This window comes from Paenibacillus sp. FSL R5-192, from assembly GCF_000517845.1.
Classification (GTDB): domain Bacteria; phylum Bacillota; class Bacilli; order Paenibacillales; family Paenibacillaceae; genus Paenibacillus; species Paenibacillus amylolyticus.
The window spans coordinates 1-112527 of record NZ_ASPR01000024.1 but is presented as its reverse complement, the minus strand read 5'-3'; the positions used below and the strand labels follow the sequence as shown (position 1 = coordinate 112527).

Sequence of the window (112527 nt, the reverse complement as noted above, 5' to 3'; positions counted from 1 at the left end):
GTCAAGTCTTTTTTCTTATTTTCACACATAAAAAAAGCAGGCTATCTTTTCGATAACCTGCTCATTTTATTGATTTTTGGTCCTGCGCCTTAACTTAATGACATTGACCACTAGGGTCCCGTCTTTCCTTTTACATTTAGAAATATATTTGATTATTCCAGAACAATTTCAACAGCAGTATTGATTTCAGGCAGCGCAGCAAGCTGCACAAGCACATCTTTTGGAACAGCTTTATCTACGGTCAGAATCATGATCGCTGCACCACCAATAATTTTACGTCCAACCTGCATGGATGCGATGTTGACATCGTTTTGTCCAAGCAGCGTTCCTACACGTCCGATAATACCTGGTTTATCGTTGTGGGAGATCAAAATTTGATGACTTTCCGGAGCGATATCTACCGGGAATTTGTCCAGACGAACAATACGTTCTCCATAACCTGCAAGCAATGTACCTGCTACACGACGTTCCTCAGCATCTTGAGTTGTAACCAATGTTACGGTAATCAGGTTAGTAAATCCTTTAGTTGTTGAGGTTTGGCTTACAACCACATTCAGATCACGGATTTTGGCCAGATGCATGGAGTTGACGATGTTGGCTTCCCCACCCAAATGTCTGGCGAGAATCCCTTTCACAATGTAACGTGTGAGAGGAGAAGTATCTACTTCAGAAAGTTCACCAGCATAGTCGATCCGAATCTCTTGCACTGCATTTTGTGTAATCTGTGCTGCAAAACTACCCAACGTTTCACCCAGTTTGAAATACGGCTGCAATTTGTTCATCACAGTTGGTGCAACAGCCGGCATGTTAACTGCGTTTTTAAACGGTTCATTGCGCAAAATGTGAAGCACCTGTTCCGACACATCGATAGCCACGTTCTCTTGTGCTTCTACTGTGGACGCACCAAGGTGAGGCGTAACGATAATGCTTGGGTGATTCAGGAACGGGTGATCAGCGGCTGGCGGCTCGCTTTCGAATACGTCAAATGCTGCACCAGCAACAATACCTTGATCAATGGCTTCGACAAGTGCCATCTCGTCAACTACACCACCACGAGCACAGTTAATGATACGCATGCCTTTTTTCATCACTTCGAATTGTGGACGTGAGATCATATGCCGTGTTTCCGGTGTTAATGGTGTGTGAACGGTCATGAAGTCCGCATTGAGAATGATATCATCTACACTAGCCAGCTTCACTTGCAGCTTCTCGGCACGCTCCTCCGTGAGGAACGGGTCGTAAGCAAGAATGTCCATTCCGAATGCTTTGGCGCGCTTGGCAACTTCACTACCGATCCGTCCCATACCCAGTACACCGAGCGTTTTATTTCTTAATTCCACACCCAGGAAGGTTTTACGATCCCACGTACCCTGAATAGTCTTGGCATATGCCTGAGGAATGTGTCGTGCCAATGCCATCATCATGGCAAACGTGTGCTCACAGGTTGTGATGGTATTGCCATCAGGTGCATTAATAACGATGATACCGCGCTGTGTAGCAGCTTCCAGATCAATGTTATCTACACCAACCCCTGCACGTCCGATCACCTTAAGGTTGGTACCAGCCGTCATAATACGATCTGTAACACGAGTCTGGCTACGAACCAAGAGGGCATCATAATCACCAATAATGGCAACAAGTTCATCTTCACTAAGACCGGTTTTCTTCTCAACAACAACATCATTTGCATCCACCAGTTGCTGGATCCCCAGATCACTGATTGGGTCCGACACTAACACTTTGTACATGGTTTCTTCCTCCTTAGGTATGTGTATCTATATCGTCAAGGTCTGACCTCAGCGAAGAGGTATTCCTTAAAACCAGGTTGATTCTTCCGCCCAACAACGCGGTGTCGCAACAGAGGGGGAAGGTGAAGCAAATAGAGTGATCCCACAGATATCCTTTAAAATAAATCAAAAAACTCTCAATCCACATACTGCTTGCGCAATAAGGGACGAGAGTTGTCGTGGTACCACCCTAATTCACCGCCGTTTCGCAACGACAGTCTTAGCGGTCAATGAAGACCGAAGAGGATAACGGGTCTAAACCGATTGCACCTACTCCAATTTCAATGCAATAACTCAGGAGCGCTCAAGACCATTTGCCTGCCACCGATTCACACCTACCATCGGCTCTCTGTAAGACGAAGCAACGTCTTTTTTCCATCATCGTGTTTAACGTGACTAATTTTTTCATAATGTATCATGGCTGACATGAGCATGTCAATAGGCTTAAATGTTTTAAAATGTTTTGCAGATGTCTTTAGATTCACACATAAACAGAGTCACCATAAGTAATACAATAGTTAATATACCTACCACAAGAAGATGGAAAGTAAGCTGTTTGGTGAACTGAATTTTACTGCTTTAATGAAGTAATGGCACGGACATATAACCAGGACTTGGGGCAGGTCTTGAACCTAATTGGTTTTTTGGCTATCATTTAGTATACTATCCGATTGGACAACGTAATTGTTATCCATCAAATTTAACTCAAGAGGACAGACGCATCCGATGAAAAAATTCAAGTTTCCCAAGTTCAAGATTCAGAAGGCTGAGCCACAGCAGCTTACCGAGCGTTTGCTTTTAATTAATCTATACTTTACACAAGGTCTGACACTGATTATCGGAGTTGTATGGATCTTATTGCAGAAACGAAACTTGTTAGATGTACTCGCATGGCCTGACAATTACCAATTTATATGGTGGGGTCTTGGTCTTGCAGGAATAATGCTTGTTATGGACTTGGTACTGTCGTATGTTATACCTCAGGAAAGCATGGATGACGGTGGAATTAACGAGATGTTGTTCCGTGGGCGTCCGATCTGGCACATTGTATGTATAGCAGCCATTGTTGCTGTGTGTGAGGAATTATTATTCCGTGGAGCCATCCAACATGCCATCGGTCCTTACTGGACAAGTATTTTATTTGCAGTTATCCATATTCGTTATTTGCGCCACTGGATTCCAACAGGCTGGGTGTTTGTCTCAAGTTATGGATTGGGTTGGATTTACTTGCAGTCCGGCACATTATGGGCGCCTATATTATGTCACTTTATAATTGATTTGGTGTCCGGATTAGCGATACGTTTTCGGAGGGGATCATGAATCAGCCATTAAGTAGAATGAAGACATATGGCAGTCAGCGCCATCGTCAATCGGATAAAAAAGAGAAATCCGAGCGTCAGGTGGCTTCTCAAGTAAGCATCGTTGCTGAAACGGCAGCAGCTGCTGAGGTTGGCGGAATCACACCAATTACTTCCGTTTCTTTACCTAGATCGCAGCGCAAGCCCTATACAGAAAAACTGGAAAGTCCAGTACTTCCTCAAAGGGCACCATCACGCTCCAAAAAAACGCCAAATTCAACGGAAGAATCGATCCCCGAAGCGGGTTCGCTTCCTACACGGACAGAATTACATCCTTCACGTCGGTTAAAATTGAGCAAGAGGTTTGTTAATTCACTCATTTTTATTTTTGTCATGTTAACGATTAGTCTGGTTTGGTGGGGGGTTGAAGGGGCACCCGCTCTGAATACGTTCCTTCCCTTGCCGTGGTAATGCTTTTACTCGCAGGTTTAATCATTTTGATGGGAGTTTTACTACTTTTTCATATGTGGCGTGAAGCCCATATTCATCAAATGATTGAAGAAGAGGTTGAAGTGCCTCATCTGCCAACATCCTTTGACGGGGCCATGATTTTGTATGTATCCGACACGCACAAGCGCAAGCTGAAGCAGAAGGATCTGGCAAACGTTAAAAACAAGGTGGACTGGGTTCTCATCGGTGGGGATGTTGCGGAAAAAGGAATCTCATGGTCTTTAGTTAGACATAACATGAAAATTTTATCGAACATTGCTCCTTCATTTACGGTGTATGGCAACCATGACAAGAGGGCTGGTACCGCTCAACTTGCGCGAATCCTTCGGGAATCGGACGTTAAGCTACTGCAGGATAATGTAGAATATCTGCAAAGGGGCAACGACAGATTGAGCCTGATCGGCATAGACTATCGTTCCAAACAGGGCGATGTATTACTACAACAGATCGGTAACCGTTTTTGCAAAATTGCTATCGTTCATGATCCTTTGCAGGCCCTTCGCTTGGAAGAAAATGCAGATCTTATTTTAAGCGGTCATACACATGGCGGACAATTGGTTTTACCATTTTTCGGACCTGTGTTCCTGAGCAAAGCGTATCGTCCCGTATCGAACGGGTGGTACTCCCTGAGGCGAAGTCCGGAGGATGTTCACCAAGATGGCAAAATGCTTGTTACCAGAGGATACGGTACAAATCATCTTCCTCTCCGACTAAGTTGTCCTGCGGAGATGCATATCATCACGTTAAGAGTGCCCGCGGAAAAAGCACTCACAGAGAAACAGCCTTGATCCAATGGATCAAGGCTGTTTTATTTTAATGCGCAAAATTACAATTTAACGAGCTTCCAATTCAATTGCACGCGGATCAACAAAGGAATAACCTTTCTTTTCGAGCTTGGTCAGCAACTCATCCAATGCTTCAACCGTCCAAGGCAACTCGTGCATCAAGATATTGCTTCCGGGATTTAACTGGTCCAGTACATTTTGAATGACTTTTTCCGGTTTGTCTTTGGTGCTTTTATCCCAATCGAGCGAACCATTAGACCAAGTCATATATAACATGCCATTTTTCTTCACAGCAGCCTTCAGTGCATCATTTCCCGAACCAAAAGGTGGACGGAAGAATTGCGGTTCCTCACCAATGGTATCCTTCACTATTTTTTGGACATCTGTAACCTGTTTTGCCGCCTCAGCGTTGGACATTTTTTTGAGATCCTCATGATCCCAGGCATGATTGCCTACAATCTGACCCCGATCATGTATGAGTTTGAGTAATTCCGGATGGCTTTTCACCCGATATCCATTGACGAAAAATATCGCTTTAGCGTTATGTTTATCTAAAGTGTCGATCAGTGAAGTAATCATTTTTTCTTCTTTGGGTCCATCATCAAAAGTTAACAAGACCACTTTGCTTGGGCTCGCTTCATCGTTTGGTTTAATATAATAATTTTTATTCATATGATACGTCTTTTCCACTTTCTCTTCTGTAGAAACCTTCTCCGAAGATTCAGGTTCTTCTTCTGTCACAGTTGAATCTTTCGTTGAAGACTCGGGCACACCAGTTCCGGGTTCTCCTGTTTCAGTTGGGTTAGAGTTACCTTGCTCTTCTTGAACCGTGGTAGTTGATTCGCCCGCTGGTGTGGAATTATCAGATGTTTTTTCTTCCGCTGTCCCACAAGCTGACAACAGCAAACTTGCAGCAATGATCAATGCGGCGGTATGTCTAAACATGATTTCAACTCGCTTTCCTGTAATTATACGGAATGAGATCGCTCACTACCGCAAACACTAAATATGATTTTAACACTTGAAGGAGGTTGGTGTAATGAAGGCTTCATCCTTTTTTTGGGGCATTGTCATTGGTGTTGCAGCCAGTTCATGGCTGTCCAAAGGCAAATTGCCCATGATGTCATCGGGTTCATCAAGAAATATGATGGATCAGGCAAAACATAAGATGATGGAAATGACTTTCCCGGGTATGGACGGGTTCACAAGCAAGCAAAATCAACATGGTGAATCCCACAAAAATCCGGCAGCAAAGACCGCAAGAGCAATCACACCGCAGGAAAAAGAAGCGAATATGAGCATGCTCAAAGATTTTATTCGCACCAATCCCGATGTGAAGCATGAAGTTGAGCAAATTTTAAGCCAAACAAACACAACAGTACCGGGTTTATAAACCAAAACCTCCAATTAGAATCATCCACAGTCTTGATTTGCTGTGGAATGATTCTTTTTTTGTCGATTTTACTTCGTGCATTTAGAGGTATAAAATGATAACATAACTACATAGATTTATTTTCAGCACATATTGTTTTGTGCTTCATAATCTGTTATAAGACTTGCTTATAAAGGGGAGATCCTGTATGAAAATAGAACGACTAAGTCACGATAAGATACGGATTTTCCTGACCTTTGACGATCTGAGCGAGCGCGGAATACAAAAAGAAGATATGTGGCAGGAAATACCTAAGGTTCATGAACTGTTCACTGAAATGATGGATCAGGCCTATTCCGAACTTGGATTTGATGCCACAGGTCCACTCGCTGTCGAAGTATTCGCACTTCCCGCTCAAGGGATGGTTGTCATTGTCACACGTGGAAAATATGATCCGCAACAATATGGTTTAGGTCATGAAGATGATCTTCCTGAAGAAGTATATGAAATGGAAGTTACACTCGAGCAAAGCGATTCCATTGTTTATGCATTCAAGGACTTTGAAGTGCTCATTGAAGCTGCACATATGTTGCGTCAGCATGTTACGGATGCTGGGAGACTTTATTCCTATAAAGACAAGTGGTTCTTGCATTTGGAGCCAGATGAGGTAGATTCCACCAAACATGCGGCATTGATTGCCTTGCTTGCTGAATTTGGCGAAGGCTCCTCAGTTACTCCAGCAGTCATGGAAGAGTATGGTAAGGTTGTTATTCCTGCACAAGCGATTGATGTTATCTGCACCCACTTCAAACGCCAGGATTAATCTCTAGTTGTAATCGCGTCTTTAGTCAGAGGAGGGAATTTCGGTGCTTTTGTTTTCGGTCTTAGCGGCAGCAGTTGCTCCGGGTCTCGCCTTGTTAACATACTTTTACCTGAAAGACCGTTATGATTATGAGCCACTTCATATGGTATTGCGGGTTTTCCTCATGGGGATTCTGATGGTACTGCCTGTGATGATTATTCAGCGTGGCATGATGATGTGGCTCGGGGATAATCCTTATCTTGAGGCCATTATGATCTCAGGTGGTGTGGAGGAATTCGTTAAATGGTTCGTACTTTATCATATCATCTATAATCACACCGAATTTGATGAGCCGTATGACGGGATCTTATATGCAGTCGCTGTTTCACTTGGATTTGCCACTGTTGAGAATGTGTTGTATGCCTTTGCGGGGAATGCATCCGTCTCAGCCATGTTCCTTCGAGCACTGCTCCCTGTTTCAGGGCATGCTATGTTTGCGGTAATCATGGGTTATTATATGGGTAAAGCCAAGTTTATCGGTGGTAAGAAAAAGCGGTGGTATCTGGTTCTTTCTCTGGTGTTACCTTTTTTCTGGCATGCATTGTACGATGTCATCATGAACACCATGGTGAATCATTGGTTGTGGTTTATAGCGCCGCTAATGGCGGGCCTGTGGTATGGGGCAATGGGTAAAATCACACGAGCTAATAACCGTTCTCCTTTTCGTTTTGTGAAGCGGGAGGAAGAGGTTAAATTATAAAAATACGGACACACTGGTGGACATAAAGCGCATATTGCGCCTATGACTCCGGTGTGTTTTTATTTTTACAGATAAACTCCCGGGGAATGACCGACAGAAACGGAGATCGTTGTGATGAGAATTAAAATTAAAATCAGATGCAAACAATGCGGTGAACGATTTACATTACGAGGCAAGAAAGATCGGGGCCGGATTGAGACGGGATTCAAGCAGTGCCTATGTGATAACAGAGACCAGTTCGAAATTGAAGAAGAGGGCATGGCAACTGGGATTCAGCTGAATTAAAAGGAGGACCCAAACGCTACTTTAGCAGCCTGCTTGTGTAAGGACTGGAAATCGCATGCATAAGAGATCTTTCTTCGATCCACAATAGAGGTAGTGGTTTAGAAGAAAGGAGACTCTACCGATGTATAAACGATTAAGTTCAGTCATGTTTCCGATATTTGCGGTTCTGCTGGTCGGTGCGCTCGTGTGGGGCTATCAGGAGAATCAGGAGAAGAATGCAATTCTGATCAAGGCAGAGAATCAATATCAGCGTGCATTTCACGATTTATCTTTTCATATGGACAAATTGCATTCGGAGATTGGCAACACCTTGGCGGTTCACTCTACATCACAGGGGATGCATCGCAAAGGTCTGATGAATGTATGGCGACTCACCAGTGAAGCGCAGAATGAGATCAACCAACTGCCACTCACCATGCTGCCATTTAACGAGACAGAGGAGTTTCTCTCGCGTATTTCCAACTTTGCCTATCGGGCGTCGATGCGTGACTTGACGAACGAACCGCTAAGTGAGAAGGAAATGGGCAACCTGAAAAAGCTGTATCAGAATTCATCCGAGATTACCAAGAATCTGCAGGATGTGCAGCAGAAAGTCCTGACGGACCGATTGCGCTGGATGGATGCAGAGACTGCCATGGCAACACAAGAGCAAACCATGGACAACACGATCGTTGATGGTTTTCGTACTGTAAACAAAAAGGTACAGGAATACCCGGAGCTTGATTGGGGTCCTTCCGTATCCAACATCTATGCAAAACGATCAGTCAAGAAACTGGACGGCTTGCCGGTGACCAAAGAACAGATTCAGAGCAAGGCTGCAAAATTCTCTGATGCGGATCGTAGCAAAATCCAAGTGCAGGAGAACGGCAAAGGAACAGACTGGGAGTCCTACACTGCCACGATTGATCATGCCAACAATGGCAAACTGATGATGGATTTCACCCGTAATGGCGGAATGCTGATCTCTTACAGTGATACGCGTCCAATCGGAACCAAAAAAGTGTCTCGTCAGAATGCCATGGCTAAAGCAGATCAATTTCTAATGAACAAAGGCTATAAGGATATGAAAGCTGTAAACTACGATGAATATGGTAATCTGGGTAACCTTACTTATGTGCGTAAGCAAGGGGACACCTTGATTTATCCCGAGAAAATGTCAGTTCGTGTAGGTTTGGATACAGGCGAAGTAACCGGCTTCCAGGCGAGTGACTTTGTTTACGAACATAATGACATGCGCAAAATTCCGAAAGCAACTCTTACGGAGCAACAGGCGCGGAAAAAGCTTAATTCGGAGTTCGAAGAAAATTATGTTCGCAAATCCCTGATTGAGAATGATTACAGCAAAGAAGTATTGTGTTATGAATTCGGAGGGAAAATTAACGGTTCTCGTTACCGGATATACATTAATGCGAATACAGGAATAGAAGAAGCGGTTGAAGAGATCAAACCGGTCAATGCAACCTCATAAAAAGATGGATAATTTGAATTTGAAGTTGAGCGAATAACTGCGGCAGACCACGATGTGGTCTGTTTTTTTCTTGTTCAATGTGAGAAAGGTCATGGTATAATAGTCCTTGTACATACGAAGATAAATACATAAAGTGGCGGTGAACAGCTTGTTTCCGAAAATAAATGAAATTTTATACATCCACATTGCTTCTGCAGATGAAAAAGAGGAACACAAAGAGTACAAATCACGCATTGCAGATATGGATGACAGCAGTTTTCTGATTGAGGTCCCGATGCAACAAGGAAGCAGCCGTCTGAAAAGGCTCTTTTTCGGAGATGAATTGTCCATTTCATATATTACGGAGGATGGGGTCCGGCATTATTTTAATACCTATGTCACGGGATTTGAGGAAGATGTGGTCCGTCTTGTCCGTATCCGCAAACCGCTTCCGAGCGATATATCCAAAATACAACGGCGCAGCTTTCTTCGTGTTCATGCGAACCTCGAATTGGCCATCCAGAGTGAAGATCTGACCCGTGCTGTCGGATTGACTGAAGATATTGGCGGTGGTGGATTGTCCATCTACGGCGAAACAGGTTTCTCAATAGCTGAAGGTCAAAAATTGAAATGCTGGTTGCTGGTTCCCTACCGGAATTCAACCATTGAACATGTGAATTTTGAAGCTGAAGTTGTGCGGATCAAAACCCTGGAAACCGGCAGACAGCTATGCATGTTGAAATTTGTGCAGATTTCAGATTCGGAGCGCCAGAAAATTATCAAGTTTTGTTTTGAGCGGCAACTTGACTATCGCACGAAATAGGAATGTTGTGGCATAAAGAGAGGGAACTGCGGGTACCGTAATGAAAAAAACGGAGGTATTGCCTTGAATCGTCGTCATGCAACCCGCAGATATGAACGACTTTATTATGTTTTCTCCAGGCGAATGGAACGAAAGGTTACGATTCTGATTGCAGCCCTTCTAATCCTGCTTGTGGTATATCAATTGCTGCTGTTGGTACCAGGCTTCAAAAAGAATTTGACCACCATTGACCGCCTGGAAGGAACGCCAATTGAAGTGCAAACGATGAATGATTACAACCGTCGTTGATTTGTCTGTTTTTGCATCCATGTGTAGAGTGTGGTATAATTTTCACGATGCAGGCAATGCCTGTTTTTTTATTGAGGTTTATCGTTTGAGGAGGAATGCCCCGTTGGCAAGCCAGAACACATCAGAGAACGGGAAAATGAACGTTGCAATTGACGGACCTGCCGGTGCCGGGAAAAGCACGGTGGCCCGATTGGTTGCAGAGGCGCTCGCGTATGTATACGTCGACACAGGCGCAATGTACCGTGCGGTAACCTTGCATATGCTTCGGAAAGGTATTACACCGGAAGATGTGACACAGGTACTTCAGGAAGCCCAAAAGCTGGTCATTGATTTACAACCGGATCCCGACGGACAGAAAGTGTTCTGTAATGGGGAAGAAGTAACCTCGGAAATCCGCTCCCGTGAAGTGACGGGAATCGTGTCCCGATATGCGCAAATCGAGGGGCTGCGTACGCAATTAGTGGATACTCAGCGGCAAATGGCTTTGCGCAAGGGCGTCGTCATGGATGGACGCGATATCGGAACGACAGTACTGCCCGATGCGGAAGTGAAAATCTTCATGACTGCCAGTGTGGAAGAGCGTGCGCTTCGCCGCTTCAAAGAACTGGACCCCTCTGAAGGACTGACGTTGCAACAGCTGGAGCGAGACATTGCCACCCGTGACAGATTGGATGAGAATCGGGAAATTTCCCCATTGCGTTGTGCTGAGGATGCTATTGTCCTTGATACAACGGAGATGAACATTCATGAAGTGGTTGACAAAATCGTATCTTATTGCACAATGGTCAGAGGAGAGATCGGTCTATGATTTACACATTTTGCAGCACATTACTGCGGATCATTTATACCATTCTTTTCCGCTTGGAGGCCGTTGGACGGGAGAATATTCCGAAAGAAGGCGGCGTACTTTTATGTTCCAATCATATTAGTAACTTCGATCCTCCAACCGTTGGTATCAAACTTCGCCGTCAGGTACGTTTCATGGCCAAAAGCGAATTGTTTGAAATTCCGGTACTCGGCCGAATTATTAAAGCCGTGGGCGCTTTCCCCGTTAAACGTGGAGGTGTCAGCAAGGAATCCATCAAAACCTCACTCAATATTTTGCGTGATGGTCAAGTGCTTGGAATCTTCCCCTCGGGAAGCCGTCACAATGATGGAGGTATCGGCAAAAAAGGGGCAGCGAGTTTTGCTCTCCGCAGTGGCGCTACAGTTATTCCTACTGCTATTATCGGTAACTACAAAGTTTTTCGTAAGATGAAAGTTGTATATGGAGCACCAGTAAGTTTGGACGAGTTCAAGGAAGACCCATCTGGAGAAGCTCTGGAGAAGGCGACTGAAAAGATTATGTCCAAGATTAACGAGATGGTGCAAACGGGCGTGCCAAGCAAGTAATGGCTTCGTCGGTAGCTGAGTGCATGTTTCCATATTTTTGAGGGAGACTAAAGTTTGAGCACTCAGTGATGAAAGTGTTTTGAACTCTGCTACAGGCAGGTTTGAATATAATGGGGTTTTTGAATTGAGGAGGGTATTTGACATGTCGGAAGAAATGAAAAATCAAGAAGCAACCCAAGATGAGTTGGATCAATTCGTTTCCTTGAAAAAAGGAGATACCGTAAAAGGAACCATCGTCAAATTGGAAGATAACCAAGCCTATGTGAGCATTGGATATAAATATGACGGTGTCATTCCAATTCGTGAACTGTCTTCATTACATGTTGACAGCGCGTCTGACGCAGTAGAAGTTGGACAAGAAGTTGAAGCTAAAGTTCTTAGCATCGACGACGAGAAAGAAAAACTCGTTCTGTCCAAACGTGCAATCGACAGCGAAAACGCATGGGATCAATTGCAAAAGCATTTTGAAGACCAAGACGTATTCGAAGTTGTTGTAGGTGATGTTGTTAAAGGCGGTCTGGTAGCAGACGTGGGCGTACGTGGATTTATCCCGGCTTCCATGGTTGAACGCCATTTCGTTGAAGACTTCAGCGACTACAAAGGACGCACACTGCGTGTTAAAGTGAAAGAGATCGACCGTGAGAACAACAAAGTGATCCTTTCCCAAAAAGACGTACTGGAGCAAGAATTCGAAGCAAACAAAGCTACAGTAATGGCTGGTTTGCAAGAAGGTCAAGTGATCGAAGGTACAGTACAACGTTTGACTCAATTCGGTGCATTTGTTGATGTGGGCGGAGTTGACGGTTTGGTTCACGTATCCGAGCTGGCTTGGACACACGTTGAAAAACCATCCGACGTACTGTCTGAAGGTGATAAAGTTAGTGTGAAAGTGCTGAAAGTTGACCCTGAAAAAGGCAAAATCAGCCTGAGCATGAAAGCTGTTCAACCAGGTCCTTGGGAAACAGCAAGCGAAAAATTCAATTCCAGCGATATCGTAACAGGTGTTGTAAAACGTCTGGTAGACTTCGGTGCATTTGTTGAAATCGCTCCTGGTGTTGAGGGACTTGTGCATATCTCGCAAATCTCCCACAAACACATCGGCACTCCTCATGAAGTGCTGAAAGAAGGACAAGAAGTTCAAGTTAAAATCTTGGACATGAACCCTTCTGAGCAACGTGTAAGCTTGAGCATCAAAGAAACAGAAGAAGCTCCAGCTCAACCACAAAAATCAGAAAGACCTTCAAGAAACAACGCTCCGCGTGAAGAAATCAACAATCCAAACGTTTCCTTGAACAATCAAGGTATGAGCACTACGCTTGGCGAACTGTTTGGAGACAAACTCAGCAAATTCAAATAAGTTAACAATGCATGGTTCTAAGTTATATACTGCATATTTTGCTGAATAACAAAAGCAAGATCGGCGAGCCCAAGGCGGGTTCGCCGATTGTTTTTATTGCGAGTAATTTGGCATGAAACGTTAGCCAAGATATATCTTTTTTGCTATGATGAGTATCGTAAGTATGGACAGGAGGAGTGGAATGTATGGCAAGACCCGTTGTGGCAATTGTCGGACGACCGAACGTGGGTAAATCCACCATTTTCAATCGGATCATCGGCGACAGACTGGCCATTGTGGAAGACAAGCCGGGCATTACCCGTGACCGTATATATGGAATCGGTGAATGGAACGGTAAACCATTTAGTATCATTGATACAGGTGGTATCGAAATTGATGGTGAAGATGTAATCTTAAAATCGATTCGGATGCAAGCAGAGCTCGCTATTGAAGAAGCGGATGTTATTGTATTCATGTGTGATGCAAAAGCAGGTATTACGCAATCGGATGAAGAGGTAGCAGAGATGCTCTACCGCTCAGGCAAGCCTATTGTTGTAGCCGTTAACAAAGTGGATAATATCGGACGAAGTGAGCTCATTTATGAGTTTTATGGATTTGGTTTCGGTGATCCCATCGGCGTATCCGGAAGTCACGGTACAGGTGTAGGTGACTTGCTTGATGCAATTGTGGAGAAGTTGCCAGAACTTGAGGAAGAGACTTACGATGAAGATGTCATTCGTGTAGCTCTGATCGGACGTCCTAATGTAGGTAAATCTTCACTGGTGAACGCTATTCTGGGTGAAGAGCGTGTCATTGTAAGTGACGTGGCTGGAACGACCCGGGATGCGATTGATACACCTTTTGAAAAAGACGGCCAACGTTACGTGCTGATTGATACAGCAGGTATGCGTAAGCGTGGTAAAGTATATGAAACAACTGAGAAATACAGTGTAATGCGTGCGATGCGTGCGATTGAGCGTGCAGATGTTGTTCTGATTGTCATTAATGGTGAAGAAGGCATTATTGAACAGGACAAGCATATTGCAGGATATGCATTCGAAGCTGGTAAAGCGTCATTGTTTGTTGTGAACAAATGGGATGTGGTAGAGAAGCATGACAAAACGATGAAAGAGTTTGAGAGAAAAATTCGGGATCACTTCCTGTTTATGACTTATGCTCCAGTCGTATTCTTGTCAGCCCTCACAAAACAACGCTTACAAAAATTGTTACCGGTTGTGAAAAGGGTAGCAGATCAACACTCGTTACGTGTACAAACACATCTACTTAACGATGTGGTGTCTGATGCGGTTGCAATTAACCCTCCGCCAACGGATAAAGGACGGAGAATGAGAATTAACTATGTGACTCAGGTTGCCGTTAAGCCACCGACCATGGTTGTTTTTGTGAACGATCCGGAATTGATGCACTTCTCATATGAGCGCTATCTGGAGAATAAAATCCGTGCAGCGTTTGACTTCGAAGGAACACCAATTCGCATATTTACTCGGAAGAAGTCCGACGAAAGTTAGGGGAGAAGTGTGTGATTTTACAAATCGCAGCGATTGTACTGAGTTATCTGCTCGGTTCGATCAGCTTTAGTGTCCTCCTTGCCAAAGCGATACGGGGGATCGATATTCGTCAGCACGGAAGCGGAAACGCGGGAGCTACCAATACATTGCGTATTTTGGGTAAAGGACCAGCAATTGCTGTTCTGTTACTTGATGTACTTAAGGGTGTTGCAGCTGTATGGATTGGAATCTGGCTGAGTAACGGTTCTGCCTGGATTCCTGCACTCAGTGGTATAGCAGCCATTGCAGGACATAACTGGCCGCTTTACTTCCATTTTCGTGGAGGAAAAGGCGTTGCCACAGCCATTGGTGTTCTGGTAAGTCTTGCTTTCCTGCCTGCGTTATGTGCTGGGGTGATCGCCATTCTGTCTATTGTATTGACACGCTATGTTTCATTGGGCTCTCTGATTTTTGTAGCATTTACACCCATCTTTATCATGGTATTATCCGGATATTCAATGAATATCTTCTGGGGGAGTCTGATTATTTGTCTGTTTGCGTTCTGGAGACATCGTACCAATATTGCGAAGCTCGCCAAAGGACAGGAAAATAAATTGGGATCGAAAAACCCTGGAGGGGGTAAACGAGTTGTCTAAAAAAGTTGCTGTTCTAGTCGCTGGGAGCTGGGGAACAGCTCTGGCCAGTGTACTCGCCGCCAATCAGTTGGATGTGATGATGTGGACACGTGGTGAAGACCAGGCTAACGAAATCAATAACAAGCACACTAATACTCGCTATCTTCCGGATGCGGAGCTTTCACCACGGATTCAAGCAACAACTGATATGGAAGCTGCGGTGGAAGGCGCTATAGCTGTGTTAATTGTTGCGCCTTCATCAGCCATGCGTGCAGTTACGAACCAGCTTAAGGCTTATTACAAGCCTGAGATGTTAGTCATTCATGCAACCAAAGGTTTTGAGACAGAAAGCCTCAAACGGATGTCCACAGTCATTTCAGAAGAGCTTGAATGTGAAGAAGGACGTGTGGTTGTTCTTTCTGGCCCAAGCCATGCGGAAGAAGTGGTGAAGCGTTGTCCAACGACAGTGGTTGTAGCTTCACTGGATAAGGCATCTGCCGAGTCTGCCCAAGCTTTGTTTATGAATGCTTATTTCCGGGTTTACACGAATCGGGATATGATCGGTGTTGAGCTGGCGGGTGCATTCAAAAATATCATTGCTCTTGGTGCAGGTATGTCCGATGGTCTTCAATTTGGTGATAATGCCAAAGCCGCTTTGCTAACACGCGGTCTGGCAGAGATCACACGTATTGGTGTTGAGATGGGAGCAAATCCGCTAACGTTTTCGGGACTTGCTGGAATCGGGGATCTGGTTGTAACGGCTACAAGTCAGCACAGTCGGAACTGGAGAGCAGGTTCCATGTTAGGCCAGGGACAGAAGCTGGATGATGTTCTGAAGTCCATGGGCATGGTGGTAGAAGGCATTCGAACTACGCAAGCTGCCTATTTCATCTCACAAAAATACGGTGTACAAATGCCAATTGCGGATCAGTTATATCACGTTTTATTCCAGGAGAGACAGCCGCGTGATGCGGTTGAAGCCTTGATGGGACGTGACCCGAAGACTGAAATGGAAGTCATGAAGCTTGAAACCTGGGAGCAGTGGCATTCCTGATTGTAATCAGCCTAAACGTACCTTGTGAAATAAGAAGCTTATTCACCTTTTCTGTAGCAGACTCATACTATACACATGAGTATTGCCGGAGGAGGGGAGACGAATGGGTAACAACATTTCCAAAGATGCACTGAATGCAATCAATAAGAAAACGGGTAAAACGATAACGGAAGGTGCCGTTAAGAAATTGGCAAGCACGGTGAAACCAACGACGATTCAGAATGAAGCTCAGTTGCGCCAATTGATCAAACAAGTATCCGCCATGGCGAAAGTTCCGGTATCTGAGGATACGGTTAAGGATATTGTGAGTGCGGTCAAGAAAAGCGGATTGAATCCGAGCAGTATGGAATCGTTAATGAAAATGATGATGAAAAAATAATAGATCACACCTGCTTGTGCAGGTGATCCAGTAAGACAAAAAGACGAGTCGGCTTCTGCCGGCTTGCTTTTTTGTCTTTTTTTTGGAAAGTTGAGCTGAATTTCGTGTTATAATGGTTGCAATTGTCACAGTGTCAGTGATGAATATCGGACTGAAGGGGAGACTGCTGGATTATGAGCGCAATGGACAAGATGTGGCTGTCATTGGTGGCCATCCTCATTATGGGACTATCTGTATTCCTGATTACGTTTGCTCGTGCCAAAACAAAAGGTATTGTACGGGGGATTCTTTCTCTGATTGCATTTTTGATTATGCTGATTGGCTTGTTCGGTGGAATCGCTTCTCTGACCTGATTTCCCATGCCTGAAGGATAACATCCGCATAAGCACATCATAAGAACTGACACAATGAACACGGATGAGGGGAGTGTGAGCCTATGGGGCCGCATGATACGGAGGGTCGGACAGAGCGTTATCCGGAATTACACGCGGCTTTGCTGGAAACGGCCAAAGCCTGGAACACACAGCCACAGACATGGTTACTTGGAGGAAGTTGTGGGTTGCTGCTTCAAGGGGTGGAGTTGCAACAGGCTCCGAGAGATATTGATATCTATGCGGATGTTGCTGCTGCTAAAGAACTTCACCGTAGCGCTCCGGGGGAAATGCTTGACGAGCCTACAGTGGATAAGACAGGACCGTATGCTTCTCTGCTGAGCCACTATCAGGTGGGTGAATGTGCGCTGGAACTGGTTGGTGGTTTCGAAATATGGGCTCGCAAAAGTTGGTACCGTATTGAGATTGAACATGTACTTGCTCCCCATGCACCAGTAGCACAAGTGGGTTTATATAGCCTGCGACTGATGCCGCTTGCGCATGAGTTGTTGTTTAATCTGCTGCGAGGTCGTGAAGATCGTTATGTCCCCATTGCGACACAGATGCGCGAGCAGCCAGATGCACATCAACCTATAATGATGCTTTTAAGTCAACAGAATGTATGGACAAGCCGCTTCAGAGCCGAAGTGGAAGAGCTTGTTGGCTTTACATGGCCCCAGTAGGTTGAGGGAGGAAAATGATGGACTATAAAGTTACTTTTTTACCTATGAACAAATCAATAGCGCTCAAACCAGGGGCAACACTTCTGCATGCAGCACGACGTGCTGGAGTCAAGATTACGACCCGATGTGATGGCAAAGCGGCTTGCCTGATGTGCAAAGTGAACGTGGATGAAGAACATCGGACGGAACTGTATCCACCAACAGATGCAGAAAAGCGCAAGCTGGGTTCACTGTTGGAAGCAGGTACACGACTGTCCTGTCAGGCCAAGGTGTGTGGATCTCTATCGGTTCATGTTCCAGAGGACCCGTTGAAGGCAGCCATTCGGAAACAACTGGAACGTCAACAACAGGAAGACGACTGGTTCTGAGCGTTATGACATTGATTCTCTAATGAGTTATTCAAGGAGGACACGAATGATTAGGAACAAGCCAAAATGTGTGGAAGGAAGCGGACGGCAGCGTCTGAAACATCAGACGGGCGGTCTGCTGTTATTCCTGTTGTTTGCTTTTACAGCAAGTGGTTGTATGTATCCATCCCAGAGCAATTCAGACCCTAAGATAGCTTATCGGGAGAGCGTGAGCCGCATCCAGAGTGCGGTCGAGGCATTTCAGCAAAATGAGGGGATTTTGCCAATCATCAATGCAGATATGGAAACGCCAAAATATGAAAAGTTCAGAGTGGATCTGCCCAAGTTGAAACAACTGGGGTATCTGGATGAAATACCGGGGACTGCTTTTGAAAGTGGTGGGAGCGCTTACTTCCTTATTCAGGACGAAGAAGTGAATCCGACCATTAAAGTGATGGATCTTCTGACCGTACAGAAAGTAAACGATGTGCAACGAATGGTTAATCAATATAAGTCCGTACATAACAATAAGCTGCCAAGCGGGGAAGAACTGTATCCGGGGTTATATGCTGTGAATATGGAGCAGGCTGCTCAGGCAGGTACTCCTTCCATTACGCTGAATAGTGTATATTCAGGTCAGGCGTTACCGTTTATGATGGATGACGAAGGCAAGGTCTATGTAGATTATGCTTTTGATATTATGCAGGCAGTGGAAAAGTCTGACGTGTCTCCAGCAGAGACTGAAGATGTTCGGGATTTGCTGGTGGAACACTCCTACTTCGTACCTGTAAAATCCGTTTTCTACGCTTGGAAAAATAATGCGCCGGTTGCCCAGCCCATAAAATAAGCATGGTTGCCATTCAAATGATTTAGCTGTATGACCACCATGGCTCTAATGGTTCAAAAAGAGATATTCCAAATAAGGGATATCTCTTTTTTCTTTTGTCAGTATGAGCAATAACTGTCATAAAAGCTTCGCGGATCACATAAAGTAGATTGAAATAAAGACGCGCAGTCCGAGATCGGGGGATTCTCCTAATGTCATCACCTTAAGATAAAAAAACAAAAATACGCGTCATATTGCCGCATACGGATACATAAGATGATACTAGTCCAATTGCATGTACGAGTTAACGCCGCTCTCGCCGGTTTCATCAGAATGCAACGTTCGGCGGCGGACGACTTCCGGGCACTCACAAAGGCGGCTCTACCGTTGCAGGGATTTCAGTCTTCTGATTGAAAAAACGAAGCGGATGCTCTTTAGCATTTTTCCTTCGGAGTAATTTAGGGAGGGGATTTCATTGGAGAAAGTGGACATTTTTAAGGACATAGCTGAGCGGACCGGAGGGGATATTTATCTCGGGGTTGTCGGCGCAGTCCGGACGGGAAAATCAACATTTATTAAACGATTCATGGAAACGATCGTATTGCCTAACATCGCAAGCGAGGCTGATCGTGCCCGTGCAGTGGATGAACTTCCACAGAGTGCAGCAGGTAAAACCATCATGACTACCGAACCAAAATTCGTACCAAATAACGCAGTCCAGATTAAGGTGGCAGAAGGACTTGATGTCAATGTGCGCCTTGTGGATTGTGTAGGTTACGCGGTGGAAGGAGCCAAGGGATACGAGGATGAGAATGGTCCACGCATGATCTCCACGCCTTGGTTCGAGGAACCAATTCCGTTCCAGGAAGCTGCCGAGATTGGTACTCGCAAAGTCATTCAGGAGCATTCCACACTGGGTGTTGTGGTAACAACAGACGGCACAATCGCCGAAATTGCCCGCAGTTCCTATGTGGAATCCGAAGAACGGGTCATTGCAGAATTAAAAGAAGTGGGTAAACCGTTTGTCCTGGTCATCAACTCTACTCGTCCTCGCAGTGAAGAAGCCCTGCAATTGCGCAGTGAGCTTGCTGCCAAATACGACATTCCGGTGATGACACTCAGTGCAGCGACGATGACGGAAGATGATGTGACGGGTGTACTTCGTGAAGTGCTCTATGAGTTCCCTGTGCATGAAGTGAATGTAAACTTGCCGAGCTGGGTTATGGTACTCAATGAGACTCACTGGCTGCGTAGCAACTACGAAAATTCCGTACGGGATACCGTTAAGGACATTCGCAGACTTCGTGACGTGGATCGGGTTGTCGCTCAGTTCATGGAATATGAATTCATTGATCGCGCAGGCCTGAGTGGCATGAATATGGGGCAGGGTGTAGCCGAGATTGACCTGTACGCGCCGGATGAACTGTATGATCAGATTCTCGTGGAAGTGGTTGGAATCGAGATTCGCGGTAAGGATCATCTGCTGCAATTAATGCAGGAATTCTCGCATGCGAAGAGAGAATACGACCGCTTCGCAGAAGCGCTGGAGATGGTCAAAACGACCGGATACGGCATTGCTGCTCCATCTCTTGCCGAGATGGCTCTGGATGAACCTGAGCTCATTCGTCAGGGCACCAAATTTGGCGTACGTCTGAAAGCAACGGCACCGTCCATTCATATGATCCGGGTTGATGTGGAATCAGAGTTCGCTCCAATCATCGGTACGGAGAAACAAAGTGAGGAACTGGTGAGATACCTGATGCAGGACTTCGAGAACGATCCGATCAAGGTATGGGATTCAGACATGTTTGGTCGTTCACTGCACTCCATCGTGCGAGAAGGGATCCAGGGCAAAATTGCCATGATGCCGGATAATGCAAGATACAAATTGCAAGAGACGCTGGGAAGAATCATTAACGAAGGTTCGGGCGGCTTGATCGCTATCATTCTGTAAGACATCAAAAGACCGTAAGGGGGCATCCCCTCGCGGTCTTTTTTACGTGATTTCTTTATTTTGGATGAAATGGATAGGAAGAATAGTACTTTCGAAAAAACTTAGCGAGTTTTAGCTTTAAATTGCTAAAACCCATTTACATACTAGGGATTAGCCGTTATATTAATATTCAACTATTGTGATCGAGATCACAGAGAGTGGACAGGGGGATACAGGGATGAAAAGAAAAGAGACTAAATGGGTATGGTTGAGTGTGTTATTAGTATTTACATTGGCGCTGTCCGCTTGCGGAATCAAAAAAGAACCGGCAGCCACTCCGGCTTCGGGTGCATCAGATGATACACCAAAAACGGAAGCAGTTACAGGCCCTCTAAGCGGCAAACGGATTGCACTTATTATGGAGTTTAATACAGGTACTTTCTCGCAGCAATATGTACAAGGTGTAAAAGAAGAAATCGAAAAATTCGGTGGAGAACTGACAACGTTTGTTGCCGATAATGACAAAGCAAAGATGGTATCCTTGCTTGATAGCGCTATTAACCAGAAGTTCGATGCCATTCTCACGGATCACGGTGATTCCCTATTAGAGCCAGGCGTGAAGAAGGCAGTAGAACAAAATATTCCAGTGGTCGTGTTTGACGCAGCTATCAGTGTTCCAGGAGCTACAGTCCTGTCGCAGGATGACCAGAAGATGGCTGAACTGACACTGGAGCAAATGAAAAAAGATATCAATGGACAAGGCAATATTGTCAAAGTATGGGTAGCTGGTTTCGCACCGATGGAACGCCGTCAGATTGCATACGGTGAATTCATGAAAGCAAATCCGGACATCAAGGAAATAGCTACATTCGGTTCTGCTCAGAACCCGGCGCTGGATACACAAGCCAAAATGGAAGCTATTCTCAAGCAGTATCCAAAAGGTGAGATTACAGCTGTATGGACTGCATGGGATGAGTTCGCCAAAGGTGCAGCACGTGCCATTCAACAAGCTGGACGTGATGAGATCAAAGTGTATGGTATCGATATGAGTGACGAGGATCTGCAAATGATTCAGGACCCGAAAAATCCTTGGGTTGCTTCTGCTGCTGTTGATCCAACGGATATTGGTCGCGTCCAGGTACGTTATGCTTATCAAAAACTGAACGGGGACGAGACAGAAGATGCAGTTGTTCTTAACCCGGTCTATGTTCAACGTGAAGCTCTGCCAGATAAACAAATCTCCACTTCTGAGCTGTCAGAGTTCGTTGAAGGTTGGGGTGGCAGCACACAAGGAATCAAGGACTGGATGAGTGAATACGGAATTACTGCTAAATAAGCAGCGTATGGGAAGCGCGCCGCAAGGCGCGCTTTTTCTACCATAATGAAGATGTGCGAGTATGGATGAGAAATGGGATACTCCCGTATGGGAACGATTGGAGGTTAACATCATGAGCACTGCACCGATTCTGCTTCAAATGGAACATATCCACAAGCAGTTTTCAGGTATTCCTGCACTGAAGGATGTGGATTTCTCTGTAAAAGGTGGGGAGATTCATGCGCTGCTGGGTGCCAATGGTGCCGGTAAAAGCACGTTAATGAAAATTCTGTCCGGTGCCTATCCAATGGATCAGGGGACGATTCAATTGAGTGGACAAGCGCTTCATTTAAGTTCTCCGGGAGACGCAAAGGCAAGTGGGATTCACTGTGTCTATCAGGAAGTGGATGCGGCACTGGTGCCACAGCTGACGGCTGCGGAGAACATCATGCTGGATCAGTTGGCTTCATCTGCTGGAGGTTGGTGGAAAAGTCCACGGAAGCTGAAACAGCGTGCTGTTGAGGCGTTAAAGCAATTAGGGGCGGACATATCCGTTCACCAAAAAGTGGCCGATCTGACGCTTGCAGAAAAACAGATGATATTGCTGGCGCGGATTTTGATCCAGGATGCCAAAGTCATCATTTTTGATGAACCGACTGCACCGCTGAGCCAGGAAGAAACGGATGCATTTTTCCGGATTGTTCATCTCCTGAAGGATCGGGGCGTAGCCTGTATTTTCATTACCCATCGTCTTGCTGAAGTGACGGGTCACTGTGATCGCGTTACGGTTATGAGAGATGGACAACATGTATTTACTGGTGAAGCAAAGGGACTGACGATCAACGATTTGGTTACTCAGATGTTAGGCAAACCATTTGAAGAAGAATTTCCAAAGACGGAAGCGCCCGTGGGGGAACTGCTTTTGGAGGCGCGTGGGCTTCGTCGTGGAGTGAAGGTTAAAGGTGTTAACCTCTCTGTAAGCCGAGGTGAAGTCCTCGCTGTGGTGGGTCTGGTAGGCGCGGGTAAAACGGAAAGCTCTCGTTTGCTGATTGGTGCAGATCGGCTGGAGGGAGGCGAGATCCGGCTTAACAACCGTAATCTCCGTCTGTCTCAGCCTGCGGATGCGGCGGCTCTGGGGATTGTTTCTGTACCCGAGGAGCGACGTAAACAAGGAATCCTGATTCAGGAGAACGTGGAACGGAATTTAAGTCTTCCTTTGCTAAGTCGTCTTAGTACATTAGGTTTCGTAAGCCGCAAGCGGGAACGTCTAAACGCAGAGTCATTGGTGAAACAGCTTGGAATTAAAACATCGTCCGTGAAACAGGAAGTGAAATATCTAAGCGGTGGTAACCAGCAAAAGGTAGCCATTGGTAAATGGCTTAATGCGGATGCGGATGTATTTATATTTGATGAGCCAACCAAAGGCGTAGATATTGGGGCAAAAAGTGACATTTTCCGCATCATTAATGAACTGGCTTTGGCGGGCAAGGGTGTAATCTATTTCACCTGTGAACTGGATGAAGGCATGGGAATTGGTGACCGAATCGCTGTCATGTGCGAAGGTGTTATCGTAAAAGAGTTCAAACGAGGCGAGACTAACCAAGAACAGCTGCTATACTATGCAAGCGGTGGACAAGAGGTGCAATCATGAAGGATAAATCACTGGATTTTGCGTTCCGTTACGGGGCGATTATAGTCATCATAGGTGTTATCGCATTTTTCGGCATTAAATTGCCTTATTTCTTTACGTACAGTAACTTGACCGATATTTTGGGCTCGATCTCTATCGTTACTTTTGTAGCGATCGGTGTTACGTTATCTCTCATTGTTGATGGATTCGATCTCTCGGTTGGGGCGACTGTCTCATTAACTACCGTCGTTACTGCTTCGTTAATGATTTGGTATCAACAACCACTGGCGATCGTCATTATCGTGCCATTGATTATCGGGGCTGTTATTGGTTTACTGAACGCTTTGCTCATTGTAAAAATGCGTATTCCGGATTTGCTCGCAACCCTTGCCACGATGTACATCATCGGAGGTATTCACAAAACGTATGCACAGGGATATACCATTTACAATCACATGCAGTTCCCTGACGGGAGCAAAGCTGCGGGAGAGATGGACCCGACATTTCTACTTATAGGACAGGGTAAATGGCTTGGTATGCCGATATCGGTTATCATGTTAATTATTGCGGTAATAGGTGTGCATATCTTTTTGACGTATACGAAATATGGGCGTCAGATGTACATTACAGGTGGTAATGAGGAAGCTGCACGGTTGTCTGGAATCAAGGTGAAAAAGGTGCGTACACTCGCCTATGTAGCCGCTGGAGTGTTTGCAGCAATCGGGGGTATCATCTATGCCTCCAAAGTAGGATCTGGGCAAATCGATGCTGGATCACCGTTGTTAATGGAATCCGTAGCTGCAGTATTTGTCGGTTTCTCTGTGTTTGGTGCGGGTAAACCCAATGTCATCGGAACCTTCATTGGTTCGGTTCTGATTGGTGTACTTGTGAACGGTTTAACGATGATGAACGTACAGTATTTCACACATGATATTGTAAAAGGTGGAGTTCTCGTGCTTGCCCTGGCGGTTACATTTTACGTCTTAAACCGCAACCGGACTTGAAATTGTGGGCTGTCTGTATTAGTATGAAATTTGTTCGGCGTCTGAAATGCCCGTGGTTTCAGACGATATTCTGCCGAAAATGACTGTTGACCGCAGGCGGAGATTTGTGTTCAGCGCTCAAGATGTACGTAGATTTTTTGCGTATGAACGTATATTTCGCTATAAAACGGAAACACAGTATAACATTCAGGACATTGATACAGGAGGTGAAAAACAAATGAACAAATCAGACTTGATTACACACGTATCTGAAGCGACTGAATTGTCCAAGAAAGATGTAACGAAAGCGGTTGATGCCGTATTCGAAGCAATCTCTGAGGCTCTTCAAAGCGGAGATAAAGTACAATTGGTTGGTTTTGGGAACTTCGAAGTTCGCGAGCGCTCTGCACGTAAAGGACGCAACCCGCAAACAGGTGAAGAAATCGAAATTCCTGCGAGCAAAATTCCTGCATTCAAACCAGGTAAAGCGCTCAAAGACGGAATTAAATAAGATTTCTACATATTCCATATGTCGACAAAAAGACCGTGACTTGTTCACGGCCTTTTCTTTTGCCCTTTAACGATGATTCTTGCGGTTCATTCGTATAAGGCGCAGGTTGACAAATGAAACAATCTTAATCATCATTAACGCTATCGAACTAAAGAAGGGGACATGCGTGATGGATCATCCAACCGGCAATGATTATATTGTAATTAAGGCAGAGGAAAATGGTGTCCAGGTGATCGGATTAACCCGAGGTCAGGATACACGTTTTCACCACACCGAGAAATTGGACAAAGGTGAAGTGATGTTTGCCCAATTTACCACCCATACTTCAGCTATTAAAATCCGGGGCAAAGCCACGCTGATTACCAAGCATGGACAGATTGAATCGGAGTAATGGACAGATTGAATACATTCAAATGAAGATTGCAGGCATAGCCTGCTTTTTTTCATTGTACAATGAGGTATGAGCCTTTACCGGACAGACTACACTAACAGGTAAAGGCAGGGAGGCGTATATGAAACCGCGGATGATTGTTACTGCTTCAATGCTGGCAACGGTTGCGGCGGTCTTTCTGCTTGTTGCGATACAAACCTTACATATGCGTACATGGGGCGGGGACAACGTACAGCCTGCCTCTGCATCACATCATCCAGTTCAGCTAACGAATGACAATCTGGTTGATGTGCTAAGCTCTATGCAACTATCAACGCCCATTGCAAGAGTGGAATGGAAACAGTCCATTTTGAGACTGGACCTCAAAGTTCAAGGAACGGGTACAAGTTACACTGAAATCTATGAGAACATTGCAGCTGTAGCGGATCTGGGCTTTCGGAGTCTGGATAACGTGGATCAGGTGCTGCTGCGTGTGATGGCAGAAGATGAATGGATGCATAAACGACATCTGTTACTTGCTGCTGATATTCGGCGTGGAGAGTGGCCTCTGTATGCAATTGAAACATTACGGAACTGGAAAAGTGCGGCCTTTTCAGATGAATTGAAGGACTGGTTTCATTTGATGGAGACCGAACTCTGGAAGAAGCAATTCGAAATGACAAGTCAGGGGTAATAGAATAGCAGGATTCAGTGCGTGCCCGTTCAACATATGCTATAATATATAAGATTGTAGTGCAGAAAAGGTTTAACAATGTTAAGGCTCGGAGGCTGAGAATGAATTCATATCGCGTACCCCAACTAGCAAAGAAATATACGGATTACGACATGATTCGACAACATACGGAAATCCCATCATTTCCGGATAGCCGGGCACGTCTGTTGCAGGTATTTGTGGGCCGCACAGACGAAAAGGTGCATCAAGAGTTATATGCTCTTGCAACTTCGCTCGTTCAGTTGGCCATGGATACGCATGATCGAATCGATACCATTTCCGGTGAGCGGAAAGAGCAGGAGATGCGTTCACGTCAGTTGAATGTACTCGCCGGGGATTATTTAAGTAGCCGTTTTTATCAATTGCTTGCCCAAGCGGGCAGAATTGAAATGATTGGCAAACTCAGTGGTGCTGTATCCGGAGTGAACGCACGCAAGATGACGCTGTATGAACGGATGAAGAAGCTTCTCGTTTCGGCTGACGAATACTTGCGTGAAACGGTACAGCTGAGAATGCAGCTGTTTCTTTCATTTACAGGCATGATTCAACATAACGAAGAGTCTTTATGGAACAGCCTGTTGACCGAATTCAGCTCCTGCGAAACGATCGTGGAAGAACTGAAGCGGATGAATGACGCAAAACAATATCTTCACAGCTATGCATACTGGCACATTTACGAGCATGGTAATGACGATGAGCGCAATGTGTTGCGTCAGTCTGAATTGGATGCACGTGCATGGAACGCTATGGTGCTGAAGCATAGGGTTGGCGAGGTTTTGCTGGACAAGCTTCGCGAGTGTACACACCGCATTCAACTGTTGTTGCAAGACGAGGAAGGGCGAATGGGCTTGCATGAGATACATGCAATTCTAGAGCCTTACTTGGCATATTTGCAGCCTTCACATGCGGCAGTAAGGGAAGATTGAGGGGGAAACAGACGAATGGGGAGCGGAGAGACCAAACCGAAAGAAGAATATGTCCATTCGGTTTTTCAGAGTATAGCCGGAAAATATGATGTCATGAATGATATCCTAAGTTTCCGGAGGCACAAGGCTTGGCGTAAATTCACCATGAAAAAGATGAATATGTCCAAAGGCGATACCGGTCTTGATTTGTGCTGCGGCACATGTGACTGGACGCTTGCTATGGCAGAGGCAAGTGAAACGGGGCACATGCACGGACTTGATTTCAGTAGCAACATGCTGGAGGTCGGCCAGACAAAGATCAATGCGGTGCAACGTCAAAAACAGATTACCCTGACACAGGGAAATGCCATGTCACTTCCTTTTGAAGACAATTCGTTTGATTATGTGACGATCGGGTTTGGGTTGCGTAATGTACCTGATCTCAGACAAGTGTTGTCTGAAATGAAACGTGTGGTCAAACCGGGTGGTATGGTTGTGTGCCTGGAATTGTCCAAGCCAACATGGCAGCCGTTCAAAGGCATTTATTATTTTTATTTTGAGAAGGTTTTACCGAATCTTGCCAAAGTGTTTGCTAAAAGTTTTGAGCAGTACAAATGGCTGCCGGACTCACTGGCCATTTTCCCGGGAAGGCAGGAACTGGCAGACATTTTTGCAGAAACTGGATTACAACAAGTGCAGGCCTACCCTCTGACCGGAGGTATCGCGGCACTGCATATTGGAACCAAGGAGAATCAGCATGTTTAGGAAAATTCGCATCTTTTTAGAAATGATCAAGATTGAACACACGCTTTTTGCTTTACCTTTTGCATTTATGGGGGCGATCCTCGGCTCCATGGTAGTGAATGATACCTTCCCAAGCTGGATGCAGATCATGTGGGTATTGCTTGCGATGATCGGTGCACGTAGTGCGGCTTTTGGTTTGAACCGAATTATTGACCAAGCGATTGATAGCAAAAACCCGCGTACCGCGATGAGAGCCATCCCGGCAGGACTGTTGAAAAATGGGGAAGTTGTTATATTTGTCATTATCTCATTTATATTGTTATTCTGGGCCTCATCCAATCTTAATGTATTATCGATGCAGCTGTTACCTATTGCTGTGTTTATGTTGGTACTGTATTCGTACACCAAACGATTCACATGGTTATGCCACATTGTTCTCGGAATGACGATTGGTTTGGCACCACTTGGTGGCTGGGTAGCTGTAACAGGAACGATGGATTGGACAGCGATTGTGCTGTACGTTACGATTGTGTTCTGGACAGCGGGCTTTGATATTATCTATGCATGTCAGGATCTGGAATTTGATCAGGGAGAGGGTCTTCACTCCATACCTTCCCGTTTTGGCCTGGTTAAATCCTTGCAGATCGCCAAGTTCTTCCATGTGATTACTGCAATTGGTTTTCTTGCGTTATTGTTGATGACAGATCTGAGTTGGTGGTATGGCGCAGGCATGTTGGTGACGTATGGAATTCTGTTCTATCAACACTATATTGTATCGCCTAATGATATGAGCCGTGTTCAAACGGCGTTTTTTACCATGAACAGTTTGCTTAGTTTAATTGTATTTACGTTCACTCTGATTGATCTGGCGGTGAAATAAATGGTGCAGCAGCCGGACAATAAACGACTGGTTGTCGGAATTACCGGAGCGAGTGGCAGCATATATGGCATTCGATTAATTGAAACGCTGCTTGATTTGGAATATAACGTTCATCTGGTCATATCCAATGCAGGGTGGCGTGTACTGAAAGAAGAATTGGACTGGGATGTGACGAATCGGGACGCGGTGCTGGAAGACAAATTCGGCAACCGTGCCGGTTCTCTGATCTATCATCCTGTGAGTGATATAGGGGCCTCCATTGCAAGTGGTTCTTATCTGGCCGACGGCATGATTATCATGCCATGTTCGATGGGAACTCTTTCGTCCATCGCGCAGGGATCTTCGGATAATCTGATGTCTCGCGCAGCCGATGTTATGATGAAAGAGGGAAGAACATTGATCCTCGTACCGCGTGAGACGCCTCTTCATGCAATCCATCTGGAGAACATGCTGAAGCTTTCTCGTCTTGGTGTACGAATGATACCGGCTATGCCTGCTTTTTATTACAAACCTCAGACTATGGATGAGTTGATTCTGTTTTTGGTGGGGAAAGTGCTGGATAGCTTGCGCATCCCACATCAACTGTTTACAAGATGGGGAGAACCGGATGAACGGGGATAACGACTGAGTTCGATACAAGGCTGTTTTTTGCCAAAGTGTTGCTCGGTTTATTTGTCCCCCGAATCCCGGGGTATTGGTGAGCACTGATGGTGAGTCTTCATGAACCACAGTCTTGACCCATGCTCCGGCAACTTCTGTATTTTGTTTCAGAACAAGTCGCAGAGTTTAATTTTCGGGTGTCGGCTATGACATTCGGAGAAGAAAAACACGTTAGATTACCTTATAGAACAACACAAGCAAGAACGGTAAGCCGGGTTTCTCGTAATGCCTGCAGGCCCGACTTGCTGGAGGGGAAGGTAAGCATGAATTTATGGACTGACAATACGCTGATACGGGTGAACGAATGAAACTATTGGATATTTTCGGGTTGTTAAAAAAGGACATGGATTACATTGAGAAAGAATTGTATCGCAGTGTTCGAGGAGAACAGAAGCTGCTGAGTGAAACGTCACTTCATTTGCTCAAAGCAGGAGGAAAACGGTTGCGGCCCGTTTTTGTGTTACTTGGTGGGAAATTTGGTACATACGACATTGAACGTCTGAAGCTGGTTGCGGTTCCGCTGGAACTCATCCATTCGGCATCCCTAGTTCATGATGATGTCATTGATAATGCGGAGACACGCCGAGGCAAACCCACGGTGAAGTCAAAATGGGATAACCGGATTGCCATGTACACTGGAGACTATATCTACGGTAAGGCACTTGAAATGACTGCCGGATTATCCGATCCAGCGATTCATCGTATCCTTGCCAAAGCTATGGTACAGATGTCCATTGGTGAGATGGAGCAAATTCGCGACTTTTTCAATACGGGACAAAGTGTTCGTAACTATCTGCTGCGGATTCGCCGCAAAACAGCACTTCTGATTGCAGTTAGTTGTCAGTTAGGGGCATTGGCTACACGTGCGCCTGAGCATGTATCTTCCCTGCTGTATACGTACGGATACAATGTGGGGATGGCTTTCCAGATTCAAGATGATGTACTTGATCTGGTAGGTACTGAGAAACAACTTGGCAAGCCACCTGGCAGTGACATGAAGCAAGGAAATATCACTCTTCCTGTACTTTATGCCTTGGAAGAATCCGATCTGCGGGAACCTTTGCTTAAGGAGATTTCCCGTGTCCAGCATGAAGAAGGACGGGCAAGTGCATCGGATGCAATTGGAATGATTCGACAAAGTCAAGGAATTGCTAAAGCTGAAGCCCTTGCTGACCGATATATGAAGAAAGCGCTCGATGCTCTCGATCAGCTACCTAACATCAAGACGACCAAAAACCTGCGTGATATCGCTCATTTTGTGGTTAAACGTACACATTAAACAATGTATGACCTTCGACTCTCAGATTACTCATACCCAAAGATGAACAGAACTGTGAGATTCCTCATTGGGAGGATTTGGACATGTATGTTACAATCAGAGGGATTGCGTTTACATAGTGATTAACTTTGAACCGTGAGTGAGGAGTGAGCTGATGGATCGTACATTTTTGATGGTGAAGCCGGATGGTGTGCAGCGTGGATTGATCGGTCGAATTATTAGCCGTCTGGAAGACAAAGGATTTAAGTTGGTGGCAGGCAAATTGGTGCAGATGTCTGAGGATCAGGCAAAACGCCATTATGCTGAACATGAGGGTAAACCATTTTTCGATGATCTGGTTCGTTTTATCACATCGGGGCCTGTATTTGCCATGGTGTGGGAAGGCGACGATATTGTGGCGCTTGCGCGCATCGTCATCGGAAAAACCAATGTGAAGGAAGCAGCTCCAGGTACCATTCGCGGAGACTTCGCCAGCCACACACCACATAATCTGATTCATGGGGCAGATTCGCCGGAAAGTGCTTCCCGTGAAGCAGCAAATTTCTTTGCTTCAGATGAACTGGTGGTATACGACAAGAGCATCGCAGCCTGGTTGTAATTATTAGCCAAAAGGGTGATACACGATGCTGGAGCAAGAACAACTACTAGACCCGGATTACACCGGATTCATTCGTAAAATCAAAGAGAGCACAGGCATTGATCTTGCTCAATACAAGGAAGGCCAGATGAAAAGAAGGCTGACCACACTTCGCAACAAAAACGGGTTTCATACATTTTCTAACTTTTTTGAAGCTATGCAGAAAGATAAAACATTGTTCTACGAGTTCCTTGATCGTATGACGATTAACGTGTCGGAATTCTGGCGTAATCCCAATCGTTGGGAAGTGCTGCGGGACGAGATCCTGCCTGAGCTGCTGGGGTCCAAGCGTCGTGCTAAAGTTTGGAGTGCGGCCTGTTCAACAGGTGAAGAACCTTATACACTTGCCATGATTCTGGACACGATGGGCATTTTGAAGGACAGCTCCATTACGGCAAGTGATCTGGATGAAGGTGCATTGGCCAAAGCCAAGGAAGGGCGTTATATGGAACGCTCGCTTAAGGATGTGCCAAAGGAAACGGCGAACCGTTACTTCAAGCAGGATGGCTTGGTATACCGTATTGATGAGCAACTCAAAAATTCGATCAAGTTCATGAAACAAAATTTGCTGGTGGACCGTTTTGACGATGGGTACGATCTGATTGTGTGCCGAAATGTCATGATCTATTTTACCGAGGAAGCCAAAAACCTGTTGTATCACAAATTTGCAGCAAGTTTGCGTCCAGGCGGTATTTTGTTTGTGGGTAGTACGGAGCAGATCTTCTCCCCGGGACAATATGGTCTGGAGACAGCAGAGACATTCTTCTATCGGAAAAAATAATGATAATGGTTGTTCAGCCGTCTGAAGCACATGTACATGTGTTCAGGCGGTTATTTGTATACCAAGTACAAGAAAGCGCCGACTTTCTTGTCAAAGCCGGTCAGCTATACTATAATAAGCAAAGAAATTATGGGATTTTAGCAATGTGAAGTTTAACAGTTTAAAGGGGGAACGTATTATGAGTTTACGCTATTTAACCGCAGGGGAGACGCACGGACCCCAATTGACCGCTATTATTGAAGGATTGCCAAGTAATTTGACGATTGATTTTGAAGAACTGAATTTCCAGCTTCACCGCCGCCAAAAGGGATATGGCCGTGGACGCCGGATGCAGATCGAGAAGGATCAGGCGAATTTTGTTGGTGGTATCCGTCACGGATATACAACAGGTGCTCCGGTAGCGCTGGTTGTTCAAAATAACGACTGGAAACATTGGCAGAATATTATGAATATTGAGCCGATTGAAGGCAGTGACGAAGAGAAACGTCGCGTTCATCGCCCTCGTCCCGGACACGCTGATCTGAACGGTGGACTCAAGTATAATCATAAAGACTTGCGTAACGTACTGGAGCGCTCCAGTGCACGTGAGACAACGGTACGTGTGGCATGTGGTGCCATTGCACGTCAATTCCTGGCTGAATTCGGAATCAAGGTAGCTGGACGTGTACTTCGTATTGGAGAGATCGAAGCTCCGTATCAGGACCTTCCGATTGATGAACTGATCGCAGTGACAGAAGCTTCCTCTGTACGTGTTACGGATGCTGAGACAGAGAAGAAGATGGAAGCCTACATCGACCAGATTAAACAAGAAGGCGATTCCATCGGAGGAATAGTGGAATGTATCGTTGAAGGTGTACCTATTGGTCTTGGTAGTTATGTTCAATACGATCGCAAACTGGATGCACGAATCGCTCAAGGCGTAATGTCCATTAATGCATTCAAAGGTGTAGAGATTGGTATCGGATTCGAAGCCGGAGTCATTCGAGGATCACAGGTGCATGATGAGATCATGCATACGGATGAGCGCGGCTACCACCGGGCAACCAACCGTCTGGGTGGATTCGAAGGTGGTATGACAAACGGTATGCCAGTCGTTGTACGTGGTGTGATGAAGCCGATCCCAACGTTGTATAAGCCACTGCAAAGTGTCGATATTGATACAAAAGAAGCATTTACGGCTCAGGTTGAGCGCTCGGACGCTTGTGCTGTACCAGCAGCGAGTGTGGTTATGGAGCATGTTGTAGCGTGGGAAATTGCCAAAGCATTCCTGGAGAAATTCGGCGGGGATTCCATGGAAGAGATCCGTGCTAATGTTGCTAGTTATAATGCTCAACTGGAGAATTACTAATATGCGTCAGCTGACGGTACAGTTGGAGGAACGCTCATATCCGATTCTGATTGGCAGCGGTCTATTGGCACAAGCCCCTCAATATTTTGAGCAATATGGGTTGACCAAAAAAAGTCCGTTACTCATCATTACAGATGAAAATGTGGCTCCCAAATACTTGTCAGGTTTGGAGCAAACGCTGCGTACGGCTGGTTATACAGTCGTATCGGCGGTTGTACCCTCTGGTGAAACATCGAAATCCCTTTCGGTGTACCAGGATATGATGACCGTTGCGATCGAAGGCAAACTGGATCGGAGTTCTGCGATTCTGGCCTTAGGTGGTGGTGTCGTAGGTGATCTGGCTGGTTTTGTTGCCGCTACATATATGCGTGGAATCAAGTTTGTTCAAGTGCCTACAACGATTTTGGCGCATGACAGCAGTGTAGGCGGCAAGGTGGCTGTCAATCATCCGCTGGCCAAAAATATGATTGGTGCATTCCACCAGCCCGAGCTAGTGCTCTATGATGTGGACACACTTCAATCCTTGCCGCCACGAGATGTATCGGCAGGGTTGTCAGAGATGCTGAAGCACGGGCTGATCCGTGATGAGGCTTTTGCACATTGGTGTGAGGAACATGCGGAAGAACTGCTTGCGCTTAATCCGGAAGCACTTGGATACGGCTTGGAACGTGGATGTGGCATTAAGGCGGAGATTGTATCCAGAGACGAACGTGAAAATGGAGAACGTGCGTTGTTGAACCTGGGACATACGATTGGTCATGCCATTGAAGCGATCGCCGGTTATGGAGAATTTCTGCACGGAGAAGCGATCTCGATCGGTATGGCTGGATCAGCATTGCTTGGTGAGAAGCTTGGTGCGCCAGCAGGGCTCTATGAAGATACGGTCCGCATGTTGCGTTCACTTCGCCTTCCAACAACGATGCCTGCGCATCTCGACACGGATGCATTAATGGAAGCGATGATGCATGACAAAAAGTTCCGTGAAGGTCATATGGTGTTTATCATTCCTGATCGGATTGGGGCTGCAAGAATTGTGAAGGACGTACCTGTGTCGGCAGTTCGGGACGTCATTGAAATGCTCAGGAAGGGAGAATAACAGCAATGGTCACACGGGGAATTCGCGGGGCTACAACAGTCACGCAGAACAACGAAGAACAGATTTTGAAGGAAACGGCTGTATTGTTGCAGGAGATCGTGGATCGCAATGAGATCCAACCGGAAGATATCTGCAGTGTGTGGATTACGTTAACTGGTGATCTGGATGCTGCTTTCCCGGCAAAAGCTATTCGTCAACTGGATGGCTGGGAACTCGTACCACTGATGTGTGCACTGGAGGTTCCTGTTAAAGGTGCCTTGGCGCAGTGCATTCGTTTCATGGTGCATGTGAATACAAACAAAGCTCAGAATGAAATCAACCATGTGTATCTGAACGGTGCACAGGCATTACGTCCGGATTTGGCAACACCTTCTGGTTCTTAAGTAGTGGGTTGTCAAACCGATCATAATGATGTATAGTGAGAACCAGTTGAGTAGAGTAGAGATTGAGCTGAGAGCAGCTGAGCTAGTGGAGTATATAGCAGAGTCCAGTGGGTGGTAACCGGGGCAACAGAAACCGGTCAACTGATTCACGGTACGTCGTGCTACGGAATAGCTAACAGGAACAGGGAAAACAAACGTGTCATAGGACATCTTTTGTTTTGATATATTTTGGTACAAACACAATCATTGCACTCTCCTATATTTACAAAATATTGGAATGAGTAGTTGGAGTGTTATAACTGATATATTTTCCCGAATTGGATGATGTGAGATGCATCAATTCAGCGACCTGTGAATAATCCGACAGCGAAGTATAGGGACTTGTTATTTATGAAGCATCACCCTGTTAAATACAGCTTATAACCAAACCTCTACCTGATGGTAGAGGTTTTTTTGTACATTGAATTGTTTCTTCTACCTAAATCTGAAAGGACGTGATCTGATGATAACGCCAAACGTTAATCAAGTACTGAAAATGTCGAATGAGTATAATCTGATTCCGGTAGTCAAACGGATTCTGGCAGATATGGAGACTCCGATTCGAATATTCCGCCGTTATGCTGACAACGACCGGGCATTCCTGTTGGAAAGTGTAGAGGGCGGTATCCAATGGGCGAGATACTCGTTCATCGGTACAGATCCGTTCCTGATGATTTCGGCCAAGAAGGGCCGTATTGTTGTAGAAGAAGCAGGGAAGACTCGTGAATTGCCAGGTAAACCGATCGAAGAACTGAAAGCACTGCTGCGTAAGTACCGCAGTCCAAAAGATGATGAACTGCCACCATTCACAGGTGGGGCAATTGGTTTCTTCGGATATGACCTGCTGTCCTATTATGAGAAACTTCCAGCTCACGCGCTGGATGACCTGAATATGGATGACATTCGCTTTATGTTCTGTGACCAGATTATCGTGTTTGACCATGTGAAGCAGCAGATGCTGCTCGTTGGTAATGTACACGTCAAGGACGGTGCAACGGATGACGAGATACGTCAAGCGTATGCAGTGACTTCGGAGAAGCTGGAGCAGGCGGCAGAACGTTTGCAACAGCAAGGACCAGGGGAGAACCTGAATCCGCGTTCCATTCCGGGAGACGTGGAACTGGGGGATATTCGCTCCAACCTCACGAAGGAGCAATTTATCGGTAATGTAGAGCAAGCCAAAGATTACATTCGCGCAGGTGATATTTTTCAAGTGGTATTATCTCAGCGTTTCCACATTGATACGGAAGTTTCTCCGCTTCACGTGTATCGTGTGCTTCGGACCCTGAATCCATCACCTTATATGTACTACCTCAAAATGGATGATGAGATTATCGTGGGTACTTCGCCAGAAGCGCTGGTCAAGGTGGACGGGAATCGTGTGGAGACACGACCGATTGCAGGTACACGTCCAAGGGGGGCAACAGAAGCGGAAGATCGTGCACTCGCTGCTGATCTGCTCCAGGATGAGAAGGAACGCGCGGAGCATCTGATGCTGGTTGATCTGGGTCGTAACGATCTGGGCCGGGTATCCAGCTTCGGCAGTGTGAAGTGTGACATGTTCATGGAGATTGAACGGTATTCTCACGTTATGCACATGGTATCCAACGTTACGGGCGAGCTTAGAGAAGATAAGGATTTCTTCGATGCGTTTCTCTCATGCTTGCCAGCGGGTACCGTATCCGGAGCACCGAAACTGCGTGCAATGGAGATTATCGCGGAACTGGAGAAAGAGGCACGGGGTGCTTATGCAGGAGCCATCGGATACCTTGGTTTCTCGGGTAACATGGACTCCTGTATTACGATTCGTACGATTATTTTCAAAAAAGGAAAAGCATATGTACAGGCCGGAGCGGGAATCGTATGGGATTCTGTGCCTGAGAATGAATATGAGGAAACGGTTAACAAAGCTAAAGCATTGCTCAAGGCGATTCGAACAGCAGAAGCAATGTTTCCTGCCAAAGAAAAGGACAGCACGTTGAGACTGGCGAATGCAGACTACTTTGTCACACCAGCGGCCGCTAAGAACTGAGAGAGGAGAGACCGGAGATGAACATAAACCCAATAATGAATGAGAACCCTGTAACCCCTATTGCTGAGATTACTCGTGAGGAAGGCATGAAAAATGGCCTGGCGAAGATTCTAGAGGGCAGCCATCTGGAGCAAGCCGAAGCAAGAGATTTGATGTACTCGATCATGAGAGGTGAGGCAACGCCGGCTCAAATCGGAGGTTTGCTGATGGCGCTACGGATGAAGGGTGAAACGGTAGATGAGATCACCGGTTTTGCTGAAGCCATGCGTGGTCAGGGCGGACGAATTCTAACGGATGGCAGCGGCTTGCTGGACACTTGTGGAACAGGTGGATCGGGTATTCACAAATTCAACATTTCCACAGCATCCGCGATCATTGCTTCGGCCGTCTCGGTTCGGGTCGCCAAACATGGCAACCGTTCAGCTTCAGGCAAAGCGGGTAGTGCAGATGTATTAGAGGCACTCGGTGTAAATATCCATCTCAACGGTGAGCAGGCCAGACAATGTCTGGATGATATCGGAATCTGCTTCTGTTTTGCCCAGGTATATCACCCTTCCATGCGACATGCAGCAGGACCAAGAAAAGAGCTGGGGGTTCGTACCATTTTCAATATGCTCGGACCGTTAACGAATCCTGCGGGAGCAGATCGCCAACTGCTTGGCCTGTATGATCGTTCCCGGACGCCGATGATTGCTGAAGTACTGAATCGTCTTGGTCTCAAAAGAGCGTTGGTTGTGGCCAGCCATGATGGTCTGGATGAAATCAGTATCTCGGCACCAACTCAGGTATCTGAACTTCGCAATGGTGAAGTGCACACCTATGATATTGATCCACGTGATATGGGTTTGTCTCTACATCCGCTCGAAGCGGTACTTGGAGGAGATGCGGCACAGAATGCCGAAATTATTAAGAGGATCTTCCAGGGTGAGCAGAGTGCCTATCGTGATGTCGTTCTGTTGAATGCCGGAGCGTGCATCTATGTATCCGGTCTTGCAGATAGCATTGCTGAAGGGGTGACACTTGCCGCAGAAGCGGTAGATTCGGGCAAAGCTGCCGGGAAGCTTGAACAGTTAATTCATACAACGGAGGCGTATAGTCATGTATCTTGATCGAATCGTTGCAACCAAACATAAAGAAGTTGAAGTTCTTGCACAAACATTTAACATGGATGAAGCTATCCAAAAAATCGAACAACTACCCGCAACTCGAGGGTTTGAAAAAGCATTATCAAGCGGACGCAATCGCAAACTTGGCCTTATTGCTGAAGTGAAAAAAGCTTCGCCATCCAAAGGGTTAATTCGTCCGGATTTTCATCCGGTAGAGATTGCTGCTGCTTATGAGCGAGCGGGTGCAGACTGCATCTCCGTATTAACAGATGTGTCGTATTTTCAAGGCAGCAACGAGTACTTGCAGGCTATCCATCAAGCAGTGAACATTCCGCTATTGCGCAAGGATTTTATTATAGATGAACGACAGATTGCCGAGGCAAGATTGCTGGGTGCGGACGCGGTATTGCTGATTGCCAGTATTCTGACACCTGAACAGATTCGTCAATATCTGGAATTTGCCAAAAGTTTGGGGCTGGATGCCTTGATTGAAGTCCATGATCGAACAGAACTGGAGCAGGTATTGGAGATTCCGCAGGCAACACTTGTGGGCATCAACAATCGTAATTTGAAAACATTCGAAACCAGCCTGAACACGACACTGGATTTGATGGAATTGATTCCAAGTGGCGTTACCTTGATTAGCGAAAGTGGTATTGACGGACCAGAATCAACAGTACCTCTGATCCAGGCCGGTGTTCATGGTATTCTCGTAGGTGAGCATCTCATGCGCAAGGATGATGTCGAGGCGGCTGTATATGATCTGATGGGACCCAAATGATGAATACTTCCTTACACGATGGCACAGGCGACAGTATGTCAGAACTGAGAAACCCGCTGCCAGCGGCCGTAAAAATATGTGGACTTCAGGACGTTGAAGTGCTAAAATCGATGATAAACTTGCCTGTGGATTACATTGGTGTTGTTTTTGCCAAATCACGCCGCCGAATCGAACCCGAGCAGGCTGCTGCATTAAGAACGGTGTTGTTCGAATGGTCTACCTATGATCGGCCGAAGCTTGCGGGTGTATTTGTGAATCCTACGCTCGAAGAACTGGAACACATTATGGACATTGCTCAGCTGGATGTTATTCAACTGCATGGACAGGAGACTGCGGAATTTTGCCAGCAGGTGAAGCAGCGGTGGAATGCCGCAGTGTTCAAAGTTTTTTCTTTTCCCAAAGATGAAACGGGACCGGAAGCTGATGATGCAGCCATAAGGGCTCTTGATACTTATGATAAATACGTGGATGCGATATTGCTTGATACCCATGATCCTCTATATGGAGGGGGCTCCGGGAAAACGTTTGCCTGGGAGCGAATCCCTGCCTATGCTGAATGGGCAAAAAGTCGCGAAATTGCTCTGTTCGTTGCAGGAGGTTTGCAGCCGGACAATGTACAACAACTAATACAGACATATACACCTTTCGGCGTCGATGTATCCAGCGGCGTGGAGACTGAAGGTGTGAAGGATATTGCCAAAATTACAGCATTCGTAGAAAGGGTGAAGCAGGCATGACACATCAATTGCCGGATCAACACGGGCGTTTCGGTCACTTCGGAGGCCGCTTTGTACCTGAGACACTAATGAACGCACTTATTGAGTTGGAGGAGGCATACAGCCACTTCTCTGAAGATGAGGAATTTAACAAGGAACTGAACTATCTGCTAAGCGAGTATTCTGGACGTGAAACGCCATTGTATCATGCAGAGCAATTGTCACGCCGATTGGGCGGACCGAAAATTTATCTGAAACGTGAAGATCTCAATCATACAGGCGCGCACAAAATTAACAACGCCATTGGACAAGGTTTGCTTGCCAAACGGATGGGCAAAAAGAAAGTTATTGCCGAAACGGGTGCAGGTCAACATGGCGTTGCGACCGCAACCGTAGCCGCATTGCTTGGACTGGAATGCAAAGTATTTATGGGCGAAGAAGATACAGAGCGTCAGCAGTTAAACGTATTTCGGATGAAGCTGCTCGGAGCAGAAGTAATTCCGGTGACGTCCGGAACACGGACACTGAAGGATGCTGGTAATGAAGCACTTCGCTACTGGGTCAGCAATGTAGAGGATACGTTCTATGTGCTCGGATCAGTGGTTGGTCCTCATCCATATCCGATGATGGTGCGGAATTTCCAACGTGTGATTGGTGATGAGACCCGTCGTCAGATTCAGGAGATCGAAGGGCGTTTGCCGGATGTAATTGTAGCCGCTGTTGGTGGAGGAAGTAATGCGATCGGTATGTTCTATCCATTTATCGGTGATCAGGATGTGAAACTTGTTGGTGTTGAAGCCGCAGGCAAAGGGGTCGAAACCGAGTATCACGCTGCGACGATGACCAAAGGTACGCATGGTGTATTCCAGGGATCTATGAGTTACCTGTTGCAGGATGAGTATGGACAGGTTCAGCCAGCGCATTCCATCTCGGCCGGACTTGATTATCCGGGTGTTGGTCCGGAGCATTCCTATCTCAAGGATATTGAACGGGCAAAATATGTACCGATCACGGATCAGGAAGCACTGGATGCCCTGCAACTCCTATGTCGGACGGAAGGAATCATTCCTGCTCTGGAGTCTGCACATGCGGTAGCTCAAGTTGTCAAACTGGCGCCTGAACTTACAGTAGATGATATTGTAGTCATTTGTCTGTCGGGACGTGGAGACAAGGATGTTGAATCGATCATGAAATACACGGGAGGTGACTTGGGATGAATCTGATGGACCAGACCTTCCAGCAATTGAAGGAACAGAATCGCACGGCACTTATTCCATTTTTAACCGTGGGAGACCCGGATTTGGATACAACGATTGATATCATCAAGGAGCTTGAACAGGCTGGAGCGGACATTTTGGAACTGGGTGTTCCCTATTCCGATCCGCTTGCAGATGGCCCTGTCATTCAGCGCGCTTCCGAACGTGCGCTGAAGAGCCAGATTACCATTCGTACTGTGATGGAAACCGCTGCAAAAGCTCGTAAGGCAGGTGTGAAACTGCCGTTTGTACTGTTCACCTATTATAATCCGGTATTGCAGACAGGCCTGGATGTATTCTTTGATGAATTGGTCAAACACGATATTAGTGGCATGATCATTCCGGACCTGCCAATTGAGGAAGCGGAAGAGATGCGAGAACGCGCAAATCGTGCTGGTGTGCATCTGGTGCCGCTTGTTGCACCTACCTCTAATGCCCGGATTGAGCGGATTGTAACGGGAGCGAGTGGCTTTATCTATTGTGTATCTTCCCTTGGGGTAACCGGAGAGAGAGCTTCTTTCTTTGATGGCGTAGAGAGCTTCATTGAGACGGTGAAAAGTCTGACAGACCTCCCTGTAGCGGTGGGTTTTGGTATCTCCAGTCATGAGCAGGTGGCACATTTCTCCCGCATCTGCGATGGCGTTGTTGTAGGTAGTGCCATTGTTCGTCAGGTGGAAGATGCGATTCCTCTGCTTGAAAATCCGGATACGCGTGCAGCGGGACTGTTGCAAATTGGTAACTTTGTGGCACAATTAAAGGGATAGAGATGTCCTGAAAGGACATCTTTTGGACACGTAAGGTGCACGCTGATTCGTGTCTAACATTATTTCAATAACAGGAGGCGGTCGGGTTGAAACCGAAATCCCAGATTGTCAATCTGCCTGTGTACCAGCCGGGCAAACCGATTGAAGAAGTGAAACGTGAACTGGGGCTTGAACAAGTCATCAAGCTGGCCTCCAACGAAAACCCGTACGGCAGTTCTCCTGCCGCCCTGGAAGCCATTACGAGAGAAATGACGAATATAAGCATATACCCAGACGGTAGCTCGGTTGAGCTGACGGGAGTTCTTGCCAAGCATCTTGGCGTTGAACGGAACAACTTAATATTTGGTTGTGGTTCCGATGAGATTATTGCTTTGATCACGAGAGCTTTCTTCTTGCCGGGTGACGAGACCATCATGGCAGATCAGACATTTTCTGTATATAAAAGCAATGCAGATATTGAGGGTGCCGTGTCCATCGAAGTGCCTCTGAAAGATGGCACGCATGATCTGAGCGCGATGCTCGCGCAAATTAACGACAAAACCAAAGCAGTATGGGTGTGTAATCCAAATAATCCAACAGGTACGATTATCTCCGAGCAGGAACTTACAGCCTTTATGGACCGTGTGCCTGCTCATGTGATGGTCATACTGGACGAAGCTTATTATGAATTCGTAACCGATGAAGCATACCCGCAAAGTATACCATTGATCGAACGGTATCCGAATTTGGTCATCCTGCGGACATTCTCCAAAATTTACGGTTTGGCTTCGCTTCGGATCGGATATGGTATTGCACGTCCCGAAATTATTGATTTGATTAACCGTGTACGTGAACCGTTTAACACCTCCCGTTTTGGACAGGTTGCGGCAACCGCTGCACTACTGGATCAGGATTTTGTTCAAGAGTGCTCGAAGCGGAATGCAACGGATCGGGATTACCTGCAAAATGAATTTACACGGCTCGGATTGTCGTATTTCCCTTCACAGGGTAATTTCATTATGGTTGATCTGAATATGCCTTCAGCAATTGCGTTCCAATCCTTGCTCAAACAAGGCATTATCGTTCGCTCAGGATTCCACGTATACCCAACTTACATTCGTGTGTCCGTCGGAACATCAGAACAGAACCGTGCATTTGTCACGGCACTGGAGAACACGCTGGCTGAGAAGGCGGTAGCACGCCCTTAATACTGGCGATGAAAGAGTGAGGACCCATGAAACTAAAAATTGCAATGATTGGTGTAGGACTCATCGGCGGTTCACTGGCGCTCTGCTTCAAAGGCAAGCCAGATGTAACCGTGATGGGCTACGCCCACTTGGATGAACTGAAGGACAAGTACATAGCGAGCGGTGTAGTGGATGATGCTACGCTCTCTCTGGAAGAAGCGGTAGAGGATGCCGACTTTATTTTTTTGTGCGTTCCTGTAGGTTTGTTAGAATCCTATTTCGAGAAACTCTCCAAGCTACCATTGAAAAAAGGATGTATCATCACGGACGTAGGAAGCACCAAGGCTTCCATTGCCGCTTGTGCCGAGCATGTGCGGTTGACTGACGCTTATTTCATTGGTGGTCATCCTATGGCAGGGTCGGAGCGTGCAGGCGTAGATGCGGCCTCAGCCGTGTTGTTTGAGAATGCATACTATGTCTTAACCCCTTCAGAACATGTACCTGAGGAAGCCTACAGCAGGCTGTCTGAACTGCTTGCGTATACGCGGGCACAGATCGTGCGTGTGGAGCCTCTGCTGCACGATGACATCGTGGGGGCGATTAGTCATCTGCCACATGTTATTGCTGTTGCGCTTGTGAATCAGGTGCGTGAATATAATGAGTCGAATCCACTGTATAAAATGCTGGCTGCAGGTGGTTTCCGGGATATTACCCGGATTGCGTCCAGTGATGCGATTGTGTGGAGAGATATCTTGCTTAGCAACCGTGATGTACTGCTGGGCTTGCTTAAGGACTGGAATAGTCAGATGACGGCCTTTACGGATATGCTGGAGCATAAGAACGGTGAAGGTATAGAGGAGGCATTCCGTCAGGCCCGCGAGTTCCGCAGTATATTACCAGAACGACGCAAAGGCATGATTTCGCCGTTATTTGATCTGTATACTGATGTACAGGATGCACCGGGTATGATCGGTAAGATCGCAACTGAGCTTGGGGCGAATGACATCAACTTGAGCAACTTGGAGATTATCGAAAACCGGGTTGATGTGCCGGGCATTATGCGTCTGTCTTTCCGTCAGGAAGAAGATATGGAACGAGCCAAGACGTTATTGGATTCCTTAGGTTATCAAGTATGGATATAAGACGAGAAAGAGGGCGAAAGCCCTCTTTTTTGTGAGGTTATATTGGAGTTGTTATTTGATTTTCAGTCACAGAAAAAAAGGATGTTTTATCCTAATTTACCGAAAGATATAATTAATTCAAACAATTTTACTGAAAGTGTTGACAAAATGAAAACGTATACATATAATAAGGGTACAGTATGGTTTCTCTCCACTCCTATCCAATAACTGTATTGCTCCACGTGAGCAATGGCCGCTTATGTAAGCGGTCTTTTTTTTGTCTAAAAAAGTTATGGGGAAGGCATTGATATGTTAATAGTTACACTTGAACTTATATCCTCTATTTACATCTCCCTCCTTAATCTGTTAGGATACCTTAGATCAAATAAATATCACATTTTTGTAACCTTTTCGGTATGTCGTCCGTCTATATAAGCAAGAGTTACCAAAAAGGCTCAAAATGAAGTCATGAACGTGAAAATGACTGCATATGAATGACAGGTCGGGTTCTGTGGATACCAATGGATTTGCCAGGATGATGCAGACCGTTGTACAATAAATACTGTTAATGTAGAAACGTTGGGGAAATTGCCATTACATAGGGGAATTTGGCGGGAAGGCCAGTTATGGCGCTGAACGCTTTTTATATGCGGTGAGAACCGCAACTTTTTTGTGCCTGTTCGGTAATACATGGATAGAGTCGAACGGGGAGAAGCACATGGATGGGCGAGGAGGGGTCGCACTCAAATGACGGATTCCCAGTTGATTCGAGAGATCAAGGAAGGTAACCTGGAGTTATATTCCGAGCTGATGAGTCGTTATCAGCGTAAAATACTGGCTTTCGTATATCATATGTTGAAAAGTTCCAATATGGAGCTGCTTGCGGAAGATCTCTGTTCTGAGACTTTCTATAAGGCGTTCCGCAGTCTGCACTCTTTCCGTGAGGTGGATGCCTCATTCTCAACCTGGTTATATACCATTGCGAGAAATACGGTACTGAGTGAGCTTCGCAAACAGCGCAGCGGAAATGTCCCACTTGAAGAGAGCGGGATTGTTCCCGTTGCTCCTTCGGAGAATACACCGGAGTATGCTGTACTACGCAGCGAGCGGGTGATGCTGGTTAGGGATGCGATTAACAATTTGCCGGAGAAGCAGCGTTCTGCGATTATACTCCGTGAGTATGATCAACTAGACTACCAAGAGATTGCGAATATTCTTGGGCAGAGCGTCAGTTCTGTGAAATCGCTATTATTCAGAGCAAGATCAAGCGTAAAAACTCAATTGGAACCTTATTTCTTCGAACCGGTGTACGAGCCATATGAAGGGATGAAGAACCGATGAATTGCAATGAAGCCCAGGAACTGTTTGCACTGGTCTGGGACTTGCCGGAAACTCATCCTCAGCGGATTGCATTTCATGCTCATCTCGCTGGTTGTGAAGAGTGCTCCGAGCAGTTTGAGGTCTGGGAAGAAGCTCAGATCTTGCTGCACAGCATTCCGGTTCCAGTGACAGAACAACAAGCAGAGAGAGTGAACCGTAACGTTATGGACCGGATCTACGCGGAGTCTCCATGGTTACTGCCGGAAGAGGTAAAGGTTAATCGTTTCTCTGCTGTGATCCGCAAGCATATGTCTTTGTGGATTGCCGCGTTCCTGGCTATTTTTTTATGCAGCTTTCTGTATATGGCAATGTTTAAGCCAGACGTATCAGAAGCTGAGCAAACCAAAGTTGTTACTACGGGTATCCTGGAGACAGGGGTTGCCGGAAGCGGACCATCGTCCTCTGGCATGTATCAGTACAACATGACTGGAGCGGACAGAGGAAGTATCATAGAACCTTTTGTTGTGAGCATGGGACCTGCTTATCCGCAGTATTGGATGGCCCTCTCTTTACTTGCAATAGGAATGGCGTTATTTTCTCTTGGACGTATGCATCGAACAACGAATAAACGCAAACAAGGTGCGAGTGCATAGGTAATAACCTTTCGTTCGCCGTGTGGAGAAATGAGGGATGTAAGTGCGAATCGGACTTATTCGTCACGGTCTTACAGACTGGAATGCGGCGGGCCGTATACAGGGTCAGACGGATATTCCTCTGAATGGAGAAGGTCGTGAACAGGCAGAGCGCCTGGGAAGACGTCTGCTGACGGAAGAATACCAATGGGACTATATCATCACAAGTGGATTATCGCGGGCACAGGAAACAGGGGAGATTATCTCCAAGCTGTTGAATGTACCTTTGCTTGAGCCGGACGCACGGTTGAAAGAAAGGGCTTTTGGTCAGATTGAAGGTCTGACTTCAGAAGAACGGGTTGCCCGTTGGGGCCAAGCCTGGGAGACATTGGACTTGGGACAGGAGCAGATAGCGGATATCCAGATTCGTGCACTGGCGTTTCTGGAAGATCTATGGTCTGCCTATTCTGACCAAAACGTACTCATTGTCACTCACGGAGCTTTCTTAGCCAACCTTTTAACAGCTTTGTTTAAAGATCGGTATACAGAACGGATTGGAAACCTGTCACTGACGATCCTGGAAAAGGAACGTGATGACTGGAGTCCACTGTTATATAATTGCACACGACATCTGTCTTTGGACACAGCGAAACAACCTGAGTAATCCAACTTGGGTTGTTTTTTTTGCGTTTTATGGGGAAATAAAGACTGTATATGATTTCAAACCTCTCATTTTTCTTCTGATTGACCAACTCGGGGCATAGTATGGTTTAAAACATAAAAGATTTCCAAAAAGAGGTTTAGATTATGGGAATTCCGTCAACGATGTTTACAAAACCAAACTATTTCAGGCTCTGAATCAGTAGTCGAAGTAGTTAACGGGCGAGGCGATGGACCCATGAATCTAGCGGATATGCTTACTTTTGCCGATATTGGCCAGCTTAATCGAATAGCAGACTATTACCAATGTGAATGCAAGCCCAATTCCAAACATGAACTCATCCAGAGTATTCTCACTACATTGGGCAGCAGACCCTTTTTTGAGCAGCAGGTACGTCAACTGAATCAAGCAGATCAGCGCTTTTTGAACAACTTGTTGTTTGATCCTCGCCAGTATTATGGTATGGAAGAACTCATTGCCATAGCCCGTCAATCGATGGACAAAAAGGAGAGTGAGGCTGGCGCGAGTCCACGTGATCTCATCGTTCGCTTCAATAAGAGTGGATGGTTGTTCAATGGGACAACGCAGCAGACCAGATATTTGTATCAGGTACCCCAGGATCTGAAATTAAGATTCAGGGATGTGTTATCCACACATCTGCGAGCAGGGATTACCAAAACAACGGAGCCACCCATGTATCGGGATGAGTATCATCTCTTAGCGGATGATCTCAAGTTGTTTCTGCAGTTTGTCCAGCAGCACGAAATTGCCCTTAACGCTGAAGGCATGATGTACCGTCGCTCTCAACAGCAGATTATGGAGCATCTGCACATTAGTGAGGAATTGGTGGGCAAAGGTGGATGGAGATTCGGATATGGCCGTTCCTTCAAGGATTACCCGGATCGTTTCGCACTTCTCTACGACTATGCATTTCACCATCGGCTGGTTCGTGAGGAGCAAGGCACGCTGAAGTTATCACCAGCTGGAGAAGACAAGCTGGGAGCTGAGAAAACAGCCGAAATGATACAGCTATTTAGGTTTTGGTTAAGATTGTATAAAGGTGCTATTCCCAATCTGTCCTCTATTGTGTATTGGACAGGCGAATGTGCCCAAGAATGGTCAACCGCCGAGTCGCTGTTTCGTCAGATCGGTCCGTTCATTCAGCCGTTTTACTATGATACGGCCGAGGCCATTTATGATAACAGAATTGTTAAAATGATGTTGCATCTTGGCATGGTCCGTATTGGGGAACATGAGGAAGGCAGGACTATACAAATGACAGCCTGGGGCACACGTCTTGCTGCATCCTGTCGCTCCATCTCAGGAGACATTACGCCTATTATGTTTGACAAGTGAAGGACAAGTTGCTAAAATCACTCCCAAATTAAGGAGTGATAATAATGATAATTCCATACAAAGGTCTACAACCTCAGTTACATCCTTCGGTATATATGGCTGAAGGTGCAAAACTGATCGGTGATTTGAGAATGGGAGAAGAGTCTTCCGTCTGGTTCAATGCAGTCCTTCGGGCTGATTTGGCTCCTATTATCATTGGAAAGCGCTGTAATATTCAAGATAATGTTGTCGGGCATGTCAATACTGATCAACCTTTGATTGTGGGAGATGATGTCTCAGTAGGACATACAGCGATCATTCATGGTTGTTGTATTGGAACAGGATCATTAATCGGCATGGGAGCCATTCTGCTGAATGGAGCCGATATTGGCGAATATACGCTGATTGGAGCCGGTTCTGTTGTTACTGAGAATAGTAAAATTCCGCCCTATACTCTTGCTTTGGGGACACCTGCCAAAGTGATACGTGAGCTGACTGATGCCGATCTGGAGCGGATGTCCAGAACTTCACTGGGTTATGTTACCAAAGGAAAAGAATATAGGAGCTCTTAAATCCGTTTTGGAGGTGCATCCTATTGGATAAAATGAAAGTTACGTATGAAGTCATGTTGGGGCTGGCAGCTGAGATGGTTTGGGACGAAGCGCTTCGCAAACAGCGCAGCGAGAAGCTCTATTTGGAAATCGATAAAGCGTTAGCTACCGGAGACGAAGTAGCTTTCCGGAGTCTGACGGATGAACTGAGGACCATAAACTGATTAGCAAAATAGTTCCTTTCTGAGATAAAAGGGAATGCGCAGATGCGTGTTTCCTTTTTTTGATATGTGTAATTCCGAAATGAATGTCTGGATTTATAAGATATAGTCATATATAATATGGGAATAAAATGGATAGAGAGGGGATATAGGGAATTGAAATTCAGTGAGATGACTCAAGACAGCTGGGCTGAACTGCAACTCTATCTGGATACATGCCTTATTCCATACACAGCTCTTAGCGGTGAGCAGTCGCCAGTTGAAGCTACCGAGGCGTTGGAGCGGCTGAGAGATTTTCTGGATCTGGTCGAAATTCCTTTCAAAGGGAGAATCATGACTTATCCAGCCTTTCATTATGCTAATTCGGAATTGTCAATGACATTAAATTCCTTGTCCGAACAGCTTAAATCCTCAGGATTCAAATATGTGGTTATTATGTCATCAGATGGTCATTTGGACGGCGTGGAAATTCCAGCTGCTGATCTGGTTTTGAGTCGGTCCGTCTTAACTCATGAGGTCGGAGAAGAAGGGATTGCGAGATTTATAGGGGAAAAGATACGAGAGTTGTGGAAAAAATAGTTTTTAGCGACAAATGTGACAATTTTACAACAATTTTTTAATAACGCTTACAATTGAACCTTAAAAATGTGTGACAAATTCTTGACGGTGTTCTAGGGCTACTATATGATTATGTATGTTCTAGTAAGTCGTGGAATTTATGAAAATGAAAACGTTTGAGAGAGTTGGCTGAAAAAGGGGGTTGGAGACAGTATGAGCAGTGAGCATGACCACGAAGCTTCATTGAAATTGCCAAGCCGCATGGAGATGTCACGCAGGCAGTTTTTGACGTACACGCTTGGTGGAGCTACAGCCTACATGGCCGCCGGTGCAATCCTTCCTATGGTCCGTTTTGCGGTGGACCCGATTTTGCAACATAAGGGAGAAGGCACCTCTGTCAAAGTAGCTGAAATCAGCAAAATTACGAATGAGCCTCAAGAATTCACCTTTGAACTTAAACAACAGGATGGTTGGTATCTGAGTAATGCATCGTTAGTGGCGTGGATTCGCAAAGACGAGCAGGGTAAAATTTATGCACTCTCACCTATCTGTAAACATCTGGGATGTACAGTAGGCTGGAATAGTGACAAGCAGTACCCTGACGAGTATCATTGCCCCTGCCATGGCGCGCACTATGACAAGGAAGGGAAGAATCTTGCCGTAGCCCCCAAACCGCTGGATGAGTACGTAGTCAAGGAAGAGCAGGGTTGGGTATATCTGGGCGACATTGTTCCGAACACCCGAGTGAATTAGGAGGCGTGAACGCAGATGTTTAAAAATGTCTATGACTGGATTGACGAGCGTCTTGACATCACGCCAATCTGGCGGGACGTTGCGGATCATGAAGTTCCAGAGCATGTAAATCCGGCTCATCACTTTTCCGCATTCGTGTACTGCTTTGGTGGCTTGACGTTCTTTATTACTGTTATTCAGATTCTGTCAGGCATGTTCCTGACCATGTATTATGTACCTGATATTATCAATGCCTACGCAAGTGTGGAGTACCTTCAGACCAAAGTAGCCTTCGGCCAAATTGTTCGCGGCATGCACCACTGGGGAGCCAGTCTGGTTATCGTAATGATGTTCTTACATACGATGCGTGTGTTCTTTACAGGCTCTTACAAGGCACCGCGTGAAATGAACTGGGTTGTCGGCATGCTGATCTTTTTCGTCATGTTGGGCCTGGGGCTGACAGGGTACTTGTTGCCATGGGATAACAAAGCCTATTTTGCAACAAAAGTAACACTGGAGATTGCCAATACGGTTCCTTGGCTGGGACCGATTATTAAAGAATTCCTGCAAGGCGGTACGATTGTTGGTGCACAGACACTAACCCGATTCTTTGCCCTGCACGTATTCTTCCTCCCCGCTGTGCTTCTGGTGCTTCTGGTCGGACACTTTATCATGATCCGCAGACAGGGCATTTCGGGACCACTATAAACTGAGAAGGGAGGAATCGCAATGGCTCACGGACATAAGAAGGATGATGAGGAAAAGGTTATCTTTGTCGGTGATTCACGGGTCCGTAAAGGGGCGGGATTTATTACCCCTCCTGATTACACGGCGTATCCCGGCAAATCAGAAGCCTTTATCCCCAACTTCCTGCTGAAAGAATGGATGGTTGGTGTCGTTGTATTGGTGGGGATTCTGGTTCTCACGATCTCAGAACCTGCACCTTTAGGCTATCCGGCTAATCCGAGCGCATCCGTAATTCCTATGCCGGACTGGTACTTCCTTTTTCTGTATCAGTACTTGAAGTATCCATACGCATCGGGCGATTACGTTCTGCTCGGGGTACTGGGGGTCAGCGGAGTTGCTTTTGGAGCTTTGCTACTGGCACCATTCCTGGATACAGGCAAGGAGCGGCGTTTCTATAAACGCCCAATTGCTTCATCACTGATGATTTTGTCGGTCATTTCTGTATTCTACCTGACAAATGTAGCGTGGACGCACTACGAGCATGAGTTGGAAGCAAGTGGACAGAAGCCTGAACACATTCAACGTGAAGAAGAAGCGCTGGAGAGGCGTGAACAGGGACTCCCACCCGTTTCCAATGCACCTGGACAGCAAGAAGAAGTTGCGATCGTGGAACAGGATGATCCTGCAATGGAAACGTACAAGAAGGCTGGATGTATTGGTTGCCATGCGGCTGATATGAAGGGCGCAACTGGACCTTCGCTTCGAGGCATAGGTGACAAGCACAGCCAGGAAGAGATTCTGACCATTATCAAAGAAGGTTACAATGCAATGCAACCTCAGTACAATAATGCTATTGCTCAAGGTGTCACGGATGAAGAGATCACTCATCTGACCGAATGGCTTGCGAAACAGAAAGCAGAACAGTAAAATCGAAATAACCAATGAAACCTGATCGTTTATGCGGTCAGGTTTTTTTGAAGTGTTTTTTTGGACAGCACTGTATCGTGCACAATATTGATGAAGGAAGGGGCAGGGAATGTGGCTTTATCGTATTTCTGGAGTAGGGAATTTCTAACCAATCGTTATTTCCTGTGGCTATTATTTTGGTGTAATGCGGTAGGAACGGTATACGGATACATCTGGTACGGAGAGCAAATGAAATTGACGCTGGCTGAGCAGCCGGTGTGGCAGATCGTATTTGTGCCAGATAGCCCAACAGCGAGTTTGTTTTTTACTTTAGCGTTGTTATGGGTGTTGTACCCACCGCGGTCCATCATTATCAAACGGATCGGACATGTGATTCAGGCGCTTGCCGTGGTCACATCTGTGAAATATGGCGTGTGGGCGGTGTCCATTATTTTCGCTGGCTGGATGCAAGGTGGTACACAGCACTGGCAAGACTGGATGTTGATTGCTTCGCATAGTGCGATGGCCATAGAAGCTCTAATTTTTGTACGCTTTTTCGGTTTCCGCTGGACTTCCCTTGTCGTTGCAGGTCTTTGGACGCTGTTGAACGATACGATGGATTATACATATGATATTTACCCTTGGTTACCCGCTTCCCTCTATGATCATGTAGATGGTGTGCGTAATTTCACATTCGGACTGACACTGGTAAGCATTCTGTGCGCGTGGCTGGCCTTAAGACAGGCGAAACGAACCTGATATCCGATCTTGAGCTTGTTCTAATGAACTGTCCCCCGCCATACATTGGTGGTGGGAGGGATGTCCATGAAGAGAACGTTTGGGATCAAAACTGGCTTATTGGTGGTATCGTTTATAGCTATAATGCTGTGGACGAACTTAGCATATCGTGTATCCGCGCAAAGTGAAGCATTGAATTCGAATTCAGATCAGCAAGTGTCCACAAGCAATTCAATTGCACAACTGAATGAGGAAGCAGCCATATTGTATCGTCAGGCGCTGGAGAATAATATTGAAGAAGTGCGCGGAAGCATTCTGCGTATCAGTAAAAGTCTGGAGCATATCTCCTTTGAGGGACAAACAACAGTTGAGGGCATTCACGCCTTGTCCGAAACCATAGTTGAAGTGAAACAAGCCGTTGTGAAGGTGAAAAATGACGATGCTTCTCTTCAGCAGTCCTCAGCCAAGCTTAGACTTGCAGCAGATAGTCTCGCGAATCCAACCAGGCCTTTATGGCTTCAGTATTATAAAATCGTGAAAAACGATCTGGACGCTTTATCCGCTGCTACAAATCAAGGGCAAACTGCGGCCGTACTGGCAAACCGCTACACCGTTCTGGAGGAGCATTATGAGACGATTCGTCCTGCCGCACTGATTCGCCGTGAACCGTATGAAATTGCTCAGATAGACGCCTGGTTATCTCATACCAAAGGGCTTACCGCTGCCAAGCAACCTGATCTGGCTCAATTAAAGAGCATGGTTGGCCATGGGGAGGAACTGGTGAACAAGTTGTTTGGTCGCGAGAAGGATGAGAGTGCCTTTGTACCGTTTGTACAGGGTCCCGATCGCAGGGCAGCCGGGCTGCTGATTAGTTCGGTCATTGTGGCGACGTTAAGTTACGCCGGATATCGTAAATATCGTGCGCAGCAGCAGGGGATTTTTCCTTTTCGACGTTAATAGAACATGAACTTAATCGTGGTGTATAAGTGGTATATAAAAAAAGACCTCTTTCCGCATGAATAGCCACGTTAACGGCTCTTCATGTAAAAAGAGGTTTTCTTGTAGTTTCTGTGTTATATCAGCTTTCTTTGAATCCTTCGCCATGTACATCGTGAACATCGCTGATGATGACAAAAGCTCTCGGGTCAATGGAACGTACAATGGTCTGCAATCGCCTGAACTCTTGCCTGGAGATCACGCAGTAGGCCATGTGTTTGGCCTGTTTAGAGTACGCGCCAATGGCTGGAATGAGGGTGACGCCACGATCCATATCCCGTGTGATCTGGTCCGCAATCTCGGGTGCATGGTCACTAATGATCATAAATGCCCGGGCAGAATATGCACCTTCCTGAATAAAGTCGATGACTTTGGAGGCGATGAATACAGCTACAAGCGTATACAGAATTTTTTCTTTGGGGATGTAGATGAGAGAGAGCCCGATAATGACAAAGTCGATGCCCAGTAATACTCGGCCCATGCTCCATCCATACTTGCGGTTCAGAATACGGGCAATGATGTCTGAACCGCCCGTCGTTCCGCCCCAACGGAATACAATGCCAAGGCCGGCTCCAAGGGTGACACCTGCATATAGGGCTGCGAGCAGGAGGTCATTCTCGGTATGTAATGGTTCAATCCAGCCCAGATGAATCAACTTCTCAAACAACCATAGAAAAACGGTCAGTGCCCCGATTCCGATACCCGTATAGATCATCTGTCTGCCGCCCAAAATTTTGAGCCCAATCAGAAAGAGGGGAACATTCAGAATCAAGGTTGTAAGTGAAGGTGAGATGCCAAAAGCGTAATTGATCAGCACCGTAACCCCGGTGAGGCCACCTTCCATAAGCTGGTTGGGGATAATGAAATAGAGGAGCCCAAAGGCATATAAGGCTGTACCCAGTACGATGGGAAGAACCAGTTTAACTTGTATCCAGGTTTTGGCAGTGCTCATAAGATCCCTCGCTGTAGATAAATTAGAATGAAGAAGCAATCATTCCCATCTAGTATACCTGTTTATTGATTCTTTAAAAATGATTTGTCGCTGATGATGGTGGAAGTGAATCTAAATAACTGATATTATTAGGAACAAATACGACATCATTTCAAAGGAGAATCCGTTCTCATGGAGAAAAGCATCGCAGAAATGCAGCGTGAGGTTGATCAGTATATCTCCCAGTTCAAGGAGGGGTACTTCAGTCCTCTGGCCATGTTGGCCCGGATGTCTGAAGAGGTTGGGGAGCTCGCCAGGGAAGTGAATCATGAATTCGGCGAGAAGCCGAAGAAATCTTCCGAAGCAGCCAATTCCATTGAACTTGAGCTTGGAGATATTTTATTTATCACGATTTGTTTTGCGAACTCACTGGGAATTGATCTGGCTGAGGCGCACGATAAAGTCATGCATAAATTTAACACCCGCGATGCCAATCGGTGGACTCCCAAAAACACCGATTAGGCGTAGATTACATATGCTGTACCATCACCCGATCGGGGAGGGTCAGCTTAATGATGAAACCGGAAGAATATATGCAGCAGGCTTACCGCTGTATATTGCAAAATGATTTTGAGCAGGCGATTCGTTGGTTCGAGTCAGCCATTCACGCTCATCCAAAACATGCGGAGTTATATTATCGCTGTTCCATTACACACGCCCGCAGCAAACATCTGGTTCCAGCGCTTGAATATGCGCGCAAGTCGGTTGAATTGTCGCCAGGAACAGAAGAGTATATTTTGCATCTGCAGACGTTGGAAGCAAAACAATTGACCTCCAGAGCGAAGTTGCTGTTGGAGCAGGCGGGTATTGCAACACAGGAGCGCTATGTGGAAGCGTCTACGCTTCTGCAAGAAGCGGTCAAACTTGATCCGCTCTCAGTGGAAGCTCATGTTATGCTTGCGCTGGCTTACAGTGATTTGAATGAATTTAACTATGCAATTCAGGCGCTGCGTGAGGCAATTTTGCTGGATCCGCAGAATGGGCAACTGCATCAGATGTTACAGGAAATCAAGCAACGTATGAAATCCATTCAATAAGAATTCATTTTGCAAAGATTTCTTTCGAGTTGAAATGGATTCTACGATATGATCCAACATAGTGAGGAGATGCAGTCAATATGAGTGAAGTAATAAGAGTTGCCGTGATCGGAGCGGCTGGCCGTATGGGCCGTGAAGTTGTGAAATTGGTACTTCAGGACCCGGAATTGGAGCTTGCAGCGGCTGTCAACCGCTCCGGAGCAGGCACGGATGCAGGAACCCTTGTTGGTTTGCCAGAGTGTGGGGTGTTGGTGACTGATGATATCGAAATGGCTTTTGCCGAAACAAAACCTCAAGTTATGGTTGATTTTACAGTACCACAATTTGCGTTTGCACATACTGAGATCGCGATCCGTCATGGAGTCAGACCTGTCATGGGTGTTACCGGCTTCACGCCGGAGCAGATCGAACAGTTGGACAAGCAGTGCCAGGACAAAGGAATTGGAGGGCTTATTGCCCCTAACTTCTCGATTGGTGCCATTCTGATGATGCGATTCGCAGCACAGGCTGCCAAACATATGCCAAATGTGGAGATTATCGAATATCATGGGGATCAGAAGCTGGATGCTCCTTCAGGAACTGCGATCAAAACAGCGGAACTGATTGCTGCCAATCGGGAAGAACTTCGTCAAGGTAATCCGAATGAGGAAGAAACGATTGAAGGATCACGCGGCGGGTATTACAATGGCTTCCGAATTCACAGTGTACGATTGCCTGGTGTATTCGCGCAGCAGGAAGTTGTTTTCGGAGATTATGGACAGTCACTCAAAATTCGGCATGACTCCTACGAGCGCGCAGGTTATATGCCTGGTGTTAAGATTGGTGTGCAAAAGGTTATGGAGTATACAGGAATGATCTACGGATTTGACCACTTTATCGACTAAAGGAGATTGTCATGTTGAAAATAGCATTTATCGCCCATGATCGTAAAAAAGAAGAGATGGTTAACTTCGTGACGGCATATGAGCCTGTGTTTACGGACCATCAATTATATTCTACAGGAACAACAGGCCTTCGTATTATGGAAGGAACGTCTCTGAAGATTCATCGATTCGAATCAGGCCCATTGGGCGGAGATCAGCAGATTGGAGCTTTGGTTGCGCAAAATGAGATGGATCTGATTATTTTCTTGCGCGATCCATTGATGGCACAACCTCACGAGCCGGATATTAATGCGTTGCTACGTCTTTGTGATGTGCAGGGAATTCCACTTGCCACCAATATCGCAACCGCTGAGATTCTGGTTAAGGCTCTGGATCGTGGCGATTTTGCCTGGAGAGAGCTGGTACATAAGTACAAGCCGGAGGCTGGATTGAATTCAGGTGATTCCGAATGAGTCTGGATATTCTCATCTTTGGAGCACATGCAGACGACGCGGAGATTGGTATGGGTGGAACGATTGCCAAACATACCGCTGCCGGCTTGAAAGTAGGCGTGTGTGATCTGACTCGTGCTGAGATGTCTTCCAACGGAACAGTAGAGCGCAGAACCGAGGAAGCGGAGCAAGCCTCCCGCGTCCTCGGTCTTTCGTGTCGAACGAATCTGGGGCTTCCTGATCGTGGCTTGTATCTTACGCCTGAACATGTACAGGCGGTGACGGCTGAGATACGACGTCATGCCCCTCGGATGGTGTTTGCTCCGTATTGGGAAGATCGTCATCCGGATCATGTCAATTGCAGTAAGCTTGTGCAGGAGGCTGTATTTAACGCTAAGCTTCGCAACTATATGCCTGACATGCCTGCCTTGCAGGTGAAGGAACTTTATTTTTACTTTATTAATGACATCGGACCTACGGATTTGATTGTTGATATTACGGAACACTATGAGCAAAAAGAAGCATCACTACTCTCTTATCGTTCCCAATTCGAACTGGGAGACGGAGCGGTCTCAACGCCATTGAATCAAGGGTATATTGATCGTGTAAGAGCCCGCGATTCCTTGCTCGGACAACGCAGTCTCATCCCGTTTGCAGAAGGTTTTGCTACAATTACACCTTACGTGGTTCATCAATTTGGCTCGGGTGCCCAATAAGCGATTTCACATTTTACGTTTAATGAAACGAAGGGTTTCATTATTCCATTGCATTATATCAACCTGCATGAAGCGGGAGATCAAAGGAGCGTCCACAGGATGGATAAAAAGCTAAAAATCGGCATCACCTGTTATCCGTCCCTCGGCGGGTCTGGCGTTGTCGCAACGGAACTGGGCAAATTACTTGCCGAACAGGGGCATCAGGTTCATTTTATTGCCAACAGTATCCCGTTCAGACTGGGTACGTTCCAGAAAAATATTTTTTATCACGAAGTTGAAGTAAATGATTATTATGTTTTCCGTTACCCTCCGTATGACCTGTCACTGGCAACAAAGATGGCTCAGGTGGCTAAGTCACAGCAGCTAGATCTGCTGCATGTTCATTATGCCGTGCCACACGCAGTATGTGCCTTTCTGGCGAAACAAATGGTAGGGGACGGCCTTAAAGTGGTTACCACGTTACATGGAACGGATATTACGGTTCTGGCTCAGGATGAATCTCTGAAGGATCTGATCCGTCTAGCCATTAATGAAAGTGACGCGGTTACTGCCGTATCACAAGATTTGATTCGAGAAACGGTCGAATTGCTGGATATTCAGCGTCCAATCGATCTAACCTATAATTTTATTGACAAACGAATATATTATCCGCGGGATGCTGCCAGTCTGCGAAGAGACTTTGCTACGCCTGACGAAAAAATATTAATGCACATCTCCAATTTCCGACCGGTGAAAAGAACTCAGGATGTGGTAGAGGTCTTCCGTCAGGTACAGGAGCAGGTTCCTGCCAAACTGTTATTTGTTGGTGAAGGACCTGATTTGCCGAAGATGCAATGGAAAATTAATGATCTCGGCTTGAATGATAAAGTTCATTTCCTTGGCAAACAGGATGACATTGCTCAGGTCATCTCCATGGCGGACGTGTTGATGCTTCCATCGGAGAAGGAAAGTTTCGGACTTGTGGCGCTCGAAGCAATGGCTTGTGGCGTACCCACGATCGGTTCACAGGCCGGAGGAATTCCGGAACTGGTCTTACATGGTAAGACGGGTTACTTATCCGCGATTGGGGATACACAATCCATGGCCGAGAACACCATTCGTTTGTTGACGGACGATCGTTTGGCTGCTGAGTTCAGGGAAGCATGTCTTCAGCGCGCGCATCACGACTTTTGCAATGATGCTATTCGGCATGAATATGAACAGATATATTACCGGGTGTTGGGAAGGGAAGTTCCGAATCTGAAGCCGGTTTGCGGTTAATCATTTCTTAGACGAAATCATACTGTGCATACCACAACAGGCAAGAGAAGAGGTGATATGTGGTGGTTCAATGGACACAGGTAGATCGTGAAATGGCAATGCAAAGTGAGAATGTACTCACAACATTAAACAAACATGGCTACAAGGCATATTGGGTAGGTGGTTGCGTTCGTGACGAATTGCTGGAACGTGTTGTGGACGATATGGATATCACGACATCTGCTTCTCCTGAGCAAGTCATGGAACTGTTTGACGATTGTATTCCTACAGGTTTGCAACACGGTACGGTTACCGTTCGTTCAGGCGGTTATTACTTTGAAGTGACCACATTTCGAACAGAATCCGAATATCAGGATAATCGCAGACCTGCTGCGGTTCAATTTGTTCAGGATATCAAGGAAGACTTACAGCGGCGTGACTTCACGATGAACGCTCTTGCTATGGACGTCACTGGGACAATCGTTGACCCGTTCGGTGGACAGGCAGATATCAAGGAAGAGCGAGTCAGATGTGTGGGTTCTGCGATGGAACGATTTGGTGAAGATGCACTGCGGATGCTCCGCTGTGTCCGGTTTGCTTCCGTATTTGATTTCAAAATTGCCCATAACACGTGGAAGGGTCTTGTAAGGCAGAAAGACCTGCTTCAACATATAGCAATGGAACGGGTACGTACCGAGATGGTAAAAATGATGTCTGGACCGCATCCTTTAAGAGGGTTGGAGCTGTTATACAGAAGTGATTCCCTTGCGCATATCAAAGCGCCGGTAAGCTCGACCCGATTTAACAAGATGTTGTTATCCAATTTGGAACAATTGTCAGGTCAGCATGTGTTGCTTCGTTGGTCACTCATCCTGATTGCTGGCGGTTATAGCAAGGATGAAGCAGATGTATTATTACGTCAGTGGACATTTTCCAATGAACATCGTTCTCGTATAACAGGGGTCCTCCAGGTGGAACAGTTGATTCATACTTCCGTGCAGGAGCCGAAGGATACGGTCAGTCTCCGTTCCGATTGGATCGTTACTGTTCTGGCTTGTGGCGTTCAGGCGGCGGATGATTGGCTTCGAATACAGTCTGCACTGCCAGCAGAATGGCGGAATCAGTCCGAACCGGCAGAAATGCAGGTTGTATTAGTACAAGAGCTTGCAGCCGAATGGAGTCAATCGATCCCTGTGCATGACTTGAAAGAGTTGGATATTACAGGGGAACAAGTGTTACAAATGGTGCAGCGCAAAGGCGGACCTTGGCTGGGGCAACTAATGAAACATTTGTTACGAGAAACGGCGATTGGAACGATAGCGAATCAGCATGAAGCACTAAGTGCAGAAGTGAAGCGGGTGGTTCAAGATGACCAAACATGAAGATCTGTTACATATGTTATTAAATGCAGAAGGACGATTCGTATCGGGTGAAGAGATCAGCCGTAATCTGTCCATCAGTCGGACCGCTGTGTGGAAACATGTGAACAAGTTGCGAGACATGGGTTATGAGTTTGAAGCGGTATCCCGCAAAGGATACCGTCTGGTAACGAAGCCGGATAGCATTGACGCTACTGGCCTCCAATTGGCCCTGGATACAACCGTATTTGGCCGTAAGGCTGTTTTGTTGGCTTCGACCCTGTCTACGCAAGGGGATGTTCTCAAGCTAGCTGAGCAAGGGCAGGCAGAAGGCGCTGTGGTCATTGCGGAAGAACAAACAGGAGGAAGAGGACGTTTCGGTCGACAGTGGTTCTCTCCTCCGGGTAAAGGAATCTGGATGAGTGTCCTGTTACGCCCTGATCTACCACTTCAGCATACGCCGCAGCTAACTTTATTAACAGGAGTGGCTGTATGTCGTGCCGTTCGAGCTTGTTCAGGAGCTGATGCGGGCATCAAATGGCCAAATGATGTGTTGATTGACGGACGCAAGGTATGTGGCATATTGCTTGAATCTACGGTAGAAGATCATGAAGTCAGATACTGTATCGCAGGTATAGGCGTTGACGTGAACTTTGATCCCGAGGATTATCCGGAAGATCTGACCACAATCGCTACTTCGCTCAAGATGGAGACGGGTCAATCCGTTGATCGCACCAAACTAACGGCTGCCATTTTGACGGAGCTTGAACAGTTGTATTTTTTGTATCAAAAAGAAGGATTTGGCGTGATCTCAGCTCTATGGGAGGCCCTGTCCGTATCGATGAATCGAGAGATTACAGTGACGAATCCTCATGGTGTCATTGAAGGGAAGGCAATTGGTCTTGACCCTTCTGGTGCACTTATCGTGGAGAAGCACGATGGAGAACATACGCTAATCATCTCTGGTGAGATTTCCTGGAAATCATAAACAATTTGTCGAATTTTCACTGGTAAAATGAACATAAGACGTGAAGTTTGAGCAGAACTTTGGTATACTGTGTTCGTGAGGCGATATCGGCTAATGCAGACCGAATTGCACTCCCGTAACAGTAACCTTTGTTCTGCTTTGATGTGTTTTATATAAGCAGACCGCAGTGCAAGAATGAAATACGTTTAAGTGAGTTGTTGGATTCTGCTCTGAGCCGAAGAGGACCGAGACAGAAGGGACGATCGCAAGTGACTCTTTTTTGACTTTTCGGGACTTTTTAGTGGAAAACTAAAAGGTTTTTTTGTTGCGTTTATTTGAAAAGAAGAAAGGAGCCATGAAAAAAATGGCGAACAAACAAGCGTTGAATATTGTGAAAATGAAAAAATATAAGCAGGATGGCGTGCCGCTTACCATGATCACGGCTTACGATTATCCAACAGCGCTCCTAGCAGAGGAAGCAGGTATTGATCTGATCCTGGTTGGTGATTCACTCGGCAATGTAGTACTGGGTTATAATTCGACGCTTCCGGTGACCATCGACGACATGGTATACCACACACGTTCCGTAGTGCGCGGTGCTGAGAAGACATTTATTGTGGCTGATATGCCTTTTATGACCTATCATGGCAGCGTGGATGAGACGCTTAAGGGTGTCCGTCGACTGATGCAAGAGGGGCATGCCCATGCGGTTAAAATGGAAGGCGGAGTCGAGATAGCGGACACCGTTAGAGCAGTTGTGCAAGCAGGCGTGCCTGTTCTTGGACATATCGGACTGACACCTCAATCGGTTAATCAGATTGGTGGTTACCGCATTCAGGGCAAGGATGCAGCGGATGCGAAACGTCTGATGGACGAAGCCAAAGCCTTGGAAGCTGCAGGTGCGTTTGGCATTGTGCTTGAACTGGTTACGGAAGAAGTTGCACGGGCGATCTCGGAGGAACTGTCCATCCCTACCATCGGAATTGGAGCAGGACGAGGCTGTGATGGTCAGGTACTGGTATTCCACGATGTGGTTCAATACGCCTCTCCGTATACGCCCAAACGATTTGTCAAAACCTATGGAGATGTGGGTACATTAATCAGAACCAGCATCGAAGCTTACGTGAAAGAAGTGAAAGATCGTTCGTTCCCGGCCGAAGAGCATGTATTCAATGCGGCGGATGGTGTTCTGGATCAACTGTACGGCGGACAACGCAAGGAAAAGGTGGGGAGTAACTCATGAAAGTATTACGGACAATCGCAGAGTTAAGACAGGAACTAAGCTTGAAGCGTCAAGCGATTCGGTCCAGTGCGTCTGTTGTAGGTCTTGTACCAACAATGGGTTATCTTCATCAAGGTCATGCAAGCTTGATGCAGGCAGCCAGACAACAGAGCGATATCGTGGTATTAAGCATATTTGTTAATCCAATTCAATTTGGCCCTAATGAAGATTTTGACAGTTATCCGCGGGATGAAGCCAGAGATTTGGAAACAGCACGCTCACAAGGAGTGGATATCGTATTTATTCCCTCTGTTGAAGAGATGTATCCACAGGCAACGCAAACGACCGTATCTGTCTCAAAACTCACGGAGCGCTTATGTGGCGCTTCACGTCCAGGACATTTTGACGGAGTAACAACAGTAGTCTCCAAGCTCTTCAACATCGTACAGCCACAGCGTGCATTTTTTGGAATGAAAGACGCTCAGCAGGTTGCGGTCATTCAACAGATGGTGAATGATTTGAATATGCCTGTAGAAATTGTACCCTGTCCAATTGTTCGCGAAGAGGATGGTCTTGCTCTCAGTTCACGTAATGTCTATCTTAGCGCAGAACAGCGTACACAGGCCTTGGTTCTGTCGAAGGCACTGCGTGCAGCTCAGGAAGCCGCAGATACAGGTGTAGCTACTACAGCCGCAGATATCCGTCGTATTCTGCGCGAGCACATTGCAACCTCACCGCTTGCCGTTATCGACTACGCCGAGATTCAGGCTTTTCCAAGTCTGGAGCCGCTCACAGATCAGGAAGAAGTTCAAGGCCGTGACGATCTGCTCATCGCACTTGCGGTGAAATTCGGAAAAACAAGATTGATTGACAATATAAGGTTGCAAAAATCGGAGGTACTGTCCCATGTTTAGAACACTGATGAAATCCAAAATTCACCGGGCTACGGTAACGGAAGCCAACTTGAACTATGTGGGTAGTATTACCATAGATGAAGACTTGATGGAAACATCCGACTTGATGGAAAACGAAAAAGTGCAAATTGTGAACAACAACAATGGTGCACGTCTGGAAACATATGTGATTCCAGGACCACGCGGAAGCGGGGTCATATGTCTTAACGGCGCAGCTGCACGTCTGGTACAGCCTGGAGATAACGTCATTATCATTTCTTACGCCATGATGTCGCAAGAAGAGGCAAATACTCACAAACCAACCGTTGTATTTGTAGATGGACGGAATAAACCTGTACAAACGATGAAACAGGAAGTCCACGCAACAATTATGTAATCGACTGGTAAGGAGAATGAAATCGGCCCTTGAAGCAAAAAATGAGTACAGGTCACTGCACTAATCCATTTTTTCAAGGGTGGGGATGCATCGATGTTCCAGCATGTTTTCGCAGAAATGAACGACATGTTAGATGAAATTATCAAGAGCTATCCTTCCGCTGAAGGCCTGAACAAACAAGAATTGCTGCAAAAGTGGAACTTGCTTAAGCGGATGAGTGACGGAATGCTGGATGAATGGCTGATGTTTGAAGAAAAGATGAGCCAGGTGAGGGAGCGAGAGATGGATAAGCCTGCTTCCCTTGAACCGGAACAGGAAGCTGTTACCGCTCTGCCTGAACTCCATCTGGAATGTTTCAGTCGAGGTCAGGGTTATTTCAAATTACAGATGTATCCGCAGGCGATCATGCAGTTCTCCCGGGTTGTGACCGACCATCCGGAGAGTGCATTGACTCGTTTTTACCTGGCGCTCGCGTATCTGAATCTGGAACAAATGGCGGAAGCCGGAACACATTTACAGCAGATCATGTACCTTAAAGGTTCACCTCGCTTGAAAGGGCTTGTGTGTAACGCCCTGGGCTGTATTCAAGCCAAGCTTGCCAATCCCGAAGCTGCATGTTCACTCTTTGCACAGGCCCTTCAGTATGACCCGACATTGACCGAACCACTGTACAACATGGAAGCATGCAGGTTGAACAGGGGAAAATTGCAATATGCTAATCAGCTGACGACCCTTCATTAAGCGGGAATTCGGCGACAAAAAAACGGTGTTCCCTCCTTTGGCATAGCGGCGGGGACACCGCTTTTTTGTCAGTTAATTTTCAAATCCCCTTTTTTTTGCTATGCTGTAACATAGACTGGAATGGAAGGGACCGTACATTGCAATGAAATTTGCCGTATTGGATTTCGAAACAACCGGCACGCAGTCCGACGGTGAGATTATACAGGCCGGACTTGCCATCATAGACCATGACTACAGCATAACTCAAATATATAGTTCTTATGTGAACCCTGGTGTACCGATTCCCCCGTTTATTTCGGGGTTGACGGGTATTACCGATGCAGATGTGGCGGACGCTCCTTCACTCGAAGAGATGATGATGGAGATGGTTCCGCTACTTAATGATGTGGTGCTTGTTGGACACAACGTCGCTTTTGATTTTCACTTTTTGCAGAATGCTCTTGACCGTTGCGGTTATTTGCCGTTCACTGGCCGCATTCTGGACACGATTGATTTTCTGAAGATCACATTCCCATCACTGGGTTCTTATCAACTTGGTTATGTGTCTTCCGAATTTGGATTTCAACATGATCGCCCTCACCAGGCAGACAGTGACGCACTGGCGACAGCCTATGTGCTGCTCAAGTGTCTGGATGAGTTAAAGGAATTACCGCTCATAACGATTCAGCGCCTCAGTGACCTGTTTGCACCAGAAGACAGTGACTTGGGTTGGTTTTTGGACGGAATGCGCAGTGAGAAGGAAGCAGAGCCGATTCAGGATCTGGACGGACATACCTATTATCGTCAGCTTGCTCTTAATGTAAGTGATTGGACCGATATTGGTGCACCACGCGATGAGCGGGAGGCTAACCCCCTCGATGGTGTAAGCTTCGAACAGTTTATGGACCAGGTTCGGGAGAATCTGAAGGATACACTGGATCATTACGAAGAGCGTGAAGCGCAGACTCAGATGTTCAGCAGTGTAAGGCAAGCCCTGGATGAAGAGAAACATCTCTTGATCGAAGCTGGAACGGGTACCGGTAAATCTCTAGGGTATCTGTTGCCTGCTATTTACGAAAGTGTGAAGCAAGAACAGAAAGTTATGGTTAGCACGCATACGATCAATCTGCAGGAGCAATTGAGAGAGCGGGACATTCCGATGCTGACTCAAGTGGTTCCGTTCCCGTTTAAGGCTGCTGTATTCAAAGGACGTGGACATTACCTGTGCCTGCGCAAATTTGAACACAAAATCAATAAACGTGAATTCGCCACACCGAAAGAGGATTATTTCACAGCTGCTCAGATGATCGTCTGGCTTACGCAGACCGAAACCGGAGATGATGAGGAACTTAACCTTAGCGGACGCGGAGGGGACTTCTGGGAGACCGTACAGAGTGAATCCGAATCATGTCTGGGAAGATCCTGTCCATGGTTCCGTAAATGCTTCTACCATCGTGCCAAACATGAAGCAGGGTTGTCTGATATCGTAATCACCAATCACTCCAAATTATTTACGGATGTGAAAGCCGCGCATCAGCTGCTGCCAGCCTATGAGAGTCTTGTGATCGATGAGGCACATCATCTGGAGGATGTCGCTGGTAAACATCTTGGAATGCATATGAAATATTTCACCTTGGTTCATACACTGACCCGCCTATTTAAAGACAGTCGTAATGGACAGCTGCCTATGCTTCGTTCGCAGTTATCCGGGCATGAAAATTCGGTGCAATGGGGCTCCATGGTGGATCAGATGTTCCCGCTCGCTCTTGAAGTTAAGGAGCTGTGGGATCGTATGAGCGATGCCTTGTTTGGTCTGTTGCCTGAACGAAGTGATGCTTCACCGGGAGAGACGGGGCAATTTTCACTGCGTCTGAAAGCATCTCAGAAACCTGCAAAATGGCAGGAGTTGCAGGATCTGGAGAACCAGATCTATGTGACTCTGGGTGATTTGGTTCGCAAAGGGGACAAATTGCTGCTTGAAGTGAAAGAGGATCAGGATGATTATCAATCGGATAGTCTGATCACGGACATTACAGGACTGCTGAAAGATCTGACCACATTGAAGGAGAATCTACGTTTCTTCATGCGAATGGATGATGCCAAAACGGTGTACTGGATGGAAGCCAGCGGCCAATTCCGCAGCAAATCTCTCCAGCTGTATGCCGTACCTGTAGATGTGAGTGCACAACTTAAGGATTTATTTTTTGATAAAAAGAAAAGTGTTGTGCTTACATCGGCTACGCTTTCGGTAGATAAGTCATTCCAGTTCATGATTGAACAGCTTGGCTTGCAGGAAGCGGCCGAGAACAATCGGCTGTTAACGTCGATGTTGCCATCACCTTTCAACTATCGCGATCAGGCACTTCTGGTGATTCCGCGTGATTTCCCGAGTGTGAAGGGAAGTGTGGGTGATGCGCACTTTGTTAATATGCTGGTGCAATCACTTGCAGAGACGGCAATTGCTACGCGTGGACGCATGATGGTTCTGTTTACTTCATACAAGATGTTGCGACAGGTCTATGATCCGCTGAAGGAGGCACTGTCTGGCAACGACATCTCGTTGCTTGGGCAAGGCGTTGACAGTGGAAGTCGTTCCAAATTGACTCGCAGGTTTCAAGATGCCAAAGCAACGGTACTTCTGGGCACAAGCAGCTTCTGGGAGGGTGTAGATATCCCGGGAGAGGCGCTAACCTGTCTCGCTATTGTGCGATTGCCTTTCCAGCCACCGAATCATCCGTTGGTGGAAGCCAAGAGTGAGCTGCTTCAGGAACAGAAGAAAAATCCGTTCATGAAACTGTCCGTGCCACAAGCGGTCATTCGTTTCAAACAGGGATTTGGCCGGTTGGTGCGTACAGCAAAGGACAGAGGAATTGTCATTGTTTATGATACACGGGTGATTGAAGCGTATTATGGTAAATTCTTTTTATATTCATTACCTGGTCCCAAAATGGAGCACATGCTCACGGAGCAAATGGTTCCACGAATTACCGAGTGGTTGGAAAAACCTGCTAATGAACAAAAATAATGGTTGTTTTGTTCGTTATATCATTGCATGACACTATCGTTTGGCGTTAAACTTTATTAGATATTTCCGTATCCGATTAAAGCAGTTGCACGTAAGAACTTATAACCCAAATTACAAGGAGCATTCTGTATAAAATGTCACGTTTATCTTTGAGTTTTATACAGAATGCTCATCTTTTCATCTATTATTTTATCGTGGCCTTGGTAAGGGGGAGCAAGAATGAAATCGGATAAAATTTCGGAAGCGGTGGTACGACGTCTGCCTGTATACTTGCGTTATTTGAACGAGTTGCATCAGCGTGAGGTGGCTACTGTTTCTTCTCAAGAGCTTGGACAGAGGCTGGATCTGAATCCGGCCCAAATTCGCAAAGACCTGGCTTACTTCGGTGATTTTGGTCGTAAAGGGATCGGGTATGATGTATCCTATTTGATCGAAAAAATTCGTCACATTCTCAAAATCGATCAGCAAATTAATGTGGCTCTGGTAGGCGCGGGTAATCTCGGACAGGCCTTGTCCAACTACAACGCATATCTGAAAGACAACATGAAGATTGTTGCTGTATTTGATGCATACGGACCGAAGATTGGTAGTCAAATCAACAGTTTGACGGTAAAACCAATGGATGAATTGACGGAAGCGGTTAAAACGGAAAATATTCGCATCGGAATTATCACGGTTCCGGATACGGAAGCCCAAAATGTAGCCGATCAGCTTATTGAATCAGGAATTGAAGCGATCCTTAATTTTGCACCAACCATTCTAAAAACACCGCCGCATATCCGCATTCACCATGCTGACTTTACAACGGATCTGCTTAGTTTGGCCTATTACTTGGAGACTGGAAAGGACGACGAGGAAGATGACAACAAATAGATGGGTAATTCACAACGGCAAATTTGCCGTTAATGAAGGCGGCACAACATGGAACGTGGTCCACGGATACATGGTTGTTGAGAATGACAAGATTGTGCATATTGGTGAGACATTGCCGGATGAAGACAAAAATTGTACCAAAGTGGATGGAAAAGGACTGTTCTTCCTGCCGGGTCTGATCAATACGCATGGTCATGCAGCGATGTCGTTGCTCAGAGGGCACGGAGACGATCTTGCATTGCAAGTATGGTTGCAGGAAAAAATGTGGCCGATGGAAGCGAAAATGACTTCAGAAGACGTATATTGGGGAACTTCGCTATCGGTGCTTGAAATGTTGAAAGGCGGAACTACAGCTTTCCTGGACATGTACGATCACATGGATCAAGTTGCCAAAGTTGTGGAGCAATCCGGCGTTAGAGCAGCACTGGCACGTGGTGTAATCGGGTTGTGCTCGGAAGAAGAACAATTGCGGAAGCTGGAGGAGTCGGCTGCGTTTGCGCGTGAGTGGAATGGACAGGCAGATGGTCGCATTACAACCGTAATCTCGCCACATGCACCATATACATGCCCTCCGGACTACATAGAGAAGCTTGTGCAGGTCGCGAACGACCTAAACCTTCCCCTTCATACACATATGTCGGAAACGCTTCGTGAAGTCGAGCAGAACGTGGCTGATTATGGACTGCGTCCTGTGGCACATCTGGAGAAACTGGGCTTTTTCTCTCGTCCATCCCTGGTTGCACATGCGGTGCATCTGAATGACGAAGAGATTGAGATTCTGGCCCGTCATGATGTGGCTGTATCCCATAACCCGGGAAGTAACCTGAAACTCGCTTCCGGTGTTGCGCGGGTACCTGCGTTGCTGAAAGCAGGAGTTACCGTGTCACTCGGAACAGACGGACCGGCAAGCAACAACAACCTGGATATGTTCGAGGAAATGAGACTGGCTGCATTGATCCACAAAGGTGTATCTGGTGACCCGACGGCAGTGCCAGCAGGCGAAGCGTTATTACTCGGAACGTCATACGGTGCCAAATCCATCTTCTTGAACAATACCGGAGCACTCCAGGTCGGCATGAAGGCTGACTTTATCGCCTTGGACATTGAACAGGCACATTTCTATCCACATACAGACCTGATCTCACATACAATCTACTCGGCTTCTGCCAAAGATGTTGAGCACGTATGGGTGGATGGAAAACAAGTGGTGAAACATGGCGAATGTCTGACGTTGGATGAAGAACGCATTTTGCGTGAGTCTCAATTGGCATTTGATGGTCTGCTTGCTCGTTAATTGCAGGACAGCATCATAGGGAAAGGAAGTTCGGCTTTTGAAGAAAAAAAAGAAGTGGATATGGATTTCGCTGCTTGCACTGGTTCTGATTCTGTTTGGACTTCAGCGTTATTACGTCCATGTCACGCAGGACCAACGCAAGGAAGAAGCGCTCGCCATACAAGCAGCACAGGAGCAACTGGGCATTACATCCTATGATGAATTGCGCAAGTACATCTGGGGAGACAAAGAAGGCTCTGACAACATCTACTGGACCCTGATCGGCAAAAACAAGGATAACCAGGATGTTATGGTCTGGGTTAAATTCGATGCAAACAATCAACCGGTTAAGGGTGCAAACGCTATACACAGTGAGCTGCTGCAGAATGGCATGTCCGAAGCGCAGATACGCAATCGCTTCAGTTCTGAAGTTCCTTCCGGTGAGATTAAACGAATCATGCCCGGAGTTGTGAATGGAATATATGTGTGGCAAGTGTATTATAAAGACGGTACGCATAACCACTATCGCTTTTATCGTTTTAGCAACGGAGAACAGGTGGACCTGGTCTACACACTCCCGAACAGCTAGAACAAGATAGAGTGAGATAACTAGAGAATTAAAGAAATGAAAGAACCGGCAGACGGATATCCGACTGAACCGGTTCTTTGTGTTGTCTGTAAACATATTTGATTTAAATAGTTAAAATTAATAATTTATTCATATTTTCGCCTTCGAAATTGTATATACGATGTGATATACTCAGATATGTACTCAAAGTTATATTCAAAAACAAATAATCCTGTCGAAATTCTCGCAGGAGTCAATGTGCACATATTCGTATATACCAATAAGCCAGTAGGTTGGGCCAAAATCTGGGAGGGGTAATTCACTTGAAGTTAAAAGTATTGCCTATTGCTATAACTGCCGTCATTTCAGCCGTTGTGTTGTTTGGAGGTTGGTTTGTATATCGTCAGGTGGCTGTGCAGAATCCGATTGAAAAAATGGTAACCCAGTACGATGGAGTCAATGACGTTCAATTAACTATTAACCGCAATGATGTACAATTGAAACTGGATCTGCAACCTGATGTTGATTTGGGCAGACTGGTACAATATATTCACAAAGAAGGACAGACCCTGATTGGAACACGCTCACTAAAGTTGGATGTTGTGGATCATTCCAGTGAAGCACTGGAAAGTTGGTGGGGTGATGCGATGTTCACCGTAGCTCAGGCGATGGAGAACAAGCAATACACCGAGATTACACCAACGTTGTCCAAGATGGCGACGAATGGAATTAAGGTAAATACAGCGATGGATGACAACAATGTATATGTCAGTCTCAGAGACGGAGATGCCAGCAAGTTTATTATTCTGCCGCGTGTGCCCGGTCAGATAGGAGTGTGGCCTAATGCCTAAGTGGACAAAAGAAGTTGCCATCGGATTTTTTCCCGTATTGATTATTTTCCTTGCTTTTACTGGTGTTAATATTGTTCCGATCCTGATTGCAGCAGTGCTTGTCGGAGCTTTGCTGTTCATGATGCAAATGCGTGGCGGGATTACAGTAGGTGCTGCACAGGAACGTAAACGGAAGAAAAAAGGACCTTCCAAGCTTACTTTTGAAGAAATTGGCGGACAAGACAGTGCTAAGCAGGAATTGCGTGAAGCGCTTGACTTTCTGATCAAACATGAAGAAATCCGGAAGTTCGGGATTCGCCCGTTAAAAGGGATCTTGCTGACGGGCCCTCCAGGGACAGGGAAAACGTTGATGGCCAAGGCTGCTGCCCATTACACCGATTCTATTTTTGTAGCAGCATCGGGTAGTGAGTTCGTGGAAATGTATGTTGGTGTGGGTGCCAGCAGAATTCGGGATTTGTTCAAGGACGCGAGAACCCGTGCCACCAAGGAAAATAAGGAAAACGCTATTATCTTTATCGATGAAATCGATGTCATCGGGGGGAAACGTGAGGGTGGTCAACAGCGTGAATATGATCAGACCCTCAATCAGCTCCTGACGGAAATGGATGGAATCTATTCTTCCGATACGCCAAGAATTCTGGTTATCGCTGCAACGAACCGTAAAGAGATGCTGGATAGCGCCCTGACGCGACCGGGACGTTTTGACCGCCACATTCAAGTGGACTTGCCTGACAAAAAGGGCAGAAAGCATATTCTGGAACTGCATGCGGTGAACAAACCTCTGTTGAAGGAAGTTAATCTGGAGAAAACAGCGGAAGAATCATATGGTTTCTCCGGTGCACAGCTCGAAAGTGTGATGAACGAAGCAGCAATATACGCCATGAGAGACGGGCTGTTAAACATCGAACAGCGGCATCTGTCCCTGGCTATTGATAAAGTCATGATGGGTGAGAAGACAGACCGTGAGTCGAGCGTGGAAGAGAAGAAAAGGGTCGCCATTCATGAGTTGGGACATGCCATTATGGCTGAACTCGTTCGTCCAGGCAGTGTTAGTCAGGTGGCACTTAGTCCGCGTGGTCAGGCGTTGGGATATGTACGTCATAACCCGCAACAGGAACAGTTCCTCTATACGAAGCGCTTTCTGGAAGAGCAGATTATGATTGCACTCGGAGGAGCAGCTGCGGAGGAAATGTACTACGGTGGTCGTTCCACAGGGTCACGCAATGACTTTGATCAGGCAACCAATGTTGTACAGACGATGATGGCTTCGGGGTTGACTTCACTTGGGATTGTGAACATGGATATGGTCACAACCGAGGAACTGATGCGAGAGAATAAATTAATTCTGCAAGAACTGATGGAACAGACAAAGCAGTTGCTTGAAGAACAACGGACAATTTTCGACAATTCACTCGACATCTTGATTCGTGAGGAAGTTTTGTCTGGCGAACAATTTCGTTGTCAATTTCGTGACAGTGCCCTTCTACCAGCATAATTTATTTATGCTGGTTATTTTTTTTTACATTTCACTCGTGCTAAGATATTATTATATGTTGGGTCGAAATTTGTAATTTTCGGCGAACAGGGTACAATAGAGAAATAGAGAACCGAAAGGATGGAGCAGAACCATGTTTTTCAAAAAAATAGGAGTTGTCGGCGGCGGTACGATGGGGCAAGGTATTTCCCAGATGCTCGCAGCCAAAGGACTTGATGTGCTTCTCGTGGAGCATACAACACAAAAGCTGGATCATGCATATGACATGATCGAAACCAATCTGGATAAACAACTAGAGAAATGGGCGATTACAAAAGCGGAGAAGAAATTAATTCTTTCCCGCATTACCAAGGTAGCTCATTTAGCTGAACTTGGAACTTGCGACATGGTCATTGAGACAATTTCAGAAGATCTGGATGCGAAAAAAGCAGTATTCAGCCAACTGGACCAAGTTTGTCCAAGCAATGTCATTCTGGCAAGTAATACATCCACGCTGAGTTTGACCGAGCTTGCAAGCTCGACCAAATACCCAGAGCGTGTTATTGGTATGCACTTTATTCACCCGGTATCCCGGGTTGATCTTGTAGAGATTATTCGTGGACTGAAAACTTCGGATACAACATTCGAAGAGACCAGACGTTTTGTTGAAGAAGTAGCGGACAAAAAAGGAGTTATGATTTATGAATCCCCTGGATTCGTAACTTCCCGTCTGATCTGCCTGCTGATTAACGAAGCGTTGCATGTATTGCAAGAAGGTGTTGCATCTGCTGAAGATATCGATGATGCAATGCGTATCGGATACAACTTCCAACATGGACCACTCGAAATGGCTGACCGTTTCGGATTGGATTCTGTTGAAGCTGCACTCGAAAGAATGTTCCGTGAATTCGGAGAATTGAAATATCGTCCTTCTACAGTCCTGAAGAAAATGGTGCGTGCAGGACACCTGGGTGCCAAAACAGGCGAAGGATTCTTCAAGTACGACAAGGATGGTGACCGACTGTGAAAGTACTCGTAATTAATGCGGGGAGTTCCTCGCTCAAATATCAACTGTATAATATGACTGACGAATCTGTACTAGCTAAAGGTTTGGTAGAACGGATCGGAATGGATTCCTCCATCCTGACACACAAACCGACAGGCCGTGAGGATGTTACAGAAGTTAGTGAGATTCTGGAGCATACAACAGCGATCCGTAAAGTCATTGATATTTTGACTCACAAAGAAAATGGTGTACTGGATTCTGTAAGTGAAATTCAAGCTGTTGGACACCGTGTTGTTCACGGTGGTGAAGCATTTAAAGAATCTGCATTGGTAGATGATGCTGCCAAAGCTGAAATTCGTCGTTTGTTCGACTTGGCTCCACTTCATAACCCTGCAGCAATGATGGGTATTCGTGCGGCTGAATTAAATATGCCTGGTGTGCCACAGGTAATGGTCTTCGATACGGCGTTCCATCAAACGATGCCGGAAAAAGCATATCTGTATGCTATTCCGCGTGTACTTTACAAAAAATATAAAGTACGTCGCTACGGCGCACATGGTACTTCCCATGATTTCGTAAGCAAGGCAGCTGCTGAATATCTGGATCGTCCAGTGGAAGATCTGAAAATTATCACTTGTCACGTCGGTAACGGCGGTAGTGTAACAGCAGTTAAAGGTGGCGTATCCGTGGATACTTCGATGGGTATGACTCCGCTTGAAGGACTGATGATGGGAACGCGTTCTGGTGACCTTGACCCAGCCATCGTACCTTATGTAATGAACAAGGAAGAACTGAGCGTAAGCGAAGTGAACTCCATGTTGAACAAACACAGTGGATTGCTTGCGATCTCCGGAATCAGCAGTGACATGCGTGAGATTACGGAAGGTATGGAGAATGGCGATGCCAACTCCACGCTTGCTTTTGAAATGTACGAGTACCGTCTGCGTAAATACATCGGCTCATATGCAGCTGCAATGAACGGTGTAGACGTGATCGTCTTTACGGCTGGTGTAGGTGAGAACTCCGTTGTACTTCGCCAAAAAGTATGTGAGCAACTCACTTATCTGGGTGTTGAACTGGATGAAGCGTTGAATGCCATTCGTTCTGGCGAACCACGCCGGATTACAACAGCGAACTCCAAAGTGGAAGTTCTCGTTGTGCCAACAAACGAAGAATTGGTAATTGCACGTGATACACACCGAATCGTATTGAATTCTCAGTAATCTAACTGTAAAGTAAATATAGAATGACAAGGAAGTGCAGAGGACAGGCATAAGCCTGCCCGCTGCATTTTCAAATTCAGGAACCAAGGGGAGATATGGGCATGAATACGAATTGTGTAATTCGTAATGTGAACGAGCATGTGGGCGAAACCGTAACAATCGGTGCCTGGATTAACAACAAACGTTCCAGCGGTAAAATTCAGTTTTTGCAGCTGCGTGATGGAACCGGATATATCCAAGGGGTTGTTGTGAAAAGTGAAGTTAGTGAAGAGATCTGGAACAATGCCAAGAGCCTGACACAAGAAAGCTCTTTGTATGTTACAGGTATTATTCGTGAAGAACCTCGCAGTGCGTCCGGTTACGAGATGACTGTTACAGGGGTTGAGATCATTCACCTGACTGAAAACTATCCAATTACGCCTAAAGAGCATGGTGTTGATTTCTTGATGGACCATCGTCATCTGTGGCTTCGTTCTACGAAGCAACGTGCTGTTATGGTGATTCGTGCAGAGATTATTCGCGCTGTTCAGCAGTTCTTTGATGGTAACGGATTCACACAAGTTGATCCTCCGATTTTGACACCATCGTCTGCGGAAGGAACAACGAACCTGTTCCACATCAAATACTTTGATGAAGATGCTTATCTGACACAAAGTGGTCAATTGTATATGGAAGCCGCAGCCATGGCTCTGGGCAAAGTATATTCCTTTGGTCCAACATTCCGCGCAGAGAAGTCCAAAACACGTCGTCACTTGATTGAGTTCTGGATGATTGAGCCGGAAATGGCATTTGTAGATCACGAGGAAAGTCTGCGCGTACAAGAGAAATTTATCGCTCATGTCGTTCAATCCGTGGTGAAAAACTGCCGTGCAGAACTGGAATCTATCGGTCGTGACGTATCCAAACTCGAAGGCATCGTAGCTCCATTCCCGCGTATTACGTATGATGAAGCGATTGAATTCCTGCATGGACAAGGCTTTGATATTCCTTGGGGAGAAGACTTTGGTGCACCACACGAAACAGCTATTGCTGAGAAGTACAATACACCTGTCTTTATCACGCATTACCCTGCTGGAATCAAGGCTTTCTATATGAAACCAGATCCGAATCGCCCAGAAGTTGTTCTCTGTGCTGATATGATTGCACCAGAAGGCTACGGAGAGATTATTGGCGGTTCGCAGCGTATCGATGATCCGGAATTGATGCAACAACGTTTTGAGGAGCACAATCTCTCGGATGAAGCTTACCAATGGTATCTGGATTTACGTAAATACGGATCGGTTCCTCACTCCGGTTTCGGTCTGGGATTGGAGCGGACGGTAGCATGGATCTGTGGATTGGATCATGTACGTGAAACAATCGCATTTCCACGTATGCTCTATCGTCTGTACCCTTAATGCTTAACCGAGGAGCGTCTATGGAAGACACCACATCCAAAGCTTGGTTGGATGGAGCAGCTTATGGCATGACTTCGGGTACAGCCCATCTGCCGTATGCCTTGTTACGTTTTTATCACCAGCTTGGCCTATCAGATGCAGAAGTGCTTCTTCTGATTCAACTGCTAGGGTTCCGTCAGGCAGAGTTCAATGAGTTTCCCACGCTTGAAGAGCTTGCGGCGCGCATGGGACTTGCACCTGAAGGCATTGCCAGAATGTTGCAACGTCTGATGAGGGATGGGTATATTGCTATTGACGAGCACCGTGACGAAGAACGGGACATCCAGTACGAGCGATATGATTTACATGGATTATATGCCAAGCTTGCAAAGTGCACTGCTGAAGAAGTAGCCGCATTCCGTGCGGAGCAGCAGAGTAGCAATTCAGCACGTCAAGATTCGAACAGTGTTCAAAAAGAAGAGGAAGAACGGAACATGTTCTCCATCTTTGAAAAAGAATTTGGACGTCCGCTCTCTCCAATGGAGTGCGAGACGATATCCGGCTGGTTGGATCAGGACCGTTATCAAGAGGAATTGATTCTAATGGCTCTGAAGGAAGCGGTTTTTGCAGGCAAAGTACATTTCCGGTATATCGATCGAATACTGCTTGAGTGGAGTCGCAATCGTGTCAAGACCGTTCAAGACGCGAAGGCGTACACGCAGCGGTTTCGTAATGGTGGACGTTAATTCCAGCGTAGGCAGGGACAAGAAACAGGCCAGAAGTCATTCTGTGCCTGTTTCTTTTTGGATTAAAGATTGGATGAGTGATCAGTAACATCAACCTTTCAGGCAATGATTTCATTTTGTTTTACAAAAATTTGATAGATCACGCAGGGGTTAACGCACAAGCTGTCGTCTATTGTATTGGAGAGGAGGGGAGAGTTATTGATGAAGCGCGCGTAATCGAACAAATCCGTCAAGGAGATACATCCCAGATGCGTACTCTGATTGATAAATATAGCCAACATGTATACCATGTGGCCTATTCCGTACTCAGGAACGATCAGGAAGCACAGGATGCAGCTCAGGAGGCGTTCATACAGATGTATAAGTCTCTCCCCGACTACCGTTCTGAAGGTTTCAAAACGTGGTTAACCCGAATTGCCTTTCACAAAGCGATTGATGCCAAACGCAAGCTGGGCAGACGAACTGCTGAGGATCTGGGTGGAGAAGAAAAAATAATCAATATGCCCGGACGGGATGAAGACGTTCTTACCCGTCTCGTTCGTGAAGAACGTCAGGATAAACTTCGCGAACGAATTAATCAGTTGCCTGCTCAGCATCGTGACATTATCACTGCGTATTATCTAAGCGAAAAAAATTATGAGCAGATTGCCAGTGATGCACAGGTGGCTGTGAAGACTGTGGAATCCCGCTTGTATCGTGCCCGGCAGTGGATTCGAAAAAATTGGAAGGAGGATGAATGGCGTGAGTAAACAGGAGAAGTATACCGCTGCGCAATGGACTGATTATATTGAAGGCCGTATGAGTGAAACTCAAGCGAACCAAATGGAACAGCTTCTGATGGAAGATCCGGATGCGATGGACATCTATCTGGAAGCGCTTGGTATCCATGGAGAACTGCCTCCGCTACATGACCCAACAGGGTTTGCGGATTCAGTCATGCATCGGATTGAGGGCATTCAATCACCCAAGGTACAACGCAAATCCCGTGCTGGGCGAAACCGGCGCTGGCTTGATCATAAAGTGTTCCATTACGCGGTAGCAGCCTGTTTGACATTGATCTTCCTCTCGTCTGGACTTTTTGACAAGGTAGCACCATATCACAAGTTCCAGGATGGCGACCACAGAGGGTCATTTACCGAGAAATGGACGGAGGCAGCCACTTCATGGCTGGATAACCTCAAGCCTAAACCATAAATAGTTTCGCATTGCCTGAAAAGAAAGGATGACGACTGTGCACTCAGATCGTAACAAATTACTCGCATTTCTATTAAACCTGATACCAGGTCTCGGTTTCATGTATTGGGGACGGGCTGCAAGGGCTGTGATCTATCCATTGCTTTTCTTCGGAACAGCTGTTGGTTCATTCATGTTAGCCATGGTCACTAATGAACAAGATTTATTGATTTTCGGTGCACTTTTTGCTGCTTTCTTCTGGGGGATCAGCATGCTGGATATGGTTATTGTTCTGCTCCGTACACCTTCTGCCCGAGAAGCACATTATAGGGGATACGGTGCGGCTTATGGAGCGCCTCCACACCAAGGGGCAGCCTACCAGGGAGCATACATGGGTCAGCAAGGGCCTATGGAGCAGATGAATGAAGATGAGCTGCATCAACATCCAGGTGGTGAATATGGCCATCCTGAGGGCCCCTATGGTCAACCCATGTATCGAAAAGGCAGTGAGGGTGAACGGTTCTTCACCATTTTGCTCTCATTTGTTCCGGGATTGGGCCACCTTCATCTGGGATTGTTGCATCGCGGTTTGTCGTTCTTGATGGCGTTCTTTGGTTCATTTGCCATGATGGTTTTTGTAGCTTCGATCACCAATGAATCCGTATTTTTAATGTTTCTACTCATACTGCCTGTAATATGGGTATACTGCATGTTTGATGCGGTGCAGCACGTCCACCGTAAGCAGGCTGGTGAGATGTTGCAGGATCGGACATTATTTGAGGAATTGGAGATGGGCAGAGTAGCCGGACGACGTAGCAAAGTGCTTGCAACGCTGCTATCTGCTTTTCCAGGTGCAGGTCATCTATATCTGGGATTGCAAAAAAGAGGCATGCAATTGATGTTCCTGTTCTTGGGCAGCATCTATGTTCTGGACCTGCTTCACTTATCGGTGTTTCTGTTCATGATCCCGTTGATCTGGTTCTACAGCTTCTTTGACGGGCTCCAGTGCTCCAGTCGTTATGGACGCGAACCATTGGTTGATCAACCAATCTTCAAGGACTGGGCCCGCCATCAGCGTCTGATTGGATTCGGGATCGCCGCGCTGGGTCTATATTACCTGACGATCCGTCTTGTCATTCCACAGCTGAATGAGCTCTTCCCTAATGCATTTATGACGTATGAGATACGTTCCTATTTAAACACCGTCATCGTATCCTTGCTGCTCATTTTTGGCGGTTTGAAACTGCTGTTTGGCAAGCAACGGGGGACGGGTATCCAAAGTGCTGCTCAACGAAATGATGAGGGAGCAGACAGTCTCTTTTTATTCAAGGATCGGGATGATCGACTGTAGAGTGACCTAAAGATTATTTACACTGACACTACGATGACAGAGCAACCTTCTAATCTCTTTTATCCAACAACAAAAAAACACGCCGTGGCCTATGTATATCAGCCTTGGCGTGTTTTTTGTTATCCAGCTTTGATTTAGAATAAATGATTGCTATTTCGTAGCACCCTTCAGCAGAAGTTGACGGTACATCACTTCGAACAAGAATTCGAACGCTTCCAGATGACGTTTCGCTTCAAAAGCATCCTTGCCCCACGCATATATGCCGTGGTTACGCAGCAAAATTCCTGGTACGTTGGCATCAAGTACACCTGGCACCAATTCAGCGATAGATGGAATATCCGCAAAGTTAGGCAGAACGGGTACACGAATCTCCGCATTTTCTTCCCAAATGTTGAAAGCCTTGATCAATTCGATTCCTTGAATCGGTACGTGTCCATCTGCTCCAAAGAATTCACTGATCAGGTTGTTAAACACGGTATGCACGTGGAATACAGCACCACAACCAGTCAAACGATAGATTTCGCAATGAATCAATGTTTCGGCACTTGGTTTCAACGTGGTTGTCTCAATCGCTTTGCCGTGTTTGTCCACAAAAAGAAAGTCTTCCGGTGTGCGAAGGGATTTGTCTTTGCCTGAGGCGGTAACCGCAAAATAAAATTGCTCCGGGTCAAAGTCTCCTACACGCATCGACAGATTGCCGCTTGTTCCAGGGAACCAGTTACGACTGGCAAACAACGCTTTAATATCAGCCAGTTCTTCAAGGACCTGACGTTTGTGTTCCAATGTAATCTTTTCAAAGCCCATCGTTTACAGCACTCCTTGTGTTTGCTTCTGTTTCATATCTTCGATGATATCGTAAAAGGTAGCGAATGGCACATGGTCCACACCCAGCTCAATACATTTGTCCGTTAAAATGGAGCGGGAGTAGACGAGATCGGCAATTTTGGCACCTTCAAAATCCGTCAGACTGTCTCCAATGAGGATTCGATTGTATTGTTCTTCCGGGAAGGTACGAATGACTGTTGTTTTGCACATGCCGCAGCCATTCTCACAAGGAGGCTGGCAGGGATTCGGCCATTCAATCTTAATGGTTTCACCCGAGAAGTCAGCTCCGTTGCAATAGACATGATCCTGCGGGATATGAAATGGTGCGAGTAACGGTTCAATGAAAAAGTCCATGCCACCGCTGGTCACATTGAATTCGATCCCTTCGCTGCGAACGTAGTCAAGAAACTCGCTGAATCCTTCACGGATCCCCGCTTGTCCAAGCACAAATTCCACAATTTCATCTTTCTGGGATGCAGGCAGAAGAGCAAACATGGCTCCAACGCCTTCACGCAGCGAGATGTTCTGCTCAATCGTATCTTTCATAATCGCTTCAATGCCCTCAGGTTTGAAATGTTTCATGATCGCTACGATGTTGTCCGAGAGCGTAATCGTACCGTCAAAGTCACAGAAAATGACTGTTTTTTTATCACTTCTCATCGTTCGCCACCCCACAGGTCCAATGCGCTTTTCAGCTCCGGATGCTCGGTTGCATATTGCGCGAGAGGAATGGAACGCTGAGCTGCCTCAATGGCTTGCAGGAATGCACGTCCGCCTGCCTCAGTGCCCATAGGATGTCCATGAATACCGCCACCAGCGTTAGCGATGACATCTGTACCAAAATCGCGCAAAATGAGCGGTACAAGGCCTGGATGGATACCGGCTGAAGGCACTGGCATACTGGTTCGTACTGGCAGATCGGCTGTCAGTAATTGCTCCGTGATCGCCATATTTTCTTCCTTCGGCATCGTAACCGAACCATAAGGAGAAGGGAAGAGCACCAGATCGGCACCCGCAAGACGCATCAACTGACCAAGTACAACCGAAGCCGACATGCCATAATGTGGTGAAGGATACAGTGCTCCTGCAAGAGCAGGGTGAGCCATAATTGGCACATTGATATCTGGATCACTGCTGAGTTCATGCAGCACATCATACCCGTAGGACAATACGTTGAACAACAAGGCATTTGCTCCTGCACCAATAGCACGTTCAGCTTGTTGCTTCAGACGAGATGTAGGTCCTGTAAGATTGGTTGCATACAGAAGTTTCTTGCCGGTCTCCTGGCGTGCCTGTTCGGCAGCTTTCATGCAGACCTCGACTCTTTTTTCGATAGGTGTCAATTTATTTTCGAACAGAATCTCATCGTCCTTGATCAAATCAACGCCACCAAGAGCCTGACGAATAAATTGTTCACGCAGTTCATCTGCATCCAGTCCGATAACTGACTTAAAAATACTCATTAACAGTGGACGATCATGCACACCAAGCAGATCACGAACACCATTCAGTCCAAACTTGGGTCCCGGGAATGCACTCAGGAAGCCATCCGAGAAACCAAGCTTTGTTAATTTGATCCGGCCATCCATTGAGATTTTGCCAAAGACCGTCACGAGCAGGGCAGGGATATCACGGCTGAAGTTAACATCAGGATATCCGATGGTAATATCGGCGTAACGCTCACCCGCAGCTATTCCTTCAGCTTCATGGACTTCTACGCTCATTACTTCACCCAGATGTTTCTGCATCGCTTCACGCTGGGCTTGCGGCAACTCCGTCCAGCTACCAACGGTCATGCCAATCGCGATGGACTGAGCCTTCTTGCGAAAGTCTGCATGGTCATCATGCAGACGATATGTGGCTGTGCACATGTTATTCATTTTAAATCCCCTTCCAAAGCAGCTCCCATCTCCCGTGAGCGCTCTGCACAGCGGTTGACGGCTGCGATTACATTTTCAAAGAAATCTCCTTCGTCCAGTGTCTTCAGTGCTGCCTGGGTTGCCCCTCCCGGGGATGTCACATCACTACGAAGCTTCATCGGTTCCAAACCGGTTTGTTGTACCATACGTGACGCCCCCAGCACCGTCTGAACAGTGAGATCACGAGATTGCTGGCTGGATAAGCCACCACGAATACCTGCGGCAATCATGGCCTCCATTAAATAGTATACATAAGCAGGGCCGCTTCCGGAAATCCCTGTGAGCACTTCGAGTTTATCTTCAGGCACGATGGTCACGATACCAACCGCTTCAAACATGGTCATCACCGTACTGCGCTGCTCATCCGTAATCTCCGCAGAGAAGGCAAGCCCGGTTGCACCGAGTCCAATGGTACTGGATGTGTTCGGCATGGTTCTCGCGATCGGTTGTTTACGACCAAGCAAGGACTGCATCGTGCGGATTGATAATCCGGCAATGACAGATACGATCAGTTGATCAGGTGATAACAGCGGACCAAGCTCGCGCAGCGCTGCGGCAGCATCTTTGGGTTTCATACAGAGTACAATGACCGGAGTGGAGGCAAGGTGATCCAAGGATTGCGAGGCAGTTCCGGTATGTACAGCATAACGGGTGCTGAGCTCCTCCTGACGTTTCTGGTTGCTGCGGTTCAGCATCGTAATATCCTGAGGACGAACGACTAGGCGGGAGATCAGTCCGCGCACGATGGCTTCAGCCATCGCGCCTGCTCCGTGGAAAGTAATCTTCTGTTGTAGTAACGTCTGTTGCTCTTGACTCATATTTATCGTTCCTCCTATATAACTGGTGGGTGGGATATTATTGACGGATCTGTCCATTGCCTGTAATACGATATTTGGTTGACGTCAGTGCTGGCAGTCCCATCGGTCCACGTGCATGCAGTTTCTGGGTACTGATTCCGATTTCGGCTCCATAGCCAAATTCAAATCCGTCAGTGAAACGCGTGGACGCATTGTGATAGACGGCTGCTGCATCCACATCATGCATAAAGCGCTCTGCATGGGCTGTATCCCGGGTTACGATACACTCGGAATGTTTGGTTCCGTAATGTGCGATGTGCTGCATCGCTTCGTCCAGGTTCTCGACCACCCGGATATTTAAAATATAGTCGTTGTACTCGGTCGCATAGTCTTCCTCGGTTGCCTCAAGGGCAGAAGGAACAAGACGGCGCACCGTGTCGCAACCTTTCAAGACCACATTGGCCTCACGGAATTGCTCGGCAAGAGCAGGCAGATGCTCTTCCGCGTATGCGGCATGCAGCAGCAACGTTTCCATGGAGTTACATACGGATGGACGTTGTGCCTTGGCATTGATGGCAATTTCGGCTGCCATAACTGGATCGGCTGATTCATCTACATAGGTATGACAGATGCCTGCCCCGGTTTCAATAACAGGTACTGTTGCATTGGCAACCACATTACGAATGAGAGAAGCCCCGCCGCGTGGAATGATGACGTCCAGCAGTCCGTTCAACTTGAGCATTTCATCCACGGAAGCACGATCCGCATCCTCAACCAGTTGCAAAGCATCAGCAGGCATGTCTGTCGTTGTGAGTGCCTGATGCAGCACCTCCACAATTTTACGATTGGAGGACAGGGCAGAGGAACCGCCGCGCAGAAGCACTGCATTACCTGTTTTGAGACATAATCCGGCTGCGTCTACAGTTACATTAGGACGAGCTTCGTAGATGATGCCAATCAGGCCAATCGGCACTCTTAATTTTTCAACATGTAATCCGTTTGGACGGGTAAATGTCTCTAACACTTCGCCGACTGGATCAGGCAGATCTGCAATCTGACGTAACCCTTCAGCAATGCCTGCGATCCGCTCTGGATTAAGTGCGAGACGATCCAGCATGGATTCTGGCGTGCCTTGTTCTCTGCCTCGTGCCAGATCTTCGGCGTTTGCCGTAATGATGGAATCCGTCTCCTTAATCAAAGCATCTGCCATGACACGCAGGGCCGTATTTTTCTGTTCTGTATTCAATCGGTTCAGCTGTGGAACCGCGGCTTGGGCTTTGCTGGCTTTTTCTCTGACTTCACTCATCGTAATTCCTCCTCATATATATAAAGTTGATTATTCCAACCACTATATAGCTTCTTGTTTATTTTAACGTAATCCATTCGTCTCTATGAATAACCTCAAGTCTATGGATGCTTGCAAGTTGTTTCATCACTTCGCCACTGGGAAGTCCGGCAATAAGTCGAAGCTGGTCATCATCATAATTGACAATACCGCGACCAAGCAAGGTTTCATCCATTCCGATGACCTCTACAACGTCTCCTGCATGAAACGTTCCCAGTACCCGCTTGACTCCTACAGGTAAAAGGCTGTGGCCCCCATGGACAAGTGCTTCTTCAGCACCATCATCCACAACGACGGTTCCCAGCGGAGTAGACATGAAGCCAAGCCACTGCTTTTTACGGGATAGCGAAGCGAGTCGTGTCTCAAAGTAAGTTCCTTTACCCGTGCCATCAACTGCCTTCTGCATATCTCCGGGTTCTTTCACACTTCCCACAAATACCGGTACGCCTCCACGTGTAGCAACCTTGGCTGCATCAACTTTGGATCGCATTCCGCCTGTGCCAACCGTTGAACCTGAACCACCGGCAAAAGCATAGATCTCCGCCGTGATCTCGGGGATACGGTCGTAACGCACGGCAGATGGATCTTTGCGCGGATCTGCGGTGTACAGGCCGTTGGTATCGGTAAGAATGATCAGATGCTGAGCCTTCACCAGGTTTGCAACCAATGCGGACAACAGATCGTTATCACCAAACTTCAATTCGTCTACCGACACCGTATCATTCTCATTAAAAATCGGAATCACTCGCTGTTTAAGCAACTCTTCTACGGTCATACCTGCGTTACCCATGCGTTTACGACTGTGAAAGTCTGTACGAGTTAACAAAATTTGCGCCGTAGTAACGCGGTGCGCTGCAAAAGCCTGTTGATATGCCTGCATCAGTAATGCCTGACCAACGGCCGCTGCGGCCTGTTTCTCATGCAGCAGTTTGGGGCGCTGAGGGTAACCGATCTCCCGGAATCCGGCCGCTACCGCTCCTGAGGTGACCAGAAGTACTTCATGGCCCTGATCAGCCAATGCTGCAATTTCTCCGGCAAAAAAAGTGATCGAACTGCGATCCAGACCGCCTTCTTCCGTTGTAAGCGAGCTGCTTCCAATCTTAACTACAATACGTGAAGTCATGGTTTCACTTCCTTAAACATGATTAATAAGTGCTTCTGGAGCAGGCTTTAGCGGGTACAAAAAAAACTCCCGCCCTTTAGTTAAAAAGGACGAAAGTTCGTTACTTCCGCGGTACCACCTTTATTGATGATTAGATCATCCGGCTTCATGCCCTGTAACAGAAGGCACTGTCCTGCACGTAACAGGCCGCTCAGGGGTAGGTTTCAGAGAAGAGCCGCGGTAAATTCTTTCAGCAGGGTGGAATTTACTCTCTGGGCGCGACTGATATTCTCTTACTGGTCCCGTCATCACGTTTCGTTCAATATTTCTTATAACATACCATGGAAACTTGGCATATGCAAAGGGGTTATCGTCCTGTAAATTACTTGAATAAATTCAGCTTACCAATCCGCTGGGCAGCTTCGCGTAATCGGTTTTCATCACTTAACAGTCCCGCGCGCACATAGCCTTCGCCATGCGAACCAAAACCAATACCTGGGGCTACGGCTACCTTGGCTTCTCGCAGTAACAAGTCTGCAAATGAAGCGGAGGTATAACCGGCTGGTACAGGCAACCAGCTGAAGAATGAACCTGCCGGTTTCGACGCTTGCCAGCCAATCGAGGAAAGAGCGTCATAAAACGTATTGCGACGGGATTCGTAACGTGAAACGAGCGAAGTAACACATTCCTGAGAGCCAGTAAGTGCTTCCGTTGCCGCAGCCTGAATTCCACCGAAGAGACTGACATAGATATGATCCTGAAGCAGATTGATTTTAGAGACAATCTCTGCATTGCCAAGCGCGAATCCAACACGCCATCCAGCCATATTGTAGGTTTTGGATAACGTATAGAACTCAATGCCTACTTCTTTGGCACCAGGGGCTTGTAGGAAACTTACGGGACGATGTCCGTCAAATCCAATCGCACCGTAAGCAAAGTCGCTGGCAATGACGATTTGATTTTGAATGGCAAATTCAACCGTATCTTCGTAGAACGAAAGGGGTGCCGTTGCCGACGTTGGATTGTTGGGATAGTTCAGGAACATCAGCTTGGCTTTCTCCCGAACTTCGGCTGTAACAGCTTCGTAATCCGGCAGGAATGCATTGGACTCAAGCAAAGGCATAAATGACATGTTTGCTTTGGCGAGTGCAACACCAGACCAGTAATCCGGGTAGCCAGGATCTGGAACGAGAACGGTGTCCCCGGGGTTAAGCAGGACCTGAGGTAACTGAACCAATCCGGTTTTGCCTCCGAACAGAATGGCTACTTCAGTCTCGGGGTTCAGATCAACGTTGTAATCTTCCTTATAACGTTTGGCGACAGCTTCCTTCAGGAAAGAGTGCCCTCTAAAAGGGGAGTATTTGTGGTAGAGGGGATTCTCAGCCGACTCTTGCAGTGTTTTCACAATATGAGGTGGTGTAGGTGTATCCGGGTTCCCCTGACCCAGATTAATCACGTCATGTCCACTTGCGATTTCACGATTTACATTTTGAACAAGGGTAGCAAAAAATTGCGTTGGAAGCTGTGTCATCACATCAGAAGTCGGTATCTTAAAAGCTGAACGAGCAGATGTATGGTCTGATTGGGTCATTATATTCATCACTCCGGTTATTAATAATGGCAAATAGTTCTCATTAATTTATCACGCAAATCCCGAGCTGTATAGAGGGAAATGCACTTGAATATACAGTACATAGGAGCAAAGAGCGGAGTATTGTACAAAACTGAAAGTGCTCATTTAGTTTTGTCCATTGAGCTGAGAGAAGCCATGTTTTATGATAATATCCGATAATGATAATCAATATCATTAATTTCTAGCACAACGCACTTGATACAGGGGGAGAAATAGAAATGAAAAAAGGCATACGAAATACGGGAGTATTATTAACGATCACATGGTTATCCATTCTGCTACTGGCTTGTGGAAATCAAACTGCAACACCTGCTGCTGGCGCAGATGATTCCAAAGCAGCCACAGAAACGACAGAGACCCAAACTGCAACGGAAGAGACGAACGAGGGCGAGACCCGGATATTCAAAGACTGGACTGGCCATCAAGTTGAGATTCCTGTAAATCCGAAGCGAGTTATCTATCATGGAGAAGTTACAGGGGATCTGCTCGCGCTTGGTGTTGTTCCTGTCGGCATACTTCGTCAAGAGGGAACCGTATTTGATGATCAGGTTGCTCAGGCAGAAGATGTAGGATTTCCGATCAGTGTGGAAAAGGCGTTAGACCTGAATCCCGATCTGATCATTTTCTCCAACAGTGACGAGGCTCAATATGATCAGATCGCAAAGGTTGCACCCACAGTTACATTTGATTCATTTGGTTTAATAGAAGATCGCATGCGTATCCTTGGCGATTTGTTGAATAAGAAGCAAGAAGCGGAGGATTGGATTACGGCTCATCAAAAAGCGACGGAAGAGATGTGGACGCAACTGCATGAGAACGGATTAAAAGAAGGGGAGACCGCTTCGGTATTCACCATGTATCCCGGGAATCGTCTGTTTGTCATGGCGGGTGCAGGATTACCACAGTTGTTATACGGAAAAGACGGGCTGAAGCCAACCGCGGAAATCCAGAAAGTATTGGATGAAGACATGGGATTTGTAGAGATTTCGACTGAAAAATTATCTGAATTTGCCGGTGATCGGATATTTATTTTGGATCCTGTGACCGACGATGCAAAACAATCCACCAAGGAATTGCTGGATAGTACAATCTGGAAGAACCTGCCTGCGGTGAAAGAAGGGAAAGTATATCGTTTTAATATCGTAAAAGCTTCTAGTGATGCTCTTTCCAGAGAGTGGCTGTTACAAGAGCTGCCAAAACAGATGATTCAATAATGGTGACGAGCCAATAAGGCACCAGTAACACCTTTGAGTAATGCAGTTATAAAAAAGTGAAAGGGGCCTTCAACATTTCGTTGAACGCTCTTTTTTGCTGATTAAACTCATATCTGGATTATTGACCATCGCTCGCTTATAATCAGACCATACAGAATGATTGATAATTATTCTCATTTCAGAAAAACGAGGTGAACCGACATGCAGGCTTTGGATGCCGATGGGGGAGCGTTGTTCTTTTCAGCATTCATGTTTCGGCTGGATCATCTGGTACGACGAATTGAACCACCTGAACAGGTGATGCTGGAAGTTGCTTGCGAGAAACATGCCTTCCTGATCTGTGAAGAAGGGGATGGGCGTTTATATATTGGACATGAACAGTTTCCGTTTACTACGGGATGTGTTTATCCGCTTTCTCCGGGAGAGGGGTACCAGATTGAACATCGTAATAACTCGGAATTAAAATATATCATAATGGCTTTTGATGTTATTCATGTGTTGACGGGTGATCCCGAACTCTTTACCCGCGCTGTATTTGAGCACAGAAACCAATTGAATGGTTATCCCTATGCTCCGTTAAGTGGGCTGCTGGAGCAAATGTATGTCATTCGGAATTATAAAACAGATGCCGAATACAGTCATTTGAATGCACAGTTCCAAAAATGGATGGAGATGATCATTACCCGATACACTTCTCCAAAGACGGAACAGAGTATGGAGACAAGACTACACAGTACGATTCAGTATGTGGACGACCATTATGCTGAAGAAATCACTGTACAGAAACTGGCACGTCTTGCGGAGATCAGACCTGTACAATATACGACCCTTTTCAGACAACTCACGGGTCACAAGCCGCTTGATTATGTGAATCATGTACGCATTAAACATGCCAAGGACTGGCTTCGCAAATCAGATGAACCACTTCGGGATATAGCGAGTCGCGTGGGGTTTAAGGATGAGTATTATTTCAGCAGGCGTTTTCGCCAAATGACCGGATTATCTCCTCGTCAATATGACAGATCGATTCAGCAGCAGACGTTAGTACAAGATTGGTTGGGTCATGATGTGAATATTCCAGTTAACCCAGAGCGAATTATGTATTATGGAGATTCTGCTGGGGATCTGTTGATGCTGGGCATTCAGTTGCTGGAAGATCGGACATATGACGCGGTCGCCCCAGTTAATGTGGAAGCCGCTGTTATCATGAAGCCGGACTTGATTATTTTTGATAGCAGTAATGAACAACAGTATGAACAACTTTACCGGATTGCACCGACGCTTGCTTACAATTCACATGCCACGTTGGAAGAACGAATGCGCAGATTGGGCAGCTGGTTTGGCAGACAACCGCAGGCTGAACAATGGCTAACCTCCTATGCGGAGCGTACTGAGCAGATGTGGGCGAAGATCCATACTGTAATTGAAGAGGGGGAAACGGCATCCGTATTTACATACCATCGGGGTGCACGATTATTTGTTATGGGCAATATCGGTCTGGCGCCTATGTTATATCATCCAATGGGATTCAGTCCAGTTACCAAAGTGAAGGAAGCACTTGCGGCAGGCAGAGCCTATAAGGAAATTTCGGCTGAAGCGGTACGTCAGTACGCGGGAGATCATGTGTTTGTTATGCTGCCTGAGGAAGTTGTGGCAAGACAGGCTACAGAGATGCTGATGAAAAGTCCCAGTTGGCAGGCCCTTCCGGCTGTGCAGAATGGACGGGTATATCCTGTGGAGGAGTCAACATGGAATGTGGGTGATGCACTCACGAGTGATCGATTGTTGACCCTGCTCCCTGAGTTGTTGTGTGCAAGTTCATAACAAAAACAGGCTTGCAGTCCTCAGGAGGATCAAGCTATGATAGCAGGTATTACGGTTCAGAGGAGTGCTTGTCATGACAGAAAAACAACAGGGAGAAATGCGTGTAGCCCTGATTCAGGGCGATATTCAGCTCGGAGACCCTGAGGCCAATCATAAACATATGCAGACGTTGCTTGAGCGTGCGGTAGAACAATATCCGGATCTGGGGCTGGCTGTGTTACCTGAGATGTGGAATACCGGATACGCTTTGACTCAAATTCATGAACTCGCTGACCCGGAAGGCCAGAAATCTCGGGAATGGCTGTCTGCTTTTGCTCAAAAACATCAAATTTCCATCGTTGGCGGTTCAATTGCCGAGAAACGGGATGGTCAAATATACAATACAATGTACGCTTATGATCGTGAAGGAAAACAGGTAACACGATACGATAAATTACATTTGTTCCGTCTGATGGACGAGGAGAAATATTTACAGCCTGGTGCGGAACCTGAAATTTTTGAATTGCAGAACGGTCTTACAGCGGGTGCTTCGATCTGTTATGACATCCGGTTCCCGGAGCTTGCCCGCACCCTTGCTTTGAATGGTGCCAAGGCATTGATTGTACCCGCCGAATGGCCGAAACCTCGTCTGCACCACTGGCGTACGTTGCTTACCGCACGAGCGATTGAGAATCAGATGTATGTGATCGCCTGTAACCGTGTAGGTAAAGGGGGAGAGACCGAATTTTTCGGACATTCCCTCATCATTGATCCTTGGGGTGAGATTGTGGCTGAAGGTGGCGAAGGGGAAGAGATCGTGACCGGAATTATTCGTCCATCTCTGGTAGATGAGGTTCGCGGACGTATTCCTGTATTTGAAGACCGTCGACCTGGCGTTTATTTTAGCGGAAAATAAAAACTGAAATAAAATTCTTCAGAAAAAGTGTTTATTCTTCCAGGACGCGGGTAATGATAACTATCCCGTCACCAAGGAGGATGATCAATCAATGGACAACCATGTGAAAGATACGCTCAGGAGACTGGAACAGGATAACACAAGGGAAGATCACTTAAGGGCATTCTTAGAGAATGGAGCAGGAGGGCTATCACCCCCTGATTCAACTGTTCAGGACGAAGGCCGTGTAATGAATCAGCAAAACAGGCTGACAAGCGATCGTAATTTGCGTAAATAAACCGCCAGACATGAAGTTTTCTTATGTACGTTTCTACGTTAACATTATAAATTAGCATTGTAGTTAAACAACTTAACAAGCAACATTGTACTGTAACCAGTTACTGTGATTGCAATGTAAGAACTCTATCCTGCGGATGCGGGAAACGAGTATATGACAAAGGCTTGGCCCATAAGGGTCAAGCCTTTGTTTTGTTTCAGTATGAAATGTACCCATACCCATAGGAGAAATTTTTTAGTCTCCCTTTGACAGTTCGGCCACGGTTTGTTGAAACGTATGGATGAATGCTTCGGCTGCCTTCGACAGCACTCTTCCTTGACGATAAGCCACAACAAGTGTTCTGCTAGGAGTAGGCTCAGCAAGTGGCACATACACTGGCACGAACTCACTGCGCGGCGCACGGGCAATAAAGCGTGGAACCAGGGTAATACCCATACCTGTGGCGACCAGCGACTGAACAGTTTCAATATTGGTGCTTTCAAACACAACTTTGGGATCAAAACCAGCCTGCTCACAGAGATCAAATGTAAGTTTGCGGAAACCCTGTCCTTTTTTCAATACAACAAACGGTTCATCCCGAAGCTCTTCAATTCGCACAGGAAGCGGATGTTCCGGATCTGCCCTGCGTGCCAAAGGGTGATTCGGGGGAACTGCCAGATCAATCTTTTCCTCTCCAATGGCAACATAGGCGAGACTTGGCTCTTGTAAAGGAAGAGATAACAGACTGAGATCTGCTTTGCCGCTTGCTGTCAATTTCTCAAGCGTAAGCCCGGAGTCTTCCAATAAGGTAACCTCAATCTCGGGATAAGCTTGTTGAAACGCAGGAAGCACGTGTGGGAGCAGGTGTGATCCCGTGATCGGCATGCTGCCCACAACGACTTTACCTTTGCGAAGCTGGGAGATGTCGGACATTTCCTGACGCAATAGCTCCACAGCATCTACGATCTTCTGGGCTTGCTCGACAAACGTAACACCCGCATGGGTTAACTCCACGGTACTGGTATTACGCTGAAACAGTAGCACTCCCAATTCTTTTTCCAATTTGGATAATTGCTGGCTTAATGAAGGTTGAGCAATATGCAGCTTCTCTGCTGCCCGGGAGAAATTGCGTTCGGCCGCAATTTGCAGCGTATATTGAAGTTGTCTGAATTCCATCGTCATCGGTCATTCCTTTCGTTATGCCACCATTATATCATTACAGATGAAGAAATCATTAATTTCGCTTAACCGCTTGCACTCCATCAGAAGAGTTGCTATACTAATTTTGAAAACGCTTAATAAGAACCACTTACCCGGGTAAAACAAAATCAACGTTTTCATGTGTACCAGTTTCAAGTGTTAGCACAGAACCATTTCAAATGTTCATATTCTTTTTCGTTCATATAATTGAATAACATTCATCCAACGATGGCGTGTTACTGTTCGGCAGGCAAGACCTAGATTGGGTGGGAAGAGTTTCTCTTTTCCTACCCTTTTTAGGTCTTTTTTTGTTCCCATCAAGAAACGGAGGTGCACCATGAATTACAAACAATTAGCCCAATCGATTATGGAGCTGGTCGGTGGCAATGATAATATCAACACGTTAATTCATTGCTCTACCAGGCTCAGACTTACCCTGAAGAATCCGGATATGGCGAAGACCCAAGAAATTAAGAGCCTTGATGGTGTTATTGGCGCAGTGAATAGCGGCGGACAATATCAGGTTATTATCGGTAATGACGTCGCGTACGTCTACAATGAACTTGCCAAGATGATGGATACTCGGCAATCAAACGAAATTCAGGAGAAACAAAAAGCGGATTATAGCCCCAAAGGACTGTTTAATACTTTTGCCAGTGTCATTGCAGGCATTTTCCAACCTATTATCCCAGCCATTGCTGCCTCGGGCATGCTTAAGGCACTTTTGCTACTGGCGACCGTGACCGGCCTGATGTCTAAAGAGAGCCAGACATACACCGTTTTGAGTGTCATGTCTGATGCTGCCTTTTACTTTCTTCCGATTCTACTGGCCTATTCCAGTGCAAATAGATTTAAAACGAACCCCTTTGTTGCCGTTCTGTTTGGTGGAATCATGTTACACCCGAATATGATTGGTCTACTTGGCGGTGAAGATCCGGTGTCCTTTATTGGCATACCTGTTGCATCCGTTCAATATGCGACATCCGTGGTACCGATTATTTTAACGGTCTGGTTCATGTCTTACATTGAAAAGTTCGCGGACAAGATCTCACCAGGACCAGTCAAAATTTTCCTTAAACCTTTGATTGTTATTCTCATTGTTGCTCCAGTTGCCCTGATTGTACTTGGACCTCTGGGGATGTATCTCGGAACGGGAATGTCCAACCTGATCTATTGGATTCAGGATAAGATTGGATGGTTGACCGTTGTCATTATGGCTATACTGATGCCTCTGATTGTCATGTTCGGTATGCATAAAGTATTTTATCCCATTATTTTCGCAGCCTTGGCTTCACCTGGATATGAAACACTGGTGCTGGTCGCGATGCTGGCATCCAATATGGCGCAGGGAGCAGGCGCACTGGCGGTGTCATTCAAAACCAAAGACATCAAGCTGAAACAAGTCGCTTTGTCTGCAGGAATTTCAGGTGTATTCGGTATCACGGAACCTGCTCTGTACGGTGTACATTTAAGGCTCAAGAAAACGCTGTTTGCCTGCATGATCGGCGCCGGAGTCGCTGGGTTGTTCGCAGGTATTGTGAATCTCAAGGCATATGCTGCCGTGGGTCCGGGGATTGCATCTATGCCTATGTTTATCAGTGAAGATCATATGAATATTATCTATGCGATCATTACCATGCTGATCTCTGCCATTGTCGCGTTTGTCGCTGTATATGTCATTGGATTTCAGGATGTTGTTCCAACAGCAGTGTCGATAGCAGGCAGTCCTACAAACAAAGCGAGAGGCGAATCTGAAATCCAGCCATCCAAAGGGATCAAATTGAAAAAGATCGTTTTTGCTCCATTGGAAGGTAAAGTTCTGCCATTAAGAGAGGTGAAGGACGAGGCCTTCTCGCAAGAAGCCATGGGACAAGGTATGGCCATTCAGCCAAGTGTTGGCAAGGTGTTTGCCCCGTTTGATGGTACCGTTGAGACGGTGTTCCGCACTAAACATTCCATCGGTCTGAGATCGGTAGAAGGTGTAGAACTTCTGATTCATGTCGGATTGGATACGGTGAAACTGAAAGGCCAGCATTTTGATGTAAAAGTGAACGAAGGAGAACAGATCTCTCATGGTCAGCTCCTGATTGAATTTGATCTTGAAGCTATACAAGCCGCAGGTTATGACACCACGACCCCTGTAATTGTGACCAATTCATCGGATTATCTGGAGGTGCTGGGCAATGAATCTGCGGCGACAACAGGACCGGGGAAACCATTAATTACGGTATTATAACCCGCTGAAATATGAATGAAAGGCAGGTAGCCTGATATGGAAGTCATAAAAATATTGAATTCGAGCATTGTTCTTGCCAGACGTGGTGAGGATGACAAGGAAATTATTGTGATGGGAAAGGGCATCGGCTACAGGAGCAAACCGGGAGATGTCGTGGGGGAGGATGAGATCGAGAAGATCTATGTCCTTGAAAATGAAACGATCTCTTCGGATCTCACCGCCCTGATGAAGGAAACGCCAAAAGAATATCTGATTCTGGCTGACGAAATCATCTCCCATGCCAAACATACATTGTCCCGCCATCTGAGTGATCATCTCTATGTCGCATTAACGGATCATCTGTATATGGCCATGAAGCGATTCAAGGACAATATGACGATCCAGAACCGAATGTTGTGGGAAGTGAAAAAGTTCTATCCGCAGGAGTTCAGCATCGGGTTGCATGGTCTGTCTCTCATTCAAAAACAGCTTGGACTCTCCCTGCCTGAAGAGGAAGCGGCGAATATTGCCTTTCATCTCGTTAATGCGCAGCAGAATGATGACAATATGAATCAGGTCATGATGATGACTAATACCGTCAAGGATGTACTCAATATTATCAAAATTCACTATCACGTGGAGCTGGATACACACAGCATCAACTATTCACGCTTTTTGACACATTTGCAGTTTTTCATTCAACGGCTTTTTGAACATAAAACGTTAAACACGCAGGATCATGAGCTCTTTGAGCAGATCGCGAATAAATACCCGCAGGAAGAAGCCTGCGTACTGCTAATCAAGGATTATATTGAAGCTCGGTTTGAACATACGATCTCCAATGAAGAGATGATGTATTTGATTATTCATATCAATCGGGTCATGAGTCGCAATTGAGCAAGAATGAAAGAGTTACAGAGATAATCCAAGGAGGAATACACAATGACCAATACAACAAGAACGTTTCCAGAAGATTTTCTATGGGGAGGAGCGATTGCTGCCAATCAGGCAGAAGGAGCGTGGAATGTGGATGGCAAAGGTCTGTCTACAGCCGACATTGCTATCTATCGAAAAGGTGTAGCCAAGAGTGAGTATAAAAAGCATAATGCGATCAATGAAGAACAGATCAAAACTGCGATGGAGTCTACCTCGGACAGAGAATATCCGAAACGCAGAGGCATTGATTTTTACCACCGCTATGAGGAGGATCTGGCCCTGTTTGGGGAGATGGGTCTCAAAACGTTGCGCTTATCTATTGCTTGGACCCGAATTTTCCCGAATGGCAACGAAACAGAGCCAAATGAAGCCGGTTTGCAGTTTTATGACCGCGTTATTGATGGCATGCTGAGACAAGGAATTGAACCTTTAATTACGTTGTCGCATTATGAGATGCCGATGTATCTGGTGAATCACCACGGTGGATGGACGGATCGGAAAGTCGTCGAGTATTTTGTTCACTTTTGTAAAACCGTGTTCACCCGTTATAAGGACAAAGTGAAGTATTGGATTACATTTAATGAAATTGACAGCATTGTTCGTCATCCGTTTACGAGTGGTGGTATTGTTCCGGAGCGATTCGAAAATTTGGAGCAGGCCGTATATCAGGGGTTGCACCATCAATTTGTAGCGAGTGCTCTCGCAGTGAAATACTGTCATGAGATCATTCCCGGTTCCCAGATCGGATGTATGCTTACCAAACTGACAACGTACGCTCATACATGTAATCCCGAAGACGTACTTGTTGCTTCCCGGGATAATCAATTCAATCTTATGTTTACGGACGTACAGGTGCGTGGAGCGTATCCGTACTTTACGAAGAGATTTTTTGCCGAAAAAGGGATTAACCTGGATATGCTTGAGGGGGATGAAGAGATTCTGAAAGTACACACTGTGGACTTTATCTCATTCAGTTATTATATGTCCCTGGTATCAAGTGTGGATGGCGACCGATTGGAGCAGGTGAGTGGCAATACAACTGGAGGGGTGAAGAACCCGTATCTGCAAACGAATGATTGGGGCTGGCAGATTGACCCGGTAGGTCTGCGCATCTCACTGAATGAACTGTATAGCCGTTATGAGGTACCTTTGTTCATCGTTGAAAATGGGATTGGAGCGGTAGACACGATTGAAGCTGATGGTAGCATTCAGGATGATTATCGTATTGATTACTTCCGTTCTCACATGGAACAGATGCATGAAGCGATTCTGGACGGTGTTGAACTTCTGGGCTATACCAGTTGGGGAGTAATTGATCTGATTAGTTATTCTTCTTCAGAGATGGAGAAACGATATGGCTTTATTTATGTAGATCAGGATAATGACGGCAATGGAACACTGGAGAGAAAACGCAAGAAGAGTTTCTATTGGTACAAAGATGTGATTGCGAATAACGGTTTGTAATACAGTAGTTGAACAAGTACTCTCTATAGAAGGCGTTGATATGATAACTTTCATTTCATAGCAGAAACTAGGAAAGCAGCTCTGGATTCAGGGCTGTTTTTTTATGTTCTAGATAAAAAGCATTGACAGCGCAGAGGCGGGAACGTAGTATAAGACTTATCTGATAATGATAATTGTTATCAATTGAAACCTCTGCGATGAACAGTGGTTTATTTGTCTTTCTCTCATTATAGGTTAAACCTATTACATCTATAGATATTATATCTTGGAACAATGAAGGACAGGGTGATATATTTATGTCATTCAAGAGCTTCACTTTTTAAAGAAAACAGAGGCTCTTCCAAGGACCGAACTTATAATGAGGTGAAAATGATGAGTAAAAAAACGATGTTTGAGAAAATTTGGGAAAATCACGTAATTCATCAAGAAGAAGGCAAACCAAGCATTCTGTATATCGATCTACATCTGGTGCACGAAGTAACTTCTCCACAGGCATTTGAAGGTCTTCGTCTCAGCGGACGTAAAGTTCGTCGCCCTGAACTGACATTTGCAACAATGGACCACAACGTTCCAACGAAAGACCGTTTCAACATTACAGATCCTATCTCCAAACAACAAATTGATACACTTTCGCAAAACTGCCGTGATTTCGGCGTGAAATTGTATGATCTGGACACGATTGATCAAGGCGTTGTACACGTTATGGGACCTGAACTGGGTCTGACTCACCCGGGTAAAACAATTGTATGTGGTGACAGTCATACGTCCACACACGGTGCGTTTGGCGCACTGGCATTCGGAATCGGAACAAGTGAAGTTGAGCATGTTATGGCAACTCAATGTTTGCAACAAGCAAAAGCCAAAACGATGGAAGTTCGTTTTGTCGGCAAACGTAACCCGGGTGTAACCGCAAAAGATATGATCCTCGCAGTCATCGCCAAATACGGTACAGACTTTGCAACAGGTTATGTTATTGAGTACACAGGTGAGTCCATTCGTGAGTTGAGCATGGAAGAGCGTATGACGGTCTGCAACATGTCCATCGAAGGTGGAGCAAGAGCAGGATTGATCGCTCCGGATGAAACAACATTTGAATATCTGCGTGGACGTGAATACGTACCAGCGGATGCGAAGTTTGATGAAGCTGTAGAGGGTTGGAAACAACTTGTAACCGATGAAGGTGCCGAGTTCGACCATATGGTTGAAATCGATGTGGAGACATTGATTCCGCAAGTAACTTGGGGAACAAGCCCTGGCATGGGAACCGACATTTCTTCGAAAGTTCCTGTTCCGGCTGAATTGCCTACAGAAAACGAACGTAAAGCGGCTGAAAAAGCGCTTGAATATATGGGACTTGAACCGGGAACACCAATCGCCGAGATTCCAATTGATTATGTATTTATCGGTTCTTGCACCAATGGTCGGATCGAAGATCTGCGTGCAGCAGCACAAGTGGCTAAAGGTCACACGGTATCCAGTCAGGTTACAGCAATTGTTGTACCAGGCTCAGGACGTGTTAAAATTCAGGCTGAACAAGAAGGTTTGGATAAAATCTTTACGGAAGCCGGATTTGAATGGCGTGATGCGGGATGCAGTATGTGTCTGGCGATGAACCCGGATGTATTGAAGCCAGGTCAACGTTGTGCTTCGACGTCCAACCGTAACTTTGAAGGACGCCAAGGACGCGGAGGACGTACGCATCTGGTATCTCCGGCAATGGCAGCAGCAGCAGCGGTTAAGGGCCACTTTGTGGACGTACGGGACTGGAATTTCAAAACAGAAGCAGCGATCTAATCTATAACAGACAGAAGGGAGAACGTTTAATATGGAAGAATTCAAAACATTACAAGGCATTGTTGCACCGGTAGACCGGGTCAATGTAGATACAGACGCAATCATTCCGAAACAGTTCCTGAAACGGATTGAACGTACCGGATTTGGACAATTTTTGTTCTATGAATGGCGTTTTGATGAAGAGGGCAACAATAATGCTTCCTTCGAAATGAACAAACCTCGTTATGAAGGGGCATCCATCCTGATCTCACGTGCCAATTTTGGCTGTGGATCATCCCGTGAGCATGCGCCATGGGCGATTTTGGACTATGGATTCCGTTGTGTCATCGCTCCATCTTATGCAGACATCTTCTATAATAACTGCTTTAAGAACGGAATCTTGCCAATCAAGTTGTCAGAAGAGCAAGTTGAAGACTTGTTCCAACGTACAGCGACACATGAAGGCTATGAGATGAATGTAAATCTGGAAAACAAAACGATTACTGATGCATACGGACTGCATATCGATTTTGATCTGGATGAGCACCGTCGTCAATTCCTGTTGCAAGGATTGGATGATATCGGTCTGACTCTTCAACATGATGATGAAATCGCTGCTTACGAACAACGCCACGCGGCAAAACTGTTCGGTTAATCGTTAAAGTATTGCATAACAGAAAGCTTCTGCTCGCCAAAGGGACCTTGTTCCCATCGGTGAGACAGAAGCTTTTTGTAATTTCAGAGCTAAATTAGCTTGATAAGTAGCTATACATAGAACTCCTGAATTTTCTTGGCCGAATACTTCAACAGATACAATAACAGCCGACTAAATAGAGAACCTAAAAATCGATTACTGAGGTAGCTCCAATGGGTCGTTTTTTGTATTCAGAAAATAGACATAGATATAACAAGCCAAATGCACGAAATTCACAAGTGACCATACCATAAGCCATATGATTGGAGTTGATAGCGTAGTCCAGATGCCAAACCAAGGCAGCACACGTCCTCCGCCGATAAACGTAACCAAGGGGGACAGAGATAAGAGAATTAGAACCGGGATCAGTCTACCGACCGTGATCATAATCAATTTGCTGATCGTTAGGCGGTGGTTGTTCCGAAGTATGCGAGAATAGCCGTAGATGCCCCATGCAAGCGTAGCGATGATCAGCGCAATCATGATCGTTTCCATATTCCGACCGTTTACAAAAGAGGTTTGGGGTTCCTGCCCCCTCATAATATCCGCTATTCCATCAATAAATGCCGAGTAATTCACATAAGCGTTTATACCAGAATTAAACATTACGGCAATGCCCATTTGCTCGTTCAAATAAACCTGTTCTTCGGACTTGTAGGTCCAGAAAATGCCGCTGTGGGAGATCGTTTGGCCGTTAGACGCATCTTGGTTTGCAAGCCAGCCCATGCCGTACGGACCGATCGCTCCTGAGGCATGATACTGTTTCATCAGCACAGGGGAAACGAGGCGGCCATTATATTGGGAAAGCATCCATAGGGACATGTCCTCTGCGGTTGAAACGATACCGGCGGGGCCCTCAATGAACCAAAGCGGTTCGGATTGACTTATAGCGCGTCCCAAGCTCAGGTAATGTCCTAGCGGGATAGTATTATTCTCATAGAATTGCTGCGTTGTACTGACACTGAAGGTATGGTTCATTCCTAGCGGTTCAAAAATATGTTTTTTCAGATAATCCGAAAAGCGCTCTCCGCTAACACTTTCCACGAGGTTCGCCAGCAGCACGTAATTGGGATTATGATAGCTGTAGGCAGTTCCGGGGATATGAGCAAGTTGAACTGTGTTTAATAATTGGTTCGCTTCAGCCAGTGATTGGAATTGCGGAGTCTTTGTCATATCGGGATTAATCTTGTCATTAAGACCACTCGTCTGATTCAGTAAATGACGGACCGTGATGTCAAGAACGCGGGGGTCCTGTGGAGAAAGCTCTGGAAAATAGGAAGCGTAAGTAGCATCCAAGTCGATCCGACTTTTGTCCACCAGCTGCAGAACAGCCAATGCAGTAAAGGACTTGCTTAGTGAAGCAATGGGAAAAGGGGTGTTGCCCGTAACCTTCTGGCCGTCCGCAAATGTCCCGTAGCCTTTTGCGTAAAAGACCTCATCGTTATTGGCAATCGCCAGTGAAGCAGCCTTAATGTAATTGGCCTTCATGCTCCGATTCATATATTCATCGATCTCCTGCAGAACTTCTGTCCTGTCTCTGGCTTCATTGGCGGATAACGGGGACGCCCACGCGGTACATAACAACAAACAGCTAATTGTGATATACATTCTTTTTTTCAGTTTTAGCATGATAACACTCCTTAAATTCAAGATAAGGAGATGTTATCAGATCATTTTCAACTATTTATCAACTTGGGTCCCAATACTTGCCGTGACGCTTCCACCTCCGTTAGGACCGTTTGCAATCTGAAGACTACCTTCATGTTTTTCGCAAAACACCTTGCAAACGTAAAGGCCCAGCCCGCGATGTTCGCTCGCATCCCATACTTCGCCTCGGTAAAAAGGGAGTATAGCCTTACTCAGGGCTTCGTCAGAGAAACCAGGACCGTCCTCTGAGACGGTAATCTTCATAATGCCTCCCTGAACGTCATATTGGACGTTCACTTGACTGGCTGCGTATCTCGCCCCATTAGCCACTATATTCTCGAAAATCTGCATGACGAGATAGGGATCTACATGTACTGAGGCATTATCATATTCCACGGATGAGACGAAACGTATACCGAACTGTTTCGCGATTTGTTCAGCGCTGCCATCCAGCAAAGCCGTCAATGAGATCGTATCCATCGATTGGAAGTTCAACGGCACATCCTCCAGCCTCTGAATGGAGTTCATGGCCTCTGCATAACTCTCCAGACGCAAGATGTGAAGGTTCATAGTATGGATCAAGTCCAGCACCTTTTCTTCCGACAACTTCTTCTCAGGAAGATAGGTGGAGAGAAGCTCGGCGTTTCCTTTTAACACGGACAGGGGTGTTCTCAGATCATGGGCAAAAATAGCATTGATCTGCTTGCGCTCTTCAACCGAACGCCAAAGTGTCTTAAGGTTTTTTTCCAATTGTGAGCGCATGTTTTCAAATAGCGTGATCAGCTCGCCCATCTCATCCTGGCTGTCATAGGAAATGCTGAAGTCTAGATCGTTGGCCGAAATGTTCTTGGATGCTCGTTTTAATAGCTCCAGCGGACGTTTTAGCTTCCATCTGTAAAATAGAACGGCCATGGTGACAATACCAGTCGCTACGGTGAGCAGAACCGCCGTGACGAGGGAGGGCATCACCCAATCCGTTTCTCCGAAACGCAGCCGCAGGTTCTCCGCCCAAGCAAACTCCAAAGTTATAACGGCAAGCACGGCAATGAGTGTGACCACACACAACAGCATAAAAGATTGTAGCAAGGACAATCGCTTTAAAAACAGGAGTCTAGTCATGAACTTGGCCATTTGTACCCTACTCCCCAAACGGTCTCGATTTGATTATCACAGCCGTATTCCTTTAATTTGTAGCGAATTCGCCGGATATGCTCTGCGATGACATTACTGTCACCTTGCTCGTCCATGCCCCAAATCTTTTCGTATATGCGTTCCTTTCCAAACACCATATCAGGATGCGTGGACAGCAATTCGACAATATCAAACTCTTTTTTGGGCAGTGAAATTCGTTTATCCAGGTAGTAGAGCTCTCTGGCCGTATAATCAATGACCAATTCATTGTTAAACCTTACCGAAGATTTAGTTTGGATTCGTTGTTCCCTGCGTATATGTGCTTCGACCCTGGCGCCCAACTCGCGAATGCTGAAAGGTTTCAGGATATAGTCATCGCCTCCGGCACGAAATCCCGCTATTTTATCAGCATCTTCGATTCGAGCCGTTAAGAATAAGATCGGGCAAGAGACAAAGTCGCGAATTTTTTCACATAATTGAAGGCCGTTCTGTTCAGGCATGTTGATATCTAACAAAACGAGATCGGGTTGTTTTTCCACTTTCCGCAGCGCTTCACGGCTGTCCTTGGCCGTCATCACGGAATAACCGTTAATTTCAAAATAATCAGTCAGTAGCTTTCGAAGATCTGCTTCATCGTCCACGATCAGTATTTTAGGCATCAAGGCTCAGTCTCCTGTATTCAAGTATTTGAACTCAGCATAGCAAAAATGGATAAGAAATGTAATTTTCATATAATTTCGGGTACTGGACGAATGGAGAAAGTAACCTTTTTGCTACTCAGTTTCCGACTAAATATGACAACGTTGTAACCGGATGATCAGACAATATCTGATAAACTGATTAGTAGATTATGGAAGGTTACATATTGTCATTGATGTTACGCTGCAGAGAATCAGGTCGGATGTTCAAAAGACAAAAAGAATGGTGGATGAGGTATGAAAAAATGGTCGGCAGCAGTCGTTTTTCTTCTGTTCCTATGTTTATTCCCAATCATGGCCCATGCAGACACCACGCCCTCGATTGTACTCGACGGTGTAACCATTAACCAGCAGACGGGTGCACCTGCAGAGAATATTGGGAAAACGGTCATGGTTCCAATTCGAATTGTATCCGAGAACCTGGGTTATAAGGTGAAGTGGGAGAAGGAAACTCAGTCAGTCCAGGTTCAAAAAGGAAACAGCATGATTCAAATGACGGCTGGCAAAGATGCAGCTACAGTGAATGGAAACGTGGTGAACTTGGATTCGCCCCCACTGATCAAACAGGGAACTACGCTTGTTCCGTTACGCTTTGTTGGGGAAGGCATGGGTCTGCGTGTTGGCTGGGACAATGGAACCAAGACAGTAAGCCTATTTAGTATTCCTCCCGTAGTTGAAACGGAAGGTGACAGTGACCCCGTCGAGGCACCTGTCCCGGATGGTTTGACAGAGCTTCAAGGCATCAGCTTCAGCGGAGATCGCTTGATTGTAGCAACAAACGGTAATATTCGCCCCAAAGTATCCAGTATTGGTGGGCCAGACCGAATTATTGTTGATCTGCCTTCAGCGACATTTTCTGAGGAATTCATTCAGGGACAAGCCTCTAACCCGGATGGGAGTGGACAGATTCTCGTTACGGATTCATCCATAGTTTCCAAAGTTCGGTATGCCATGTTCAGTAAATCGCCTTCTACCGTGCGTGTCGTTCTGGATCTGAATCAGACGGCTACAGCCAAATGGTCTGTTGGAGATAACAATGTCTTGCTCGTTGACCTGACAGCCACGAGTGGAGAACCGACAAGCCAACCGGCAGTACCTACCAATGATGGCAAAACGATTGTGGTCATTGATCCGGGACATGGTGGTCGTCAATCGGGTGCAGTGAGTTTGTCAGGAGCTTATGAGAAGGATTTCAATCTGGCTGTAGGACTGAAGGTACAGGCAACCCTTCAAAAATACCCAAATATTCAAACGGTCATTACACGCCAGGATGATACAGAACTTTCGCTCAAACAGCGTGTGGATATTGCAGAATTGAATCAGGCAGATGTTTTTGTATCCATTCATGGAAACAAATTCACTACACCGGTACCAAACGGCATTGAAACGCTCTACAGTCGTAAAGAAAGCAAAACTTTGGCTGACACTCTTCACAAATATGTGTTACCGGTAACAGGACTCAAGGATCGTGGGGTTAAAACGGCTAGTCTGCATGTGACGCGTGAAACAACCATGCCTGCTGTGTTACTTGAACTTGGTTTTCTAAGTAACCCTACAGATGAAGCAGTCATGCTCACGGAAGAATACCAGGACAAATGTGCACAGGCGATTGTGGACGGAATTGTTGAATTTTTGGGACTGTAAATTGAATTGTGCGCAAATATGAAGGTTAGGGTATTACGTTGTTTAGAGATGTATATTTGATAAATAAGGAAAAAAGAAGACATTAAAATGTAAAAAAAGCTTGATCTGACAACGTTTTTTTTCTGTTATGTTGGAATATATTCGCAACTTTTGAGAGCGAGGGGCGTCTAATAGGTGTCTGGTAATGCCCAAGCGGTCAGTCGGAGTTGGAAAATGACAACATGCGGCAAAAAAATATGAGAATGGTAGGGGTGAAGGATGAAGAAGTTCGGTTTTTTGGTACTGTTATTTGTCTTTGGGCTCGTATTCCCGGGCTATAGTCACGCAGCAACAGACACGAAAATTATCCTAGACGGTAAAGAAATCGTACAGCCATCGGATACAAAAGCGGAAATTATCAACAGCAAGGTGATGGTTCCGATCCGGGTTGTGTCCGAAAATCTTGGATATAGCGTGGAGTGGAAGCAGCAAACTCAAACAGTGACTATTAGCAAAGACAACACTGCCATGCAGATGATTGTTGGACAGAAGACGGCAACGGTGAACGGCAGTAACGTAAACTTGGATGCCCCGCCACTCGTGAAAAATGGTACTACGCTCGTACCTCTCCGATTTATTGGTGAGGAAATGGGTCTTAAGGTGGGTTGGAACAATACCACGAAGACGGTAACATTAGTTACCCAGAATTCAGGTTCCGGAAACGGGACAACCACACCTCCGAACTCTGGCAATGAAGGCGGAGGATCGGATCAAGAAGGTCTTGTACTGGTGAACGGCATCAGCTTCAGCGACAACCGCTTCATGATTGCAACAAGCGGAAGTACGAAGCCGAACGTCTTCACGATGACAGGACCAGATCGAATCGTTATAGACTTGCCGAATACCGCATTTGCTGATTCGTTCAGTGAAGGACAGGCTCTAGACAGCAACCAGAATGGACAACTCGTCGTTAGCGGTTATCCGGATGTGTCGAAGATTCGTTACTCGTTATACAGCAACAGTCCATCTACAATTCGTTTTGTAATCGATCTGTCCAGTTCAAAAGGGTACAGTGTGCAAAATGATTCCGGACTGGTTATGATTAACCTCGACAATCAAAGTGGTACACCTGCTCCTCCAGTTGGTAATAATGGCAAAAAAGTTGTCGTTATCGATGCAGGTCACGGAGATCAGGATCCTGGGGCAATCGGTGTAACTGGTAAACGTGAAAAAGACTTCAATCTGGCAATGGCTCTGAAAGTGGAGGCCTTGTTGAAAAAAGAATCCAAAATTGACGTTGTGTTAACGCGCAGCGATGATACATTTTTGGCATTGAAAGAACGTGTGAAGATTGCACAAGACATAAAAGCGGATATTTTCATCTCCATTCATGCTAACAGTGGCCCTGCTGCTGCGAACGGTGTAGAGACATTCTATACACGCTCCAACAGCAAAGCACTTGCTACAGTGATGCACAAGTATCTTTTACAGTCTTCCGGACTGAAAGATCGTGGAGTGAAAACGGCAAGTCTCCATGTGACCCGTGAAACGACAATGCCAGCAGTTCTGCTGGAAGGTGGATTCCTTAGCAATAAGAGTGACGAAGCAGCCCTGTTCACTGAGAGTTTCCAGAAAAGTGTTGCCAAAGGGATTGTTGCAGGAATCAAGGAGTATCTGGGAATTAAATAAGGGACAAGCCCTTATGTTGAGGAGGCGGAGTTAGAATGAACAAGAAAATATGGATTGCAGCCTTGCTGGTAACGGTTATGGCAGTTGCTGCTGGATGTGGAAGCAAGCCAACAGCTGCTCCGAATCAGACGCAAGGCGCAGGAACTGAAAACAATGTAACCGAGGTTGAAGGTGAAACAATTACCGAACCGGTAACTGCTGAGCCTGAAGAGAATACAACGCCTACAGAATCCACGGAGGAAGGCAGCTCAGAGGAAGCGACTACAACTACTCCGCCAAGCGAAACGTCTACGGAGAAGCCGGCAACTTCCGAAAGTAATGAAAAGAAAACAATCACTGTATTCTATACGGATGAAGAAGAACTGGAGTTGCACAAAGCTTCGGCAGAGATTTCATACGCATCGGATGATGCCAAATATAAAGCTGCCTTTGAATCACTGCAACAGAGCAAAGACGCTAAACTGGTTCCGCTGTGGTCTAAAGAAATTGAATTGAAGTCTGTTCAGTTCAAGGATGGAGCTCTTACGCTGGATATTCATATGCCAGATACGGCTCGTCTTGGAGCAGGTGGAGAGTCTTATGCGCTGGATGCTCTAAAACAAACGTTCTTCCAGTTTGATGAAGTAAAATCACTTGATTTACTGGTGGATGGTCAGCAGACAGAGAGTTTGATGGGCCATGTGGATCTTGAACATCCAATGACAAGATCCGAATAGGCTGTACAGCATACTGTTGTACCGTGAATCCACGGAATATGGGTCGTTTTACATGAGAGAGGGGAATCATAGGTGACTTTTAAATATAACCATACATCACACTCTAAAAAAGTAGTATCAGCCGTGCTTGCAGGCATGATGGCCCTTAGCGCCGGCGGAGCTGCCATGGCAGCAGAATCAACAGAAACGGGGCAGGGTCAGACTGCTGCAATAACAAATACGGCTGCACCAACTGGTTTGTTCAGTGACATCAAGGTCGGATACTGGGCTGAGAAACATGTGTACAAACTGGCATATCAAGGTATTCTTCTCGGTAACAACGGCCTGTTCCGTCCAGGAGACGCGGTAACACAGCAAGAAGCTGTAACGATGGCAATCCGTTTTATGAATCAAGAGGGCCAGTTGAATACCGACACGGCGGCGGCATTACCGACAAACATGGAAGTGGGAAATTATTTCAAGCCATATGTCGCGCTGGCACTTCAACTGGGACTGATTGACAAAACGGAAGAATCAACGGTGGATGTATCCAAGACCTCCTGGGGTCAAAAACCAGCTTCACGGGAATGGATTACGAAATTGTTAATCCGTTCATTGGACAAGGATGCTGAAGCGAAGGCACAAAACAATCAATCTACCGGATTTGCTGATAATGCAAGTATTTCCGAAAGTGGTAAAGGTTATGTCAATCTGGCTGTTAGCCTGGATCTGGCCAAAGGTGTGGAAGGCAACAAATTCAATCCAACTGGTTCCGTAACCCGTGCTCAACTGGCTACCTTCTTCAGTCGTGGTGAATCGTTAACGGATACAACGTACCCGAACACATCCACGGGTTATGTGACAGGATTGAAAGATGGGCAGATCACGCTGGTTGTGGACGGCAAAGCCGTTAACTTCGCAGTGAACAGCAGTACGCCTTACTTTACGAAAGACAGTGAAACTCGTGCTTCCGCCACAGATGTGAAGCTGTACACGAAAGTTATGATTGTAGGTTCTGCAGGTGGGGCTTCCTATGTGGAAGTTGTTGATGCTACACCGCAGGTGGAAAGTGTTGAAGGTACATTTGCACGTTCATTGTCTGGTAATAAAATTGGTATCTTTGTGGGCGAGAATTACGAAACGTACAGTTATGATGAGGCAACTGCATTCATCGATCAGAATGGTAATGCAATCAAACTGTCCGATATTACGGCAGATAGCATCATCGAAGTTCAGCGTGAGACGTTCTCGGCTGACAAAAAAACAGTCGCTATTCGTGTGAAATCCGGCATTGTTAACAAGAGTGACAATGGCGTAGTTGCTGAAGTATCCACTTCTGGCAAAACGATCAAACTTGTCAATGCAGCGGGTGCAACAGAGCAGTTTGCATACAATGACAATCTGCTTATCACATATCAAAACCGTATCATGTCAGTGGCTGATCTCAAAGCCGGCAGTGCCGTGAAATACACCGTAAAGGACAGTGTTTTGCAAACTATCACATTGTCTCAAGGTGTGGAGCAATCTGTGCGAGGAACATTGGTTGAGATCGGTGGCAACCAGTCCACGTTAACGTTCAAACGTGAAGGGGGTTCCCTTGAGGCGAAACTGCTGACTGAAAAGCCAGAAGTCATTATCAATGGCATTCAGGATGCAACGCTGAATGATCTCATCACGGATGCAACGAACGGGGATCAGGTGGAGTTGACATTGAACTCTGACGACCAGGTAACGCGTATTCAGGTGATTGGACGTCAAATGGAACCTATGAACGGAGTAACGGTTGTATCTTACAACAGCAAAACAAAGGTACTTACCGTGTTGGACAACAACAAGAAACCGTTTGTATTTACATTGGATGAGAAAACCAAACTGGATTACAATACGACGAAACCTACACTCGCTGGTCTGGAGTCGATTTTAAATGATGGTCGCAAATTGGATCTGACCTATGTGGGAACACGTGCGTTGTCCGTTAAAGTGATTTACAAGTATGAAGGTACGATCAGCAACATTGACACAACGGGCAGAAAAATCAGTGTGTTGTCTGGTAATCAGACGATTACAGTGCCTTATAGTACAGCACCTACGGTTGAGATCTATAACAAATCGGGCGCAAGTCTGGGAGATTTGAAGATTGGTGACAAAGTGACCGTAACGCTTGGAGCAAATCAGGATGTAGTGCAGAAGGTTGCACTGAACACTGTGGCTCAATTCGAAGTGGTTGCCTTGGAAGCAAATAGTCGTATTCGAGTAAAATCCGATCTGTTGACAAGTCAGTTCTACGTGGATCAAGCCGTACTGACAGGAGAAAGTGGTCAGACGATCACGCCTTCACAACTGACAGCAGGCAACCTGATTAATGTAACGTTTGAAGGAGCTACGCCAAAAGCGGTTCAAGTCGTGAAGCGTACGCTGGCTGAAGTTACAGCGGTAGATGCTTCATCTGTAACGCTCAAACAGTTTAACGGCCAGACTGAAACCGTGCCTGTTAGCGGTTCTGTTAAAGTCGTAAAATCTGGCTCCACATTAACTTCACTGACTAGTCTTACGGTCGGAGATCGTGTGGAAATGACAAAAGATACGGATAATTCCACACGCTTCAGAGTACTAACTGTCATGAGCAAACAATTCTGGTCTTATGATGGCGTGGGTAACCAGATTTTGGTTAAACGGGAAACGACAGCAGACACAAACTATCGTTTTGCACTCGGATCAAGTGTATTTGTTCACCAGGGTGACAATACTTTAAGCGTGCAATCTCTCAGAGATAATGATAATATTGTATTGTATCTCCTGAACAATGTTATTCTGGAGATTCAAAAACAGTAATCGTTTCTTTTCGAGGATCAAAAGAATGACCGTCTTGATACGGGATCTTTCCCGCATCAAGACGTTTTTTTTGCAAGCTTTTTGAGGTCCCCGCAAAGTACTCGGATGAAGCTTCGAAGTAAGGCTCCGCAGAGTGGAGTCATTTTGTGGGAGGTAGCTCTTCATGAATGCAGCGACGGTTAGACATATACTCGAAACTATGGAAGCAATGTTTCCTGATGCACATTGCGAATTAAATCACAGCAATGCATTTGAATTGACGGTAGCTGTCCTTTTGTCTGCCCAGTGCACCGATGAAACGGTGAACAAGGTAACCGCAGATCTGTTCCAGAAGTACAGAAGCCCAGCAGATTATCTGGCAGTTCCTCTCGAAGAGTTGGAACAGGATATTCGGCGAATCGGTTTGTACCGGAACAAGGCCAAGCATATTCAGAACATGTGCCGAATTTTAATAGAGCAGTATGGCGGTGATGTACCGCAGGAACATGATCAGCTTGTGACGCTACCAGGTGTCGGGCGGAAAACCGCGAATGTAGTTGTTTCCAATGCGTTTGGAGTACCGGCAATTGCGGTAGATACTCATGTTGAACGTGTATCCAAGCGGCTGGCGCTTGCAGGTTGGGATGACTCCGTACTTGAAGTCGAAAAGAAACTAATGAAGCGCGTACCCCGGGACGAGTGGACTTTAACTCACCACCGGTTTATATTTTTTGGACGCTACCATTGCAAGGCACAGAACCCTGCGTGTCATATCTGTCCATTGCTGGACATATGCAGGGAAGGGAAAAAACGTATGAAAACGTCCCAAATCAGGAAAGATAAGGAACGTGTCACCACCCGAAAACGAAAAATAAATTAATGAGCAGAAAAGGATGAATAATCATGAAATGCATTTCCGTGTACACTGACAATTTTGAGGCCTTCTCCGATATCTTTGAACAAATCGTTGAACAGGAAATGGCTGAAAATGAAGAAAAAGAAGTAGAAGGCATCACAGTAAGCCACTCTGGCGACGTGCCTGAACATTATCTGGAGCGTATGTCCGTTAAACCAGAAGTTGTTGTTATGAGAGACAAAGGCAGAGACATTACAATTCTGCAACATGGACAAGTATTTGAAATCTTGCTGCCTTCCATGGAGAACGCAGTTTCATAAGAAGTGGTTACACTATTGTTTCTGTTGTATTAATGTCATGAGGATCGTTGTGGTTAAGGTGATCACATCGCATTCATGCAACAGACACTTGGCGTAAGCATTTGCTAAATACCGAGTATAAAACGTATTACAGATAAAACCGACTTGTTCGGTTTTATTTTTTTTAGATTATAGAACTTATACGTCCATTTATGTATATTCAATTCCAACCGTTCAAATTCAAACTTGATAATGTTAAAATAAATGTTGTAAAAGAGATAGACGTCGAAACGGATGTCAAATTAGAGGAGCCAGGGGGAAGGCCAGTCATGTCCAGAACAGATTACCCAAAAGAAATGGCCAAACCTCTGCTTCCGCTGCGTGAAGCGATGGAGCAGACAGGGGACCATACAGCTGTACAGGCTATAACGGATTTAATCAGCAAGGCGGAAATGAAACATCTGACGATTGCGTTCTGTGGTCATTTCTCTGCAGGAAAATCGAGTCTCATCAACAGTTTATGCGGTAAGCGGGTGTTGCCTTCAAGTCCCGTGCCAACAAGTGCAAATGTGGTATCCATACGTAATGGTAAGCCAAGAGCGCTTATTTATACTACTCCAAACGTAAGCGCTGACAATGGAACAGGAACACTTGAAGTTTCTCCAGAGGAATTGGAGGCGTATTGCAAAAATGGTGGAGCTTACAGCTCAATTGAGGTATGGGATGATATTCCTCTGCTGAAAGATGATGCTGTCCTGCTGGATACACCAGGTGTGGATTCAACAGATCGCGGACATAGTCTCGCAACCCATTCAGCGCTCCATCTGGCGGATGTGGTGTTCTATGTCATGGACTATAACCATGTTCAGTCCGAGACCAACCTTTCATTTGCCAAGAGTCTGTCGGATTGGGGCAAACCGTTGTTTTTGATCGTGAACCAGATCGACAAGCATCGGGAGCGTGAGCTCTCTTTTGACCAATATACCGAAGGTGTCGAAGCTATATTTGCGGCCTGGGAAGTCAGATATGACGGACTGTTGTTTACTTCCCTCCGCGACAAGCAGCATCGCTACAACCAGTGGGATGTGCTTCCGGAACTCATTGGACACATGATGCAAGAGAAGGAAGCGTTAATTACGCACAGTTTGGCAAGTTCGGCCAGTCATGTAACGGAGCAACACTTGACGAGAGAAGCCGAGAAACGTGAAGACGAAGAGAATTCCCTGCTGGATGAGATTGGTGGCAAGGAAGGAATTGAACGCTTGGAACGAGAGCTGGAGCTTCTCGATCAACAAGCAGCAGACATTCGTACCGGGCCTTCGCGAGTGCGTGAGAAATTCCGGGCAGAGCTGGAACCTCTTCTGGCAAATGCAAATCTTACTCCTGCGGATATTCGTACGTCGGCTGCCGCCTATTTGGAGAGCCGCAAACCGGGCTTCCGGGTGGGTTTATTGTTCTCAGGTGGCAAAACCGAGCAGGAGAAACAACGTCGTGCTACTGAACTGGTGCGGTTATTGCAGGATCAGGCTTCCGGACAAGTTGAGGTACATATTCGTACAATGCTTAGACAGCTGGGTGAATCCCATCAGCTATGGGGAGCGGAGTGGGAGCAAGCGCTTAATACGGAGCTGCCAGCTGTAGATGAAGCACTATTGGAGATGAAACGCAGTGCCAGTGCAGAGGTATCTCCAGAGTATGTGATTCAGTTCAGCAAAGATGTGCGGGGCGAGATTGAGGCCCGCTATCGCAGGTCGGCCATGATGCTGGTCGACCGCATGCTGGAGGCGCTGGCAGCGCGAGGCGAAGCCGCGCTTCAGGCGCTGGACGCCAGCCGCGCAGCGCTGCTGGCGCAGTCCGCGGCGGCGGCGCGCTACACGGCGCTCCAGCGCAGCGCCGCCGCAGAGGCAGCAGGGCTGCGCAGCCTGCTGCCCGATGCGGGCCCCCTCCCCTCCGGGCTATTGCCGGAGGTGAAGGGCCCGCACGTGCCCGCGGTGCCTG

At 46.3% G+C, this 112527-nt stretch carries 113 protein-coding genes and 1 other annotated feature; of the genes, 99 read left to right on the top strand and 14 right to left on the bottom strand.

From position 1 onward, the window contains the following. Nucleotides 1-152: 152 nt before the first annotated feature. A complete protein-coding gene (gene serA, locus C161_RS19210; RefSeq protein WP_036607735.1) occupies nt 153-1748 on the bottom strand; it encodes a phosphoglycerate dehydrogenase in 1596 nt (531 codons plus the stop codon). 199 nt (nt 1749-1947) lie between these two features. Next, nucleotides 1948-2178, bottom strand: a binding site (T-box leader). A gap of 335 nt (nt 2179-2513) precedes the next feature. On the opposite strand from serA, the gene C161_RS19205 reads away from it, so the two are divergent. Genes C161_RS19205 through C161_RS19195 form a run of 3 tightly spaced genes read left to right on the top strand, consistent with a single transcriptional unit; the run spans nt 2514 to nt 4383 of the window. After that, nucleotides 2514-3107, top strand: a complete 594-nt coding sequence (locus C161_RS19205) for a CPBP family intramembrane glutamic endopeptidase (protein WP_036607728.1) — start codon at nt 2514-2516, stop codon at nt 3105-3107. Further along, nucleotides 3104-3556 (top strand): hypothetical protein, encoded by a 453-nt coding sequence (locus tag C161_RS19200; RefSeq protein WP_017687671.1) that lies wholly within the window; start codon nt 3104-3106, stop codon nt 3554-3556. The genes C161_RS19205 and C161_RS19200 overlap by 4 nt, the downstream gene beginning before the upstream one ends. 29 nt (nt 3557-3585) lie before the next feature. Further along, nucleotides 3586-4383, top strand: coding sequence for a metallophosphoesterase (locus C161_RS19195; protein WP_235193862.1), 798 nt, complete (start codon nt 3586-3588; stop codon nt 4381-4383). A 45-nt stretch (nt 4384-4428) separates the two neighbouring features. Here C161_RS19195 and C161_RS19190 read toward each other — a convergent pair whose 3' ends face one another. Continuing rightward, nucleotides 4429-5325, bottom strand: a complete 897-nt coding sequence (locus tag C161_RS19190) for a polysaccharide deacetylase family protein (RefSeq protein ID WP_036607725.1) — start codon at nt 5323-5325, stop codon at nt 4429-4431. A gap of 94 nt (nt 5326-5419) precedes the next feature. On the opposite strand from C161_RS19190, the gene C161_RS19185 reads away from it, so the two are divergent. The 55 genes from C161_RS19185 to C161_RS18920 all read left to right on the top strand — a co-directional run bounded on the left by C161_RS19185 (nt 5420) and on the right by C161_RS18920 (nt 53155). Continuing rightward, nucleotides 5420-5773: a hypothetical protein gene (locus C161_RS19185; protein ID WP_036607724.1), complete on the top strand. Its 354-nt coding sequence runs from the start codon at nt 5420-5422 to the stop codon at nt 5771-5773. A 187-nt stretch (nt 5774-5960) separates the two neighbouring features. Beyond that, on the top strand, nt 5961-6575 hold the full coding sequence (locus tag C161_RS19180; protein ID WP_017687675.1) for a genetic competence negative regulator: 615 nt from the start codon (nt 5961-5963) through the stop codon (nt 6573-6575). A 43-nt stretch (nt 6576-6618) separates the two neighbouring features. Beyond that, a complete protein-coding gene (gene prsW / locus C161_RS19175) occupies nt 6619-7314 on the top strand; it encodes a glutamic-type intramembrane protease PrsW (RefSeq protein ID WP_017687676.1) in 696 nt (231 codons plus the stop codon). Nucleotides 7315-7428: 114 nt separating this feature from the next. After that, nucleotides 7429-7599, top strand: a complete 171-nt coding sequence (locus tag C161_RS32805) for a hypothetical protein (protein ID WP_164783335.1) — start codon at nt 7429-7431, stop codon at nt 7597-7599. A 121-nt stretch (nt 7600-7720) separates the two neighbouring features. Then, nucleotides 7721-9067 carry a germination protein YpeB gene (gene ypeB, locus C161_RS19170; protein ID WP_036607717.1) on the top strand — a complete coding sequence of 449 codons (1347 nt, stop codon included), beginning with the start codon at nt 7721-7723 and terminating at the stop codon, nt 9065-9067. 148 nt (nt 9068-9215) lie between these two features. Then, complete coding sequence (locus C161_RS19165) at nt 9216-9869, top strand: flagellar brake protein (RefSeq protein WP_036672025.1); 654 nt, start codon at nt 9216-9218, stop codon at nt 9867-9869. A gap of 63 nt (nt 9870-9932) precedes the next feature. Beyond that, nucleotides 9933-10157 (top strand): hypothetical protein, encoded by a 225-nt coding sequence (locus tag C161_RS19160; RefSeq protein ID WP_036607715.1) that lies wholly within the window; start codon nt 9933-9935, stop codon nt 10155-10157. Nucleotides 10158-10260: 103 nt separating this feature from the next. Beyond that, the gene (gene cmk, locus C161_RS19155; protein ID WP_036607714.1) at nt 10261-10965 is read left to right on the top strand and encodes a (d)CMP kinase; all 705 of its coding nucleotides are present in this window, start codon (nt 10261-10263) and stop codon (nt 10963-10965) included. Then, nucleotides 10962-11549: a lysophospholipid acyltransferase family protein gene (locus C161_RS19150; protein ID WP_036607713.1), complete on the top strand. Its 588-nt coding sequence runs from the start codon at nt 10962-10964 to the stop codon at nt 11547-11549. Before cmk ends, C161_RS19150 begins: the two co-directional genes overlap by 4 nt. Nucleotides 11550-11691: 142 nt before the next feature. Continuing rightward, nucleotides 11692-12906, top strand: a complete 1215-nt coding sequence (gene rpsA, locus C161_RS19145) for a 30S ribosomal protein S1 (protein WP_036607712.1) — start codon at nt 11692-11694, stop codon at nt 12904-12906. 185 nt (nt 12907-13091) lie between these two features. After that, nucleotides 13092-14414 carry a ribosome biogenesis GTPase Der gene (gene der, locus C161_RS19140; RefSeq protein ID WP_017687684.1) on the top strand — a complete coding sequence of 441 codons (1323 nt, stop codon included), beginning with the start codon at nt 13092-13094 and terminating at the stop codon, nt 14412-14414. Nucleotides 14415-14425: 11 nt separating this feature from the next. Then, nucleotides 14426-15049 carry a glycerol-3-phosphate 1-O-acyltransferase PlsY gene (gene plsY, locus C161_RS19135; RefSeq protein ID WP_036672023.1) on the top strand — a complete coding sequence of 208 codons (624 nt, stop codon included), beginning with the start codon at nt 14426-14428 and terminating at the stop codon, nt 15047-15049. Further along, nucleotides 15042-16082 (top strand): NAD(P)H-dependent glycerol-3-phosphate dehydrogenase, encoded by a 1041-nt coding sequence (locus tag C161_RS19130; protein WP_036607707.1) that lies wholly within the window; start codon nt 15042-15044, stop codon nt 16080-16082. The genes plsY and C161_RS19130 overlap by 8 nt, the downstream gene beginning before the upstream one ends. Nucleotides 16083-16185: 103 nt before the next feature. Continuing rightward, a complete protein-coding gene (locus C161_RS19125; protein WP_017687687.1) occupies nt 16186-16461 on the top strand; it encodes a stage VI sporulation protein F in 276 nt (91 codons plus the stop codon). 173 nt (nt 16462-16634) lie between these two features. After that, on the top strand, nt 16635-16814 hold the full coding sequence (locus C161_RS19120; protein ID WP_036607705.1) for a DUF2768 family protein: 180 nt from the start codon (nt 16635-16637) through the stop codon (nt 16812-16814). Between the two features lie 83 nt (nt 16815-16897). Next, on the top strand, nt 16898-17515 hold the full coding sequence (locus tag C161_RS19115) for a hypothetical protein (RefSeq protein WP_036672020.1): 618 nt from the start codon (nt 16898-16900) through the stop codon (nt 17513-17515). Between the two features lie 17 nt (nt 17516-17532). Beyond that, complete coding sequence (locus tag C161_RS19110) at nt 17533-17883, top strand: 2Fe-2S iron-sulfur cluster-binding protein (RefSeq protein ID WP_036607701.1); 351 nt, start codon at nt 17533-17535, stop codon at nt 17881-17883. Between the two features lie 46 nt (nt 17884-17929). Then, entirely contained in the window at nt 17930-18709 is a 780-nt protein-coding gene (locus C161_RS19105) for a hypothetical protein (protein WP_051449813.1), read from the top strand. A gap of 454 nt (nt 18710-19163) precedes the next feature. After that, nucleotides 19164-20642 (top strand): stage IV sporulation protein A, encoded by a 1479-nt coding sequence (spoIVA, locus tag C161_RS19100; RefSeq protein WP_017687692.1) that lies wholly within the window; start codon nt 19164-19166, stop codon nt 20640-20642. Nucleotides 20643-20859: 217 nt separating this feature from the next. Then, on the top strand, nt 20860-21957 hold the full coding sequence (locus C161_RS19095) for a sugar ABC transporter substrate-binding protein (protein ID WP_036672016.1): 1098 nt from the start codon (nt 20860-20862) through the stop codon (nt 21955-21957). Nucleotides 21958-22069: 112 nt separating this feature from the next. Continuing rightward, nucleotides 22070-23587: a sugar ABC transporter ATP-binding protein gene (locus C161_RS19090; protein ID WP_036672046.1), complete on the top strand. Its 1518-nt coding sequence runs from the start codon at nt 22070-22072 to the stop codon at nt 23585-23587. Further along, nucleotides 23584-24570 (top strand): ABC transporter permease, encoded by a 987-nt coding sequence (locus C161_RS19085; protein WP_036607696.1) that lies wholly within the window; start codon nt 23584-23586, stop codon nt 24568-24570. The genes C161_RS19090 and C161_RS19085 overlap by 4 nt, the downstream gene beginning before the upstream one ends. A 217-nt stretch (nt 24571-24787) precedes the next feature. Next, nucleotides 24788-25060, top strand: coding sequence for an HU family DNA-binding protein (locus tag C161_RS19080; protein WP_024630670.1), 273 nt, complete (start codon nt 24788-24790; stop codon nt 25058-25060). Between the two features lie 169 nt (nt 25061-25229). Continuing rightward, on the top strand, nt 25230-25451 hold the full coding sequence (gene mtrB / locus C161_RS19075; protein ID WP_017687697.1) for a trp RNA-binding attenuation protein MtrB: 222 nt from the start codon (nt 25230-25232) through the stop codon (nt 25449-25451). Nucleotides 25452-25572: 121 nt separating this feature from the next. Next, entirely contained in the window at nt 25573-26124 is a 552-nt protein-coding gene (locus C161_RS19070; RefSeq protein WP_036607694.1) for a hypothetical protein, read from the top strand. Nucleotides 26125-26225: 101 nt separating this feature from the next. After that, on the top strand, nt 26226-27089 hold the full coding sequence (locus C161_RS19065) for a heptaprenyl diphosphate synthase component 1 (protein ID WP_036607692.1): 864 nt from the start codon (nt 26226-26228) through the stop codon (nt 27087-27089). Between the two features lie 15 nt (nt 27090-27104). Beyond that, nucleotides 27105-27833 (top strand): demethylmenaquinone methyltransferase, encoded by a 729-nt coding sequence (locus C161_RS19060; RefSeq protein ID WP_036607690.1) that lies wholly within the window; start codon nt 27105-27107, stop codon nt 27831-27833. Continuing rightward, nucleotides 27826-28692 carry a UbiA-like polyprenyltransferase gene (locus tag C161_RS19055; protein WP_036607688.1) on the top strand — a complete coding sequence of 289 codons (867 nt, stop codon included), beginning with the start codon at nt 27826-27828 and terminating at the stop codon, nt 28690-28692. Before C161_RS19060 ends, C161_RS19055 begins: the two co-directional genes overlap by 8 nt. Then, complete coding sequence (locus C161_RS19050; protein ID WP_036607686.1) at nt 28693-29313, top strand: UbiX family flavin prenyltransferase; 621 nt, start codon at nt 28693-28695, stop codon at nt 29311-29313. 343 nt (nt 29314-29656) lie between these two features. After that, a complete protein-coding gene (locus C161_RS19045) occupies nt 29657-30631 on the top strand; it encodes a polyprenyl synthetase family protein (RefSeq protein ID WP_017687703.1) in 975 nt (324 codons plus the stop codon). A 154-nt stretch (nt 30632-30785) separates the two neighbouring features. Next, entirely contained in the window at nt 30786-31229 is a 444-nt protein-coding gene (ndk, locus tag C161_RS19040) for a nucleoside-diphosphate kinase (RefSeq protein ID WP_017687704.1), read from the top strand. A gap of 25 nt (nt 31230-31254) precedes the next feature. Continuing rightward, nucleotides 31255-32049 (top strand): CheR family methyltransferase, encoded by a 795-nt coding sequence (locus C161_RS19035; RefSeq protein WP_036607684.1) that lies wholly within the window; start codon nt 31255-31257, stop codon nt 32047-32049. Between the two features lie 178 nt (nt 32050-32227). Further along, a complete protein-coding gene (gene aroC / locus C161_RS19030; RefSeq protein WP_036607682.1) occupies nt 32228-33397 on the top strand; it encodes a chorismate synthase in 1170 nt (389 codons plus the stop codon). Between the two features lies 1 nt (nt 33398). Further along, entirely contained in the window at nt 33399-34493 is a 1095-nt protein-coding gene (gene aroB / locus C161_RS19025; protein ID WP_036607679.1) for a 3-dehydroquinate synthase, read from the top strand. Between the two features lie 5 nt (nt 34494-34498). Then, on the top strand, nt 34499-34876 hold the full coding sequence (gene aroH / locus C161_RS19020) for a chorismate mutase (protein ID WP_036607677.1): 378 nt from the start codon (nt 34499-34501) through the stop codon (nt 34874-34876). A 502-nt stretch (nt 34877-35378) separates the two neighbouring features. Next, nucleotides 35379-36947: an anthranilate synthase component I gene (trpE, locus tag C161_RS19015; protein WP_036607674.1), complete on the top strand. Its 1569-nt coding sequence runs from the start codon at nt 35379-35381 to the stop codon at nt 36945-36947. 68 nt (nt 36948-37015) lie between these two features. After that, complete coding sequence (gene trpD / locus C161_RS19010; RefSeq protein WP_091034830.1) at nt 37016-38056, top strand: anthranilate phosphoribosyltransferase; 1041 nt, start codon at nt 37016-37018, stop codon at nt 38054-38056. Next, on the top strand, nt 38046-38834 hold the full coding sequence (gene trpC, locus C161_RS19005) for an indole-3-glycerol phosphate synthase TrpC (RefSeq protein WP_036607671.1): 789 nt from the start codon (nt 38046-38048) through the stop codon (nt 38832-38834). Before trpD ends, trpC begins: the two co-directional genes overlap by 11 nt. A 35-nt stretch (nt 38835-38869) precedes the next feature. Continuing rightward, nucleotides 38870-39571: a phosphoribosylanthranilate isomerase gene (locus C161_RS19000; protein ID WP_036607903.1), complete on the top strand. Its 702-nt coding sequence runs from the start codon at nt 38870-38872 to the stop codon at nt 39569-39571. Continuing rightward, nucleotides 39568-40767, top strand: a complete 1200-nt coding sequence (trpB, locus tag C161_RS18995) for a tryptophan synthase subunit beta (RefSeq protein WP_036672013.1) — start codon at nt 39568-39570, stop codon at nt 40765-40767. The genes C161_RS19000 and trpB overlap by 4 nt, the downstream gene beginning before the upstream one ends. Next, complete coding sequence (trpA, locus tag C161_RS18990; protein ID WP_036607666.1) at nt 40764-41570, top strand: tryptophan synthase subunit alpha; 807 nt, start codon at nt 40764-40766, stop codon at nt 41568-41570. The genes trpB and trpA overlap by 4 nt, the downstream gene beginning before the upstream one ends. A gap of 86 nt (nt 41571-41656) precedes the next feature. Beyond that, a complete protein-coding gene (hisC, locus tag C161_RS18985) occupies nt 41657-42757 on the top strand; it encodes a histidinol-phosphate transaminase (RefSeq protein ID WP_036607664.1) in 1101 nt (366 codons plus the stop codon). Between the two features lie 26 nt (nt 42758-42783). Further along, nucleotides 42784-43878, top strand: coding sequence for a prephenate dehydrogenase (locus C161_RS18980; RefSeq protein ID WP_017687717.1), 1095 nt, complete (start codon nt 42784-42786; stop codon nt 43876-43878). Nucleotides 43879-44604: 726 nt separating this feature from the next. Continuing rightward, nucleotides 44605-45198, top strand: coding sequence for an RNA polymerase sigma factor (locus C161_RS18975; protein WP_036607662.1), 594 nt, complete (start codon nt 44605-44607; stop codon nt 45196-45198). After that, nucleotides 45195-45830: an anti-sigma factor family protein gene (locus C161_RS18970; RefSeq protein ID WP_036607660.1), complete on the top strand. Its 636-nt coding sequence runs from the start codon at nt 45195-45197 to the stop codon at nt 45828-45830. The genes C161_RS18975 and C161_RS18970 overlap by 4 nt, the downstream gene beginning before the upstream one ends. A 43-nt stretch (nt 45831-45873) precedes the next feature. Beyond that, nucleotides 45874-46473 carry a histidine phosphatase family protein gene (locus tag C161_RS18965; RefSeq protein WP_036607658.1) on the top strand — a complete coding sequence of 200 codons (600 nt, stop codon included), beginning with the start codon at nt 45874-45876 and terminating at the stop codon, nt 46471-46473. Between the two features lie 234 nt (nt 46474-46707). Beyond that, nucleotides 46708-47826, top strand: coding sequence for a hypothetical protein (locus tag C161_RS18960; RefSeq protein ID WP_036607656.1), 1119 nt, complete (start codon nt 46708-46710; stop codon nt 47824-47826). 44 nt (nt 47827-47870) lie between these two features. Further along, nucleotides 47871-48377, top strand: coding sequence for a gamma carbonic anhydrase family protein (locus C161_RS18955; protein WP_036607653.1), 507 nt, complete (start codon nt 47871-47873; stop codon nt 48375-48377). Between the two features lie 23 nt (nt 48378-48400). Next, nucleotides 48401-48580, top strand: a complete 180-nt coding sequence (locus C161_RS18950; protein WP_017687723.1) for an IDEAL domain-containing protein — start codon at nt 48401-48403, stop codon at nt 48578-48580. 153 nt (nt 48581-48733) lie between these two features. Beyond that, nucleotides 48734-49156, top strand: coding sequence for a DUF2487 family protein (locus C161_RS18945; RefSeq protein WP_036607650.1), 423 nt, complete (start codon nt 48734-48736; stop codon nt 49154-49156). A 192-nt stretch (nt 49157-49348) separates the two neighbouring features. Further along, entirely contained in the window at nt 49349-49888 is a 540-nt protein-coding gene (locus C161_RS18940) for a QcrA and Rieske domain-containing protein (protein ID WP_036607648.1), read from the top strand. Between the two features lie 15 nt (nt 49889-49903). Then, nucleotides 49904-50575: a menaquinol-cytochrome c reductase cytochrome b subunit gene (gene qcrB, locus C161_RS18935; protein ID WP_017687726.1), complete on the top strand. Its 672-nt coding sequence runs from the start codon at nt 49904-49906 to the stop codon at nt 50573-50575. 21 nt (nt 50576-50596) lie between these two features. Continuing rightward, complete coding sequence (locus C161_RS18930) at nt 50597-51481, top strand: menaquinol-cytochrome c reductase cytochrome b/c subunit (RefSeq protein ID WP_036607643.1); 885 nt, start codon at nt 50597-50599, stop codon at nt 51479-51481. 111 nt (nt 51482-51592) lie between these two features. Next, nucleotides 51593-52219 (top strand): DUF1405 domain-containing protein, encoded by a 627-nt coding sequence (locus tag C161_RS18925; RefSeq protein ID WP_036607641.1) that lies wholly within the window; start codon nt 51593-51595, stop codon nt 52217-52219. 66 nt (nt 52220-52285) lie between these two features. Beyond that, nucleotides 52286-53155: a sporulation protein YpjB gene (locus C161_RS18920; protein ID WP_051449812.1), complete on the top strand. Its 870-nt coding sequence runs from the start codon at nt 52286-52288 to the stop codon at nt 53153-53155. A gap of 121 nt (nt 53156-53276) precedes the next feature. On the opposite strand, the gene C161_RS18915 is transcribed toward C161_RS18920, so the two are convergent. Beyond that, nucleotides 53277-54146 (bottom strand): YitT family protein, encoded by an 870-nt coding sequence (locus C161_RS18915; protein WP_036607636.1) that lies wholly within the window; start codon nt 54144-54146, stop codon nt 53277-53279. Between the two features lie 171 nt (nt 54147-54317). Between C161_RS18915 and C161_RS18910 the strand changes: the two genes are divergently transcribed. The 25 genes from C161_RS18910 to C161_RS18790 all read left to right on the top strand — a co-directional run bounded on the left by C161_RS18910 (nt 54318) and on the right by C161_RS18790 (nt 78988). Next, nucleotides 54318-54647, top strand: a complete 330-nt coding sequence (locus C161_RS18910) for a nucleotide pyrophosphohydrolase (protein WP_017687732.1) — start codon at nt 54318-54320, stop codon at nt 54645-54647. A 50-nt stretch (nt 54648-54697) separates the two neighbouring features. After that, nucleotides 54698-55222: a tetratricopeptide repeat protein gene (locus C161_RS18905; protein WP_084650368.1), complete on the top strand. Its 525-nt coding sequence runs from the start codon at nt 54698-54700 to the stop codon at nt 55220-55222. An 80-nt stretch (nt 55223-55302) separates the two neighbouring features. After that, on the top strand, nt 55303-56106 hold the full coding sequence (gene dapB / locus C161_RS18900; RefSeq protein WP_036607633.1) for a 4-hydroxy-tetrahydrodipicolinate reductase: 804 nt from the start codon (nt 55303-55305) through the stop codon (nt 56104-56106). A gap of 11 nt (nt 56107-56117) precedes the next feature. Further along, complete coding sequence (gene mgsA / locus C161_RS18895) at nt 56118-56558, top strand: methylglyoxal synthase (RefSeq protein WP_017687735.1); 441 nt, start codon at nt 56118-56120, stop codon at nt 56556-56558. Beyond that, nucleotides 56555-57253, top strand: coding sequence for a bacillithiol biosynthesis deacetylase BshB1 (gene bshB1, locus C161_RS18890; protein WP_036672011.1), 699 nt, complete (start codon nt 56555-56557; stop codon nt 57251-57253). Before mgsA ends, bshB1 begins: the two co-directional genes overlap by 4 nt. 99 nt (nt 57254-57352) lie before the next feature. Further along, nucleotides 57353-58513, top strand: a complete 1161-nt coding sequence (gene bshA / locus C161_RS18885) for an N-acetyl-alpha-D-glucosaminyl L-malate synthase BshA (RefSeq protein ID WP_036672009.1) — start codon at nt 57353-57355, stop codon at nt 58511-58513. A 62-nt stretch (nt 58514-58575) separates the two neighbouring features. Beyond that, nucleotides 58576-59874: a CCA tRNA nucleotidyltransferase gene (locus C161_RS18880; RefSeq protein WP_036672006.1), complete on the top strand. Its 1299-nt coding sequence runs from the start codon at nt 58576-58578 to the stop codon at nt 59872-59874. Next, a complete protein-coding gene (locus tag C161_RS18875) occupies nt 59861-60838 on the top strand; it encodes a biotin--[acetyl-CoA-carboxylase] ligase (protein ID WP_036672005.1) in 978 nt (325 codons plus the stop codon). The genes C161_RS18880 and C161_RS18875 overlap by 14 nt, the downstream gene beginning before the upstream one ends. Nucleotides 60839-61181: 343 nt before the next feature. After that, entirely contained in the window at nt 61182-62060 is an 879-nt protein-coding gene (panB, locus tag C161_RS18870) for a 3-methyl-2-oxobutanoate hydroxymethyltransferase (RefSeq protein ID WP_036672039.1), read from the top strand. Then, a complete protein-coding gene (panC, locus tag C161_RS18865; protein WP_036672003.1) occupies nt 62057-62953 on the top strand; it encodes a pantoate--beta-alanine ligase in 897 nt (298 codons plus the stop codon). Before panB ends, panC begins: the two co-directional genes overlap by 4 nt. Further along, the gene (gene panD / locus C161_RS18860; protein ID WP_036672001.1) at nt 62946-63329 is read left to right on the top strand and encodes an aspartate 1-decarboxylase; all 384 of its coding nucleotides are present in this window, start codon (nt 62946-62948) and stop codon (nt 63327-63329) included. Before panC ends, panD begins: the two co-directional genes overlap by 8 nt. A gap of 117 nt (nt 63330-63446) precedes the next feature. Then, on the top strand, nt 63447-64070 hold the full coding sequence (locus C161_RS18855; RefSeq protein ID WP_313771433.1) for a tetratricopeptide repeat protein: 624 nt from the start codon (nt 63447-63449) through the stop codon (nt 64068-64070). Between the two features lie 142 nt (nt 64071-64212). Then, nucleotides 64213-67074, top strand: coding sequence for an ATP-dependent DNA helicase DinG (dinG, locus tag C161_RS18850; protein ID WP_036671999.1), 2862 nt, complete (start codon nt 64213-64215; stop codon nt 67072-67074). Between the two features lie 219 nt (nt 67075-67293). After that, complete coding sequence (locus C161_RS18845) at nt 67294-67947, top strand: redox-sensing transcriptional repressor Rex (protein WP_036671997.1); 654 nt, start codon at nt 67294-67296, stop codon at nt 67945-67947. Continuing rightward, entirely contained in the window at nt 67934-69241 is a 1308-nt protein-coding gene (locus tag C161_RS18840; protein WP_036671995.1) for an amidohydrolase, read from the top strand. The genes C161_RS18845 and C161_RS18840 overlap by 14 nt, the downstream gene beginning before the upstream one ends. A 37-nt stretch (nt 69242-69278) precedes the next feature. After that, nucleotides 69279-69809: a DUF5590 domain-containing protein gene (locus tag C161_RS18835; RefSeq protein ID WP_036671993.1), complete on the top strand. Its 531-nt coding sequence runs from the start codon at nt 69279-69281 to the stop codon at nt 69807-69809. Between the two features lie 302 nt (nt 69810-70111). Next, nucleotides 70112-70639 (top strand): hypothetical protein, encoded by a 528-nt coding sequence (locus tag C161_RS18830; RefSeq protein WP_036671991.1) that lies wholly within the window; start codon nt 70112-70114, stop codon nt 70637-70639. After that, nucleotides 70632-72134, top strand: a complete 1503-nt coding sequence (locus tag C161_RS18825) for an AAA family ATPase (protein WP_036671989.1) — start codon at nt 70632-70634, stop codon at nt 72132-72134. The genes C161_RS18830 and C161_RS18825 overlap by 8 nt, the downstream gene beginning before the upstream one ends. Nucleotides 72135-72267: 133 nt before the next feature. Further along, nucleotides 72268-73140 (top strand): 3-hydroxyacyl-CoA dehydrogenase family protein, encoded by an 873-nt coding sequence (locus tag C161_RS18820; protein ID WP_017687750.1) that lies wholly within the window; start codon nt 72268-72270, stop codon nt 73138-73140. Next, complete coding sequence (locus C161_RS18815; protein ID WP_036671987.1) at nt 73137-74342, top strand: acetate/propionate family kinase; 1206 nt, start codon at nt 73137-73139, stop codon at nt 74340-74342. The genes C161_RS18820 and C161_RS18815 overlap by 4 nt, the downstream gene beginning before the upstream one ends. Before the next feature lie 101 nt (nt 74343-74443). Next, complete coding sequence (gene asnS, locus C161_RS18810) at nt 74444-75739, top strand: asparagine--tRNA ligase (RefSeq protein WP_017687752.1); 1296 nt, start codon at nt 74444-74446, stop codon at nt 75737-75739. Between the two features lie 20 nt (nt 75740-75759). Further along, nucleotides 75760-76464 carry a DnaD domain-containing protein gene (locus tag C161_RS18805; protein WP_084650363.1) on the top strand — a complete coding sequence of 235 codons (705 nt, stop codon included), beginning with the start codon at nt 75760-75762 and terminating at the stop codon, nt 76462-76464. 248 nt (nt 76465-76712) lie between these two features. After that, nucleotides 76713-77213, top strand: a complete 501-nt coding sequence (locus C161_RS18800; RefSeq protein WP_235193861.1) for an RNA polymerase sigma factor — start codon at nt 76713-76715, stop codon at nt 77211-77213. Beyond that, the gene (locus C161_RS18795) at nt 77206-77658 is read left to right on the top strand and encodes a hypothetical protein (RefSeq protein ID WP_036671982.1); all 453 of its coding nucleotides are present in this window, start codon (nt 77206-77208) and stop codon (nt 77656-77658) included. Before C161_RS18800 ends, C161_RS18795 begins: the two co-directional genes overlap by 8 nt. A gap of 28 nt (nt 77659-77686) precedes the next feature. Beyond that, the gene (locus tag C161_RS18790; RefSeq protein WP_036671980.1) at nt 77687-78988 is read left to right on the top strand and encodes a hypothetical protein; all 1302 of its coding nucleotides are present in this window, start codon (nt 77687-77689) and stop codon (nt 78986-78988) included. Between the two features lie 150 nt (nt 78989-79138). Here C161_RS18790 and C161_RS18785 read toward each other — a convergent pair whose 3' ends face one another. The 7 genes from C161_RS18785 to C161_RS18755 form a co-directional block, all read right to left on the bottom strand. Further along, nucleotides 79139-79792: a methylthioribulose 1-phosphate dehydratase gene (locus tag C161_RS18785; RefSeq protein WP_036607600.1), complete on the bottom strand. Its 654-nt coding sequence runs from the start codon at nt 79790-79792 to the stop codon at nt 79139-79141. A 3-nt stretch (nt 79793-79795) separates the two neighbouring features. Further along, the gene (locus C161_RS18780; protein ID WP_036671978.1) at nt 79796-80473 is read right to left on the bottom strand and encodes a 2-hydroxy-3-keto-5-methylthiopentenyl-1-phosphate phosphatase; all 678 of its coding nucleotides are present in this window, start codon (nt 80471-80473) and stop codon (nt 79796-79798) included. Beyond that, the gene (locus tag C161_RS18775; RefSeq protein ID WP_036671977.1) at nt 80470-81693 is read right to left on the bottom strand and encodes a 2,3-diketo-5-methylthiopentyl-1-phosphate enolase; all 1224 of its coding nucleotides are present in this window, start codon (nt 81691-81693) and stop codon (nt 80470-80472) included. The genes C161_RS18780 and C161_RS18775 overlap by 4 nt, the downstream gene beginning before the upstream one ends. After that, entirely contained in the window at nt 81690-82550 is an 861-nt protein-coding gene (proC, locus tag C161_RS18770; RefSeq protein WP_036671976.1) for a pyrroline-5-carboxylate reductase, read from the bottom strand. The genes C161_RS18775 and proC overlap by 4 nt, the downstream gene beginning before the upstream one ends. A 37-nt stretch (nt 82551-82587) precedes the next feature. Beyond that, complete coding sequence (locus tag C161_RS18765; RefSeq protein ID WP_036671975.1) at nt 82588-83835, bottom strand: glutamate-5-semialdehyde dehydrogenase; 1248 nt, start codon at nt 83833-83835, stop codon at nt 82588-82590. Between the two features lie 58 nt (nt 83836-83893). Next, nucleotides 83894-84997, bottom strand: coding sequence for a glutamate 5-kinase (gene proB, locus C161_RS18760; RefSeq protein WP_036671974.1), 1104 nt, complete (start codon nt 84995-84997; stop codon nt 83894-83896). A gap of 361 nt (nt 84998-85358) precedes the next feature. After that, nucleotides 85359-86567, bottom strand: coding sequence for a pyridoxal phosphate-dependent aminotransferase (locus C161_RS18755; protein ID WP_036671973.1), 1209 nt, complete (start codon nt 86565-86567; stop codon nt 85359-85361). Between the two features lie 260 nt (nt 86568-86827). On the opposite strand from C161_RS18755, the gene C161_RS18750 reads away from it, so the two are divergent. The 4 genes from C161_RS18750 to C161_RS18735 all read left to right on the top strand — a co-directional run bounded on the left by C161_RS18750 (nt 86828) and on the right by C161_RS18735 (nt 90819). Further along, a complete protein-coding gene (locus C161_RS18750) occupies nt 86828-87823 on the top strand; it encodes an ABC transporter substrate-binding protein (RefSeq protein ID WP_036671972.1) in 996 nt (331 codons plus the stop codon). Nucleotides 87824-88024: 201 nt separating this feature from the next. Beyond that, nucleotides 88025-89647, top strand: a complete 1623-nt coding sequence (locus C161_RS18745) for an ABC transporter substrate-binding protein (RefSeq protein WP_051449811.1) — start codon at nt 88025-88027, stop codon at nt 89645-89647. A 73-nt stretch (nt 89648-89720) separates the two neighbouring features. Next, nucleotides 89721-90542, top strand: coding sequence for a carbon-nitrogen family hydrolase (locus tag C161_RS18740; protein ID WP_036671971.1), 822 nt, complete (start codon nt 89721-89723; stop codon nt 90540-90542). A 91-nt stretch (nt 90543-90633) separates the two neighbouring features. Then, nucleotides 90634-90819 carry a hypothetical protein gene (locus C161_RS18735; protein WP_017687767.1) on the top strand — a complete coding sequence of 62 codons (186 nt, stop codon included), beginning with the start codon at nt 90634-90636 and terminating at the stop codon, nt 90817-90819. 234 nt (nt 90820-91053) lie between these two features. Here the strand turns inward: C161_RS18735 and C161_RS18730 are convergent, their stop codons facing one another. Then, nucleotides 91054-91974 carry a LysR family transcriptional regulator gene (locus C161_RS18730; RefSeq protein ID WP_036672034.1) on the bottom strand — a complete coding sequence of 307 codons (921 nt, stop codon included), beginning with the start codon at nt 91972-91974 and terminating at the stop codon, nt 91054-91056. Nucleotides 91975-92335: 361 nt separating this feature from the next. On the opposite strand from C161_RS18730, the gene C161_RS18725 reads away from it, so the two are divergent. The 5 genes from C161_RS18725 to leuD all read left to right on the top strand — a co-directional run bounded on the left by C161_RS18725 (nt 92336) and on the right by leuD (nt 99041). Beyond that, complete coding sequence (locus C161_RS18725) at nt 92336-94234, top strand: beta-glucoside-specific PTS transporter subunit IIABC (RefSeq protein WP_036671970.1); 1899 nt, start codon at nt 92336-92338, stop codon at nt 94232-94234. 36 nt (nt 94235-94270) lie between these two features. Further along, a complete protein-coding gene (gene licT / locus C161_RS18720) occupies nt 94271-95110 on the top strand; it encodes a BglG family transcription antiterminator LicT (RefSeq protein ID WP_036671969.1) in 840 nt (279 codons plus the stop codon). Nucleotides 95111-95155: 45 nt separating this feature from the next. Next, the gene (locus tag C161_RS18715; protein ID WP_036671967.1) at nt 95156-96613 is read left to right on the top strand and encodes a glycoside hydrolase family 1 protein; all 1458 of its coding nucleotides are present in this window, start codon (nt 95156-95158) and stop codon (nt 96611-96613) included. Between the two features lie 372 nt (nt 96614-96985). Continuing rightward, on the top strand, nt 96986-98407 hold the full coding sequence (leuC, locus tag C161_RS18710) for a 3-isopropylmalate dehydratase large subunit (protein ID WP_036671965.1): 1422 nt from the start codon (nt 96986-96988) through the stop codon (nt 98405-98407). Between the two features lie 31 nt (nt 98408-98438). Continuing rightward, nucleotides 98439-99041, top strand: coding sequence for a 3-isopropylmalate dehydratase small subunit (gene leuD / locus C161_RS18705; protein WP_036607574.1), 603 nt, complete (start codon nt 98439-98441; stop codon nt 99039-99041). A gap of 195 nt (nt 99042-99236) precedes the next feature. Here leuD and C161_RS18700 read toward each other — a convergent pair whose 3' ends face one another. The 3 genes from C161_RS18700 to C161_RS18690 are packed head-to-tail and all read right to left on the bottom strand — an operon-like array spanning nt 99237 to nt 102517. Continuing rightward, nucleotides 99237-100709 carry a serine hydrolase domain-containing protein gene (locus C161_RS18700; RefSeq protein WP_051449810.1) on the bottom strand — a complete coding sequence of 491 codons (1473 nt, stop codon included), beginning with the start codon at nt 100707-100709 and terminating at the stop codon, nt 99237-99239. Nucleotides 100710-100760: 51 nt separating this feature from the next. Further along, nucleotides 100761-101798 (bottom strand): HAMP domain-containing sensor histidine kinase, encoded by a 1038-nt coding sequence (locus C161_RS18695; RefSeq protein WP_235193859.1) that lies wholly within the window; start codon nt 101796-101798, stop codon nt 100761-100763. 44 nt (nt 101799-101842) lie between these two features. After that, a complete protein-coding gene (locus C161_RS18690) occupies nt 101843-102517 on the bottom strand; it encodes a response regulator transcription factor (protein ID WP_036607568.1) in 675 nt (224 codons plus the stop codon). Nucleotides 102518-102793: 276 nt separating this feature from the next. On the opposite strand from C161_RS18690, the gene C161_RS18685 reads away from it, so the two are divergent. From C161_RS18685 to C161_RS18655, 7 genes are all read left to right on the top strand, one after another. Next, nucleotides 102794-104200 (top strand): N-acetylmuramoyl-L-alanine amidase family protein, encoded by a 1407-nt coding sequence (locus C161_RS18685; protein ID WP_036671961.1) that lies wholly within the window; start codon nt 102794-102796, stop codon nt 104198-104200. 258 nt (nt 104201-104458) lie between these two features. After that, nucleotides 104459-105868, top strand: coding sequence for an N-acetylmuramoyl-L-alanine amidase family protein (locus C161_RS18680; RefSeq protein WP_036671959.1), 1410 nt, complete (start codon nt 104459-104461; stop codon nt 105866-105868). A gap of 35 nt (nt 105869-105903) precedes the next feature. Continuing rightward, nucleotides 105904-106584, top strand: coding sequence for a GerMN domain-containing protein (locus C161_RS18675; protein ID WP_036671957.1), 681 nt, complete (start codon nt 105904-105906; stop codon nt 106582-106584). Between the two features lie 72 nt (nt 106585-106656). Next, entirely contained in the window at nt 106657-109395 is a 2739-nt protein-coding gene (locus tag C161_RS18670; RefSeq protein ID WP_036671955.1) for an S-layer homology domain-containing protein, read from the top strand. Nucleotides 109396-109558: 163 nt separating this feature from the next. Further along, the gene (gene nth / locus C161_RS18665) at nt 109559-110254 is read left to right on the top strand and encodes an endonuclease III (RefSeq protein WP_036607558.1); all 696 of its coding nucleotides are present in this window, start codon (nt 109559-109561) and stop codon (nt 110252-110254) included. A 23-nt stretch (nt 110255-110277) separates the two neighbouring features. Next, complete coding sequence (locus C161_RS18660; RefSeq protein WP_017687779.1) at nt 110278-110550, top strand: hypothetical protein; 273 nt, start codon at nt 110278-110280, stop codon at nt 110548-110550. A 308-nt stretch (nt 110551-110858) separates the two neighbouring features. Beyond that, nucleotides 110859-112527: dynamin family protein (locus tag C161_RS18655; RefSeq protein WP_200869430.1), on the top strand; the 1669-nt coding region annotated here is incomplete at its 3' end.

Coding starts and splice junctions, on each gene's coding strand:
- serA (WP_036607735.1), bottom strand. CDS start 1,748: ATGTACAAAGTGTTAGTGTCGGACCCAATCAGTGATCTGGGGATCCAG.
- C161_RS19205 (WP_036607728.1), top strand. CDS start 2,514: ATGAAAAAATTCAAGTTTCCCAAGTTCAAGATTCAGAAGGCTGAGCCA.
- C161_RS19200 (WP_017687671.1), top strand. CDS start 3,104: ATGAATCAGCCATTAAGTAGAATGAAGACATATGGCAGTCAGCGCCAT.
- C161_RS19195 (WP_235193862.1), top strand. CDS start 3,586: ATGGGAGTTTTACTACTTTTTCATATGTGGCGTGAAGCCCATATTCAT.
- C161_RS19190 (WP_036607725.1), bottom strand. CDS start 5,325: ATGTTTAGACATACCGCCGCATTGATCATTGCTGCAAGTTTGCTGTTG.
- C161_RS19185 (WP_036607724.1), top strand. CDS start 5,420: ATGAAGGCTTCATCCTTTTTTTGGGGCATTGTCATTGGTGTTGCAGCC.
- C161_RS19180 (WP_017687675.1), top strand. CDS start 5,961: ATGAAAATAGAACGACTAAGTCACGATAAGATACGGATTTTCCTGACC.
- C161_RS32805 (WP_164783335.1), top strand. CDS start 7,429: ATGAGAATTAAAATTAAAATCAGATGCAAACAATGCGGTGAACGATTT.
- ypeB (WP_036607717.1), top strand. CDS start 7,721: ATGTATAAACGATTAAGTTCAGTCATGTTTCCGATATTTGCGGTTCTG.
- C161_RS19150 (WP_036607713.1), top strand. CDS start 10,962: ATGATTTACACATTTTGCAGCACATTACTGCGGATCATTTATACCATT.
- rpsA (WP_036607712.1), top strand. CDS start 11,692: ATGTCGGAAGAAATGAAAAATCAAGAAGCAACCCAAGATGAGTTGGAT.
- der (WP_017687684.1), top strand. CDS start 13,092: ATGGCAAGACCCGTTGTGGCAATTGTCGGACGACCGAACGTGGGTAAA.
- C161_RS19125 (WP_017687687.1), top strand. CDS start 16,186: ATGGGTAACAACATTTCCAAAGATGCACTGAATGCAATCAATAAGAAA.
- C161_RS19120 (WP_036607705.1), top strand. CDS start 16,635: ATGAGCGCAATGGACAAGATGTGGCTGTCATTGGTGGCCATCCTCATT.
- C161_RS19115 (WP_036672020.1), top strand. CDS start 16,898: ATGGGGCCGCATGATACGGAGGGTCGGACAGAGCGTTATCCGGAATTA.
- C161_RS19110 (WP_036607701.1), top strand. CDS start 17,533: ATGGACTATAAAGTTACTTTTTTACCTATGAACAAATCAATAGCGCTC.
- C161_RS19105 (WP_051449813.1), top strand. CDS start 17,930: ATGATTAGGAACAAGCCAAAATGTGTGGAAGGAAGCGGACGGCAGCGT.
- C161_RS19095 (WP_036672016.1), top strand. CDS start 20,860: ATGAAAAGAAAAGAGACTAAATGGGTATGGTTGAGTGTGTTATTAGTA.
- C161_RS19090 (WP_036672046.1), top strand. CDS start 22,070: ATGAGCACTGCACCGATTCTGCTTCAAATGGAACATATCCACAAGCAG.
- C161_RS19085 (WP_036607696.1), top strand. CDS start 23,584: ATGAAGGATAAATCACTGGATTTTGCGTTCCGTTACGGGGCGATTATA.
- C161_RS19080 (WP_024630670.1), top strand. CDS start 24,788: ATGAACAAATCAGACTTGATTACACACGTATCTGAAGCGACTGAATTG.
- mtrB (WP_017687697.1), top strand. CDS start 25,230: ATGGATCATCCAACCGGCAATGATTATATTGTAATTAAGGCAGAGGAA.
- C161_RS19070 (WP_036607694.1), top strand. CDS start 25,573: ATGAAACCGCGGATGATTGTTACTGCTTCAATGCTGGCAACGGTTGCG.
- C161_RS19065 (WP_036607692.1), top strand. CDS start 26,226: ATGAATTCATATCGCGTACCCCAACTAGCAAAGAAATATACGGATTAC.
- C161_RS19060 (WP_036607690.1), top strand. CDS start 27,105: ATGGGGAGCGGAGAGACCAAACCGAAAGAAGAATATGTCCATTCGGTT.
- C161_RS19055 (WP_036607688.1), top strand. CDS start 27,826: ATGTTTAGGAAAATTCGCATCTTTTTAGAAATGATCAAGATTGAACAC.
- C161_RS19050 (WP_036607686.1), top strand. CDS start 28,693: ATGGTGCAGCAGCCGGACAATAAACGACTGGTTGTCGGAATTACCGGA.
- C161_RS19045 (WP_017687703.1), top strand. CDS start 29,657: ATGAAACTATTGGATATTTTCGGGTTGTTAAAAAAGGACATGGATTAC.
- ndk (WP_017687704.1), top strand. CDS start 30,786: ATGGATCGTACATTTTTGATGGTGAAGCCGGATGGTGTGCAGCGTGGA.
- C161_RS19035 (WP_036607684.1), top strand. CDS start 31,255: ATGCTGGAGCAAGAACAACTACTAGACCCGGATTACACCGGATTCATT.
- aroC (WP_036607682.1), top strand. CDS start 32,228: ATGAGTTTACGCTATTTAACCGCAGGGGAGACGCACGGACCCCAATTG.
- aroB (WP_036607679.1), top strand. CDS start 33,399: ATGCGTCAGCTGACGGTACAGTTGGAGGAACGCTCATATCCGATTCTG.
- aroH (WP_036607677.1), top strand. CDS start 34,499: ATGGTCACACGGGGAATTCGCGGGGCTACAACAGTCACGCAGAACAAC.
- trpE (WP_036607674.1), top strand. CDS start 35,379: ATGATAACGCCAAACGTTAATCAAGTACTGAAAATGTCGAATGAGTAT.
- trpC (WP_036607671.1), top strand. CDS start 38,046: ATGTATCTTGATCGAATCGTTGCAACCAAACATAAAGAAGTTGAAGTT.
- C161_RS19000 (WP_036607903.1), top strand. CDS start 38,870: ATGTCAGAACTGAGAAACCCGCTGCCAGCGGCCGTAAAAATATGTGGA.
- trpB (WP_036672013.1), top strand. CDS start 39,568: ATGACACATCAATTGCCGGATCAACACGGGCGTTTCGGTCACTTCGGA.
- trpA (WP_036607666.1), top strand. CDS start 40,764: ATGAATCTGATGGACCAGACCTTCCAGCAATTGAAGGAACAGAATCGC.
- C161_RS18980 (WP_017687717.1), top strand. CDS start 42,784: ATGAAACTAAAAATTGCAATGATTGGTGTAGGACTCATCGGCGGTTCA.
- C161_RS18975 (WP_036607662.1), top strand. CDS start 44,605: ATGACGGATTCCCAGTTGATTCGAGAGATCAAGGAAGGTAACCTGGAG.
- C161_RS18970 (WP_036607660.1), top strand. CDS start 45,195: ATGAATTGCAATGAAGCCCAGGAACTGTTTGCACTGGTCTGGGACTTG.
- C161_RS18960 (WP_036607656.1), top strand. CDS start 46,708: ATGAATCTAGCGGATATGCTTACTTTTGCCGATATTGGCCAGCTTAAT.
- C161_RS18955 (WP_036607653.1), top strand. CDS start 47,871: ATGATAATTCCATACAAAGGTCTACAACCTCAGTTACATCCTTCGGTA.
- C161_RS18940 (WP_036607648.1), top strand. CDS start 49,349: ATGAGCAGTGAGCATGACCACGAAGCTTCATTGAAATTGCCAAGCCGC.
- qcrB (WP_017687726.1), top strand. CDS start 49,904: ATGTTTAAAAATGTCTATGACTGGATTGACGAGCGTCTTGACATCACG.
- C161_RS18930 (WP_036607643.1), top strand. CDS start 50,597: ATGGCTCACGGACATAAGAAGGATGATGAGGAAAAGGTTATCTTTGTC.
- C161_RS18920 (WP_051449812.1), top strand. CDS start 52,286: ATGAAGAGAACGTTTGGGATCAAAACTGGCTTATTGGTGGTATCGTTT.
- C161_RS18915 (WP_036607636.1), bottom strand. CDS start 54,146: ATGAGCACTGCCAAAACCTGGATACAAGTTAAACTGGTTCTTCCCATC.
- C161_RS18910 (WP_017687732.1), top strand. CDS start 54,318: ATGGAGAAAAGCATCGCAGAAATGCAGCGTGAGGTTGATCAGTATATC.
- C161_RS18905 (WP_084650368.1), top strand. CDS start 54,698: ATGATGAAACCGGAAGAATATATGCAGCAGGCTTACCGCTGTATATTG.
- dapB (WP_036607633.1), top strand. CDS start 55,303: ATGAGTGAAGTAATAAGAGTTGCCGTGATCGGAGCGGCTGGCCGTATG.
- mgsA (WP_017687735.1), top strand. CDS start 56,118: ATGTTGAAAATAGCATTTATCGCCCATGATCGTAAAAAAGAAGAGATG.
- bshB1 (WP_036672011.1), top strand. CDS start 56,555: ATGAGTCTGGATATTCTCATCTTTGGAGCACATGCAGACGACGCGGAG.
- bshA (WP_036672009.1), top strand. CDS start 57,353: ATGGATAAAAAGCTAAAAATCGGCATCACCTGTTATCCGTCCCTCGGC.
- C161_RS18875 (WP_036672005.1), top strand. CDS start 59,861: ATGACCAAACATGAAGATCTGTTACATATGTTATTAAATGCAGAAGGA.
- panB (WP_036672039.1), top strand. CDS start 61,182: ATGGCGAACAAACAAGCGTTGAATATTGTGAAAATGAAAAAATATAAG.
- panC (WP_036672003.1), top strand. CDS start 62,057: ATGAAAGTATTACGGACAATCGCAGAGTTAAGACAGGAACTAAGCTTG.
- panD (WP_036672001.1), top strand. CDS start 62,946: ATGTTTAGAACACTGATGAAATCCAAAATTCACCGGGCTACGGTAACG.
- C161_RS18855 (WP_313771433.1), top strand. CDS start 63,447: ATGAACGACATGTTAGATGAAATTATCAAGAGCTATCCTTCCGCTGAA.
- dinG (WP_036671999.1), top strand. CDS start 64,213: ATGAAATTTGCCGTATTGGATTTCGAAACAACCGGCACGCAGTCCGAC.
- C161_RS18845 (WP_036671997.1), top strand. CDS start 67,294: ATGAAATCGGATAAAATTTCGGAAGCGGTGGTACGACGTCTGCCTGTA.
- C161_RS18840 (WP_036671995.1), top strand. CDS start 67,934: ATGACAACAAATAGATGGGTAATTCACAACGGCAAATTTGCCGTTAAT.
- C161_RS18825 (WP_036671989.1), top strand. CDS start 70,632: ATGCCTAAGTGGACAAAAGAAGTTGCCATCGGATTTTTTCCCGTATTG.
- C161_RS18820 (WP_017687750.1), top strand. CDS start 72,268: ATGTTTTTCAAAAAAATAGGAGTTGTCGGCGGCGGTACGATGGGGCAA.
- asnS (WP_017687752.1), top strand. CDS start 74,444: ATGAATACGAATTGTGTAATTCGTAATGTGAACGAGCATGTGGGCGAA.
- C161_RS18805 (WP_084650363.1), top strand. CDS start 75,760: ATGGAAGACACCACATCCAAAGCTTGGTTGGATGGAGCAGCTTATGGC.
- C161_RS18800 (WP_235193861.1), top strand. CDS start 76,713: ATGCGTACTCTGATTGATAAATATAGCCAACATGTATACCATGTGGCC.
- C161_RS18790 (WP_036671980.1), top strand. CDS start 77,687: ATGACGACTGTGCACTCAGATCGTAACAAATTACTCGCATTTCTATTA.
- C161_RS18785 (WP_036607600.1), bottom strand. CDS start 79,792: ATGGGCTTTGAAAAGATTACATTGGAACACAAACGTCAGGTCCTTGAA.
- C161_RS18780 (WP_036671978.1), bottom strand. CDS start 80,473: ATGAGAAGTGATAAAAAAACAGTCATTTTCTGTGACTTTGACGGTACG.
- C161_RS18775 (WP_036671977.1), bottom strand. CDS start 81,693: ATGAATAACATGTGCACAGCCACATATCGTCTGCATGATGACCATGCA.
- proC (WP_036671976.1), bottom strand. CDS start 82,550: ATGAGTCAAGAGCAACAGACGTTACTACAACAGAAGATTACTTTCCAC.
- C161_RS18765 (WP_036671975.1), bottom strand. CDS start 83,835: ATGAGTGAAGTCAGAGAAAAAGCCAGCAAAGCCCAAGCCGCGGTTCCA.
- proB (WP_036671974.1), bottom strand. CDS start 84,997: ATGACTTCACGTATTGTAGTTAAGATTGGAAGCAGCTCGCTTACAACG.
- C161_RS18755 (WP_036671973.1), bottom strand. CDS start 86,567: ATGACCCAATCAGACCATACATCTGCTCGTTCAGCTTTTAAGATACCG.
- C161_RS18750 (WP_036671972.1), top strand. CDS start 86,828: ATGAAAAAAGGCATACGAAATACGGGAGTATTATTAACGATCACATGG.
- C161_RS18745 (WP_051449811.1), top strand. CDS start 88,025: ATGCAGGCTTTGGATGCCGATGGGGGAGCGTTGTTCTTTTCAGCATTC.
- C161_RS18740 (WP_036671971.1), top strand. CDS start 89,721: ATGACAGAAAAACAACAGGGAGAAATGCGTGTAGCCCTGATTCAGGGC.
- C161_RS18735 (WP_017687767.1), top strand. CDS start 90,634: ATGGACAACCATGTGAAAGATACGCTCAGGAGACTGGAACAGGATAAC.
- C161_RS18730 (WP_036672034.1), bottom strand. CDS start 91,974: ATGGAATTCAGACAACTTCAATATACGCTGCAAATTGCGGCCGAACGC.
- C161_RS18725 (WP_036671970.1), top strand. CDS start 92,336: ATGAATTACAAACAATTAGCCCAATCGATTATGGAGCTGGTCGGTGGC.
- licT (WP_036671969.1), top strand. CDS start 94,271: ATGGAAGTCATAAAAATATTGAATTCGAGCATTGTTCTTGCCAGACGT.
- C161_RS18715 (WP_036671967.1), top strand. CDS start 95,156: ATGACCAATACAACAAGAACGTTTCCAGAAGATTTTCTATGGGGAGGA.
- leuC (WP_036671965.1), top strand. CDS start 96,986: ATGAGTAAAAAAACGATGTTTGAGAAAATTTGGGAAAATCACGTAATT.
- leuD (WP_036607574.1), top strand. CDS start 98,439: ATGGAAGAATTCAAAACATTACAAGGCATTGTTGCACCGGTAGACCGG.
- C161_RS18700 (WP_051449810.1), bottom strand. CDS start 100,709: ATGCTAAAACTGAAAAAAAGAATGTATATCACAATTAGCTGTTTGTTG.
- C161_RS18695 (WP_235193859.1), bottom strand. CDS start 101,798: ATGCTGTTGTGTGTGGTCACACTCATTGCCGTGCTTGCCGTTATAACT.
- C161_RS18690 (WP_036607568.1), bottom strand. CDS start 102,517: ATGCCTAAAATACTGATCGTGGACGATGAAGCAGATCTTCGAAAGCTA.
- C161_RS18685 (WP_036671961.1), top strand. CDS start 102,794: ATGAAAAAATGGTCGGCAGCAGTCGTTTTTCTTCTGTTCCTATGTTTA.
- C161_RS18680 (WP_036671959.1), top strand. CDS start 104,459: ATGAAGAAGTTCGGTTTTTTGGTACTGTTATTTGTCTTTGGGCTCGTA.
- C161_RS18675 (WP_036671957.1), top strand. CDS start 105,904: ATGAACAAGAAAATATGGATTGCAGCCTTGCTGGTAACGGTTATGGCA.
- nth (WP_036607558.1), top strand. CDS start 109,559: ATGAATGCAGCGACGGTTAGACATATACTCGAAACTATGGAAGCAATG.
- C161_RS18660 (WP_017687779.1), top strand. CDS start 110,278: ATGAAATGCATTTCCGTGTACACTGACAATTTTGAGGCCTTCTCCGAT.